Below are 114,330 nucleotides of genomic sequence, written 5' to 3' on the forward strand. Positions count from 1 at the left end.
AGCCACGTTATTCAGTGCTGACCCACCGCAATCGCGGGCAAGCCCGCTCCCACATTTTGATCTGTGTACGCCAAATATGAAGCACAAACAAAAATGCCCCGAACCTTTCGATTCGGGGCATTTCTTAACTGTGCATAGCCTGGGCTACACGTCAGTTGTTACCACTCAGGCTGCTGCAGCGACGTTCAGAGCCTTGATGTGGCCATTCAGGCGGCTCTTGTGACGAGCGGCCTTGTTCTTGTGGATGATGCCTTTATCGGCCATACGGTCGATAACAGGCACAGCCAGAACGTAAGCAGCTTGGGCTTTTTCAGCGTCTTTGGTGTCGATGGCTTTAACTACATTCTTGATGTAGGTACGAACCATGGAACGCAGGCTGGCGTTGTGGCTGCGACGCTTCTCAGCCTGTTTTGCACGTTTTTTGGCGGAAGGTGAGTTGGCCACCGTCGAGCTCCTCGAAAGACTTTTTAGGAAATAGCAAACAAAATAGGCCGCGAATCATGCCGATGACTTGATGGGTTGTCAAGGCCGGCTGAAGCGAACTGCTGAGTGGTCGATCTGAAGAGGCGGGTGATTTATTTCCGGCGCTTGACCTGTAAACTCGCGAGCTTTGGCTCTGTGCTGTTGCAGGCGCGCAGTATCGCACAAGTGGGCGCGTTGTTCGCCTGCTCTTTATCTAATAGGCGCAATCTCTTTCAATGAATCTGCTCAAATCGTTGGCCGCCGTCAGCTCTATCACGATGATCTCCCGGGTACTGGGGTTTGTGCGTGACACCCTGCTGGCGCGCATTTTTGGCGCCAGCATGGCTACGGATGCCTTCTTTATTGCCTTTAAATTGCCCAACCTGCTGCGACGCATCTTCGCGGAGGGCGCATTTTCCCAAGCGTTCGTGCCGATCCTGGCCGAGTACAAGACCCAGCAGGGCGAAGAAGCGACCCGCACCTTTATTGCCTACGTCTCGGGCCTGCTGACCCTGGTACTGATGCTGGTGACCGTTGTCGGCATGCTCGCCGCGCCCTGGGTGATCTGGGCCACGGCCCCCGGTTTTGCCAACACCCCGGAAAAGTTTGCGCTGACCTCGGACCTGCTGCGCGTCACCTTCCCTTATATATTGCTGATCTCCCTTTCATCCCTCGCCGGAGCGATCCTCAACACCTGGAACCGTTTCTCGGTGCCGGCGTTCGTGCCGACCCTGCTCAACGTCAGCATGATCCTCTTCGCGCTGTTCCTCACACCGTACTTCGACCCGCCCGTGATGGCCCTGGGCTGGGCCGTGCTGGCCGGCGGGCTGGCGCAATTGCTGTATCAACTGCCGCATTTGAAGAAGATCGGCATGCTCGTGCTGCCGCGCCTGAATCTCAAGGACACCGGCGTATGGCGTGTGATGCGCAATATGCTGCCGGCGATCCTCGGGGTCTCGGTCAGCCAGATTTCCCTGATCATCAACACCGCCTTTGCCTCGCTGCTGGTGTCGGGCTCGGTGTCGTGGATGTACTACGCCGATCGCCTGATGGAGCTGCCGTCCGGAGTGCTCGGCGTGGCGCTGGGCACGATTCTGCTGCCGACGCTGTCGCGTACCTATGCCAGCAAGGATCGCCAGGAGTACTCGCGCATCCTCGATTGGGGCCTGCGCCTGTGCTTCGTACTGGTATTGCCGTGCGCCCTGGCCCTGGGGATTCTGGCGGAGCCGCTGACGGTATCGTTGTTCCAGTACGGTCAGTTCAGTGCGTTTGACGCGTCCATGACCCAGCGGGCGCTGATCGCGTACTCGGTCGGCTTGCTGGGTATCATCGTGATCAAGGTGCTGGCCCCTGGCTTCTATGCCCAGCAAAACATCCGTACGCCGGTCAAGATCGCGGTCTTCACGCTGATCGTGACGCAACTGCTCAACCTGGCGTTCATCGGTCCACTGGCCCATGCGGGCCTGGCGCTGGCCATCAGCGCAGGCGCCTGCATCAATGCCGGCCTTTTGTTTTACCAACTGCGCAAGCAGGAAATGTTTCAACCGCAGCCCGGCTGGGGGATGTTCGCCTTGAAGCTGTTGGTTTCAGTCGCCGCGATGTCTGCGGTGTTGCTGGGCCTGATGCACTTCATGCCGGCCTGGGATGAGGGGCATATGCTGGAGCGTTTCATGCGCCTGGGGCTGTTGGTCGTGGCCGGCGTGGTGGTGTACTTCGGTATGTTGCTGCTGCTGGGCTTTCGACTGCGGGATTTCAATCGCAAGTCCCTTGGGTAGAGACATTCCCGCGATAAACCGGTTGTTTTATCGATTCGATCCATTTGCCCTGCGCTGTTGCCTGTCGTCCGGGGCCGGGTGTGGTTATAATCGACCACTTTATGAGCAAGAAGCGCGTTATGCAGCTGGTTCGAGGTCTCCACAACCTGCGCCCCGAGCATCGGGGCTGCGTCGCCACTATTGGCAACTTTGACGGTGTTCACCGTGGTCACCAGGCTATCCTGGCCCGGCTGCGTGAGCGTGCGGTCGAGTTGGGCGTGCCCAGCTGCGTGGTGATTTTCGAGCCGCAGCCGCGGGAATATTTCACCCCCGAAACGGCGCCGGCCCGCTTGGCCCGCCTGCGGGACAAGCTGCAACTGCTGGCTGAAGAAGGTGTGGACCGCGTTCTGTGCCTGGCCTTCAACCAGCGCCTGCAAAGCTTGAGCGCCGCCGAGTTCGTCGACCGTATCCTGGTCGATGGCCTGGGCGTGCAGCACTTGGAGGTCGGTGACGACTTCCGCTTTGGTTGCGACCGCGTCGGGGATTTCGATTTCCTGCAACAGGCCGGTATCAGCCAGGGGTTTACCGTCGAAGCCGCGCAAACCGTCGAACTGGATGGTCTGCGCGTGAGCAGTACCCAGGTGCGTAACGCCCTGGCCGCTGCCGACTTCGCCCTGGCCGAGCGTTTGCTCGGTCGCCCGTTCCGCATTGCCGGGCGGGTATTGCACGGCCAGAAGCTGGCGCGCCAATTGGGCACGCCGACCGCCAACGTGCAACTCAAGCGCCGTCGTGTGCCGCTCACCGGGGTCTACCTGGTCAGCGTCGATATCGACGGCCAATCGTGGCCCGGAGTCGCCAACATAGGCGTCAGGCCCACGGTTGCAGGTGATGGCAAGGCCCACCTGGAAGTTCACCTTTTGGATTTTGCCGGTGATCTGTATGACCGGCGTTTGACGGTGGTTTTCCACCACAAGCTGCGTGAAGAGCAGCGTTTCGCCTCCCTCGAGGCGTTGAAAACGGCGATCAATGCGGATGTCGCCGCCGCCCGTGCACTAGCCGCACCTAGCGCCCATCGCTAACCGAAGAGCCTTAAATGACCGACTATAAAGCCACGCTAAACCTTCCGGACACCGCCTTCCCAATGAAGGCCGGCCTGCCACAGCGCGAACCGCAGATCCTGCAGCGCTGGGACAGTATTGGCCTGTACGGAAAGTTGCGCGAAATTGGCAAGGATCGTCCGAAATTCGTCCTGCACGACGGCCCTCCTTATGCCAACGGCACGATTCACATCGGTCATGCACTGAACAAAATCATCAAGGACATGATCATCCGCTCGAAGACCCTGTCGGGTTTCGACGCGCCGTACGTCCCGGGTTGGGACTGCCATGGCCTGCCGATCGAACACAAGGTCGAAGTGACCCACGGCAAGAACCTGGGCGCGGATAAAACCCGCGAACTGTGCCGGGCCTACGCCACCGAGCAGATCGAAGGTCAAAAAGCCGAGTTCATCCGCCTGGGTGTGCTGGGTGACTGGGCCAACCCCTACAAGACCATGGATTTCAAGAACGAGGCCGGTGAGATCCGCGCCCTGGCCGAAATCGTCAAGGGCGGTTTCGTGTTCAAAGGCCTCAAGCCCGTGAACTGGTGCTTCGATTGCGGTTCGGCCCTGGCCGAAGCGGAAGTCGAGTACGAAGACAAGAAGTCCTCGACCATCGACGTGGCCTTCCCGATCGCCGACGACGCCAAGCTGGCCGAGGCATTCGGCCTGGCGTCGCTGGCCAAGCCGGCCGCCATCGTGATCTGGACCACAACTCCGTGGACCATCCCGGCCAACCAGGCGCTGAACGTGCACCCTGAATTCACCTACGCCCTGGTGGACACCGGTGATCGCCTGCTGGTGCTGGCCGAGGAAATGGTCGAGTCGTGCCTGGCTCGTTACGGGCTGCAAGGTTCGGTGATCGCCACCACCACCGGCTCGGCACTGGAACTGATCAACTTCCGTCACCCGTTCTACGACCGCCTGTCGCCGGTATACCTGGCCGACTACGTGGAGCTGGGCGCCGGTACCGGTATCGTTCACTCCTCGCCGGCCTACGGCGTGGACGACTTCGTGACCTGCAAAGCCTACGGCATGGTCAACGACGACATCCTGAACCCGGTGCAGAGCAACGGTGTCTATGCGCCGTCGCTGGAGTTCTTCGGTGGCCAGTTCATCTTCAAGGCCAACCCGGCGATCATCGACAAGCTGACGGAAGTCGGTGCGTTGCTGCACACCGAAACCATCAAGCACAGCTACATGCACTGCTGGCGCCACAAGACGCCGCTGATCTACCGCGCCACCGCGCAGTGGTTCATTGGTATGGACAAAGAGCCGAACAGCGGCGAAACCCTGCGCAAACGCGCGCTCAAGGCCATCGAAGACACCACGTTCGTGCCGGCCTGGGGGCAGGCGCGCCTGCACTCGATGATCGCCAACCGTCCGGACTGGTGCATCTCGCGTCAGCGTAACTGGGGCGTGCCGATCCCATTCTTCCTGAACAAGGAAAGCGGCGAGCTGCACCCGCGTACCGTCGAGCTGATGGAAGAGGTCGCCAAGCGGGTCGAAGTCGAGGGCATCGAAGCCTGGTTCAAACTGGACGCCGCCGAGCTGCTGGGCGACGAAGCGCCGCTGTACGACAAGATCAGCGACACCCTCGACGTATGGTTCGACTCCGGCACCACCCACTGGCACGTATTGCGCGGTTCGCACCCAATGGGCCACGAAAGCGGCCCGCGTGCCGACCTGTACCTGGAAGGCTCCGACCAGCACCGCGGCTGGTTTCACTCGTCGCTGCTGACCGGTTGTGCCATCGACGATCACGCACCGTACCGCGAGCTGCTGACCCACGGTTTCACCGTCGACGAAAACGGTCGCAAGATGTCCAAGTCGCTGGGCAACGTGATCGCACCGCAAAAGGTCAACGACACCCTGGGCGCCGACATCATGCGCCTGTGGGTTGCCTCGACGGACTACTCGGGCGAAATGGCCGTGTCGGAGCAGATCCTGCAGCGCAGCGCCGATGCCTATCGCCGTATCCGTAACACCGCGCGCTTCCTGCTGTCGAACCTGACCGGTTTCAACCCGGCCACCGACTTGCTCCCGGCCGAAGACATGCTCGCCCTGGACCGTTGGGCCGTGGACCGTACCCTGTTGCTGCAACGCGAGTTGCAGGAACACTACGCCGAATACCGCTTCTGGAACGTCTACTCGAAGATCCACAACTTCTGCGTGCAGGAGCTGGGCGGGTTCTACCTCGACATCATCAAGGACCGCCAGTACACCACCGGCGCCAACAGCAAGGCGCGCCGTTCGGCGCAAACCGCGCTGTACCATATCAGCGAAGCGCTGGTGCGCTGGATCGCGCCAATCCTGGCCTTCACCGCCGACGAGCTGTGGGAATACCTGCCGGGCGAGCGCAACGAGTCGGTGATGCTCAACACTTGGTACGAAGGCCTCACGGAGTTGCCGGCCGACTTCGAACTGGGTCGCGAGTACTGGGAAGGCGTCATGGCCGTCAAGGTCGCGGTGAACAAGGAACTGGAAGTGCAGCGTGCGGCCAAGGCCGTTGGCGGTAACCTGCAAGCCGAAGTCACTCTGTTCGCCGAAGACGGCCTGACCGCCGACTTGTCCAAGCTGAGCAACGAGCTGCGTTTCGTGCTGATCACCTCTACTGCGAGCCTTGCACCGTTTGCCCAGGCGCCGGCGGATGCGGTCGCGACCGAAGTACCAGGTCTCAAACTCAAGGTGGTCAAGTCGGCTTTCGCCAAGTGCGCCCGTTGCTGGCACTGCCGTGAGGATGTCGGTGTGAACCCTGAGCACCCAGAGATCTGCGGTCGTTGCGTCGACAACATCAGCGGCACTGGCGAGGTTCGCCACTATGCCTGAAGCCAGTCGTTTTGGACGTCTGGGCTGGCTCGTATTGAGCGTGCTGGTGCTGGTCATCGACCAGCTCAGCAAGGCTCATTTCGAGGGCGCGCTGCAGATGTACCAGCAGATCGTCATCATCCCTGATTACTTCAGCTGGACCCTGGCCTACAACACCGGAGCGGCCTTCAGCTTCCTGGCAGACAGCTCCGGCTGGCAGCGCTGGTTGTTTGCCTTGATCGCCGTGGTGGTCAGTGCCGTGCTGGTGGTGTGGCTCAAGCGTCTGGGCCGGGACGACACCTGGCTGGCCATCGCCCTGGCCCTGGTGTTGGGCGGTGCGCTGGGCAACCTGTACGACCGCATTGCCCTGGGCCATGTGATCGATTTCATCCTGGTGCATTGGCAGAACCGCTGGTACTTCCCGGCGTTCAACTTCGCCGACAGCGCCATCACCGTCGGTGCAATCATGCTGGCGCTGGACATGTTCAAGAGCAAAAAAACCGGAGAGACCGTCAATGACTGATCAGGTATTGGCTGAGCAACGCATCGGCCAGAACACGGAAGTCACTTTGCATTTCGCATTGCGCCTGGAGAATGGCGACACGGTCGACAGCACGTTCGACAAGGCCCCGGCGACCTTCAAGGTCGGTGATGGCAACTTGCTGCCAGGTTTTGAAGCCGCCCTGTTCGGTTTCAAGGCCGGTGACAAACGCACCCTGCAAATCCAGCCGGAAAACGCGTTTGGCCAGCCCAACCCGCAGAACGTGCAGATTATTCCGCGTTCGCAGTTCCAGGACATGGAGCTGTCGGAAGGCCTGCTGGTGATCTTCAATGACGCGGCGAACACCGAACTTCCAGGGGTGGTTAAAACCTTCGATGACGCGCAAGTGACCATCGACTTCAACCACCCGCTGGCCGGTAAAACCTTGACGTTTGATGTTGAAATCATCAGCGTTAAAGCGATCTAACAGAAGATCAGGCCCTGTGAATGTCGGGCTTGTGTGGGAGCTGGCTTGCCTGCGATTGCATCACCTCGGTGTACCTGCACCGAGTCGTCTGCATCGCGGGCAAGCCCGGCTCCCACAAAGGCTTACTCTTATAGAGCTGAGTTGATCCAATTTCTTGCGCTGCAAGACACGAGGCACAGCATGCAAATCAAACTCGCCAACCCCCGTGGCTTCTGCGCCGGCGTGGACCGGGCGATCGAAATCGTCAACCGCGCCCTGGAAGTCTTCGGTCCGCCGATCTATGTGCGCCATGAAGTCGTGCACAACAAGTTCGTGGTCGAGGACCTGCGCGCGCGCGGCGCGATCTTTGTCGAGGAACTCGACCAGGTGCCGGACGACGTAATCGTTATCTTCAGTGCTCACGGTGTGTCCCAGGCCGTACGTTCCGAAGCGGCAGGCCGTGGGCTGAAGGTGTTCGATGCCACCTGCCCGCTGGTGACCAAGGTGCACATCGAAGTTGCGCGCTACAGCCGCGACGGTCGTGAGTGCATCCTGATCGGCCACGCCGGCCATCCGGAAGTCGAAGGCACTATGGGCCAGTACGACGCCAGCAATGGCGGCGCCATCTACCTGGTCGAAGACGAAAAAGACGTCGCTAACTTGCAGGTGCACAACCCGGACCGCCTGGCATTCGTTACTCAGACCACCTTGTCCATGGACGATACCAGCCGTGTGATCGACGCCTTGCGCAGTCGTTTCCCGGCCATTGGCGGGCCGCGCAAGGACGACATCTGCTACGCCACGCAAAACCGCCAGGATGCGGTCAAGCAACTGGCCAACGAGTGTGACGTGGTGCTGGTCGTCGGCAGCCCCAACAGCTCCAACTCCAACCGCTTGCGCGAGCTCGCCGAGCGCATGGCGACACCGGCGTATCTGATCGACGGCGCCGAAGACATGCAACGCAGCTGGTTCGATGGTGTCGAGCGTATCGGCATCACGGCAGGCGCTTCCGCGCCGGAAGTGTTGGTGCGCGGTGTGATCCAGCAACTGCATGCGTGGGGCGCTACGGGTGCCGATGAACTGGCTGGGCGCGAAGAGAACATCACGTTCTCAATGCCCAAGGAACTGCGAGTCCGTTCGCTGCTCTGACGACCACGGTGCCGGAAGGGTTCCGGCACAGCGCCTGCTCGGCTCTGTCGTTGCGCAGGCTGATGCGCCCACTGGGTGCCAGCACGATCTGATACAGACTTTGCGCCGCGTCCGTGGCGCAGACGTGCACCGTGCCAGCACGGAAACCTCCGGCTGAAAACACCGGCTCGCCCAGGCCGCTGAAGCGCACCTGGCTCTTCACGGGGCCGTTGCCCGCGATCAGCACGCGCCCGCTCTCCTGATGAATCAACAGCACCGGGTTGTCGTCGTCCAGGTGGCCGCGCCCGCTTACATCCAGAATCACTCGCCAGCCCTGGGACCAGTCTTCGTCCAGCGCATGAATAACCACCGCTTGGTTGCGCGCGATGGCCTCGGTGCGCGCATAGCGCAGACCGCCCGCCAAGGCTTGCGCGGCGCCTTGACGTTGCTGCGATTCCAGCAAGCCCTTGAAACCGGGCAGTGCAAGGTGAGCCAGAAGTCCGCTCACGATCAGCCCGAGGAGTAATTCGATCAGCGTGAAACCACGTTGTTGCATGGAACATCCCTCCGTGGATGAAGTCGTTCTTCAAGTGGAGAGCTAGGTATAGCGTCCAGTTTCCGGGGCTGAGTGATGGCCTTTACGCCCAAAGTATTTCCCTTTGTTCCCGCAGCAGCGCCCGCGAAAAACCGGCGCTAGTCTTGGGTCGCACAACCGGTTTCACCAGCCTCCTTTGGCCTTCGACATGGACGACGATGCAAATGCCAGCCAGCCCGAACACTCTTTTTACCCGCGCCTTGCCGCGCTGTCAGACCGGCATGACGTTGATCGAGGTGCTGGTCGCGGTGCTGATTCTCGCGGTCGGCCTGCTCGGCACGGCGGCGATCCAGCTCAATGCGCTCAAGTACACCGACAGCTCGCGGATGACCAGCCAGGCCAGCTTCATCGCCTACGACATGCTCGACCGGATACGCGCCAATTCCGCAGCGGATTATTCAGGGGGACGGGCCGAGCGTGCGCCGCTCGGCAGTGCCAGTGTGCGTGATCAGGACCTGCACGATTTCGAAGCCAACATCCTCGGATTTGCCGGGGCGAGCGCCAAGGGGGCGGTGGCGATCAGCGGCACCGAGGTCGCCATCAGTATCAGTTGGGACGATGCCAGAGGGGCGAACAGTGCGGGCGCGCGGGAAACCTTCACTTTGACCAGTCGCATTGCCGGCGTGCCGGGAGCGGCGCAATGAACGCGTATGCCCGAGGGTTTGGTCTTCTGGAGTCATTGCTGGCTCTGGCTGTCGGCCTGCTGCTGGTGTTGGGCGTGAGTCAGGTGGTGATCAGCACGCGACTGACCCACGCCAGTCAGCAAGCCGCAATGTTGCTGCAGGACGACGCACGGTTTGCGCTGGGCAAGCTGGTTCAGGATATTCGTCAGGTCGGTATGTTTGGCTGCCTGGGCGTCGCCTTTATCGATGATGCGCCATTGGCTTTTGATCGGCCTGTCAGTTGGAGCGTTTCAGGCAGTTCAAAGGCCCTGACGCTGATCAGTGCGGATGTCGGGGACGGCGGGGGCAAGCCCGACTGGACGGTGCTTTCCGACTGTACCGGGAGTGCCCAGGCTTATGAGGGGCAAGCACCTGCGCCTGCGCCGGGGCAGATTCGTTTTGCGATACGCCAGCTCACCTACACCTTTGAAACCGGCCAATTGAAAGTCAGCAGCCCCGCCGCACCGGCGAAGGCGGCGCTGGTGGATAACGTAGCGGCATTCGAGATCAGTTTCGGCGTGGCGGCCAACCCCTTATCGGCGAGCGTGGACCATTACGATCTGCAGCCAGCGGACGCTTCGCTGATCCGTAGCGTCCGTATCCTGATCACGCTCCAGGACCCGACAGGGCAGGTCAAGGACCAGACCTACAGCGTCGTGGCGGCGTTGCGAAACCGGTTGGGTTAGGGAGGGCAGGGTCATGAGGGCGTTCATTCAGAAGCGGCATTCGGGCATGGTGCTGTTGATCAGTCTGGTTTTCCTGCTGCTGCTATCGCTGGTGAGCCTGGCGTCCATGCAGGGCGCGGTATCCCAACAAAAAGTCACGGGCAGCCTCTGGCACCGCAACCAGTCGTTTCAAACCGCCGAGAGTGGTCTCAGGCTGGGAGAGTCAGCGCTGCAGCATGGCGCGGCGGCGGTACCGTTATGTCACTCGATTGCTACTTGTGCGCCACCGGCAGAGTCGTTTTCGGTGCTGGGTGCCGGTACGAACCCTGTTTCGGCGGTGACGTGGATGGCTCTGAAGGGTGGCCTGTATGGCCTTCAGGCGTTGGGGCCGGCAGTGGGATTGGCGCAGTTACCGGCGCAGACCGTCGCCGACCTGTATCGGGTGACGGCGGTGGGCTTGGCTGGCCAATCGCGAACGGTACTGGAAACGGTGTACGCCCGTGTGGCGGAGGGTTCCGGTGTCCGGTTTCAGCGAGTGTCATGGCGGCAACTTCAATAAAGGAGCAGTGGGATGGGCAAGGACAGCCAGGGGTTTACCCTGATCGAGTTACTGATCGCCGTGGCGATCGTTGCGGTGCTGGCGGGTATCGCTTATCCGGGATACAGCAGTCACGTCAAAAAGGGGTATCGCGCCGAGGTGGTGGCGTTGTTGATGGAGCAAGCCCAGCTTCTCGAGCGCTTTTATACGCGGAACGGCAGTTTTATTGACGCAAGCGGCGTCAGCTCGGGCAATGATCGCTATAGAATCACCGCTGCATTGAACCCTCAGGATTTCAGCCTGGTGGCCACGCCGCTGGTCGATTCGGTCATGGCGGGCGACGCGTGCGGCGATTTCAGTCTCACCAGTACGGGCCTGCGGACCAATCCGGGCGCTTCGCCTGAAATGTCCCGCCAAGCGTGCTGGGGGCGATGATGCGAATGCTGAATGATGGGGCGCCGAGCGCGCTCGTTCCTATTTATCGGCTGGATCAGGTAATGGCTAAGCAAGAGCAAGTGGTAGTTGTCGGCGGTGGAGTCATCGGTTTGTTGACCGCGTTCAACCTGGCTACCCAGGGGCGGCCTGTGGTGTTGCTGGACCGTGCAGGGGTAGGGCAGGAGTCTTCCTGGGCCGGAGGCGGGATTGTGTCCCCACTCTACCCGTGGCGCTACAGCCCGGCTGTCACGGCGCTGGCCCATTGGTCCCAGGACTTCTATCCGCAACTCGCCCAGCGCTTGTTTGCCGCCACCGGGTTGGATCCGGAGGTTCACACTACCGGTCTGTACTGGCTCGATCTGGACGACGAAGCCGAGGCTTTGGCCTGGGCCGCCCGTGAAGGCCGTCCGCTGAGCAAGGTGGACGTTTCGGCGGCCCATGATGCTGTCCCGGTGCTGGGCGGTGGGTATTCCCGCGCGATCTACATGGAGAACGTGGCCAACGTGCGCAACCCGCGTCTGGTCAAGTCCCTCAAGGCCGCGTTGCTGGCATTGCCGGGCGTGACGATTCATGAACAGTGTGAAGTGCGTGGTTTTGTGTTGGAGGCTGGCCGTGTCGTGGGCGTGAACACTACCGCCGGTCCGATTCCGGGTGATCAGGTGGTGCTGGCGGCGGGGGCCTGGAGCGGTGAGTTGTTGCGCACTCTGGGGCTGTCGCTGCCGGTGGAGCCGGTCAAGGGGCAGATGATTCTCTACAAATGTGCAACGGATTTCCTGTCGAGCATGGTGCTGGCCAAGGGGCGCTATGCCATCCCACGGCGTGACGGACACATTCTGATCGGCAGCACGCTGGAGCATGAAGGGTTCGACAAGACACCGACTGACACCGCTCTGGAAAGCCTCAAGGCGTCGGCAGTGGAGCTGATTCCCGCCCTGGCGGACGCTGAAGTGGTGGGCCACTGGGCCGGCTTGCGGCCAGGCTCGCCGGAGGGCATCCCTTATATCGGCGAGGCTCCGGGCTTCAAAGGTCTGTGGCTCAATTGTGGGCATTACCGCAATGGGCTGGTGCTTGCGCCTGCGTCCTGCCAGTTGTTCGCCGATCTGTTGCTGGGGCGTCCGCCGATTATCGATCCGGCGCCCTATGCCCCTGAAGGGCGGATCAGCGCTGGATAGATTTCGGGCCCTGTTCCAGATGCGCCTGGGTGCAATACCACTCCTGGCGTGAGCTCAGTGCGCGATCCTGCGGCAAGTGCACGCCACAGTGGGCGCAGCGTACCATCGGGGTCGCGTCAGGTTCGCCGCTGCGCTGCTGCCTGGCAGCCGGGCTTTTGAATTTGCGCCAGAACCATACCGCGGCAGCAATGACGGCAATCCAGAACAGTAGACGAACCATGATGGGCAGTTTCTCGACAAGGAATGCGCCAGTTTAGCCAAGGACGTGTCAGGCGCACAGCGCAATAACACCAGCCCATAAAATCGGCCCATAAAAAAGGGAGCCTCGAAGGGCTCCCTTTGTGTGCGTTGTCGACGAGGATCAGTCGAATACGCCGAAGGTCATGTAGCTGAACCACGAGCGGTCCTGGTTGTTGCCCAGGGCCTGCGGTGCTTCCTCTTCGATCACGTCGCCGTTTTCGTCGTGGGGCTTGAGGTCCGAAGGAATGGCGTCCTTGGCGTCCTGGAACTGCTTGATCACGTCCTGGTTGGCGCGGGTTTCTCCCGGCGGCAGCGGAGGACGGGATTCGATCAGGCCCAGGGTGTATTTGCTCAGCCACGAACGATTGTCCGCTTCGGCGACCTGAGGCACGAACTGGCCGTCTTTAAGGCTTGGATGGTCCGGGTAGTTGAGCTTCAAGGTTTCCAGGCTGGTGCTGGCCAGGTCATCCAGGTGCAGACGCTGGTAGGCCTCGGTCATGACTGCCAGGCCGTCACCCACCGAAGGGGTCTCCTGGAAGTTTTCCACCACATAACGACCACGGTTGGCCGCTGCGACGTAGGCCTGGCGGGTCAGGTAGTAGTGAGCCACGTGGATTTCGTAGGACGCCAGCAGGTTGCGCAGGTAGATCATGCGCTGCTTGGCGTCAGGCGCGTAGCGGCTGTTGGGGTAACGGCTGGTCAACTGGGCGAACTCGTTGTAGGAGTCGCGGGCGGCGCCCGGGTCGCGTTTGGTCATGTCCAGCGGCAGGAAGCGCGCCAGCAGGCCGACGTCCTGGTCAAACGAGGTCAGGCCCTTGAGGTAGTAGGCGTAGTCCACGTTCGGGTGCTGGGGGTGCAGGCGAATAAAACGCTCGGCAGCGGACTTGGCGGCCTCGGGCTCGGCGTTCTTGTAGTTGGCGTAGATCAGTTCGAGCTGGGCCTGGTCAGCGTAGCGTCCGAACGGATAGCGCGACTCCAGTGCCTTAAGCTTGGCCGTGGCGCTGGTGTAGCTATTATTGTCCAGGTCTTTCTGAGCCAGATGGTACAGCTCGACTTCGCTCAGGTTTTCGTCGACGACTTCCTTTGTTGACGAGCAAGCAGCAGTCATGGCGAGGATGGCGATCAGCAGCAGGTGTTTCACTTGCATGGCGGCTTGCGTCCCTATGACGGCCGCTGTCTTGGGCGGGGCCGTCCTGTTATGATGAGCGCCCCGTTGAAAGCCTCGGGGCAAAAGACGCCGTATTTAACCACAAGCGCGCAGCCGAAACCAAAGGCTGTGCCACGCCTAGTCTGAGCATGTCCGATAAAATTGAACTTCGCGCAGAGGTGCCGTCCGAATTGGGCGGCCAACGCCTCGATCAAGTCGCCGCACAATTATTCGCCGAGCACTCGCGCTCGCGCCTTTCCGCCTGGATCAAAGACGGCCGCCTGACTGTGGACGGGGCGGTCATCCGCCCGCGAGACATCGTCCATGGCGGTTCGATCCTCGAGCTGACTGCCGAGCAGGAAGCCCAGGGAGAATGGGTCGCCCAGGACATCGAGCTGGACATCGTCTACGAAGACGACGACATCCTGGTGATCAACAAGCCTGCGGGCCTGGTGGTGCACCCGGCGGCCGGCCATGCTGATGGCACCTTGCTCAATGCCTTGCTGCATCACGTGCCGGACATCATCAACGTCCCGCGCTGCGGCATCGTGCACCGCCTGGACAAGGACACTACCGGCTTGATGGTGGTGGCCAAGACCATTCAGGCGCAGACGCAACTGGTTGCACAATTGCAGAGCCGCACTGTCAGCCGTATCTACGAATGCATCGTGATCGGCGTGGTCGTGGCGGGTGGCAAGATCAACGCCCCGATTGGCCGCCACGGTCAGCAACGCCAGCGCATGGCGGTGATGGAAGGTGGCAAACCGGCCGTCAGTCACTACCGGGTGCTCGAGCGTTTCCGCTCCCACACCCATGTGCGGGTCAAATTGGAAACCGGGCGCACCCACCAGATTCGTGTGCACATGGCCCATATCAACTTCCCGTTGGTCGGTGACCCGGCCTACGGCGGTCGTTTCCGTATTCCGCCGGCGGCCAGTGCCACCATGGTGGAATCCTTGAAGAACTTCCCGCGCCAGGCGCTGCATGCGCGCTTCCTGGAGCTGGATCATCCGACGAGCGGTAAACGCATGAGCTGGGAATCGGAACTGCCGGACGACTTCGTCTGGCTGTTGTCGCTGCTCAAGCAGGATCGCGAGGCATTTGTCGGATGAGTGACTGGCTGATCCCCGACTGGCCCGCGCCGGCCCGGGTAAAAGCCTGCGTCACTACTCGTGCGGGCGGCGTCAGTGCGGCGCCGTTCGACAGCTTGAACCTGGGCGATCATGTCGAGGACAGCCTGGAAGCTGTCCTGGAAAATCGCCATCGTCTCACTGATGCCTTTGATATCACGCCCGCCTGGTTGCGTCAGGTTCACGGGGTGACGGTGGTCGAGGCTGACCCGAGCCTCACCGTCGAAGCCGATGGCAGTTGGACCAGCACTCCGGGTATCGCTTGCACGGCCATGACGGCCGATTGCTTGCCAGCGTTGTTCTGCAACCGTGCAGGCACTCGCGTGGCGGCGGCCCACGCTGGCTGGCGTGGACTGGCGGCAGGCGTGCTGGAGGCGGCTGTCGAAAGCCTCGATGTGGCGCCTGATCAAGTGCTCGTATGGCTCGGCCCTGCGATTGGCCCGGGAGCCTTCGAGGTCGGCCCGGAAGTGCGTGAAGCTTTCATGCAGCAGTTGCCGATCACCGCCGAGGCCTTTGTGCCTAGCCATAATCAGGGCAAGTTCATGGCCGACATCTATCAATTGGCTCGCCTGCGCCTCGCCGCGCGCGGCATTACTGCTGTGTATGGTGGTGGTTTCTGCACCGTCACCGACCCGCGCTTCTTTTCCTACCGTCGCAGCCCGCGCACCGGTCGATTCGCCTCCCTTATCTGGCTCGAGCGCTAGACTCTCCTGATCCATATCGCGCATCGCCTGCTTGAATCCTGCAAAATCCACCCCATCTATAAGGGCATCTGGCAGGTTTCTTTATTCAGGATGTGTTTACTAGCTCCGGCCTGCTCAAAAGGAAGGTGACTAATGCGTATTGATCGTTTAACCAGCAAATTACAATTGGCCTTATCCGACTCCCAATCCCTGGCAGTCGGCCTCGACCATCCGGCCATCGAGCCCGCGCACTTGATGCAGGCGCTGCTCGAACAGCAAGGTGGCTCCATCAAACCCTTGCTGATGCAAGTGGGCTTTGACGTCAACAGCCTGCGCAAGGAGTTGAGCAAAGAGCTCGACCAACTGCCGAAAATCCAGAACCCCACCGGCGACGTGAACATGTCGCAGGAGTTGGCGCGCCTGCTCAATCAGGCCGACCGTCTGGCCCAGCAAAAGGGTGATCAGTTCATCTCCAGCGAACTGGTGCTGCTCGCCGCCATGGACGAAAACAGCAAACTGGGCAAGTTGCTGCTGGGCCAGGGCGTAAGCAAGAAAGCCCTGGAAAATGCCATCAACAACCTGCGTGGTGGCGACGCGGTGAACGACCCCAATCATGAGGAGTCGCGTCAGGCCCTGGATAAATACACCGTCGACCTGACCAAGCGCGCCGAAGACGGCAAGCTCGACCCGGTGATCGGCCGTGACGATGAAATCCGTCGCACCATCCAGGTGCTGCAACGTCGCACCAAGAACAATCCGGTACTCATCGGCGAGCCTGGCGTGGGTAAGACCGCGATTGCCGAAGGCCTGGCCCAGCGCATCATCAATGGCGAGGTGCCGGACGGCCTCAAGGGCAAGCGCCTGCTGTCCCTGGATATGGGCGCGCTGATCGCCGGCGCCAAGTTCCGTGGCGAGTTCGAAGAGCGTTTGAAATCCTTGCTGAACGAACTGTCGAAGCAGGAAGGGCAGATCATCCTGTTTATCGACGAGCTGCACACCATGGTCGGCGCCGGCAAGGGCGAAGGCTCGATGGATGCTGGCAACATGCTCAAGCCGGCGTTGGCGCGGGGCGAATTGCATTGCGTTGGTGCCACCACGCTGAACGAGTACCGCCAGTACATTGAAAAGGACGCGGCCCTTGAGCGTCGTTTCCAGAAAGTGCTGGTGGAAGAGCCGAGCGAAGAGGACACCATCGCGATCCTGCGTGGCCTGAAAGAGCGCTATGAGGTCCACCACAAGGTGGCGATCACCGACGGTGCGATTATTGCGGCGGCCAAATTGAGCCATCGCTACATCACTGACCGTCAGTTGCCCGACAAGGCCATCGACCTGATCGACGAAGCGGCGAGCCGCATTCGCATGGAAATCGATTCCAAGCCGGAAGTGCTCGACCGTCTGGATCGCCGCCTGATTCAACTGAAGGTCGAATCCCAGGCCCTCAAGAAAGAAGAGGACGATGCGGCGAAGAAACGCCTGGAAAAACTCCAGGAAGAGATCGTGCGTCTGGAGCGTGAGTATTCGGACCTGGAAGAAGTCTGGACCTCGGAAAAAGCTGAAGTGCAGGGTTCTGCGCAGATCCAGCAAAAGATCGAGCAGTCCCGTCAGGAACTGGAAGCCGCGCGGCGTAAAGGTGACCTGAACCGCATGGCCGAGTTGCAGTACGGGGTGATCCCGGACCTAGAGCGTAGCCTGCAGATGGTCGATCAACATGGCCAAAGCGAGAACCAGCTACTGCGCAGCAAGGTGACCGAGGAGGAAATTGCCGAAGTCGTCTCCAAGTGGACCGGCATCCCTGTGTCGAAAATGCTTGAAGGCGAGCGCGACAAACTGCTGAAAATGGAAAGCCTGTTGCATCAGCGCGTCATCGGCCAGGAAGAGGCGGTGGTGGCGGTGTCCAACGCGGTACGGCGCTCCCGTGCCGGCTTGGCCGACCCGAATCGTCCGAGCGGTTCGTTCATGTTCCTCGGCCCGACCGGCGTGGGCAAGACCGAGCTGTGCAAGGCCTTGGCCGAGTTCCTCTTTGACACCGAAGAGGCCATGGTACGCATCGACATGTCTGAGTTCATGGAGAAACACTCCGTGGCTCGTCTGATCGGTGCGCCTCCGGGCTATGTGGGTTATGAAGAGGGTGGCTACCTGACCGAAGCAGTGCGGCGCAAGCCTTACTCGGTGATTCTGCTGGACGAGGTCGAGAAGGCGCACCCGGATGTATTCAACATCCTGCTGCAAGTGCTGGAAGATGGCCGTCTGACGGACAGTCACGGGCGTACCGTGGATTTTCGCAACACGGTGATCGTGATGACCTCCAACCTGGGCTCGGCGCAGATCCAGGAGTTGGTAGGCGATCGCGAAGCCCAGCGCGCTGCGGTCATGGATGCGCTGACCACGCACTTCCGCCCGGAATTCATCAACCGGGTCGACGAAGTGGTGATCTTCGAGCCTTTGGCGCGGGATCAGATTGCGGGCATCACCGAGATCCAGCTGGGTCGCCTGCGCAGCCGTCTGGCCGAGCGTGAGCTGGACCTGGAACTGAGCAGCGAGGCGTTGGACAAGCTGATCGCGGTGGGTTACGACCCGGTGTATGGTGCACGGCCCCTGAAGCGTGCGATCCAACGCTGGATCGAGAACCCGTTTGCCCAGTTGATCCTGTCGGGAAGCTTCATGCCGGGCACCCGTGTCACGGCGAGTGTGGAAAACGACGAAATCGTCTTCCACTGAGTCCGGACTGCTGTGTGACAAAAGAAGGCCCTGCATCGCGGGGCCTTTTTTTTCGATAGGGCGTTGAACTGTAAGGCAAAGGCTTGTAAAGTGCGCCCCGCAGCAACGTCAGCCCACGGGTTTCTTCTCCCCAAGAAGAAATCAGAAACAAGCGCAAATCATTGTCTTAAAAGCAATTTAAAGGGTTGACAGGGGTTTTTAAGATTGTAGAATAGCGCGCCTCAGAGGCACGAACGTAGCGATACGGACGGTTGAAGAGAACGTTGTAAAGCAGTAAAAGTTGTACTTTGAAATATGCAGTTCCGTGATAGCTCAGTCGGTAGAGCAAATGACTGTTAATCATTGGGTCCCAGGTTCGAGTCCTGGTCACGGAGCCAATTTCAAACCGGGGTATAGCGCAGTCCGGTAGCGCGCCTGCTTTGGGAGCAGGATGTCGGGAGTTCGAATCCCCCTACCCCGACCATATTTGGGTCGTTAGCTCAGTTGGTAGAGCAGTTGGCTTTTAACCAATTGGTCGTAGGTTCGAATCCCACACGACCCACCATTTTTGAAACCAGTTAATTCTGGGATCGAATCTTAAGATCAGAGGCCAAAAGCGCTGATCGAAGAAGGCGACTGAAAGGTCGCCTTTTTTTTACCGGGGTATAGCGCAGTCCGGTAGCGCGCCTGCTTTGGGAGCAGGATGTCAGGAGTTCGAATCCCCTTACCCCGACCATATTAAAAATCCCCGTATCGAAAGATACGGGGATTTTTTTGCTCACAATTTTTGAACTGACTGCTGGACAAGTGTGGGAGCGGGCTTGCTCGCAAATGTGGTGGATCAGTGACAGATGTACTGCCTGACACACCGCTCTCGCCAGCAAGCTCGCTCCCACAGTGGTTTGCGCTGTTAGTGAAGTTTTAGCCTGGGCTCGGTGCCTCGGCCAATCTTGCTCCCCAGCATCAGCATCGCCGTGCGGAAGAAGCCATACAGCGCCATCTGGTGCATGCGGTACAGCGACACATAGAACATCCGCGCCAACCAGCCTTCCAGCATCACACTACCGGTGAGGTTGCCCATCAAGTTACCCACCGCCGAGAACCGCGACAGCGAAATCAACGAGCCGTAATCGGTGTACTTGTAGGTGGGCAGGTCCTTGCCCTCAATGCGCAACTTCAGCGATTTGGCCAGCAACGAGGCTTGCTGGTGAGCGGCCTGGGCTCGCGGCGGCACATTGCGGTCGGTGCCCGGTTGCGGGCAGGCTGCACAGTCGCCAAAGGCGAAGATGTTTTCGTCACGCGTGGTTTGCAGGGTCGGCAACACTTGCAGTTGGTTGATACGGTTGGTTTCCAGGCCATCGATGTCCTTCAGGAAGCCCGGAGCGCGGATCCCGGCGGCCCAGACCTTCAGGCTGGCTGGAATGACCTGGCCGCTGCTGGTGATCAATGCATCCGCCGTCACTTCGCTGACTGCCGAGTTGGTCAGCACCGTCACCCCAAGTTTCTCCAGGGTTTTATGCACAGGCCCGCCGATACGCTCCGGCAGGGCAGGCAGCACCCGCGGGCCGGCTTCGATCAGGGTGATGTGCATGTTTTCCGGTTTGATGCGGTCAAGACCATAGGCTGCCAGCTCATGGGCGGCGTTGTGCAGCTCGGCGGCCAGCTCGACGCCCGTCGCGCCGGCACCGACGATGGCAACGCTGATCTGCTCCACGGCGTCCGTCTGCCCGGCGTGGGCGCGCAGATAATGGTTGAGCAGTTGCTGATGGAAGCGTTCGGCCTGTTTACGGGTGTCGAGGAACAGACAATGCTGCGCCGCACCTTCGGTGCCGAAGTCATTAGTGGTGCTGCCGACCGCGATCACCAGGCTGTCATAACCCAGCACACGGGCAGGCAACAGTTCGCGGCCTTCTTCGTCGAGGGTGGCGGCCAGCTGGATTTTCTTGTGTTCACGGTCGAGCCCGCTCATGCGTCCCAGCTGAAACTCGAAGTGGTTCCATTTCGCCTGGGCGACATAGTTGAGTTCGTCTTCCGAAGAGTTCAGGGAGCCAGCGGCCACTTCGTGCAGCAGGGGTTTCCAGATATGGGTCAGGTTGGCGTCCACCAGCGTGATGCTGGCAGTGCCGCGCTTGCCCAGAGTCTTACCCAGGCGGGTAGCCAACTCCAGGCCGCCGGCGCCGCCGCCGACGATAATAATACGATGGGTCATGGGGATATCTCGCAAGGCTAAAAGAAATCGGAGCAGTTACCCCCGCGAGCGCCAGGCAGCTCATAGCGTCAGGTAACTCAAAAGGCGGCTCAGCAGTCCGAGCCCGATCACCACCACCAGCACCACACCGAGGAGCAGCCAAGGCCGGAAAGGCTTGCGCTCGACTCGGTTCTGGGACAGTTGCAGGTACTCTTCGACATGCTGTTGGTCATCGGGGTTCAGGCGACTGGTCATAAAGGCCTCGTCAGGTAGACGTTGCAAAGGGGCGCCACGTTACAGGCATTGCCACAAGCGTAGCCTGTGCCCGAGTCACAGGCTGATGCCCACGTCGAACACTATGCTGCGCCCCAGATTGTTGCGCAAGAAGTCCGGTGCGTCGGGATGGGCGAACAACACCCGCGCAAAGGTCGGCCCGACCAGTGACAGCGAGCGCCATCCCTGGCGCAGGTATTCGGTGGGGGGCGGGAAATGGCTATTGAGGTCCAGTACTTCGCGCTTGAGGCTGGTGAAGGCGACGATATCCAGCTCCCCCAGGTCCATGCCGCGCTCTTTATAGTTGTGCGCTTTCTTGCGCAGGGTCGGTGCCAGGCGTAACAGAAACTCATGTGCCGGAATACGCCGGGGTTTGGCTTCGCGCCTCACCAGTTGGCTCAGTGAAAAGGCACTGCGTCGGCGTAGCAACTCGTCACGCCATTCGTCGTTCAGGCGCCTGCCTTCATCCAGCACGAAAAACACTTCGAAACTGGCATCGCGAAACAGCACATCCGGTGGTTCCTGCCCGGCGGCATGAAACTCTTCGGCGCGATAGGGCACATTCAAGCCTTGCAGCAGGCGTTGGCAGACCCAACGCTCACGCTCCCATTTGCGGGCATTGGACAGGAATGCGTTGGCTTGTTCGGCTGCCACGGTGAGCAGGCGCAAGTAATCAGAGTCATCCATAGCTAGCAGCTTAGCGCCCAAATGATGACCGCAGGAAGTCCTGCCGCAAAAGGTCGGTGTAGACTGGTCACTCGACCGTTACCCAGGCAAGGGAGTACGCCGTGAAGTGTTTATCGAGGCTATTTTCGGATCACTCGCTTCTTGAGGCTCGGCACCTGGAACAGGTGAAACCGTGATCGGCGCAGCGGTCCTGGCGCCGGAAACCCTCAGCATCGGCTGGCTGATGTACGCGCCTGTAGTGATGTGGGCGACCCTGCGCGCGCCTTGGGTCGAGCTGTTTGCCGACCGGCGGCGCCAGCACCTGCTGTTCGGCACCGTGTTTGCGCTGTTCATGTTGTGGCTGGTGCGACGGGATTTCGATACCGGTGTTTCTTATCACTTTATCGGCATGACGGCGGTCACGCTGCTGCTGGATTGGCCCCTGGCGGTCGTGGGAGGGTTTGCGGCGCAGGTAGGCTTGATGGCGCTGGGGCGCCAGGACCTGGCAGCTCTGGGTATCAATGGCCTGTTGCTGGTCGTGCTGCCGGTGCTGGTGACTGAAGCCTGCGCGCTGGTGGTCGAGCGCGCGCAACCGCGTAACCCCTTTGTCTATATCTTCTGCTCCGGTTTTTTTGCGGCCGCGCTGTCGGCGTTGCTCTGCCTGCTGGCGGGCCTGGGGTTGCTGTGGCTGGACGGTCGTTTCGCGATGCCGGAATGGCTGGAGGATTTTGTCGGTTACCTGTGGCTGATGATTTTTCCAGAGGCCTTTATCAACGGGATGGTGGTCAGCGCGCTGGTGGTGTTTTGCCCTGAATGGCTGGAGACGTTCAATCGCTCGCGTTACCTCTCGGCCCCGTGGAAAGACGACGACTCAACGCGTTGACCCAGATCAAACCCTGCCTATCCAGGCAGGCCCATGCTTTGCGCACTATTCATGGGCAACACGGCGGGGCGAATCATGGGGGTGTACGAGTGGGCACGGCAGGAGTTGCGCAGAAGCCAGGATGCGGCACAGGAAATTGGCTTTGACCCGGGGTTGACCCTGCGTGCGATGCTCAGCGCGGTGGTGCAGCAGAGCAAAGGCGTACGTACGTTCGAGGACCTAGCCGACGAGCTGCAATATCTCGCAGAAAACCTCGACGACCAGCAGATCCATGCCTTTATGCGACCTTAGTGGCGCGGTGTCAGATCTTCGGAAAACAGCTCGTCCTCGGCATCCGGGGCGACAGGAATCTTGTGGTCTTCGGCGGCCCAGGCGCCCAGGTCGATGAGTTTGCAGCGGTCCGAGCAGAACGGCCGGTTGGGGTTGGTCGCTTTCCATTCCACGGGGGCGCCGCAGGTTGGGCAGTCGACGGTCAAGGGTTGGCTCATGATCGGCCTCCACGCAAAGTAAGATAAAAGTGATGCAGTCGCTCGACCTCGCCGTGCAACCAGGCGAGGTCTTTGTCGTTGACCAGCACGTCATCGGCATGGCTCAAGCGGTCTTCGCGGCTGGACTGGGCCTTGAGGATCGCCTGCACCTGCTGTTCACTGATGCCGTCACGTTGCAAGGTGCGCTGTACCTGCAACGATTGCGGCACGTCGATCACCAGGATGCGCTGGGTCATGCTGTACTGGCCGGACTCGATCAGCAGCGGTGACACCAGGATCGCGTAGGGTGATTGTGCGCGGGCCAGGTGGCTGCGAATTTCTTCGCCGATCAGCGGATGCAGCAAGGCTTCCAGCCACAGGCGCTCTTCGGGGTTTTCAAAGATGCGCTTGCGCAGCACCGCGCGATCCAGTTGGCCGTCCGGTTGAAGCACGCCATCGCCAAAGTGTTCGGCGATGCGGGCCAGCGCCGGACGCCCCGGCTCGACCACCCAGCGCGCGGCGTGGTCGGCGTCGACCAGGTCGATACCCAGGTCGATAAAGTGTTGGGCCGCCGCGCTCTTGCCGCTGCCAATGCCGCCTGTGAGGCCGAGAATCCAGGGTGTTGCAACAGAAGTGGTCATCTGAAACCGACAGACTGCAAATAGAAGTCGGTTATTTGACCACCCCAGAGCAATGCAATCCAGCCGGCAATCGCCAGATACGGACCAAACGGCATCGGCGTCGACGCCTGGGCCTTGCGCAACCGCAGCAGAATCAGCCCGGCAATCACGCCCACCAGCGAGGACATCAACAGCGTCATTGGTAGAATTTGCCAGCCACCCCAGGCGCCCAGCAGTGCCAACAGCTTGAAGTCTCCATGGCCCATTCCGTCCTTGCCGGTCACCCATTTGAACAGCCAGAACACCGTCCACAGGCTCATGTAGCCGATGACCGCCCCCCAAAGTGCGTCGGTCAACGCCACCCAGCCGCCCAGGCTGTTGGCGATCAGCCCCAGCCAGAGCAAGGGCAGCACCAATACGTCGGGCAACAACTGATGGTCTGCGTCGATCAAGCTCATCGCCAGCAGTCCCCAGCTCAACAGCAACACGGCGCCTGCTTGCCAGCCAAAGCCGAAGTGCCAGGCGACCACCGCCGAGAGCAGCCCGCAGGCCAGCTCGGTAAAGGGGTAGCGGGCACTGATGGTTCCACGGCAATGGGCGCAACGCCCTCTGAGCATGATGTAGCTGAGCAGCGGGATATTTTCCCAGGGGCGGATCGGATGATTGCAATGGGGGCAGCAGGAATTGGGTCGCATCAGGTTGTAGGGCGGAGCGACCGGATCGCCGGGCAGCCTGAGTACTTCTTGGGCCTGGGCGCGCCATTCGCGCTCGAGGATTTTCGGCAGGCGCCACACCAGCACATTGAGGAAGCTGCCCACAATCAGGCCCAATACCAGTGCCAGCCCGACGAAGGCCCAGGGTTGTTGACTCAGCAGCAGGCTCAAAATGCACTGCCCAGCTGAAATACCGGCAGGTACATCGCAATGACCAGCCCGCCGACGATGCCGCCCAATACCACCATGATCAGCGGCTCCATCAGGCTGGTGAGATGATCGACCAGGTTATCCACATCGGCCTCGTAGTGGCTGGCGACTTTTTCCAGCATGCGGTCCAGGGTGCCCGACTCCTCGCCGATGGCGGTCATCTGGATGGCCATGCCGGGAAACAGGCCGCTGGCCGTCATGGCATGGTTCAACGGTATACCGGTCGATACAGCGTGACGCATATGTTCGATCGCCTGTCTGAACGGCCCGCTCCCGACGGCGCCTGCCACCGAGTCCAGTGCCGGTAATAGTGGAACACCCGCTGCAAAGGTGGTTGAAAGTGTGCGCGCGTAGCGGGCCACAGCCGTTTTTTTCAGCAGTGTGCCTGCCAGGGGCGTTTTCAACAAACCCGCATCGAGCCTTTCGCGAAAACCGGGCGATGTGCGATACGCGTGACGCAACCCGACAAGCCCGGCACCAACGCCCAGCAACACGGCCCACCACGCGCGCTGCATGAACTCGGACAGCGCGATGACGTGCAGGGTCAGGCTGGGCAGTTGGCTGCCCACGCCGGCGAACAGGTTCTGGAACTGTGGCACGACATGGATCAGCAGGATCGCACTGACCAGGCTGGCGATGACCAGAACCGCCACAGGGTAGGTCATGGCTTTCTTGATTCTGGCCTTGAGCTGCTGGCTTTTTTCCAGGTGAATGGCTACCCGCTCCAGCAGGGTTTCCAGAGCGCCCGCCTGCTCGCCGGCTGCAACCAGATTGCAATACAGGTCATCGAACTGACGGGGGTGTCTGCGCAGCGCCATCGTCAGGCTGCTGCCCGCCGCAATGTCCTGCTTCAGTCCTTGAACCCGCTCGCGCAACGACCGGTTTTCGAAGCCTTCAGCGATGATGTCCAGGGCTTGCAGCAGGGGAATGCCGGCTTTGAGCAGCGTGGCCAACTGGCGAGTGAACAGCGCGATTTCGGCAGTGCTTATCGCGGGGGCAAAACTGGGCAGCCCCGGTGTTTTTCTGCGCACCCGCTCCGGGCTGATACCTTGCTGGCGCAACCGGGCCTTGATCATTGCCGGGCTGTGCCCCGCAGTTTGCCCGGACACCCTGCGTCCCTTGCGGTTGATGCCTTCCCAGGCGTAGAGCGTTGACGCGTCGTTCATGTTGTGATTCCGCATGCAGGTCGTCGAAGATTCATAGCTTAGTCAGGTGACAGAGTCAGACACGCTGGCGGCGAAGGATAAAATGTCAGATTGTGCGTCCTGGACGCGATGGAGTGCTCGCCGATGAGTACACTGGCGCCGCTGTGAAATACGGGGCGCAGGATGTGCCTCGTCATGAGTTCTATTCTGGAGAGTGAAAGTGATGCGTCAGAAAGGTTTTACTTTGATCGAGCTGCTGATCGTCGTGGCAATCATCGGCATATTGGCCACCATCGGCCTGCCCATGTACACCACCCACCAGGCCAAGGCCAAGTTCACTGCGGGGCTGGCTGAAATCTCCGCCTTGAAGGCAGGCTATGAAGACACCCTCAACCAGGGCACCGTACCGACCCTGGCGCTGATCGGCGGCACCAGCCCCACCGCCAACTGCCGGATCGAGGTGACTGGCGACGTCGCTACCGGTGCCGGCTCCCTCAACTGCGAAATACTCGACGCGCCTGCGCCCGTGCTGGGCAAGACCATCACCCTGACGCGCAGCGCCACCACCGGCTGGAAATGCACCACGACAGCTGAAGCGAAATACATCGCCAAGGGTTGCGATACCAGCGGGGCCTGACAGCCCAACCTTCTGCATGGATGTAAAGGTGGCCCATGTCATTGTCCCTACAGCAGCGTGGCAATATTTTTCTGGTCGTGGTGGTGTGCCTGCTGACGCTGGGCATCTGCCTGCCAGTCAGTGGGCATGACCTGCAGCGCGTGATGCAGATCGCCATTGGCTTGTGTGCCGTGCTGTATGGACTGTCGGTTGCCTGCGTCGAGCGGTTGGTGGACCGGTCCACGGCGGTCGGTGTGGCGCTGGTGATAGCCCTGGGGCTGGTGTCTTCGGCGCTGGCTCGTCAGCCGTTGTGGGCACTTGTCGAAGTGGCGTTGTTCGTCAGCTGTGGCGCGATTGCCGTGGCGTTTGCCTTGCTTCGCCGCCGGGGTGACGAGTCACTGGACCGGGTGTTGATGGTGATCGTGGTGATGCTCTGCCTGATCAAGTCGATCCAGTATCTGTATGCCGGCACCTTGGCGTTCACCAGCGGGAAGCCAACGCTGGACCCGGACCTCCTGCTCTGGAGCTTTTCCAACAAGCGTTTTTACGGCCAGTTTCAGACGTTCACCTTGCCTTTGCTGGCGCTTCCCTTGCTGATGCCCACGTTTTCCCGCCCGTTCAGGAGCGGGATTTTTGTGCTGCTCTGTGTCTGGTGGCTGATCGCGATCAGTGGCGGCACCCGGGGAACCTGGCTTGGCCTGGGTGTCGCCGGAGCGGTACTCGTTCTATTGGGGCCATGGGCGCGCCGCTGGGTTATCTGGCAATTGGGCGCCGTGTGCGTCGGGCTGTTGTTGTATTGGCTGACGTTCACGGTGCTGGCCGACTACCTGGGGATCGAAATCGTCAACGCGGCCAGTGATCGTCTGACCACCTCGCTGTCGGGACGCGGCCCGATCTGGTGGCAAGCCTGGCATATGGTGGCCGAGCGGCCCTGGCTGGGGTTCGGGCCGATGCACTTTGCCGATATTGCCAACAAGATTGCCGCCCACCCCCATCAGGCGATCTTGCAATGGGCCAGTGAATGGGGCGTGCCGTCGGCCTTGTGCGTACTGGCCCTGGCGTGGCGCAGCGGTTGGGCGACGCTGGTTGTGTTGCGTGAGCGGGCGCAGTCCGGCGAACCCGCTGACCTGCTGAGGTTGGGCCTGTTTGCCGCGCTGACGGGGTCATTGGTGCAGTCCATGGTCGATGGCGTGATGGTGATGCCTGTCTCCCAGGTCTGGCTTGCGCTGGTGGTGGGCTGGCTGATGGCGTTGCATGTGTGGCGAACACCGACGGCAGCGCCTCTACCACTGGGGTGGTTTGTAGGAAGAGTCGCCGGGGTATTGGCCGTTGGTCTGTTGATCGTTATCGCGATACGCGACGTGCCGGACCTCAAGCAAGCCCAGCAACACTACCTGGACGATAGAGGCGCGCACCTGCAACCTCGCTTCTGGGCCCAGGGCGTCATTGCCCCGCAAAGCCCGTAAGTTGCCGGACGCCCGATGCGGTGCTAGCTTTAGCCCACCGCCCGTGTAGCTCAGTTGGTAGAGCAGCGCACTCGTAACGCGAAGGTCGCAGGTTCGACTCCTGTCTCGGGCAAAAGAGCATCAACGGTACTGTTTTCAGCTGATCCCAGAATGGTTCTGAAGGCCAGACGAGCCGGCACACGTGCCTGTTCTTTTGTATCTGCGCAACCTTGATGACCCAGATGCATTCCCATTCCTCGATCCAAGAGAACACTATGACCACGACAGAAATGACCCAGGAAGTTCGGCATGAACGGGCTCTCGAAAAATACCTCGCAGAGTCGCCGCAACTCAAAGAAGAGATCAAGGACCTGAGCGCCGATGACCAGCGCGACCAGATTCAGTGGGCATTTGAGGACGAGGCCGAGAGCCAGGGCCTTCAGGCCTGGGAACTGACGCTCAAGTACACCTCGACACCGGAAGAGTTCGAAGCGAAGCGAATAGCTGCGCATCAAGAGGCGGCCGAGGTGCTGGGTGTGCCATGGGACGAATACTGCGAGATGAACGACCTCGTCGTCTGAAGTCGTTCACCCCTCCTGGTTGTTCAGCAACGCAGCCGATTCATGCGCCTCAGAGGCTGAGGCGCATCGACAAATCCACCGCCTTCACATCCTTGGTCATCGCGCCGATGGAGATGTAGTCCACCCCGGTTTCCGCGATGGGCAGCAGGGTGCTTTCATTGATCCCGCCGCTGGCCTCCAGCTTCGCCTTGCCGCCGTTCAGGCGCACGGCTTCACGCATGTCGTCGAGGCTCAGTTCGTCGAGCATGATGATATCGGCGCCCGCCGCCAGTGCTTCGCGCAGTTCGTCCAGGCTTTCCACTTCGATTTCCACCGGCTTGCCCGGGGCGATCTTGTGGGCGGCGGTGACGGCCTGGGCAATGCCGCCGCAGGCGGCGATGTGGTTTTCCTTGATCAGGAACGCGTCGTACAAGCCGATGCGGTGGTTATGGCAGCCGCCGCAGGTCACGGCGTATTTCTGCGCCAGACGCAAGCCCGGCAGGGTCTTGCGGGTGTCCAGTAGCTTGACTTGGGTGCTGGCGACAAAATCCGCCAGGGCTTGCGCACGGGTGGCCACACCCGACAGCAGTTGCAGGAAGTTCAGTGCGCAGCGTTCACCGCTGAGCAGAGAGCGCGCCGGACCTTCGAGGTGAAACAGCACCTGGTTGGGGCTGACGCGCTCGCCGTCGGCCACCTGCCAGTGCACCGCGACGCGTGGGTCCAGTTGGCGAAAGACGGCGTCCACCCAGGCCGTGCCGCTGATCACGGCCGCATCACGGGTGATGATCGTGGCCTTGGCCAGCCGTTCGGCCGGGATCAACTGCGCGGTGATATCGCCGCTGCCGATGTCTTCCAGCAGTGCGCGGCGCACGTTGGCTTCGATTTCGGCGGTGAGGTCGGCAAGACGGAGATTCGGCATAACAGGCTCCACAAACAAAGTGCCCCGATTATAGGGGCTGTGGGTGCCTGAACCCAGACTCGCCCTTCAATTACCGCGTAATGACAGAGTTTGCTGGCGCAACCGGCCCTGTTTGCAAGATAATCTCGCGCCTTGCAATTGGCGTCATAGCTTTGACGTCCTGGCGATAACCGGTTATCCCTGTAGCCCAACCGGGCCTGTAGTCGATCTTTGCCCAATTCAATACCGCCGTTTCAGGAGGCCAGGATGCACAATGACGGAAAGGTGGTGCCGATCAACAAGGCACAGGCCACGCCATCGCCACTGGCTCGCTTGCCGGTGGTGTTGCTGCAGGTGCGGGACAAGGCCGCGCAGCAACTGCAGCAGGGTTTGCAGGATTTGTTCGATAACGCTGACGACACCCTGTTCGAGATGGCCGACAAGGCCCGCAGCACGGTCGACCATCACATCTTTTTCGAAGCCATGCGGGACCTGCGCCTCAAGCGCAAGAACTTCGAACGGGTGTTCATGGAGCGGCTGTTCGAAGCCTTTGCCAACCTGGACCATGCCGGGCGTGGTGAATTGCAAATGGTGCCGGTGGTCTCCTACGACACGGCATCGAGCACTTCCCGGGACACGATGGAAAAGACCGTGGCGCTGGAAGGCATGCTGGGCCGGGTGCAGCACCGTGATGGTCAGGCTCTGGGTCAACTGACGGCTCGCTTGAGTGCCTTGCTGGGCAATCAGCTGGATGACCGTGAGAACCCGCTGGGCCCCGCGCTGCTGTGTGAGTTTTTCCTGCGCGCCGGGCGCAGCCTGGGTGTCGAGATCCGGGTCAAGCTGATCATGCTCAAGCTTTTCGAGAAGTACGTGCTCAGTGACGCCGATCAACTGTACGGCGAAGCGAATCGGTTGCTGATGGCCACCGGGGTCCTGCCCGACCTCAAGGCCGTGCCCTCCCGTCGCCCGGACGGGCGCGTTGCCCGTGAACATCCACGCGAAGACGCGGTGGCCGGCAGCGAGCCGCCGGCGGACGAAAACGGTCAGCAAGCCTTCGCCGTTCTGCAGCAACTGCTGATCGTCGTGCGGGGCAGTGTCGCGCCCACCCTGGAAGCCAGTGCCGAGCCCTTGCCCATTACCTCCCGCGATCTGCTGCGGTTGCTGTCCCACTTGCAGCAATACGTGCCGGAGCCGGACGCCGAGGACGATTTCGACCTGCGCAGCCAGCTCGAACAACTGCTCACCCGGGTCAGCGTCAAGAGTGGCAAGTCACGGGTCGTCGAGCAGGCCGACGAAGATGTGATCAACCTGGTCGCGATGCTGTTCGAGTTCATCCTGGCCGATCGTGCCGTGCCCGCTTCCTTCAAGGCCTTGATCGGGCGCTTGCAGATCCCGCTATTGAAAGTCGCGATCGTGGACAAGAGCGTTTTCAGTCGCGGCAACCATCCGGTACGGCGACTGCTGAATGAAATCGCCGCGGCCGCCCTGGGCTGGAGCCCCCGTGACGATTATCAGCGAGACAGCCTGTACTTGCGCATCGAGCAGGTGGTACAGCGCCTGCTCAACGAGTTCGTCGAAGATCCGGCGATCTTTTCCCTGTTGTTGACGGAGTTCAGCACGTTTACCGCTGAAGAGCGTCGCCGCAGTGACTTGCTGGAACAGCACACCCGTGACGCCGAAGACGGACGCATGCGTACCGAGGCCGTGCGCCAGCGGGTGGCCGAGGTCCTTGACCGACGGCTGATGGGCAAGGTACTGCCGCGCTCCGTGGTGCAGTTCGTGCAGCAGGCCTGGAGCCAGGTGCTGTTGCTGGCCAGTCTCAAGCACGGCGAACAGTCGGTGCAGTGGCAGGCGGGCTTGCGCACCCTGGATGAGTTGATCTGGAGCGTCAGCCTGCAGAAGGACGCTGAGGCCGGACGGCACTTGCTGGAACAGTTGCCGGGGTTGCTCAAGGCGTTGCGTGACGGCCTGACCAGTGCGGCGTTCGATCCTTTCAGTACCCGTGAATTCTTTGTAAGGCTGCAAGCCATGCATGTCCAGGCGCCCGAAGAGGCCGACGGGCTGATGGAGGTGCGTGAGCCTTTTGTAATGACGACACGGCCCGCCGACGCGGTCGACGGTTGGCCGAAGGATGATCCCGACCTGCTCAAGGTTCATCACCTGCGCATCGGTGGCTGGGTGGAGTTCCAGGAAGACGACACGTTCCAGCGCTGCAAGCTGACGGCCATCATGGCGCCGACGGGTGCGTATATTTTCGTCAATCGCACGGGGCTCAAGGTGCTGGAGAAAAGTGCCGGCCAGTTGGTCCAGGCCTTCAAGGCGGGCGTACTGCGAACACTGGAAGGCGGACTGCTGTTCGATCGTGCCCTGGCGACGGTGACCGATCAATTGCGTCAACTCAATCGCGCCAAGTGATCGCAACAGCGGGGCGGAACGCGGCATACTGGTCACACTTTGTCCCGTTCAAGGAACCCGCATGCAGTTGGACCCCGCCAGTGGCTGGTGCCAGGGCATTCGCCATTGCCCTTCGCCAAACTTCAACGAGCGCCCCGCCGGCGAAATCTCGCTGTTGGTGGTGCATAACATCAGCCTGCCGCCCGCACAGTTCGGCACCGGTAAAGTGCAGGAATTTTTCCAGAACCGTCTGGACGTCATGGAACATGCCTACTTTGAAGGGATTGCCGACCTACGAGTGTCTGCGCACTTCCTGATTGAGCGCGATGGCGCGGTGACGCAGTTTGTCTCCTGCATCGACCGGGCCTGGCATGCCGGAGTTTCGCGGTTCGAGGGGCGAGAGACGTGCAATGATTTTTCCCTGGGCATCGAGCTGGAAGGCACGGACGACCAGGCGTTCACCGACGCCCAGTATGTGTCGTTGATCGACCTGACACGCCAACTGTTATCGGCCTATCCCGGCATTACTCCTCAGCGTATCTGCGGGCACAGCGACATCGCCCCGGGACGCAAGACCGATCCCGGCCCGGCTTTTGATTGGACGCGCTTTCGCAGCGCCCTGCAGGATGGAGGACACGTACGATGAGTTTCCTGGTGTTGGTGCTGGCGGTCTGGATCGAGAAATTCTCGGCCCTGCGCCAGCGGTTGCAGCGTGACGGCGGTTGGTTGCACGAACTGGCCAGGCTGGAAGCCAGCCCGCGACTGGGCAAGCACCCTTGGCTGATCCTGGCCTTGCTGGTGTTGTTGCCCGTGGTTCTGCTGGCGCTGTTGCTGGTGGTTCTGGAGCCGGTGGCCTACGGTTTGCTGGCGCTGCCGGTGCACTTGCTGGTGGTGATTTACAGCCTGGGGCGGGGCGACTTGCTGGCCGGGCTTGGCCCGTTCCGTGATGCCTGGCGCCGGGGCGACCTGCAAGCTGCCGAACACGTGGCGGAGCGCGACCTGGGCCTGAGCGCCGACAGCGGCGAACAACTGCTCGAACGCGTCCAGGGGCATTTGCTATGGCAGGCTTATCAGAGTTTTTTTGCGGTGATTTTCTGGTATTTCCTGCTGGGCCCGGTCGCTGCGCTGGCCTATCGATTGCTGGCGCTGGCCAATGAGCACAGCCAGAATCCGTTGGTTGCGGAGCGCGCCGGACAGTTGCGCCACGCCTTCGACTGGCTGCCGGTGCGCCTGCTGGCCGCAAGCTTTGCCCTGGTGGGTAACTTCGTCGCGGTCAGCCGTGTGATGCTGCATGAGCTGTTGAGCTGGGACATCAGCGCGGCGCAACTGGTGGAAAAAGTCGGCCTGGTGGCCGCTGAAATCCCGCCGCCGGCAGTGGGTGCCGACGGCATCAACAGCCTCGACCGCTTGTGGGAACTGCTGCTGCGTGCAGCGGTGCTGTGGTATGCCGGCTTTGCCATCTGGACCGTGCTGCCCTGATCTTCGGCAGGGGTGAGTCGGTCACCCCTGCTGTTAACCTTAAGTTACAAAACTCCCTTTCGAATTGAGCTATACAGACAGAGCGCCCAAATAGTGGCTTTCTGCCGCCGCCCTGCGCTCAATAAAAATAAAAGAAAGGGAGTTCACCTGTGAAGAGCTTGCTCTATCCGGCTGTCGCGCTGATGAACCGCCTGAGCTTCGGCATGAAGTTCAGCTTGATCAGTGTGCTGTTCCTGCTGCCGATGCTGGCGACCAACTATTTTCTGGTGCGCGATTCCTGGCGCGAATTCCAGGGGACCCGCGTCGAGCTGCAAAGCCTCGACCTGCTGGGCAGCGCCCTGGCCCTGCGCCGCGACCTGGAAACCCTGAACAACCAGGTGCAGATCAATGCGGTGCTCGGCCAATCCGGCAAGGCCGGTGACCTTGAGGGCCAGATCAGCGCGCTGGAGCAGAGCATTCTGGGCCGCCTGCAAGGGCTCAGCGCCATGGCGACTGACCCGGAACATATTGCTGCTTTCGAGACTAAGCGCGATGAATTGATCGCAGCCTTCAAGGCTCAACAACAGGAAACCTCGCTGCAGAGCAAAAGCGCGTTGATCGGCAAGCTGCTGAACAAAGCGCAGATGCTCGGCCAGATCGTGGCCAGTCAATCCGGATTGAGCCGCGACTCCCAAAGCGACGTACGCCAACTCGGCGAGCTGGTCACCAGCGTGACCCCACACGTCACCCAGGCCCTGGGCGAGGGGCGGGCGATGGGCGCGTACTCCCTGGGCCAGGGCTTTCTCAATTCATCTTCCAGCACACGGTTTGACGAGTTGCTGCAACAGTTGGAAAAACTCCACGCCGAATACGCCTTGAAGCTGCAAGACGCCCTCAGCGCCAGTCAGGCAGCTCATGGCGCACTGAACGGCCTGGCCCAGGCCAGCAATGCCAGTCTCAAACATGGCAGTGAGCTGTTCGAAGAACAGGTGGTGATGGCCGAAACCCTCGATGCGCCTTGGCAGCGTTTCTATGAGGAGGTCAGCACGCTGATGGCCGGGACCTATCAGCTCGACCAGGCCACCCTGACGTTTATCGGCCAGCAACTGGAACTGCGCCTGGCCCAGAACCGAATGCACATGGTGCTACTGGTGGCGGCGCTGGCCGCGGTGTTTTTGTTGATCTTCTACCTGTACGCCGGTTTCTACGCCTCCACCCGTACCACGCTGCGGCGCCTGGGCGTGATGATGGACCAGGTCGCGGCAGGCGATATGACGGTCAGTTTTGTCGCCCACAGCCGCGATGAACTCGGCGACTTGGGCAACGTGTTCAACGGCACCGTGGCTAAGATCCATGACCTGATCGAACGCGTCGGTCACACCGTCGGCCAGGTAGAGCTCCAGGCCGGGCAGGTGGAAACGGTTTCGGCCCGGAGCAACCAGGCAGTCTCGGGCCAGCGCACCCAGATCGAACAGGTGGCCACAGCCATGAATCAGATGTCGTCCACCGCCCAGGAGGTGGCGCGCAACGCGGCGGCGGCGGTCGGCAGCGCCCACAGTGTCAATGATGAAACCCTCAGCGGCCGCAGCCTGGTGCAATCCCAGCAAAGCAGCATGGCGCGGCTGGCCTCGGAGATCGACCAGTCGGCGCAGGTGATCAACCGGCTGGCCAGCGACAGTCAGGCCATCAGCAGCGTGTTGGAAGTGATCAAAAGCATTGCCGAGCAGACCAACCTGCTGGCGCTCAATGCCGCTATCGAAGCGGCGCGGGCCGGTGAGCAGGGGCGCGGCTTTGCGGTGGTGGCCGACGAGGTCCGCACCCTGGCGCGGCGCACCCAGCACTCCACTGAAGAAATCGAGCAGATGATCAGTCGTCTGCACAGCGGCGTAGATGCAGCCGTAAAGGCCATGGGCAGCAGTCACCAGATGGCCAGCGGCACAGTGGGGCAGTCGGAAAAAGTCCAGCAGGCCCTGGAAAATATCCTCGCCGCGGTCGGCATGATCGTCGACCAGAACCAGCAGATTGCCGCAGCGGTGGAGCAGCAGACCGCCGTCGCCCACGATATCGACCAGAACATCGTTGAAATCAACCGTGCCGGCGAGCACGCGGCGCACGGTGCCCACCAGACCGAGGCGGCCAGCCGACAACTGTCGGTGCAGGTGAACGAGCTGAAGCAGCTGATTGGCGCGTTTCGTGTGTGAGGTCATTCAGTTAAGTGTATTCGTCTGTAGGGTGTTTCTTTGTGAGGTGTAGTGCTTGTCCTGATTTTCCGGAGTTTCTGTTTGGGCTGCCTGAATGAGTGAGAATTTATTTCACTCAAACAAGATTCAGGGAGGCACAGCCATGACCACAGTCGTCGGTATCAAGGGCCACTGCGCCCATTGTGAGATCACCTTTGAGCTCAAGTCCTGGCAAGTGAATGCCATCTCCATCGACGAGCCCTTCGATTGTCCGTACTGCCAGCGCGTGTTGCAGTTGTGTTGTCCCAGGGAACTGCGCCGGTTCAAGTCGCTGGAACATTGGGCGCTGGTGCGTCCGGGCATGGTGGTGCTGACGTGCATCGTGTTGATCGTGGCGCTGGTGATGGAGTGGCTGGGGCTGATCAGCGTGATCGGGCAGCTCAATGTGTCACTGGTGGTGCTGCTGGTGCATTTTCTGACGCTGCGTTACGCCCGCTACCGACAGCACGTGATTTTGAACCTGGAGGCGGGGCGTCCGGCGCTACCAGTTGAACAGCTCGCACGCATTGCGAGTGCTCGCCTCAGCCAGCACTGAAGCGCTGATGCCCATGCGTTCGGCCAGGGCGTTGCAGATGGCCGGCAAGTGTTGCGGGCTATTGCGCTGGCCCGGGTACATGACGGGCGCCATGTCCGGGGCGTCGGTTTCCAGCACGACCGCATCCAGTGGCAGCTGTGCCAGTACCCGATGCATGCGCAATGCCTGGGGCCAGGTGGCAGCACCGCCCAAACCCAGTTTGAACCCGAGCCGCAGGTATTCGCGGGCTTCTTCGAAGCTGCCGGCGAAGGCGTGAATAATGCCGCCCCGGGGCACACGGATACGCTTCAAGGTGGCGATAACCGCCGCGTGGCTGCGGCGCACGTGCAGCAGCGCCGGCAACTGAACGTCCACCGCCAGCTTGAGCTGCGCTTCGAACAGCTGTTGCTGGCGCTCGCGGTCCAGTTGTTCAAGAAAATAATCCAGGCCGATTTCACCCACTGCGCAGAGCTGGGGATGCCCGTGCAGGCGCGTCAACCACTCGGCCAGTTCCGTGAGATCGATGGGGCGGTGTTCATCGAGGTAGACCGGGTGCAGGCCAAAGGCAGCGAACAAACCTTCATCCTGTTGCACCAGATCCCACACCCGCTGCCAATTCTGCTGATACACCCCCAGCACCACCATGCGCCGCACGCCCAGTTGGCGGCTGTCAGCGAGGACTTCCCGGCGGTCGGCATCGAAGTCAGGGAAGTCCAGGTGGGTGTGGGTGTCGATCAGCTCCACGCTCACGCCTCGTGGATGCGCTGTTTGAAGGTACGTCCAATGGCGTGCACGCCGGGCTGATACTGCTGTTCTTCGATCGCGGCCAGGGCCAGGCGCAGGGCGGTGTCGGCGATAAGTTGATGTTGCTGGGCCATGGCATTCACCGGCAATGGCAGGAAGTCCAGCAGTTGCGTGTCACCAAAGGTGCCGAGGCTGAGCGGGCGTGATTTGAGCGGGAAGTCGTGCAGCGCATCGAACACGCCTTGCAGTAGCACGTAGGACGTTGTCACCAGCGCGTCAGGCAAATGCCCCAGCTTCTGCAGAAGTTGCTCCATCAGCCGCCGGCCACAGTCGCGGCTGAATGCTTCGCCCTGTTCGATGATCATCTCACCCTTGAAACCTTGCAGTGCCTCGCGGAAACCGGCGGCACGTTCCTGGCTGATGCTCAGTTCCGGATGCGCGCCGATCAGGGCGATTTGCTTGGGCAGTGGTTGCAACAGGCTGCTGGTCAGTTGCTGGCAGGCCTGGCGGTCGTCACTGACCACCGAACAGAATTGCTCGTTGTCCATCACCCGGTCGATGGCGATCACCGGCAAGCCCTTGGCTTGCAGCTCGCGGTAGCTGTCGTCGCTGGCCGGCAGGCAACTGGCGACGAACAATGCGTCACACCGGCGGGCACGGAACAGTTGCAGCAACTGACGTTCGCTGTCGGCCTCATCGTCGGAGCTGGCGATCAGCAACTGGTAGCCGCGCGCGCGCGCACCTTGCTCCAAAAGTTTGGCGATGCGGGCGTAACTGGGGTTTTCCAGGTCCGGCAGGATGAACCCCAGCGTGCGTGTGTGCCGACTGCGCAGCCCGGCCGCCTGGGGGTTGGGCGTAAAGCCGTGGGCCTCGACCACCGCACGCACCCGTTCGACGGTCGCGTTGCTGATGCGTTGCTGTTCGGCCTTGCCGTTGATGACGTAGCTGGCGGTGGTCACGGACACACCGGCGAGACGGGCGATATCACTGAGTTTCAAACCGGGATTTCCTTGTTTTTTAGAGCGTGCCCCGACATTTTGTCCAATCGTAACCGATTCCTGCCTACAGCCAATGTCCCAGGGCAAGCGCCGAGTGGTCGTTCAAGCTGGCGCAATTAACGCGTAATCTGCCATTAATTATAGATTAAACGTTTCAGCTAACGTATTTTTACGACGTTCGTGACTCAGTGGCTACTGCCAATTGACCACTCAGTCAGTTATTTTTGAACACCCAGCGCTGATTCATTCAAAACAATACCTAGCGTCAAGTAGGAGAACGGCATGCTTGAGCTCACTGTAGAGCAGATTTCCATGGGCCAGGTGGCTGCGGACAAATCTGCGGCCCTGCACCTGCTGGCGGACAAACTGGTGGCCGATGGCCTGGTCGCCGAGGGTTACCTCAGTGGTTTGCAGGCCCGTGAAGCCCAGGGGTCGACCTTTCTTGGCCAGGGCATCGCGATTCCCCATGGCACCCCCGAAACCCGCGACCAGGTGTTTTCCACCGGCGTGCGCCTGTTGCAGTTCCCCGACGGGGTGGATTGGGGCGACGGCCAGGTGGTGTACCTGGCCATCGGTATCGCTGCCAAATCCGATGAACACTTGCGCTTGTTGCAATTGCTCACCCGCGCCCTCGGTGAAACCGATCTGGGCCAGGCGTTGCGCCGTGCCGGTTCTGCCGAGGCCCTGCTGAAGTTGCTGCAAGGTGCGCCGCAGGAACTGGCGCTCGATGCGCAGATGATCAGCCTGAGTGTCTCCGCCGATGACTTCGAAGAACTGGTGTGGCGCGGTGCGCGGTTGCTGCGCCAGGCCGATTGCGTGAGCAACGGTTTCGCTGCCGTGTTGCAGCAAGTCGACGCTTTGCCTCTGGGCGATGGCCTGTGGTGGCTGCACAGCGAGCAGACCGTCAAGCGCCCGGGCCTGGCGTTCGTCACGCCGGACAAACCCATGCGTTATCTCGGCCAGCCGCTCAACGGCCTGTTCTGCCTGGCCAGCCTGGGGGAGGCGCACCAGACTCTGTTGGAGCGCCTGTGCGCCTTGCTGATCGAGGGCCGTGGCCAGGAACTGGGCCGCGCCACCAGCAGCCGCGCCGTACTGGAAGTGCTGGGCGGTGAATTGCCACCCGACTGGCCCAGCGCCCGTGTCGTTCTGGCCAACGCCCATGGGTTGCACGCGCGCCCGGCCAAGATCCTCGCGCAACTGGCTAAAAGCTTTGACGGTGACATTCGCCTGCGCATCGTCGATGGCGCGGTCGGCGCAGTTTCGGTGAAAAGCCTGAGCAAGCTGCTGAGCCTGGGTGCGCGCCGGGGCCAGGTGCTGGAGTTTGTCGCTGAACCCAGGATTGCCGCTGACGCGCTGCCCGCCTTGTTGGCGGCGGTCGAAGAAGGTCTGGGCGAAGATGTCGAGCCGCTGCCGACAGCCAGCGTGCAACCCCAGCTGCTGGATATCGAACCGCCTGTCAGCGCCCCGTTGGCCGGCAGCCAGGTGCAAGCCGTCGCGGCGTCGCCGGGTATCGCCATCGGCCCGGCCCATCTTCAGGTACAGGAAGTGTTCGATTACCCGCTGCGCGGCGAGTCCGCGCTGATTGAGCGCCAACGGCTGCACGCGGCGGTTACTGACGTGCGCGGCGATATCCAGGGTTTGATCGAGCGCAGCCCGTCCAAGGCCATCCGCGAGATTTTCATCACTCACCAGGAAATGCTCGACGACCCCGAACTCACCGACGAAGTCGACACCCGTCTCAAGCAGGGCGAAAGTGCCGAGGCGGCTTGGATGAGCGTGATCGAAAGCGCCGCCCGGCAGCAGGCATCGTTGCAGGACGCATTGCTCGCCGAGCGCGCCGCCGATCTGCGTGACATTGGCCGTCGCGTGCTGGCGCAACTCTGTGGTGTCGAGGCCGCCCAGGAACCTGCCGAGCCGTACATCCTGGTGATGGACGAAGTGGGCCCTTCGGACGTCGCGCGTCTGGACCCGGCCCGCGTCGCCGGCATCCTCACCGCGCGCGGTGGTGCGACGGCCCACAGCGCGATTGTCGCCCGTGCCCTGGGCATTCCTGCGCTGGTCGGCGCCGGTGCCGGTGTATTGCGGCTGGCCGCCGGCACGCCTTTGTTGCTTGATGGGCAGCGCGGTCGCCTGCACGTGGACCCCGATGCCGCCACCTTGCAACGCGCCACCGTCGAACGCGACAGCCGTGAACGACGCCTGCAAGCCGCTGCGGCCCAACGTCACGAACCGGCGCAGACCCGGGATGGGCATCGGGTGGAAGTGTTCGCCAATATCGGCGAAAGCGCAGGCGTTGCCGGCGCGGTAGAGCAGGGCGCCGAAGGCATTGGTTTGCTGCGCACCGAACTGATTTTCATGGCGCACCCGCAAGCGCCGGACGAGGCCACCCAGGAAGCCGAATACCGCCGTGTGCTCGATGGCCTCGCGGGGCGCCCGCTGGTGGTGCGCACCCTCGACGTCGGCGGCGACAAGCCGTTGCCCTATTGGCCGATTGCCGAGGAAGAAAACCCCTTCCTGGGCGTGCGCGGCATTCGCTTGACCTTGCAGCGTCCGCAGATCATGGAGGCGCAATTGCGCGCGTTGTTGCGTTCGGCAGACAACCGCCCGCTGCGCATCATGTTCCCGATGGTCGGCAGCGTCGACGAGTGGCGTGCTGCCCGCGACATGACCGAGCGCCTGCGCCGGGAAATCCCGGTGGCTGACTTGCAACTGGGCATCATGATCGAAGTGCCGTCCGCCGCGTTGCTCGCGCCGGTGTTGGCCCAGGAAGTGGATTTCTTCAGCGTTGGCACCAACGACCTGACCCAATACACCCTGGCCATCGACCGTGGCCACCCGACGCTGTCGGCCCAGGCCGACGGCCTGCACCCGGCGGTGTTGCAACTGATCGACATCACCGTGCGTGCCGCCCATGCCCACGGCAAATGGGTCGGTGTGTGCGGCGAGCTGGCGGCGGACCCGCTGGCGGTACCGGTGCTGGTCGGGCTGGGTGTGGATGAGTTGAGCGTATCGGCCCGCAGCATTGCGGAAGTGAAGGCGCGCGTGCGCGAATTCAGTCTGAGCGAGGCCCGGAGCCTGGCGCAAAACGCACTGACGGTGGGCTCGCCCGCCGACGTGCGAGCCCTAGTGGAGGCCGTGTAGATGGCAAGGATTCTGACCCTGACGCTGAACCCTGCGTTGGACCTGACGGTACGCCTGGGGCACCTGGAACCGGGTGCAGTGAACCGCAGCGAAACCCTGCTGACCCATGCCGCCGGCAAAGGCGTGAACGTGGCGCAGGTGTTGGCCGACCTGGGCCATCAGGTGAGCGTGGGCGGGTTTCTCGGTGAGGAAAATCCCCAGGCGTTCGACACACTGATCGCCCGTCGTGGGTTTGGCAATGCATTCATTCGCGTACCGGGTGAGACACGCAGCAATATCAAGATTGCCGAGCAGGATGGCCGGGTCACCGACATCAATGCGCCTGGACCGCTGGTGAGTGAGCGGGCGCAAAAGGAATTGCTCAAGATGATTGCGGTCATCGGCCCGGAATTCGATGCAGTGGTGGTGGCCGGCAGCTTACCGCGTGGCGTCAGCCCGCAATGGTTTCAAACAATGCTCGAACAACTGAAAGGCTTGGGTTTGAAAGTCGCCCTGGACACCAGTGGCGAAGCCTTGCGCGCCGGCTTGCAGGCTGGCCCGTGGCTGGTCAAACCCAACACCGAAGAGTTGGCCGACGCCCTGGGTCATGTCCCTGATGCCATCAACCAACTGCATTGGCTGGGTGTGGAGCACGTGGTGGTTTCCGATGGCGCCGCGGGCGTGAGCTGGTACAACCGAGGCACATCGCTGCACGCCAAGCCGCCCAGGGTCACTGTCGCCAGCACCGTCGGCGCCGGCGATTCGCTGCTGGCCGGGATGCTCCATGGTTTGCTCAGTGGCGACACGCCCGAGCAGACTTTGCGCCGAGCCACCGCGATTGCGGCGATGGCCGTTACGCAGATCGGCTTCGGCATCGGCGATGCGGCGCAGCTGGCGCAGCTCGAACGTGGCGTTCACGTGCGCGCGCTGACAGAACAATAAGAGGGTATGTGATGAAGTTAGCCATTGTTACCGCCTGCCCGAACGGCATGGTCACCAGTGTGCTGTGCGCCCGCTTGCTGGACGCCGCCGCGCAGCGCCAGGGCTGGAGCACCAGCGTTGAAGTGGTGGACGCGCAACGCCCCGAGCGCCGGTTGTCCCAGGCCACTATCGATGACGCCGAATGGGTGTTGCTGGTCAGCAGTACGCCGGTGGACATGCGGCGATTTGTCGGCAAGCGCGTGTTCCAGAGTACGCCGGCCCTTGCGCTGGCGGATGTCGACGCGGTGTTGCGGCGCGGCGCTGAAGAGGCGCAGGTGGCGGTCGCTGCGGCACCCGTGGCCAGGCAGGCGCCGCGTATCGTTGCGATCACCGCTTGCCCGACCGGCGTGGCCCACACCTTCATGGCGGCGGAAGCCTTGCAGCAGACGGCCAAGCGTTTGGGCTATGACCTGCAGGTCGAAACCCAGGGCTCGGTCGGAGCCCGAACGCCGTTGAGCCCGCAGGCCATCGCCGAGGCCGACGTGGTGTTGCTGGCCGCCGATATCGAAGTGGCCACCGAGCGCTTCGCCGGCAAGAAAATCTACCGTTGCGGCACCGGCATCGCCCTCAAGCAATCCGAGGCGACCCTCAACAAGGCGCTTGCCGAAGGCGTGGTGGAAAGCGCGGCCAGCGGTGCGGTGGCCAAGCCAGAAAAAACCGGCGTCTACAAACACCTGCTGACCGGTGTGTCGTTCATGCTGCCGATGGTGGTGGCGGGCGGCCTGCTGATCGCTTTGTCGTTCGTGTTCGGCATCCATGCCTTCGAAGAGCAAGGCACCCTGGCGGCGGCGCTGAAAACCGTGGGTGATCAGGCCTTCATGCTCATGGTGCCGCTGCTGGCGGGTTATATCGCTTATTCGATTGCCGACCGTCCCGGCATTGCCCCCGGCATGATCGGCGGCTTGCTGGCGGGTACCCTGGGCGCAGGGTTTATCGGCGGCATCTTCGCCGGTTTCCTCGCCGGCTACTGCGTCAAGCTGATCACCCGTGCGGTGCAGTTGCCCCAGAGCCTGGAGGCGCTCAAGCCGATCCTGATCATCCCGTTGCTGGCGAGCCTGTTCACCGGCCTAGCGATGATCTACCTGGTGGGCCCGCCGGTAGCGCGCCTGCTCACCGGGCTCACCGATTTTCTCAGCACCATGGGCACCACCAATGCGGTGCTGCTGGGCATTCTGCTGGGCGGCATGATGTGCGTCGACCTGGGCGGACCGATCAACAAGGCGGCGTATGCGTTTTCGGTGGGCCTGCTGGCGGCCCAGAGCGGCGCGCCGATGGCCGCGACCATGGCCGCCGGCATGGTCCCGCCGATCGGCATGGGCATCGCCACCTTCCTGGCGCGGCGAAAGTTCGCCCAGACCGAGCGGGAGGCGGGCAAAGCCGCGATGATCCTCGGTCTGTGTTTTATTTCCGAAGGCGCGATTCCGTTTGCCGCCAAGGACCCGCTGCGCGTGATCCCGGCCAGCATCGCCGGCGGTGCACTGACCGGTGCGTTGTCGATGTACTTCGGCTGCAAACTGGCGGCGCCCCATGGCGGCTTGTTTGTGCTGGTGATCCCGAACGCGATGAACCATGCGCTGCTGTACCTGCTGGCGATCGTTGCCGGTAGCCTGCTGACTGGGTTGGTGTATGCGTTGACCAAGCGTCCGGACACCGTAGAGCTGGCGGTCACGGCCTGAAAAAGTCTGGGCGCCGGGCTTGCCCGCGATGCAGACACTGCGGTGTATCAGTCACACCGCGGTGATGCTATCGCAGGCAAGCCAGCTCCCACATTGGAGCCGTGTTGTTGGTGAGAAAGTGTCCGGTGCGATAGCCCTGTTGGCAGCGCTTTTTCAGCCACTGCAAGACCCCTGTGGGAGTTGTCGAGCCCCGGCGAGGCTGCGAAAGCGGTGGTGCAGGCGACATCGCAGGCAAGCCAGCTTCCACCCAAGCACGGCTCCTACCGTTTGACCACTTGTGATCGCGGGATCGGTGTCATCTCTGTTTCATCCCCGCGTGGTTTAGTTGCTCTTTTGATACTCAAGAGGGCACCTGCATGAGTCACTTCGATCTCGGCCGTCGCCGTGTGATGCAAGCCGTAGGGGCCGGGTTGCTGCTGCCGGGCCTGGCGCCGGCGGTGATCGCTTCGGTCAAGGACCGCCCGCAGCTCACCGACGGTGTGCAGTCCGGCGACCTGCTCGGCGACCGTGCGATAATCTGGAGCCGCAGCGACCGCCCGGCGCGCATGGTGGTGGAGTGGGACACCCGCAGCGTGTTCAGTAACCCGCGCCGATATGTCTCGCCCCTGGCCGACAGCCGCAGCGACTTTACTGCGCGGGTCGAACTCACCGGGCTGCCCGCCGACCAGGCGATTTTCTACCGCGTGTGTTTCGAGGACGCCCAGACCGGTGTCGCCAGCGAACCCTGGTTCGGGCATTTGCGCAGCGTGCCCCAGGCGCGTCGCGACATCCGTTTTGTCTGGAGCGGCGACACCGTCGGCCAGGGCTTTGGCATCAACCCGGACATCGGCGGCATGCGCATCTACGAAGCCATGCGTCTGCGCCTGCCGGACTTCTTTATCCACAGCGGCGACACCATCTACGCCGACGGCCCGGTACCGGCGCAACTGACCACCGAAGGCGGGCGCATCTGGCGCAACATCACTACCGAGGCCAAGAGCAAAGTGGCCGAGACCCTCGATGACTATCGCGGTAACTATCGCTACAACCTGCTGGATGAAAACGTGCGTCGTTTCAACGCCGAGGTGCCGCAGATCTGGCAGTGGGACGATCACGAAGTGGTCAACAACTGGTCGCCGAGCAAACAACTGGACGAGCGTTACCAGACCAAGGACATCAACACCCTGGTAGGCCACGCACGTCAGGCCTGGCTGGAATATTCGCCGATGCGCCGGCAAAGCGCCGATGGCGGCGGGCGGATTTACCGCAAGCTCGGTTATGGGCCATTGCTGGATGTGTTCGTGCTGGACATGCGCAGCTATCGCGGGCCCAACGATGACAACCTGGGCGCGGCAAAACCCTTTCTCGGTCGCGAACAGCTGGACTGGCTCAAACGCGAGCTCAAGGCGTCCCGGGCGCAATGGAAGGTGATTGCCGCTGACATGCCCATCGGTCTTGGCGTGCCCGACGGTGAGGTCAGCCCTGGCGTGCCGCGCTGGGAAGCCATCGCCAACAACGATCCGGGGGCGCCGCAAGGGCGTGAGTTGGAGATTGCCGAGTTGCTGGCCTTTTTAAGGGCCCAAGAGGTGCGCAATCATGTGTGGCTGACGGCGGATGTGCATTATTGCGCGGCGCACCACTATCACCCTGATCGCGCGGCGTTCCAGGATTTCGAACCGTTCTGGGAGTTTGTCGCCGGGCCGTTGAATGCCGGCAGCTTCGGGCCCAATCCGCTGGATAAAACCTTCGGCCCCGACGTGGTGTTCCAGAAAGCACCGCCCGCGCAGAACACCTCGCCGTTCGCCGGGTTCCAGTTTTTTGGCGAGGTGCAGATCGACGGGCAGACGGCGGAGCTGACCGTCATCCTGCGCGATCTCGATGGGGTGGCGGTGTTCCAGCAGAAACTCCAGCCTGTCTGACCGCCTCTGTGGGAGCTGGCAAGCCAGCTCCCACAGTTGATCTCAGCGTCTGGGACGCTCAGTACACATCCCGGCGGTAGCGGCCTTGTTCGATCAGCCGATTCACCGCCGCTGTGCCCAGGATGTCCACCAGCGTTTGATCGACGCCGCTGGCCATGCCCTGCAAACTGCCGCACACATAAATCGCCGCGCCATCGGCCAGCCATCGGCGCAACACATCGGCCGATTCGCGCAGGCGGTCCTGCACGTAGATCTTTTCTGCCTGATCACGGGAAAACGCGAGGTCCAGCAACGCCAGGTCGCCGCTGGCCAGCCAGCCTTGCAGCTCATGCTGGCACAGGAAATCGTGGGCGATATTACGTTCGCCGAACAGCAGCCAGTTGCGCTGCCGGCCTTGGGCGATACGTGCCTTGAGCAAACCGCGCAGCCCCGCAAGACCGGTGCCGTTGCCCAACAGGATCAGCGGCACGGGCGCATCCGGCAGGTGAAAACCACTGTTACGGCGCAGGCGCAGGCTGATGGCCGAGCCGATGGGCGCATGCTCCGTCAGCCAGCCCGAGCCCAGGCCCAGGCTGCCGTCCGGGTGACGTTCCTGGCGCACGATCAGCTCCAGCACACCGTCGCCGGCAATCGAGGCGATGGAGTATTCGCGCATGCCCACGGGCACCAGCGCGTTCACCAGGGCCTGGGCATGCAGGCCCACCAGGTGGGCACGGTTGTCAGGCAGTTGCCGACCGGCCAGGGCCTGGTCGAGGGATTGCGCCAGGCCGTCGACGATCACCCCGTCACTGCCCGCCAGGCCCAGGCCTTCCAGGAAGTGCTCGATGGCCCAGGGTCCGTTGCGTGGCAGCACCTCTACCAAATCGCCCGCCTGCCAACTCTGCGGCGACGCCGGGGTGAGACCGAGCAAGTAGACATCGGCGCCGACGCTGTCCGGGTTGAGCAGGGTGCGTTGGGTGAGGGTCCAGTTTTCGTAGGTGGCCACCGGCCAGGCCGCAGTCGGTGCGTGACCGGTGAGTTGGCCGAGTTGTTGCTGCCAGTGCAGCAGGGCGGCGGTGTCGCCGCTGTCGACTTCCACCGGCGCGAATAACGGGTTGCCGCCCTGGTTGGTCAGCCAGAAATGCAGGCGCCTTGCGAAGCCGCAGAAGTGTTCGTACTGGCGATCCCCCAGGGCCAGCACCGAGTAGTTCAGGCCGCTCAGCGACAGATCGTGGCCCAGTACGCTGCGTTCGAAGCCGCGGGCGTTGTCGGGCGCTTCGCCGTCGCCGAAGGTGCTCACTACAAACAGCGCGTTATGCGACTGGCGCAGGTCGTCCTGGCTGACGCTGCCCAGTGGCTGCACGTTCACTGGCAAGCCAGCGGCCTGCAGTTGCCCGGCGGTCTGCCAGGCCAGTTGTTCGGCAAAGCCGCTCTGGCTGGCGAAACCGATCAGCCACGCCGGTGCGTTGCCGGGGTTGGCGCCGAGGCCGTTGCGCGCATCGCGCACCTGGCGTTTCTTGCGGCGGCGGTCGAGGTACAGCAGCCAGCCGGTGATGAAGAACAGCGGCATGCACAAGGCGCTGACGGTCAGGATGATCCTGCCCGCAATGCCGAAGTAACTGCCGGTATGCAGCGCATAGATGCTGGTCAACAGCTGCGACTTGAAGCTCTTGCTGGCGTAACGATCATGGGATTTCACTTCGCCCGTGGCCGGGTCCAGGTTGATCTGGTTCAACGCCCGGTTATGCGGTGAGTTTTCCAGCAGGTAATACACGGTGGCCGGTTGCCCGGCGAGCGCCGGCATGCGGATGTTGTAGGCGCTCAAGCCAGGGCCGGCATTGCTGTAGATCGTGCTCCAGATAGCCTCATAGTTGGCCACCGGTGCCGGGCCTTCGGGGGCCGGGCCGCGTTTGCGCACGCGCTCGTTCTGCGGGGCGTCGGACAGCAGTTGGGTCAGGCCCCGGCTGTACCATTCGTAGGACCAGAACAGGCCGGTCGAGGCCGACAGCAGATAGAGCAGCAGGCACCAGGTGCCGAACACCGAATGCAGGTCCCAGTTGAAGCTGCGACCCTTTTTGCGCCAGTCCAGGGTCAGCCAGGCACGCCAGTTCGCGGCCTGGCGCGGCCAGCGCAGGTACAGGCCGGAGAGGCAGAAGAACACCAGGATCAGGGAGCAGGCGCCGGTGATTTGCCGGCCAGTGTCGCCCATGGCGAGAAAGCGGTGCAGTTGCAGCACGAACGCGAAGAAGTCTTCGCCGACGGCCTCGCCCATGTAGGCGCCGGTATAGGGGTCGAAGTAGCGCATCTGGCCCCGTCGTTCGCCCGGTGCCGGCGTGAAATACACACGGGCGGCTTCGCCGCTTTCGCGTCCGACCCACAGCATCGAGACGGTCTTGCCTTCGGTGGCTTCGAGCGTGCGCACCAGCTCCGCGGGCGGCAGCACGCCGGCTTCGCGTTTTTCCACATGCAGCACCGTCGGGTTGAGGGCGCGCAGTATTTCGTCCTCGAACGAGACCGTGGCCCCGGTGATCCCCATCAACGCCAGCACCAGCCCGGCGGTGATGCCGAAGAACCAGTGCAACTGGAACAGGGTTTTCTTCAACACGTCTGACCGCCTCGCTCATCTGGATGTATACGCCACGGCGCGCATTATGCCGTGGCATGTCGAGAAACATTCTTTTTTACACACAAAAGCCCCAGGCATCCGATGCGTGGGGCTTTTGCAAGGCGGTCTTGCGAGCGCGCGGTGCATTTTACAGGGAAGATAAGAATCAATACCATTGGCAGCTTTATGCTTTCAGGCTGCTGCGCATTCGCCAGCGCCTGGAAAACACCGAGTGGCTCGAGGGCTGGCATGGGCTTTTTATTGCGTCGTGAAGAAGTGCTCAACGTCGAGCAGTTGCAGTCGATGCTCGACGACTCCCCGGTGCGCGCCGCCCAGGCGATCCTGATGGCCGCGAAAGAGGGCGTGGTTGACGCCCAGGCCCTGCTCGGACAAATCCTGCTGGAAGGGCGTGGTATCGCCCGTGATGAAGCGCTGGCGCTGCGCTGGTTCGAAATCGCTGCCCGCGCCGGTCACCTGATCGCGCGCAACATGGTCGGGCGCTGCCTGGAGCATGGCTGGGGCTGTGCTGTCGATGAGGTCGCTGCCGCCCGCGAATACCGTATGGCGGCGCAGGCGGGGTTGGACTGGGCGCAATACAACTACGCCAATCTGCTGGCCACCGGGCGAGGGGTGGTTGAAGACCAGCCACAGGCGCTGGCGCTGTATCGCGAGGCGGCCGAGCAGGGCCATATCAAATCGATGAACCTGCTGGGGCGTTATCTCGAGGAGGGCCGCTTCTGCCCGCAGGACCGGGAGGGCGCGGTGGCGTGGTATCGACGCTCGGCCGAGGGCGGTGATTTTCGCGGGCAGTTCAGTTACGCGGCGGTGCTGGCCGACAGTGGCGAGGTCGAGGCGGCACTGGAGTGGCTGCACAAGGCACTGGCGGGCGGCAACCTGAAGTTTTTGCGTACCGCCTGCAATGCCTTGGCGGCGGCCCGTGATCCGCAGATCCGCGCCATGGCCGATGTCTACCATCGGCGCGCGATGACCCTTTCTTGAGGCATAAAAAAACCCATGACGTGTCATGGGTTTTTTGGGTGCAGGCGTCTTACACGTAGTAGGACTTCAGCGGCGGGAAGCCGTTGAATTCCACCGCGCTGTAGCTGGTGGTGTAGGCACCGGTGGACAACCAGTACAGACGATCGCCGATCGCCAGGTTCAGCGGCAGGCCGTACTTGTAGTTCTCGTACATGATGTCGGCGCTGTCGCAGGTCGGGCCGGCGATGACCACTTCCTCGGTTTCACCCTTTTTCTCGGTCCAGATCGGGAACTTGATGGCTTCGTCCATGGTTTCGATCAGGCCGGAGAACTTGCCCACGTCGGTGTAGATCCAGCGCTCGACGGCGGTGCGGGATTTACGGGCCACCAGTACCACTTCGCTCACCAGGATGCCGGCGTTGGCGATCAGCGAACGGCCCGGTTCCAGGATGATTTCCGGCAGGTCGTCACCGAAGTCTTCCTTGAGGAAGCGGATGATTTCCTCGGCGTAGGTTTCCAGGCTGTTGGTGCGGGTGATGTAGTTGGCCGGGAAGCCGCCGCCCATGTTGATCAGCTTCAGGTGGATGCCGTCTTCTTCCTTCAGGCGTTCGAAGATCACCTTGACCTTGGCGATGGCCGCGTCCCACACGCTGATGTCGCGCTGTTGCGAGCCCACGTGGAACGAGATGCCGTAGGGCACCAGGCCCAGGTCACGGGCCAGGATCAGCAGGTCCATGGCCATGTCGGTCTGGCAGCCGAATTTGCGCGACAGCGGCCAGTCAGCGGTGGTGGAGCCTTCGGTGAGGATACGCACATACACTTTCGAACCCGGCGCGGCCTTGGCGATGTTGCGCAGGTCGGCTTCGGAGTCGGTGGAGAACAGGCGCACGCCTTTCTCGTAGAAGTAGCGGATGTCCTTGGATTTCTTGATGGTGTTGCCGTAGCTGATGCGGTCGGCGCTGACGCCACGGCTCAGCACTTTATCCAGCTCGTAGATCGAGGCGATGTCGAAGCTCGAGCCTTTGTCCTTGAGCAGGTCGATGATCTCGACAGCCGGGTTGGCCTTGACCGCGTAATAGACTTTGGCGAATTCGAAACCGGCGCGCAGGTCATCGTAGGCCTGGGCGATCATGGCGGTGTCGATCACCACGAACGGGGTTTCTTGCTTGTCGGCGAACGCCTTCATTTTTTGAAAGGTTTCGCGCGCGAAATAGTCTTCGACCTGGATCGACATGCTGGGGAACTCCTAGTGGCAAACTGTTTTAGTCAATGGGTGCAAATGAACGTCCTCCGTATCCCCACTTTGGTTCGCCTACTTCCCAAGGCATGTCGCCGAAAGCAAAAAGGCCATGGGATCAACCGCTTCCCTTGGCCTTGCTGTCTCGTCGTCAGTACTTGAGCCGGATGGATCGTTTCCAGCATGGACGTTCGGCGCGAACTTTAGGACGTGAGGGGCCATAGATCAACTAAAAATGTCGCGTTTTTGCACGCGTTCGTCGCGAGAACCCGTGCAGCTACTTATGTAACCGACCGGTGTGACGGATTGATGTTCCCCGGACGGGGCAAATCAGGGGGATTTGCGATAGCGGTCTATCAGGCCAGGGCCGTCTCGGCAGGCGAAACGATGCTGGTCTTGCCCCCGCGGGATTTGCCCGAGCTCAGGTATTCGGCGATCGACTCCTGGGTCACTTCACCCAGGAACACGCGCTCCGCATCCATTACCGGCAACCATGAACGGTTGAATTCGTACATGCGCGACAGCAGGATGCGCAAATGCTCGTCATACGCCGCCGTGGCGTTGAACTCGCGCAGGTACTGGCCGCAGGCACCGGTCTGACGGTGCAGGTCACGGCGTCGTACATAGCCCAGCGCCTTGTTCTCGGCGCAGGTGACCACCACGTAGCGGCGGTCATGTTCGTCCATCAGTTCCAGGGCTTCGGCCACCGGGGTTTCAGGGCTGACCGACGGCGCGTTGTCCGCCGCGTCTTCGGCCTTCACCAGCAGCAGGCGCTTGAGGGTGCTGTCCTGGCCGACAAAGTTGCTGACGAAATCATCCGCCGGATGCGCCAGCAAGGTGTCCGGGTGATCGAGCTGCAAGAGTTTGCCGGCGCGGAAGATGGCAATCTTGTCCCCCAGCTTGATGGCCTCGTCGATGTCGTGGCTGACCATGATCACGGTCTTGTTCAGGGCGCGCTGCATCTCGAAGAACTCGTTCTGGATCATTTCGCGGTTGATCGGGTCGACCGCGCCGAACGGTTCGTCCATCAGCAACAGCGGCGCCTCGGCCGCCAGTGCGCGGATCACGCCGATGCGCTGTTGCTGACCACCGGACAATTCGCGCGGATAGCGGTGCAGGTACTGCTTGGGCTCCAGCTTGATCATGCTCATCAGCTCGCGGGCGCGGTCGTGGCATTTCTGCTTGTCCCAGCCCAGCAACTTGGGCACGACCACGATGTTTTCCTCGATGGTCATGTTGGGGAACAGGCCGATCTGCTGGATCACGTAGCCGATGTTGCGGCGCAGGGTCACTTCATCGAGGTCGGTGGTGTCTTCGCCGTTGATCAGGATCTTGCCCGAGGTGGGCTTGATCAGGCGGTTGATCATTTTCAGCGTGGTGCTCTTGCCGCAACCCGAAGGGCCGAGGAATACGCAGATTTCGCCTTCATTGACGGTCAGGCTCACATCGTTCACGGCGGTGACGGTCTTGCCGTTGCTTTGAAAGGTCTTGGACAGGTTCTGAAGTTCGATCATTTGAGCAATCCTTTTGGAGTCAGCGAGCGTTGCAGCCATTGCAGGAGCAGGTCAGCGAAGATGGCCAGGAGGCTGACCAGCACGGCGCCGACGATCAGCATCGACATGTCGCTGCGGCTGATGGAGGCCAGAATCAATACACCCAGGCCACCGGCGCCGATGGTGGCGGCGATGGTCATCACGCCGATGTTCATCACCACGGCGGTGCGTACACCGGCAAGGATCACCGGCACCGCAATCGGCAGCTCGACCATGCGCAGGCGCTGGCCGAAGGTCATGCCGATGCCGCGTGCGGCTTCGCGAATGCCCGGTTCCACGCCCGTGAGGGCCAGGTAGGTGTTACGCATGATCGGCAGCAGGGAATAGAGGAACACGGCGGTGATCGCCGGCATCGGCCCCAGGCCCTGGCCGAACTTGGAGTAGAACGGCAGCAGCAGGCCGAACAGCGCGATGGATGGCACCGTGAGCAGCACAGTGGCGCTGGCTTGCAGGGGGCCGGCAAGGGCCTCGAAGCGCGTCATCAGGATACCCAGGGGCACGCCGATGAAGATCGCCAGCAGCACGGCGACGCCGACCAGGGTGATGTGTTGCCAGGTCAGGTGCAGGACCTGGGCCCAATCCAGGTGGGAAAAGGCGTTCAGAAATTCCATGTCTTCTCCTCTTATGGGGTGATGGGATGCTGGCGCAGGAAATCTGCGGCCACGGCGGACGGGCTTTCATGGTCGACGTCGACCCGCGCATTGAGCTGGCGCATGGTTTCGTCGTCGAACAGCGCGGCCAGCGGCTTGAGGTCGGCGGCCAGTTGCGGGTGCTGGTCGAGGTACTGCTGGCGGATCACCGGCGCGGCGGTGTAGTCCGGGAAGTAGTGCCTGTCGTCTTCCAGCAGCTTCAGTTTGAAGGCGTTCAGGCGACCGTCGGTGGTGTAGACCAGGCCGGCGAACACCTGGCTATTGCGCAGCGCGGTGTAGACCAGGCCGGCGTCCATCTGGCGCGTATTTTTGCGGGTCAGGTTCATGTCATACAGCTTGACCATGCCGGCCAGGCCGTCGGAGCGGTTGGCGAATTCGGTGTCCAGGGCGACCAGGCGGTTTTCCCGGGTGTCCTCGGCCATGGCCCGGGTCAGGTCGCTGATGTTGTGGATGTCCGGGTGTTCCTTGGCCACTTTCTCCGGCAGCGCCAGGGCGTAGGTATTGCTGAATCGAGAAGGTGACAGCCAGACCAGGCCTTTTTTTGCATCGAGTTCTTTTACCCGGGCGTAGGACTGTTCGCTGTCGAGCTTTTCGTCCACATGGTTGTAGGCCACCAGTGACACGCCGGTGTATTCCCAGAGCAGGTCCAGTTGCCCGCTTTCCTGGGCACTGCGCGCCAGGTTGCTGCCCAAGCCGCCCGTCACGCGGGTGTCATAGCCTTTGGTGCGCAGGTATTGGGAGGTGATTTCGGCGAGCAGGGTCTGTTCGGTGAACACCCGGGCGCCGATGCGCACCAGCGGTTTTTCGGCGGCCTGTGCAAAACCTGCCAGCAGCAGGACACAAGCCGTTATCAGCGTCAGTTTTTTCATCGTTTTTCCTCAGCCATGCCTTACGACGGGCGCAGTCCACGTTCCAGCCAGAGTCGGCTGGCCAGGGTCACCAAACCATCGAGCAGCAGTGCCAGCAGCGCGGTACACGCGGCGCCGAGCAGCAGTTGCGGCTGATTGTTCAGGGCGATGCCGGGGAAAATCAGGCTGCCCAGGCTGTTGGCGCCGATCAGGAACGCCAGCGGCGCGGTGCCCACGTTGATCGCCAGCGCCACACGCACGCCGCCAATGATGATGGGCACGGCGTTCGGCAGTTCCACGCGAAACAGCACCTGGCGCGGGGTCATGCCGATGCCGGTGGCGGCTTCCTTCAGGGAGCCCTGGACGTTTTTAAGGCCCTCGTAGGTGTTGCGCACGATGGGCAGGAGGGAGGCAAGGAACAGGGCGAAGATGGCCGGGCCACTGCCGATGCCGAGGACGCCGAGGGCGATGGCCAATACGGCCAGGGGCGGGACGGTGTTGCCGATATTGAAGATCTGCATGAAGCGTTCTGCGCGCCCGACCATCTTCGGTCGGCTGAGCAGGATACCGGCAGGGATCCCCACGATCAGGGCCGCCAGCATGGAAGCAAGCACCAGCACCAGGTGGGCTTGCAGGTAGAACCATAAATCGTCGCGGTAGAGCTCAATCGTACTGATGCCGATCCAGTGGACCAGCAGGGCCAGGAGTGCGACGACGATCGCAGCCCCTGTCAGCCCTTTGCCATAGCGGATAGCCACAGGCGGACTCCTTTTTTTCTTTTGTCGGCGAACGCATTTCCCGGTGGCAAGGCCATTTCTGGCTGCCTGGGAATGGGTTCGCGAAAAGCAGCTCGCCCCTGTCGGTCAGACGACGGGAGGTCAAGCCATGAGCGCAGCCTCGTCAGGCTAACTTGCTGATTTATCAGCCCCTGTTCCGAGTGCGGTAGCAGGGGAGTGGACGTCTCGACCTTTTAAAAGGTTCCATACTTGGCAGCATTTAGCCACCCCTGATCGGGTGAACGGTGGTCCGGGCGCCGGGGTTTGCGCTATACTCGCCGCCCTTTTTTGACTCACCTGCCAGGCGATTTCCCATGACCCACCAGGCCGCCGAAGTCGCGAAACGCCGCACTTTCGCCATTATTTCCCACCCCGATGCCGGTAAAACCACCATCACCGAGAAGCTGTTGCTGATGGGCAAGGCAATCGCGGTGGCCGGCACGGTGAAATCCCGCAAGTCCGACCGCCATGCCACTTCCGACTGGATGGAAATGGAAAAACAACGGGGTATCTCCATTACCACGTCGGTCATGCAGTTCCCGTATCGCGACCACATGGTCAACCTGCTCGACACCCCGGGCCACGAAGACTTCTCCGAAGACACCTACCGCACCCTGACCGCGGTGGACTCGGCGCTGATGGTCCTCGACGGCGGTAAAGGCGTCGAGCCACGCACCATCGCGCTGATGGACGTGTGCCGTCTGCGTGACACGCCCATCGTCAGCTTCATCAACAAACTCGACCGCGATATCCGCGACCCCATCGAGTTGCTGGACGAAATCGAAGCGGTCCTGAAGATCAAGGCCGCGCCGATCACCTGGCCTATCGGTTGCTACCGCGACTTCAAAGGCGTGTACCACCTGGCGGACGACTACATCATCGTCTACACCCCGGGCCACGGCCATGAGCGCACCGAAACCAAGATCATCCAGAAGCTGGACTCCGACGAGGCCCGCGCTCACCTGGGCGACGAGTACGAGCGTTTCATCGAGCAACTGGAACTGGTACAAGGCGCCTGCCATGAGTTCAACCAGCAGGAGTTCCTCGACGGCCAGTTGACGCCGGTGTTCTTCGGTACCGCACTGGGCAACTTCGGTGTCGACCATGTGCTGGACGCCGTGGTGGACTGGGCCCCGCTGCCGCTGGCCCGGGTGGCCAACGAGCGTACCGTGGAGCCGCAGGAAGAGAAGTTCTCGGGCTTCGTGTTCAAGATCCAGGCGAACATGGACCCCAAGCACCGCGACCGTATCGCCTTCATGCGTATCTGTTCGGGCAAGTACGAAAAAGGCATGAAGATGCGCCACGTGCGCACCGGCAAGGACGTGCGCATCGGCGACGCCCTGACCTTTTTCTCTTCCGAGCGTGAACAGCTCGAAGAAGCCTACGCCGGCGACATCATCGGCCTGCATAACCACGGCACCATCCAGATCGGTGACACGTTCACCGAAGGCGAGGCGCTGGGCTTCACCGGCATTCCGCACTTCGCTCCGGAATTGTTCCGCCGCGTGCGCCTGAAAGACCCGCTCAAATCCAAGCAATTGCGCCAGGGCTTGCAGCAGTTGGCGGAAGAGGGCGCCACCCAGGTGTTCTTCCCCGAGCGCAGCAACGACATCATCCTCGGTGCGGTCGGTGTGCTGCAGTTCGACGTGGTGGCCAGCCGCCTCAAAGAGGAATACAAGGTCGAGTGCGCCTACGAGGCCATCACCGTGTACTCCGCGCGCTGGATCGAATGCGACGATAAGAAGAAGCTGGAAGAGTTCAAGAACAAGGCCGTGGAAAACCTCGCGGTCGACGGCGGCGGTCACCTGACCTACCTGGCCCCGACCCGGGTGAACCTGGCGCTGATGGAAGAGCGCTGGCCGGATGTGAAATTCCGCGCGACCCGTGAGCATCATTAAGGTCTGAGCGGTAAAAAAGGGTGAAGCTGTCATGGCTTCACCCTTTTTCATGGGCGATGCAAAACCAAATGTGGGAGCAGGCTCGCGAAAGCGCTGGATCAGTCACCCTGTGCTGTGAATGACACACTGCATTCGCGAGCAAGCCCGCTCCCACAGTTTTATCTCCATTTGGCAATGAATTGGCGAGAGGCCCATATCCGGTCTAGCGTTTCAACTGGTTCACCCATTTACCGACGGAATAGGAGTTCCTGATGCGTTTAATTCAACGCGCCCTTCAACTGGTGTTGCTGGGGGCTTTGGTGTTGCCTGCTTCATCGGCCCTGGCCGAAGCGGGCAAGGCCCAATGGAAAGACACCGGCCCGGTCACCAAGCGCAAGCAGAACGAGGTCAACTCGGGCAGTTGGCAGCCTCAGGCTCAGCCTGCACCCAAGGAAGACCAGGAAAACCCTTACAACGAAGGTGAAGACAGCGAAACCTACGACGACGGCGAGACCTGACGCCTGGCGCAAACCCGGCAACGGGGCTAGCGTCAACGCTGGCGGTCGTGAACGGCTGTCGTGCGGTTTTTACTGACTGACTGGACGGAGTCCACCATGAGTATTTTTCAACGAGTCGTGCTGTTGATCAAAGTGCTGGTGTTGTTGTCGCTGGGGATGTCGACGGCCTGGGCAAATAGCCCGGCGCACGGTCCGGCGCACGGTCCGGCGGGCGTGTCGGCGGTGCAGAGTGAACAGGGGCAAGGGCTGCAACTGGCCAAGTCCGAGGCCCAGGGTGAAGACAAGGATAACGATGACTCCACCAGCAAGGAGCCCGACAGCGATGACCCGGATGACGACGACGGCGACAGCCAGACGTAGTCACCAGCCCAAAAGAAAGCCCCTCTCGCCCGGCTGATGCGCAACCGGGCGAGAAGGGCTGTAGAACACTGATCGCTCCCACGCGCGTGGGAACTCTCCTTATGCGACGAACTGCTCCGCGTAGTGGCACGCCACTTGGCGGTTATCCAGCGGCCGCAATACAGGCTCCTCGGTGCTGCAACGCGCGGTGGCGTACGGGCAGCGTTTGTGGAACGCACAGCCCGGCGGCGGGTTCAGTGGGTTGGGCAACTCGCCGACGATCTTGATCTTCGGCTTGTTCGGGTCCGGGTGAATGGTCGGGGTGGCCGACAGCAGCGCCTGGGTGTACGGGTGCAGCGGACGGGCGTAGATGTCTTCCTTGGGGCCGACTTCCACCGGGCGACCGAGGTACATCACCATCACGTCATCGGCAACGTGTTGCACCACCGCCAGGTTGTGAGAAATGAACACGTAGGCCGTGTTGAACTCCTGCTGCAAATCCATGAACAGGTTGAGCACCTGGGCCTGGATCGATACGTCGAGCGCCGAGGTCGGTTCGTCCGCCACCAGCACCTTGGGTTGCAGCATCATGGCGCGGGCCAGGGCGATGCGCTGGCGCTGCCCCCCGGAGAACATGTGCGGGTAGCGCTGATAATGCTCGGGGCGCAGACCCACTTGTTTCATCATCGCCTGCACTTTCTCGCGGCGTTCGGTGGCGGACAGGTTGGTGTTGATCAGCAGCGGCTCGGCCAGTTGGTCACCGATTTTCTGGCGTGGGTTCAACGAGGCGTACGGGCTCTGGAACACCATCTGCACGTCTTTGCGCAATTGCTTGCGTTGGGCCTTGTCGGCACCGGCCACTTCCTGGCCGGCGATTTTCAAGGAACCCGAAGACGGCTCTTCGATCAGCGTGAGGGCGCGGGCCAGGGTGGATTTGCCGCAACCCGACTCGCCTACCACGGCGAGGGTCTTGCCGGCTTCCAGCTCGAAGGACACGCCATTGAGGGCACGCACGGTGGCGTGGCCCTTGAACAGGCCACGGGACACTTCGTAGTGACGGGTGAGGTCGCGGGCGGTAAGAACGACGGCCATTACGCCACCTCCTGGTTCAAGGGGTAGAAGCAGCGCGCAAGGCTGTTGGTTTTCGGGTCAAGGGCCGGGCGCTGGGCGCGGCAGGATTCCTGCACATACGGGCAGCGTGGCGACAGCAGGCAACCTTGCGGGCGGTCGTAACGACCCGGAACGATACCCGGCAGCGTGGCCAGGCGCGTGGCGCCCAGGCTGTGCTCGGGGATCGCCTTGAGCAACGCTTCGCTGTACGGGTGCGCCGGAATGTCGAACAGCTGCGGCACCTGGCCGACTTCAACTGCCTGGCCGGCATACATCACGCACACGCGCTGGGCGGTTTCGGCCACGACGGCAAGGTCGTGAGTGATCAGCACCAGGCCCATGTTCTGCTCTTTCTGCAGGGCCAGCAGCAGTTCCATGATCTGCGCCTGGATGGTCACGTCCAATGCCGTGGTCGGCTCGTCCGCGATCAGCAGTTTCGGCTCGCCGGCAATCGCCATGGCGATGGCCACACGCTGGCTCATACCACCGGACAACTGGTGCGGGTAGGCGTCCATACGGCTGGCGGCGCCAGGGATCTCGACTTTTTCCAGCAGTTCGATGGCGCGTTTACGCGCTTGCTTGCCGGACATCTTCAGGTGCAGGCGCAGCACTTCTTCAATCTGGAAACCCACGGTATAGCTGGGGTTCAACGCGGTCATCGGGTCCTGGAACACCATCGCCAGGTCTTTGCCGACGATCTGGCGGCGCTGGCGGGCGCTCAGTTTGAGCATGTCCTTGCCGTCGAAGGTCAGTGCGTCGGCGGTGACGATGCCGGGGTGCTCGATCAGGCCCATCAGCGCCATCATGGTCACGGATTTACCCGAACCCGACTCGCCAACGATTGCCAGTACTTCGCCCTTGTCGACCTTGAGGTCCAGGCCATCGACCACCGGCACGGCGGTCTTGTCGCCGAAGCGGACGTTGAGATTCTTGATTTCTAACAGTGACATGGGAATCTCCTCAGGCGGCGTTCTTGAGTTTCGGGTCCAGCGCATCGCGCAGGCCGTCGCCCATCAAGTTGATTGCCAGCACGCTGAGCAAAATGGTCAAACCAGGCAGGCTCACTACCCACCAGGCGCGTTCGATGTAGTCGCGGGCTGACGCCAGCATGGTGCCCCACTCAGGGGTTGGCGGTTGTACGCCAAGGCCCAGGAAGCCCAGTGCGGCGGCATCGAGGATCGCCGAAGAGAAACTCAAGGTGGCCTGGACGATCAGCGGCGCCATGCAGTTGGGCAGCACGGTGATGAACATCAGGCGGGGCAGGCCGGCGCCGGCGAGGCGGGCGGCAGTCACGTAGTCGCGGTTCAGTTCGCCCATCACCGCAGCGCGGGTCAGGCGGACATAGGACGGCAGCGACACGATGGCAATCGCAATCACGGTGTTGATCAGGCCTGGGCCGAGGATAGCGACGATGGCCACGGCCAGCAGCAGCGACGGCAGGGCCAGCATGATGTCCATCAGGCGCATGATGGTCGGGCCGAGCAAGCGCGGGAAGAACCCGGCGAACAGGCCCAGCAGGATGCCCGGGATCAGCGACATCACCACCGACGACAAGCCGATCAGCAGGGAGAGGCGCGAGCCCTGGATCAGGCGCGAGAGCAAATCACGGCCCAATTCGTCGGTACCCAGCAAGAATTGGATCTGCCCGCCTTCCAGCCACGACGGCGGGGTCAGCAGGAAGTCACGGTATTGCTCGCTCGGGTTATGCGGGGTGACCCACGGCGCGAAGATCGCGCAGAACACGATCACCAGCATGAACAACAGGCCGGCAACCGCGCCTTTGTTCCGGGAGAAGGCTTGCCAGAATTCTTTGTACGGGGACGGATACAGCAGGCTTTGATCGACTGCTGACACGGGAGTAGGTGTGGTCATGGTCTTGATCTCAGCGCTGGTGACGGATGCGTGGGTTGGCGAAGCCGTAGAGGATGTCCACCACGAAGTTCACCAGGATCACCAGGCAGGCGATCAGCAGGATGCCGTTTTGCACCACCGGGTAGTCCCGCGCGCCAATGGCTTCGATCAGCCATTTGCCGATGCCGGGCCACGAGAAGATGGTTTCGGTCAGGACCGCACCGGCCAGCAGCGTGCCCACTTGCAGGCCTACCACGGTCAGTACCGGGATCAGCGCGTTACGCAGGCCGTGTACAAACACGACGCGGGTTGGCGACAGGCCTTTGGCCTTGGCGGTGCGGATGTAGTCTTCACGCAGCACTTCGAGCATCGACGAACGGGTCATCCGCGCGATCACCGCCAGCGGGATGGTGCCGAGCACGATGGCCGGCAGGATCAGGTGGTGCAGGGCATCGAAGAACGCGTCCGGCTCGTCGGCCAGCAGGGTGTCGATCAGCATGAAGCCGGTGCGCGGCTCGATGTCGTACAGCAGGTCGATACGCCCGGAAACCGGGGTCCAGCCCAGGCTGACCGAGAAGAACATGATCAGGATCAGGCCCCACCAGAAGATCGGCATCGAATAGCCCGCCAGGGAGACGCCCATCACCCCATGGTCGAACAGGGATCCTCGTTTCAGGGCCGCGATCACCCCGGCCAACAGGCCCAGGATGCCGGCGAACAACAGGGCGGCCATGGACAGTTCCAGGGTCGCAGGGAAGAGGGCGGTGAATTCGGTCCACACGCTGGTGCGTGTGCGCAGCGATTCGCCGAGGTCGCCGTGGGCAAGTTTGCCTACGTAGTCCAGGTATTGCGCATACAGCGGCTTGTTAAGGCCAAGGCGTTCCATTGCCTGTGCGTGCATCTCGGGGTCGACGCGGCGTTCGCCCATCATGACTTCTACGGGGTCGCCGGGAATCATGCGAATCAACGCAAACGTCAGCAACGTGATGCCGAAAAACGTGGGGATCAGTAACCCCAGTCGGCGGGCAATAAAACTAAACATCTTGTTGTGTACCTCAATCAGCCGGTTAGGCAGGTTCGGCACCGCCCTGGTGGGTGGTGCCGAGCGTTTCTCTTATTTACTTCACCTGGGTAGTGGCGAAGTTATTTGTGGTCAGAGGGCTTTGGGTATAACCCTCGACGTTCTTGCGCATGGCGGTGAACATTTTCGGATAGGCCATGGGGATCCACGGTTGGTCCTTGTCGAAAACGTCCAGTGCTTGTTCATAGAGTGCAGCGCGTTGGGTCGGTTCAGCGACGGCGCGTGCCTTGTCGATCAAGTCTTGAAATTCCTTGTTACACCAGCGGGCGTAGTTTTCGCCGTTTTTCGCTGCATCGCAACTCAGGTTTGGCGTGAGGAAGTTGTCCGGGTCGCCGTTGTCACCGGCCCAGCCGGCGGAAACCATGTCGTGCTCGCCGTTTTTAGCACGCTTGAGCATTTCGCCCCATTCCATGACTTTGATATTCACCTTCAAGCCGATCTGCGCCAGGTCCGCCTGCATGCGCTGGGCGCCGAGCATCGGGTTTGGGTTGGTCGGGCCGCCGCCGTTGCGGGTGAACAGGGTGAATTCGGTGCCTTCCGGTACGCCGGCTTCCTTGAGCAGGGCGCGGGCCTTGTCCAGGTCACGGGGCGGGTTCTTCAGCTTGTCGCTGAAGCCCAGCAGGGTGTTGGGATACGGGCCGGTGGCATCCACAGCGTTGCCTTTGCCGTACAGGGACTCGTTGTAGCCTTTTTTGTCGAACGCAATGTTGATCGCGTGACGCACCCGCGCGTCGCTCATGTACTTGTGGGTGGTGTTCATCGCGGTATAGGCGGTGGTCATCGCCGCCAGTTCCGCGACTTTCAGGTTCGGGTCGGCCTTCATGCTCGGCACGTCATCCGGTTTCGGATACAGCGCGATCTGGCACTCGTTGGCCTTGAGCTTTTGCAGGCGCACGTTGTTGTCGGTGGTGATCGCCAGGATCAGCGGGTCGGCCGGCGGCTTGCCACGGAAATAGTCCGGGTTGGCCTTGAAGCGCACCTGGGCGTCTTTGGCGTAGCGCGTGAAGATGAACGGCCCGGTGCCGATAGGCTTGGCGTTCAGGTCATCGGTCTTGCCGGACTTGAGCAACTGGTCGGCGTATTCGGCGGAGTGGATCGAGGAGAACGCCATGGCCAGGTCAGCCAGGAAAGGGGCTTCAGGACGGGTCAGGGTGAAGACGACGGTGTGATCGTCAGTCTTTTCCACGCTCTTGAGCAGTTCCTTGAAGCCCATGCTTTCGAAGTATGGGTAGCCCACGGTGGACTTTTTATGCCACGGGTGATTCGGGTCCAGCTGGCGCTGGAAGCTCCAGAGCACGTCGTCGGCATTCAGGTTGCGCGTGGGCTTGAAGTAGTCGGTAGTGTGGAACTTGATGTCTTTACGCAGGTGGAACGTGTAGGTCAGGCCGTCTGCGCTGATCTCGGGCAGGGCCTCGGCCAGTGCCGGGATCACTTCGGTGGTGCCGGGCTTGAAGTCTACCAGTCGGTTGAACATGGTTTCAGCGGCGGCGTCAGCGGTGACGGCGGTGGTGTACAGCACCGGATCGAATCCTTCCGGGCTGGCTTCGGTGCAGACCACCAGCGGTTTGGCCGAAACACCGATCGCGACGCTCAACAGCGCGGCGGCAACGGCGGCTTGTAACGGGAGCATTTTCATTCAGGGCCCTCTGCAGTCGATGGAACCAGACAAGCGTAGACGGCAGGCTCGTCCTGAGCCTGCTGTCTACCTGGTGCTAATTAAAGAACTTTGAACGGGATGGTGGTGACCAGACGGAACTCTTTGATGCTGCCGTCGGACTGGAACTCGCTGCCACGGTGCTCAACATAGGTTGCACGCACGGTGGTTGCCTTGAGCGGGCCGCTCTGGATGGCATAAGCGGCGCCTACACCGTATTCCTGGTGTTTTTCGCCGTCTTGAGTCTGGATGCCGTCATAGGCGAACTTGGCACGGCCACCGTTGCCGGTGTAGTGAGTGCCGTCGATGTCCCAGCCGCGTGCCGAGTAGGCGTTGAACTTCAGGCCTGGCACGCCGTATTCGGCCATGTTGATGGCGTAGGCGATCTGGAAGGACTTCTCGTTCGGACCGTTGAAGTCAGAGGTCAAGGAGTTGGCCAGGTAGATGCCGTTGGTTTCGTGCAGGTAGTCGAAGTACTCGTTGCCGTTCACTTGCTGGTACGAGAAGGTCAGGCTGTGAGCCTGGTGAGTCAGGCCCAGGGAGAGGGAGTAGGTATCGTTGTCGATTTTCCCCATCTCTTTTTTGCCTTCATCCACTGTCTTGTAGTAGTTGAAGCCAGTGGTCAGGCCCAGTTGCTGGGCATCGCCCAACTCGTGGGTCGCGCCGAAGTAGTACTGGTTCCAGAAGTCCTTCACGTTGGCGGCGAAGAAGCTGGTTTTCAGGCTTTTCAGCGGCTGGTAGTTCACGCCCAGGGTGGACACCTTGTCGGTTTCCGCGCCATTGCCGTATTCGGTACGGAATTTCGACAGGCTCTGCTCGGAACGTGGCGAAACGCGGTCAAACACGCCGCCCTGGAAGGACAGGTTGCTGAACTCTTCGCTGTTGAAGCTCACACCTTCGAAGCTCGAAGGCAGTGCACGGTTGCCGATGGTGTCGACGATGCCGCTGCTGAAGTTCTGGCGACCGGCGGTCAGCGTGGTGTTGGACACACGGAACTGCACGTTGGCCAGGCCCAGTTTGCTCCATTGGCCTACTGCATCACCGTCGGAGTCCGCCAGGGTACGGTTGGAGCCGCCCTTGATATCACGCTTGCTGCGGTCCAGGACCAGTGCGTTGTACACCGCCACTTCAGTCTTCACGCCCACGGTGCCCTGGGTGAATCCCGAGCTGGCGTTGAGGATGGTGCCCTGTACCCAGTTGGTACGGTTACGGTCGGTCAGGGTCTGGCCGTGCTTCTGGTAGGAAAAGGTGCCCCCACGGTACTTGCTTTCGTGGGAGTACCAGTTACGTGTGGTGCCGCCCAGGCTGAAATCTTCGATAAAGCCTTTGGCCTCGCTTTGGGCGCTGGTGCCGGCCAGAGTGGTCGGAACGAATTCCTGACTCTGGGATTCAGCATAGGCGGTCGCCGTGATGCTGCTGATGGCCAAGGCCAGAAGCGCGGTGCTGCTCAGTTTCATGTGTGAAGCTCCTTTGGTTCTCTTTTTTAATGCCGGTCTTTTTAGGTGAACCGGCTATTGGGTGTGTAACTCGCTCAAGCTTTTGCAAACGTTTGCTGTCGGAAAATTCCCAACACAAGGCTGCACGTTTGCGGGAGAGCCCACTTCGCTCTCCGCAATCCGGTTATTTTCTTATGGGGTGATACTGACGCCCGAGAACACGTTGCGGCCGAAGGGGCTCACTTTGAAACCTTCGACTTTGGCGCTTAACGGCTGGTTGACCGTCGAGTGGGCGACTGGCGTGATCGGCACCTGTGCTTTAAGCAGTTGCTGCGCCTGTTTGTACAGAACCGTCCTTTGTTCGCGGTCGGTCACGACCTTGGCTTGCTTGATCAGCTTGTCGTACGCCGGGTCACACCACATGGAGTAGTTGTTCCCGCCGATGGCGTCGCAGCTGTAGAGGGTGCCCAGCCAGTTGTCCGGGTCACCGTTGTCGCCGGTCCAGCCGATCAGGCTGATATCGTGCTCACCGTTTTTGGTGCGCTTGATGTACTCACCCCATTCGTAGCTGACGATCTTGACCTTGAGGCCGATCTTGGCCCAGTCGTTCTGCAGCATTTCGGCCATCAGCTTGGCGTTCGGGTTGTACGGACGTTGCACCGGCATCGCCCACAGGGTGATCTCGGTGCCTTCCTTCACGCCGGCGGCCTTGAGCAGTTCCTTGGCTTTTTCCGGGTTATAGGCGGCGTCCTTGATGGTGTCGTCGTAAGACCACTGGGTCGGCGGCATGGCGTTGACCGCCAGTTGCCCCGCGCCCTGGTACACGGCATTGAGGATGCTCTGCTTGTTCACCGCCATATCCAGCGCCTGGCGCACTTCGAGCTGGTCGAATGGCTTGTGGCGCACGTTGTAGGCGATGTAGCCGAGGTTGAAACCGGGCTTGGTCAGCAGTTGCAGGTTGGGGTCGGCCTTGAGCGCGTCGACGTCGGCCGGGCGCGGGTGCAGGGTCACCTGGCACTCGTTCGCCTTGAGCTTCTGTACCCGCACCGAGGCGTCGGTGTTGATCGCGAAAATCAGCTGGTCCAGCTTTACACGGCTCGGGTCCCAGTACTGTTTGTTGGCCACATAGCGGATCTGCGAGTCTTTCTGGTAGCGCTGAAACACAAAGGGGCCAGTGCCGATCGGCTTCTGGTTGATGTCGCTCGGCTTGCCTTCCTTGAGCAACTGCGCGGCGTACTCGGCCGACAGGATCGAGGCGAAGCTCATGGCGATGTTCTGGACAAACGCGGCGTCGACCGAGTTGAGGGTGATCACCACGGTGTGTGGGTCGGTTTTTTCGACCTTGGCAATGTTCTTGTTCAGGCTCATCCCGTTGAAGTACGGAAACTCGGTGGGGTAGGCCTTGCGAAACGGATGGTCGGGGTCAAGCATGCGATTGAAGGTGAACAGCACGTCGTCGGCGTTGAAGTCGCGCGTCGGCTTGAACTCCTTGTTGCTGTGGAACTTCACCCCTTCACGCAGATGAAAGGTGTAGGTCAGGCCGTCTGGCGAAATATCCCACTTGGTCGCCAAACCGGGCACCACATTGGTCGCACCTTTTTCAAACTCCACCAGGCGGTTGTACAGCGGCTCGGCCGCATCGTTATCGGTAGCGGTGGTGTATTGCGCGGTGTCGAAGCCGGCCGGGCTGCCTTCGGAGCAGAACACCAGGCTCTTCTTGTCGGCGGCCTGGCCCAGGGTGGCCACAGCCAGCAGGCTGGTGGCGAACATCGCGGATAGAACGGTGGTATGGCGCATGACGATCCCAATCCTTGTTTGTAGTTGTCATCAGTGAACAATCACCCTGTTCCCACAGGGAGACACCACTGATCCCACGCTCGGCAAATGCCTTAACAGACGGATGCGGCTGTTATCCGACGACGTTATGGGTCGTGGACTTCACAGTAAATGCATCAAATCTGATTGACGTTGTAGGTAACGGAGTCAGGGATCGCGGTTCGTTGCTGTAGGACAGTAGCGAATACGGATGTGGCTGGTTTCCTACGGTCAAGGCGAATGCAACAACGGCGACGCCATGGGCGTCGCCGTCGAGGATTCTTACTTGCCGCTGACGCTGACGCCGTAGAAGGAGTTCAAGCCAAACGGGCTGATCTTGAAGTCCTGTACGGTGTTGCGCATGGGTTGATACACCGTCGAGTGCGCGATAGGTGTGTAAGGCAGTTCTTTCTTGAGGAGTTGCTGCGCCTGTTTGTACAGATCGGTGCGCTTGGCGACGTCCGTGGTCGACTTGGCCTGACTGATCAGGTCGTCGTACTGCTTGTTGCTGAACTTGGAGAAGTTGTTGCCGTTCAGTGCCGAGGTGGCAAAGAGGGTGCCCAACCAGTTGTCCGGGTCACCATTGTCACCGCTCCAGCCAATGATCATGGCCTGGTTCTCGCCACCTTTGGAACGCTTGATGTACTCGCCCCACTCGTAGCTGACGATGTTGACCTTCAGGCCGATCTGTTTCCAGTCGCTTTGCAGCATCTCGGCCATCAGCTTGGCGTTCGGGTTGTACGGACGCTGAACCGGCATGGCCCACAGGGTGATCTCGGTGCCTTCCTTGATACCGGCTTCCTTGAGCAGTTCCTTGGCTTTTGCAGGATCGTACTTGGCATCCTTGATGGTGGTGTCATACGACCATTGGGTTGGCGGCATGGCATTCACGGCCAATTGGCCCGCGCCCTGGTACACCGAGTCGATGATCTGCTGCTTGTTCACCGACATGTCCAGCGCCTGGCGTACCCGCAGGTCGGCCAATGGGTTCGGTGCGGTCTGGCCCTTGAGCACCGGCATCACGTTGTAGGCGATGTAGCCCAGGTTGAAGCCGGCCTGGTGCGGCATCAGCATGTCCTTGTCCGCTTCCAGGGGCTTGATGTCCGCCGGGCGAGGATAGGCCGTGATCTGGCACTCATTCTTCTTCAGCTTCTGGATGCGCACCGAGGCGTCGGTGGAGATCGAGAAGATCAGGTTATCGACCTTGACGTCTTCAGGCTTCCAGTAGTCCTTGTTGCCGGTGAAGCGGATGTTGGAGTCTTTCTGGTAGCTCTTGAACACGAACGGGCCAGTGCCGATTGGCTTCTGGTTGATGTCCGAGGCTTTGCCTTCCTTCAGCAGCTGGGCCGCGTATTCGGCCGACTGGATGGACGCGAAGCTCATCGCCAGGTTCTGGATAAAGGCGGCGTCCACGGTGCCCAGGGTGAACTTGACGGTGTGGTCGTCGACTTTCTCGATGTTCTTGATGTTCTTGTCCATCTCCATGTCGGAGAAGTACGGGAACTCGGTAGGGTAGGCTTTGCGGAACGGATCGTCCTTGTTGATCATGCGGTTGAACGTGAAGAGCACGTCATCGGCATTGAATTCACGCGTCGGCTTGAAGTACGGGGTGGTGTGGAACTTGACGCCTTCGCGCAGGTGGAAGGTGTACGTCAGGCCATCCGGGGAAACGTCCCAACTGGTGGCCAGGCCAGGAATCACGGCGGTGCCGCCACGTTCGAACTGGCTCAGACGGTTGAACACGGTTTCGGCCGAGGCATCGAAGTCTGTTCCGGTAGTGTACTGGCCTGGATCGAAACCGGCCGGGCTCCCTTCGGAGCAGAACACCAGGTTAGTCGCCGCGTGGGCGAAAGGGGCTGCGGCCATAAGGCCAGCACTAACGAGTAACGGAAGGACTGCGTGTTTAAGCATGTTGGCCTCATGATTTGTTGTCATTTTTGGTGGTGAGGGCGACCTCGTGAGTCGGCCTGCGGATACTTATGCAGGGGCCATACCCATTGCAAGATGCTGAACCGTTAGGAGGCTGAAACAGTGGTACGAACGTACAGGAATGTCGCATTTATGAAAGTTTCTACATAAATGCATATATATAGAGGTTTTTTTCGGTGCGTGACGCGCACCAAAAAAGCCCAATCGAGGCGTCTAACGCACCCGATTGGGGCGAGGTTGTTACTTATCTAGACTTACGCCATAGAAGGGTGTCAGGCCGAATGGGCTGATTTTGAAGTCCCGGACTTCCTTGCGCAGGGGCTGGAAAACCGTCGAGTTCGCAATAGGCGTTATAGGTACTTGTTCCTTAAGGATTTTTTGCGCCTGTTGATACCACTTGATGCGTTGCTCGCGGTCATTGCTGACCTTGGCCTGCTGCACCAGCTTGTCGTAGGCCGGGTTACACCACTTGGCGTAGTTGCTGCCTTTGACCGCGGCACAACTGTAGAGCACGCCGAGCCAGTTATCCGGGTCGCCATTGTCGCCGGTCCAGCCATAAATCATCGCGTCGTGCTCGCCATTTTTGGCGCGTTTGATGTATTCGCCCCATTCATAGCTGACGATATTGGCTTTGATGCCGACCTTTTCCCAATCCTGCTGGATCATCTGCGCCGACATGCGTGCGTTGGGGTTCGACGCGCGTTGCACGGTCATCGCCCACAGGTTGATGGTGGTGCCGGGAGCGATGCCTGCTTCTTTCAGTAGCGCCCGCGCCTTGGTCGGGTCGTAGGGCGCGTCCTTGATGTTTGGGTCATAAGACCACTGGGCCGGCGGCAGGGCGTTCTGCGCCAATTGTCCGGCGCTCTGGTACACGGCCTTGATGATCGCCGGCTTGTCGATGGCCATGTCCAGGGCCTGGCGCACCTTGAGCTGGTCCAGCGGTGGGTGCGTCACGTTGTAGGCGAGAAAGCCCAGGTTGAACCCGGCTTGTTGCTGCACTCGCAGGTTCGGGTCCTGTTTCATCACGTCGATGTCCGCCGGGCGCGGGTAGCCGCTGACCTGACACTCACCGGCCTTGAGCTTCTGCAGGCGAGCGGCGGCGTCCGGGGTGATGGCGAACACCAGGTTGTCGAGCTTCACGTCTTCGGGCTTCCAATACTGTTTATTGGCGGCGTAGCGAATCTGCGAGTCCTTCTGGTAGCGCTTGAACACGAACGGGCCGGTGCCCACCGGTTTCTGGTTGATCTGTTCGGCGTTGCCTTCCTTTAATAGCTGGGCTGCATATTCGGCGGACTGCACCGAAGCGAAACTCATGGCCAGGTTCTGCACGAACGACGCATCCACATTGTTCAGGTTGAAACGCACGGTGTGGTCGTCAAGTTTTTCGACGCTCTTGATCGTGGTGTTCAAGCCCATGTCGGTGAAGTACGGCGACTCGGAAGGGTAAGCCTTGCGGAATGGACTTTCGGCGTCCAGCAGGCGATTGAAGGTGAACAGCACATCATCCGCGTTGAAGTCGCGGGTAGGGGTGAAGAAATCGGTGGTGTGGAACTTGACGCCATCCCGCAGGTGGAAGGTGTAGGTCAGGCCGTCTTGGGAGATGTCCCAGCTTGTCGCCAAGCCAGGTTCGACTTCGGTGCCGCCGCGCTTGAACTGCGTCAGGCGGTTGAACACGGTTTCGGCCGAGGCATCGAAGTCGGTGCCGCTGGTGTACTGGCTGGGGTCGAAACCGGCGGGGCTGGCTTCGGAGCAGTAGACCAGGGTGCTGGCCGCATGGGCCATCGGCGTAAAGGCCAGGAGGCCGGCAGCGAGGAGGAGCGGTTTGAAGGCGATTCTTTCCATGGAGACCCCTGAAGTGGCAGGCATAAAGGCTGCCCAGACGAAAACGGCGGAACCGAGGTTACCGCCGTTCCAGGGGATGTTTAAATAATCATTTCACTACGAGTGTGAGTTCAATGTTGGACGGTGCGTGTTTATCAATCACGTAAGTATTGTCGGCGTCGTAGATCTCGTTGCTTTCGGTGATGCTGAAGGTCCGTTTGGTGGTGATCTCAACTCCCGGGATTTTGTAACGCTCAGCGTCTGGTTGGCTGATAGTGTTCGTACTCACAAAATGAACCTTGGCGCGTTTCGTCTGCGCGTCGTATTCGATGGTGACCTCCGTATCTTTTCCGCCCAGGTAAAATCCGTCCTTCAACCCGCCTGAGTCCTGGTTCAGGTAGTTCGAGGCCGGCGCCAGAGAGCCTTGGTGAGCCACTTCGGAAATACGTGCCCGCAATACCGGGTCAGGGATGAGCGCCTCAAATTGGCGAAGTCTTTCCGCCGTTTTTTCAAGGCCATCGTTTGCGGTGCTCTTGAGTACGGTGCGCGTTTCATTCGTGCCGTCCCTGACGACGACTGAATAATTGAAGCGGGACAGGTCCTTGGTAAATTGTTCCGAGTATTGGCTCGAGCTGAAATCTGATGGTCCGGCAGTTTCCGTCAGGCCGACCTCGAAGTTGTCCTCTGCCAAGTCCCATGAAATACCGAGTTTGGTTTTTATGACACCGCTCTCTTCGATATTGCGTATGGAGTACTCGTAGCTGACGCGGTCGTCCACGGACAGGAATTCATCGATCTGTTCGGCACCGTCGAGTTTTTTGCCCTCCAAATCAATAAATGCGTCGGAAATTTTTGGCGCTGACTTGGCTGTTTCTGTCGGCGATGACGAAAGCCGCGTCCAAGGCCACTTTCCACCCGGGCCAAGGCCGCGTGCCCATTCGCCGTCAGGTGTGGCGTGTACGGTCATCACCGGCTTACCCGTATCACGGTTGATGATCTGTACATAGTCATTACTCAGCTTGAAGTCGCCTTTGATCTCGAATATCTGGCGAATACCGGTGGTATCGGTATAGCGAATAAACCAATGGTCCTCTCCGGACACATCATCTTTAACCTGATAAATGCCTTTGCCATTGCGTGTGGCGTTTTCAATGAGGCTTTCGCCATCCGGCACCGCGTATGCGCTGATGTTGCCCGCCTGGCTGGGTTGCAACCGGTTTGCGTCAGAGAGCGATTTTGGGCCTCTGGGCTGCGGATTTTCTACCTGAGGGGACTCACCCGGGGATGGGGCGGCCGGGTTTTCCTCCGATAGTTTGAAAGGATCCTCCACGCGCCCGCTGGCCCCGACCGAAAACAGCGTATTCAGCAGGCCATCGAACGCTTTGGACGCACCGTCCTTGCGCTCGGCCTCGGTGTCGCCGGACGATGCTTTTTCCGCGCCCAGTGTCAGTTCAGTCAACCCGGTGACGACGGCGGCGACCGCTACCGGCGCTGCGATGGGCGCCAGTTTCGCCAACAGGCCCGCTGCCACGGTAATGTCGTTCAGCCACGTGTCCCTGATCACCTCGCTGTTGGACTTGATCACCGTGTCGGCATCACTTTTCATGCGTTCTTTGGTGCTGGTCGTGACGGTGTGGAACACGTCCCCTTCGATTTTCGAGTGGCTGTCATCGATCGCCGGGTCTTTCAGTTTTCCGGTCGACATTTTGTCGAACAACGTACTCAAACCCTCGGTTTTCTCACCAACGTGGGTAAACCAAAGGATGGGCATGAGTACTTTGGCCGCGCGCGCGCCGAAGCCGGCTTCATGGTCCTGGCGATAAATCAGCGGGAAGTGGGAGAGCAAGTCTTCGCGTTTCTTGGGATCTTTGGTTTGGTCCACGACCCATTGGTTCAGCTTTTCCAGGGAGTCAAACCTCAAAAAAGCGGGTTCGGCACCTGGCATGGACAGTACCTGCCGGCCATCGGCAGCGCTGAATCGCACCATGTCGCTGGAGGTAAAACCATGGAGGCTGAAGGCATGTGCCCGGGTGGTGCCTTTGTCGGGATTGCCGGCCTTGAGTTGCTCGATAGTGAGCGGTGCATACTCATCGACTGGCAGATTGGACGCGGCGCCCATCACCAGGCGGTAGTCGTCGCGGGTGAATTTATGCTCGGGGGCTTGCAGTGCTCGCTCGGCGGGCGACCTGGCGTCGTTGGCCTTGAGTTGCTTGCGGGCCTGGTAAACGAATTCGCCCTTGATTGCGACTTCGTAGTTCTCGGATTGGGTGCTCCAGAAATGATCGATTTTCTGGGTCATCTCGGCCTGGAAGTCGGTTTTCCAGCTCGCGTGCATGAGGGCGGATGGCGCCAGCGGGAACTGGTTGTGAGCGCCGTACCCGCCTTTTGTGCTTTGACCGGGGCCATCCAGGTATAAACCGGCGTCCAGGTCCAGGTTGCCCGGCACCCCGTCATGTTCGTTGAAGTTTTTCAGCAGTGCATCGGGCAGGCGCAGCGAAGAGTAAGGCTCTTCACCGGGATGCTCCCAGCCGGTCACGGTGGCCGAGTCTGCGCTGAGGGGCGTGCTGGCGGTCTTGAAGCGGTTCAGGAAGATCGTATCTGCATCGACGTGCTTGCCGGTCAATTGGAAAATAAGCTTTTCTGCCCATTTTTTGGCTTCCTCCCGAGTATTGGGCAGTTGGGTGGCAACGTTGACCGCCAAGCGTTTGTATTCCAGGGCGTGGGGTGCGCCGAGGTAGAACCTGGCGGCATCTTGTCTTTGTACCGCCAGCGCGTGAGTCGAGCGCTTGCTGGCCGGGCGTATGGGGTCATCGGCTGGAATGGGGTCGAAGGCGTTCTGGTGCCGCAGATGCTTGATTTGCTCGTTGGCCTGGGAGGGGGTTTCAGGCAGCGGTATTCCCTGGAAGTTGGCGACCACCTTCGTGCTGACCCGGGTTGAACCATCCGCTAGCCTCACGCGCAGAGGGTCTCTGTTTTCGGGGGCAATCACTTTTGCAGCGGCCAGCAACGGACCTGAAATCTGGCCCCAGCCCGATGTGTCCGACAGGGTAAAGGTTCTGGTTTTTCCATCCTCTTCTACCGAAAGCGTGCCTTTTGCCGGGTCGACTGAAAGCATAGTGGATGCGCCGATCTTTTGATCGCGCAACCAGGACTGAACCACTGGGTGCTCCACTTGGGCCCGATACAGTTCCAGCCATTGCCCCAACGTACTCTGCGCAGGAACCGTGATCAGGCCGGGCGTTTTGTTCTGGGTTTTGTTTTGCACTGCTTCAAGATAGGCGTTGAGCAACGCGGTCTCATGGGGAGATGAAGGGGCGGGGTCGTTTGTTGGAGCCTTTACCTTCGCTGGTTGGTTTGACAAACCGTAGGGAGAGTGCGGCGGGATGGGCGCTTTGTAACGAAGGGGGATAATCATAAAGCGGGTTCTCGTGAAGTAAACAACGTCTATGCAGCACTCCCTGTGACTGCTCCGTTGTGTGTGTCGCGAAAGCCCGATGATTGATTCCAGCCGATTATGCTGCGAAGCATTACCTCGAAAGGTAAAGCTTCCCACAAAAAAAGGCGCAGTCCTTTTCGGAGTGCGCCTTTTTCACCGCAGGCTTCGGAAATTATTGCAAGACTTCAATCACGCCGTCGGCACTCATGTTCACCTGGCTTGTGCCAGCTTCCACTTCAGGCGTGGGCGCCGAATCGGCCATGGCGGCCTTCATCATCATCCCGCCATTACGCGCGTAGGGCATCGGGTAACCGTTGGTATTGAAGTTCAGGTTGACGATCTTGTAACCCTTGCCGCCCAGTGCGTCGGTGGCCAGTTGCGCGCGGGCCTTGAAGGCGGCGACGGCGTCCTTGAGCAGCGCATCTTCGCTGGCCTTGCGCGTGGCGTCGGCGATGGCGAAGTCCATGTTTTCCATTTTCAGGGTGTTCAGCAGTTCGCCGGTGAGCTTGGACAGCGCCGGGAAGTCCGCGCTTTCCAGGCGCAGTTCGGCCCGTTCGCGCCAGCCGGTGATCTTCTGGTTCTTGCTGTCGTAGATCGGGTAACTGTTGCGGCTGCCCTGACGCAGGGTCACGCCTTTGACTTCGCGGGCTTCAGCGAGGGCTTTGTTCATGGTGTTGGTGATTTCGGCAGCGAGCTTGGCCGGGTCGCTGTTCTGGGATTCGGTGTAGAGGGTGACGATCATCTTGTCGCGAGCCACTTCCTGGCTGACCTCGGCCCGCAGGGAAATCTGGTTGTAATTCAGTGCATCGGCAGCCAGCGCGGGGAGGCTGGCGAGGGTGGCGACACCGAGGGTGATAACGGCTGCACTGCGAGTGAAACGAGACATGGAAGCTCCTTGGGGTTGTGCGTGTTCGGTATGACTGTAGACGGTGGTGTCGGGTTCTTCGGGTTTACACATTACCAACAAGTTTTGGTGGGCCCGACGAACGGTCATCTACCTAGCCTGCGGCAAAGAGCCACACAGGCCGTGGGAAGGGGGCTGCTTCGTTTATACTCCTGCCGATCCGCCTGCAGCGCTCATCGGGAGAGCCCATGCTCGCCGCCGTAAAACTGACTTCCGCCACTCGCCAGAACCTCTGGCGCCTGACGTTCATCCGCACTCTGGTACTGGCCGCCCAGGCTGGTTCTGTCGGGCTTGCCTATTGGTTCGACCTGTTGCCGCTGCCCTGGCTGCAACTGGCCGTGACCCTCGGTTTCTCCATCGTGCTCTGTGTGTTCACGGCCATCCGCCTGCGCACGACATGGCCGGTGACCGAGTTGGAATATGCCCTGCAACTGGCCTGCGACCTGTTTATCCACAGTGTGTTGCTGTATTTCTCCGGCGGTTCCACCAACCCGTTCGTTTCGTATTACCTGGTGCCGCTGACCATCGCCGCCGTGACTTTGCCGTGGCGTTATTCGGTGGTGCTCTCGGGCATCGCCCTGACGCTCTACACCTTGTTGCTCGCGCGCTTCTACCCGTTGCAGACCTTTCCCATCGCGCGGGAAAACCTGCAGATTTACGGGATGTGGCTGAGCTTTGCTCTGTCCGCGGCGGTCATCACGTTCTTTGCCGCGCGCATGGCCGAAGAGCTGCGCCGCCAGGAAGAGTTGCGCGCCATCCGCCGCGAAGAAGGCCTGCGCGATCAGCAGTTGCTTGCCGTTGCCACCCAGGCTGCCGGCGCGGCCCATGAGTTGGGCACACCGCTGGCGACCATGAGCGTGTTGCTCAAGGAAATGACCCAGGACCACCACGACCCGGCCTTGCAGGACGATCTGAGTGTGTTGCAGGAACAGGTCAAGCAGTGCAAACAGACTTTGCAACAGCTGGTGCGTGCCGCCGAAGCCAATCGCCGCCTGGCCGTGGAGATGCAGGACGTGACCCGGTGGCTCGACGAAGCCCTGAACCGCTGGCACCTGATGCGTCCTGAAGCCAGTTACCGTTTTCATCTATTGGGCCAAGGCAGCGTGCCGCGTCTGGCGCCGCCGCCGGACCTGACCCAGGCATTGCTCAACCTGCTGAACAATGCTGCCGACGCCTGTCCCGAAGGGTTGGGCGTACAGCTGGACTGGGACGCGGAAAATGTGACCATCAGTATTCGCGACCACGGCGCGGGCGTGCCACTGGCCATTGCCGAGCAGATTGGCAAACCCTTCTTTACCACCAAGGGCAAAGGCTTCGGCCTGGGCCTGTTCTTGAGCAAGGCCAGCGTGACCCGCGCGGGCGGCTCAGTGAAGCTCTATAGTCATGAGGAAGGCGGCACGCTCACCGAGCTGCGCCTGCCCCGTGTCGCACGAGGAGATATCGATGAGTGACGAGATCCAAGTCGAAGGCGAAGAACTGCCGCACCTGTTGCTGGTAGATGACGACGCCACCTTTACCCGCGTGATGGCGCGTGCCATGAGCCGTCGCGGTTTTCGCGTGAGCACCGCTGGCTCCGCCGAAGAAGGCTTGATCCTGGCTCAGCAGGACTTGCCGGACTATGCCGCGCTTGATCTGAAAATGGATGGCGATTCGGGCCTGGTGCTGTTGCCCAAGCTGCTGGAACTCGACCCGGAAATGCGCGTGGTGATCCTCACCGGTTATTCCAGCATCGCCACCGCCGTCGAGGCCATCAAGCGGGGTGCCTGCAACTACCTGTGCAAGCCGGCGGATGCCGACGACGTGCTGGCCGCCTTGCTCTCCGAGCATGCTGACCTCGATACGCTGGTGCCGGAAAACCCGATGTCGGTGGACCGTCTGCAGTGGGAACACATCCAGCGGGTGTTGACCGAACATGAGGGCAATATCTCCGCCACTGCCCGTGCCCTGGGCATGCACCGCCGTACGTTGCAACGTAAATTGCAGAAGCGTCCGGTACGGCGCTGATCGGGTTGCCTGATACAAAGGGAAATAGCCGGGGGACCCGGCTATTTCGAGAGGCCCTCAACTGAAATAGTTGGGAAATGTGTTAGGGCCAAGGTACAGGAAGTTCGACGGTTTCAGCTTGATCTCCTTTGGCATCCTCAGCTCGACGAACGGGCTGCCGGCGGTGATGGCGCCGAGCTCCTCGGGAGCCTGGTCAGTGCTGAATATCACCATGTAATCCCCCCTGCCCACGTAGCGTTCGTTCCCCAGAAACAACAGGTCTTCGACGTTTTCACCATTGAACTTTTGGCCTGGAGGGTTCACGTAGATACCGCCCTTCGAGCCTGCACGCGTTGCGCCTCGTGTCGCATCCGTAATGGCTTGCCCTTGGGCGATCGCCTCCGCGCCGGCCTTGTCGGTGTAGTGAATGTAAACGGGCTGCCCGTTGTAAGTGCCCGAATCCAGGATGGATTGCCAATCCTGATGGTTGATCAATGGCGCTTTTGCTGAAATGCCCGGCGCCGCATTTTCCTTTGCGATCGGGCCTTTTGGTTGCGCGGATTTGATGACTTTCTTGCCACCGCCTTTCAGCGTGTTTAATCGCCATTCGCCGTGACCAGCCGATTCCAAAAACATCACGGTTTTCTGGGTAGCGGGATCAATGACCCGAACGTATCCGTTCGCGATTTTATAGTTGCGGTCTATTTCAAATACGCGGCTGATGCCGGTGCCGTCGGTGTAGTGAACATAGAACTTTTCCCCTACTTGATACGTACCGTCCCCTCTCAGAGCGCGACCTTCAAGCAGTGAGTCAGGCAGAGCGTGGGCGCTGAAGTCAGGCAGCGGCTGGCGAGGCGCCGGTACGCGGGATTCTGCGCTGGAGACCTGTGTATACGACACTTCGGGGCGGTTCATCGCGGGCTTATCGTTGATGGTTACGGTCTCGGACTCGATCTTGCCGGCGGCGCCTTTCGTTACCTTGCCCGCTCTTGCAATATGAGGAATCACAGCGGTGGCGGCATTGAAAGTCCCGAACACGATTCGTTCAGTGCCCTGGGGCTTTCCGTGTGCCTTGTCGTCAATACCGATGACGGTGGTAGTACCCCCGTCAGCCAGGTAGAACAGATCCAGCGCCAAGCCAACCTCGGGCATCACCAACGCCAACGGGGTAAGAAACAAGGCGAATTTCCTGGTTTTTTTCAGGCCCGACAGAATGCTGTTTTTGGCGACATCTGCATTACTGGTGATCTCGACATCGGCATCGGCATAAGAGCGATCTTTCTGGCGCTTCGTGATTTCATCGAACGGCAGGTTACTGGGCTCTGTGGTGATGTAGGTTTGCGGGTCCCAGAAGCCGGAAAAGGCCCGGTGATCGTAGTTGAACAGCCCACCCGGGGTTTCACGCTTTTGCGGCCAGGTGCCTAGCCCTGCCAGGGTTTCGTCGTCACCGGCCCTGGCCAACCCGTTGGGTTCGTCTTTCAAGGCAAAGTGCAACTCCATGGCATTACGTTTGGCCGGGTCGGCCATTTGCTCTGCCAGCCAGGTCTTCATCTCGGCCTGGCTGTTGAAGCTGTGCAGCGGCGAAGAATTTCCGGGGATGTAGAGCAAGGTCAACGCCGGCGTGCTCTTGGTATCCGTGATGTACATGAGGTCGGTGGACTGATAATGACCGACTTTGAGCAAGCCCATTTCAATGTTGGGGTCCTTGGGCGGATTCTTCTGCAAGTCCTCATATTTCACGTCCGGCCACGATTCCTGATGACCGGACAACCCGGCAGCCCGCATGATCAGCTCGCGACCTTGCTCTGTCAGCGTGCCTTCCTGGTGTTGGGCCATGGCGGATTTGACGAAAGAGGCTTTGGCCAGCACGGGGTATTTTTCCCGGTGCCGGCTCCAGAAGTCGTCCAGATACTCTTTGTACGGCTTTTGATAATCAGCCGTTTTGATCAGTTGCCTGAGCTCTGCCGGCTTGATACCGCTTTCGTTGCTTGCGTTGTAGGCTTTTGCAGGCTCTCCGGGGGACTCTTTATAAATGCCTTGAAAGATATGGGTGATGTCGGCCTTTTCCGTGCCGGGATCGGACCGACTGGAAAAGTCGAACGGGCCTGGTGTGCGGATGTCCAGGTCCGGTTTGACGATGACGTCCGGGCCTCCCGCGAAGTAGGGCACTGAAAAACCTTGTCCCGAGGGCGCCTCCTGCGTGTTCTGTATAAGCGCCTGGGTCAACGAGATGCGTTGAATGACTTTCGCCGGGTAAGGTTTTTCTCCGGTGGTGTTGTATTCGAACGTCACCAGGTAAGTGTTATCGGGGTCGACGCCCCACTTTTTTTTGTCTTCGGGGGATAGGGCCTTTTGTACAAAACTCGCGAATAGAGTCTTTAAGAAGCTTGAAGCTTCCTGCTCGGCGCTGTTGAACGAGTTACTGATGTCTTGCGTGATGGGGTCGATATTGATGTTGACACCCAGGTCGACCGACGCGGGTGTTTTTTCACCCACACCGACGCGCTTGCCCGGGTCAGGATTGACGCTCACTTCTTCATAGCCATCCCCTGAGGGTGTCGATTTGACTGTCTGCACGACCTCTTGGTCTTTCGGTTCGCTGGCGTCAATCGAGCGTTTCTGACGAACATTGTTGTTTTCCTGCTGCGAAAGGGGGGAGTCAGGCGCGGGATACAGGCTGAAACGTTGGGTGGCAATCTGCATAGGGCAAGTCTCGGACAGGAACGTTTATTGGCGGTCTCTTGTGTGGTGAGGGTGTAGGTAACGTTCCATTGCTTGTGCCGCCCTTTTTTTCTGAGTAAGACAAGTGCCTCACTGGGTGTACCGTCCGTTTGCAACAGCACCCGCTACGGGGCTGAACAATGTCTGAATAATCTGCCCGGGGGTGTACGACGGGCTGAACCGATCGTCTATGATCGGCTCAAACCCCGTGATTCTTTCCCTACCGAGCCTGAACGATGAATCAGAACGCTGAGTACTCCGCGGTCAACGACGCGGTGCGTGGGCAATTCTTTCGACGAACCTGGGCAATGATCACGCCCTATTGGCGCAGTGAGGAGAAGGGCAAGGCCTGGTTGCTGCTGTTGGCAGTGATTGGCCTGTCGCTGTTCAGCGTGGCGATCTCCGTGTGGATCAACCACTGGTACAAGGACTTCTACAACGCCCTGGAGAAGAAGGACACCGAGGCGTTCTGGCAGTTGATCGGCTATTTCGGCGGCATTGCCGCCGTGGCCATCCTCGGCGCCGTGTACCGCCTGTACCTGACCCAGATGCTGACCATTCGCTGGCGGGCCTGGCTCACCGAGCGGCATTTCGCGCGCTGGCTCGCCCACAAGAACTACTACCAACTGGAGCAGGGCGGCTACACGGATAACCCGGACCAGCGGATTTCCGAAGACCTCAACAACTTCACTTCCAGCACCTTGAGCCTGGGGCTCGGGTTGCTGCGCAATGTGGTCAGCCTGGTGTCGTTCTCCATCATCCTGTGGGGCGTGTCGGGCAGCATCGAAGTGTTTGGCATCACCATCCCCGGCTACATGTTCTGGTGCGCGCTGCTGTACGCCGCCGTCGGCAGCTGGTTGACGCACCTGATTGGCCGACGTTTGATCGGCCTGAGCAACCAACAACAACGCTTCGAAGCGGACCTGCGTTTCTCCATGGTACGGGTGCGCGAAAACGCCGAAAGCATCGCCCTGTACAACGGCGAACCCAACGAAAACCAGCGCTTGAGCGCCCGCTTCGGCAAGGTCTGGCACAACTTCTGGGACATCATGAAAGTGTCCAAGCGCCTGACCTTCTTCACTGCCGGTTACAGCCAGATCGCTATCATCTTCCCGTTTATCGTTGCTGCGCCGCGCTACTTTACCGGCAAGATCGAGTTGGGCGAGCTGATGCAAATCAACTCGGCATTCGGCAACGTGCAAGAGAACTTCAGTTGGTTCATCAGCGCGTATTCGGAACTGGCGTCATGGCGTGCGACCAGTGACCGTCTGTTGAGCTTTCATCAGGCCATGGGTGAAAACGAGCAACGTGCGCCGGCTATCGATGTGCGTCCCGAGGGCGAGCGGCTGGTGGTGCAGAACTTGGGCATGGACCTGGCCGACGGCCGCCACTTGCTCACCGATGCGGACATGACCGTGGAACCGGGCCAGCGTGTGATGCTGAGCGGGCGCTCCGGCAGCGGCAAAAGTACGCTGCTGCGGGCGATGGGCCAGCTGTGGCCGGCGGGGCATGGCAGCATTCGTTTGCCGGCGGCGCGTTACCTGTTCCTGCCGCAGAAACCTTATCTGCCGATCGGCACCCTCAGGGCAGTGTTGAGCTATCCACAGGACGACAGCGTTTACCCGGCAGAACGTTATGCACAGGTCCTGGAAACCTGTCGCTTGCCGCATCTGGTTGCACGCCTGGACGAAGCCAATCACTGGCAGCGCATGCTTTCGCCAGGTGAGCAACAGCGCCTGGCGTTTGCTCGCGCGTTGCTGTTCGCGCCGCAATGGCTGTACATGGACGAAGCCACTTCGGCCATGGATGAAGAGGATGAGGCAACGCTGTATCAAGCGCTGATCGATGAGTTGCCGGGGCTGAGTATCGTCAGCGTCGGCCATCGCAGCAGCCTCAAGCGCTTCCATGGGCGGCATGTGCGGATCGAGAGCGGGTTGTTGCAGGAGCAACCCGTGGCTTAAGGCCGTATGCGGCCCATGTGGGAGCCGGGCTTGCCCGCGATGGCGGTGTGTCAGCCGCAGGTGTATCAACTGGCCGACTGCAATCGCAGGCAAGCCAGCTCCCACATGGGGTCTTCAGTGTTCTGAAGAATGAGGGGCCAGTAAAAAGCCCGGCTGATCATCGATCAACCGGGCTTTTTGTTGGGTGAAGAAAACTTACTTCTTCAAGCCGTAATGCTCATCCAGCATACCGGGGGCGTTCGGCGTTTTTGGCGCGTAGTCCCTTGGTGGCTCCTGATTTTCCCGAGGTGGGGTCAGGCGTTCCCGTGGGGTTTGCGGCGCATCGGAATGCAGCGCAGCCAGCAGGCGTTGACGAGTGATGTCGTCGAGGGCCAGGCGGTTGGCGCCATCGGCGAGATGGTCCTGTACTTCCTGGTAACTCTGGGTGAGTTTCTTGACCAGGGTCGCGGTGCTGTTGAAGTGGGTAACAACCTCGTTCTGATAACTGTCAAAACGTTCCTGAATGTCATCCAGCTGACGCTGCGTGCGGTTAGGCGCGGCATTCGGCAGCAAGCGGGCAACCAGGAATCCAATGGCGACACCGGCAACCAGGGCAAGAGTCGGCAACAACCAAACTAAGAGCGAGTGTTCCACGAGTCCTTCCTCTATAAACGGCTTTGCTTTACGTTAACGGCTCGGACCTGCGCTGTATACCGCGATTAAGCTCGCAATGATGCCAAGCACAGACTTTTAGCTAGACGAGTCGACCCTTTGAGAGGTCACGGAGTTCATCTCTTGCTCATGCGTGAAACCCCTGTTTTGATCGATGGCCCGGTAGGCCAACTGGAAGCCCTGTACCTGGATCACCCCGAGCCACGTGGCCTGGCGCTGATCTGCCACCCTAACCCGGTGCAGGGCGGAACCATGCTCAACAAAGTCGTTTCGACCCTGCAACGTACTGCCCGTGATGCCGGTTTGATCACGCTGCGTTTCAATTACCGGGGTGTGGGGGCCAGTGCCGGTACTCACGACATGGGCACCGGTGAAGTGGACGACGCCGAAGCGGCCGCCACCTGGCTGCGGGAAAAACACCCGGATTTGCCGATCACGTTGCTTGGCTTTTCCTTCGGTGGCTATGTAGCAGCCAGCCTCGGCGGCCGCCTGGAAGCCAAGGGCGAACAACTCGCGCACCTGTTCATGGTGGCCGCTGCGGTGATGCGCCTGCGCGATACCGACGTGCTGCCCCAGGGCTGTCCGCTGACCCTGATCCAGCCGGAAACCGACGAAGTGGTTGACCCGCAGCTGGTTTACGACTGGTCTGGCGCCTTGAATCGCCCCCATGAGCTGCTGAAAGTGGCAGAATGCGGGCACTTTTTTCATGGCAAGCTCACCGATCTGAAGGATCTGGTGTTGCCGCGCCTTTCGAATTGATAGCAGTCTGACAAGCGATTACCCATGACGACTCGTACCCGTATCCTCACCGGCATCACTACCACCGGCACGCCGCACCTGGGCAACTACGCCGGTGCGATCCGCCCGGCGATCCTCGCCAGCCAGGATGCCAATGCCGACTCCTTCTACTTCCTGGCCGACTACCACGCCCTGATCAAGTGCGATGACCCGCAGCGCATCCAGCGCTCGCGCATGGAAATCGCCGCGACCTGGCTGGCCGGTGGCCTGGATGTGAACCGGGTGACCTTCTACCGCCAGTCCGACATTCCGGAAATTCCCGAGCTGACCTGGCTGCTCACCTGCGTCGCGGCCAAGGGCTTGCTCAACCGCGCGCATGCCTACAAGGCGTCGGTGGACAAGAACGTGGAAGCCGGCGAAGACCCCGATGCGGGCATCAGCATGGGCCTGTACAGCTACCCCGTGCTGATGGCGGCGGACATCCTGATGTTCAACGCGCACAAGGTGCCGGTCGGCCGCGACCAGATCCAGCACGTCGAAATGGCTCGCGACATTGGCCAGCGCTTCAACCACCTGTTCGGCAAGGGTAAAGAATTTTTCACCATGCCCGAGGCGCTGATCGAAGAAAGCGTCGCCACCTTGCCGGGCCTGGATGGCCGCAAGATGTCCAAAAGCTACGACAACACCATCCCGTTGTTCACTAGCGCCAAGGACATGAAAGACGCGATCTCGCGGATCGTCACCGACTCCCGCGCGCCGGGCGAAGCCAAGGACCCGGACAACTCGCACCTGTTCACCCTGTACCAGGCGTTCGCCAGCAAGGCCCAGGAAGCCGAGTTCCGCGACGAGCTGCTGCAAGGCCTGGGCTGGGGCGAGGCGAAGAACCGTCTGTTCCAACTGCTGGACGGCCAGTTGAGCGAAGCGCGCGAGCGTTATCACCAATTGATGTCGCGTCCGTCGGACATGGAAGACCTGCTGCAGGTCGGTGCCAGGAAGGCTCGCGCGTCGGCGGCGCCGTTTCTGGCAGAGCTGCGTGAAGCGGTTGGCCTGCGTTCGTTCGTCGAGCAGGCCACGGTGCCGGTCGCGGCCAAGAAAAAAGCCGCAAAAATCGCGCGCTTCGTGAGCTTCCGCGAAGACGATGGCAGTTTCCGCTTCCGCCTGCTGGCCGCTGACGGCGAGCAACTGCTGCTCTCGCGCAACTTCGCCGATGGCAAGGCGGCCGGCGCGGTGACCAAGCAACTGCAAAGCGGTGATGCGCTTGACGTACGTACCGATGCCTTGAGTTTCAGCGTATGGCTGGACGGTGCCGCAGTGGCCGACAGCGCTGCGTTTGCCGACGAAGTGTCGCGCGACGCCGCCATCGCCGCCTTGCGCGTTGCGTTGACACCCATCGAGGATTAACCCGACCAAGGGTTGATTGCCATTATCCAGGGCCGTCGTTACAGTGACGGCCCGTTTTTGTTGCCTTGCTAACGAATTATGACGCCCCTAGAACGATATCAAGCTGATCTGAAACGCCCGGAATTCTTCCATGATGCGGCCCAGGAAAATGCCGTGCGTCATTTGCAGCGCCTGTATGACGACCTGATCGCGGCCTCGCAAAACAAGCCAGGGATGTTCAGCAAACTGTTTGGCAAGAAAGACCACACCCCGGTCAAAGGCCTGTATTTCTGGGGCGGTGTGGGCCGGGGCAAGACTTACCTGGTGGACACTTTCTTCGAAGCGCTGCCGTTCAAGGAAAAGGTTCGGACGCACTTCCACCGCTTCATGAAGCGTGTGCACGAAGAGATGAAGACCCTGCCGGGCGAGAAAAACCCGCTGACCATCATCGCCAAGCGTTTCTCCGAAGAGGCGCGGGTGATCTGCTTCGATGAGTTTTTCGTTTCCGACATCACCGACGCAATGATCCTCGGCACCCTGATGGAAGAGCTGTTCAAGAACGGTGTGACCCTGGTCGCCACCTCGAACATCGTGCCCGACGGCCTGTACAAAGACGGCCTGCAACGCGCGCGCTTCCTGCCGGCCATTGCGCTGATCAAGCAGAATACCGAGATCGTCAACGTCGACAGCGGCGTCGACTATCGCCTGCGTCACCTGGAGCAGGCGGAGCTGTTCCACTTCCCGCTGAACGAAGCGGCCCACGAAAGCCTCAAGAAAAGCTTCCGCGCCTTGACGCCGGAATGCACGAAGGCGGTGGAAAACGACAGGTTGGTGATCGAAAACCGCGAAATCATTGCCTTGCGTACCTGCGATGACGTCGCCTGGTTCGACTTCCGTGCCTTGTGCGACGGTCCGCGCAGCCAGAACGACTACATCGAACTGGGCAAGATCTTCCACGCGGTGATCCTGAGCGGTGTGGAGCAGATGAGCGTCACCACCGACGACATCGCCCGGCGCTTTATCAACATGGTCGACGAGTTCTACGACCGTAACGTCAAGCTGATCATCTCGGCGGAAGTCGAGCTCAAGGATCTCTACACCGGCGGTCGCCTGACCTTCGAGTTCCAGCGCACCCTGAGCCGTCTGCTGGAAATGCAGTCCCACGAGTTCCTGTCGCGCGGGCACAAGCCGTAAGCCAATCTCCAGAACAATGGAGATCAAACTGTGGGAGCAGGCAAGCCAGCTCCCACATTAGGTTTGTGTGTGCCTGGGGTTATGCCGCTTGCTGAAACTGCTGCCGATACTGGTTCGGCGACAGCTCTGTGTGCTGCCTGAACAACCGCGCAAAGAAGCTTGCATCGTCGTAGCCCACCTCATAACTGATGGTCTTGATGCTCTTGCGGCTGCCCGAGAGCAGGCCCTTGGCCGTTTCGATGCGCAGGCGTTGCAGGTAATGCAAAGGCTTGTCGCCGGTGGCGGTCTGGAAACGGCGCATGAAGTTGCGAATGCTCATGCCGTGTTCCCGCGCGACGTCCTCGAAGCGGAACTTGTCGGCGAAGTGTTCTTCGAGCCAATGCTGGATCTGCAGGATGATCACATCCTGATGCAGCTTCTGCCCGCCAAACCCGATGCGCCCAGGTGAATAGCTGCGTTGCACTTCGTAAAGGATGTCCCGGGCCACGGCCTGGGCGATGTTGGCACCGCAGAAGCGTTCGATCAAATAGATGTAGAGGTCGCACGCCGAGGTGGTGCCACCCGCGCAATACAGGTTGTCGGCGTCGGTGAGGTGCTTGTCCTGGTTGAGCTGGACCTTGGGGAAACGTTCGCTGAAGGCGTTGAAGAAGCGCCAATAGGTGGTCGCTTCCTTGCCATCGAGCAGCCCGGCTTCGGCCAGCCAGAACACGCCGGTGGCTTCGCCGCAGAGCACGGCGCCGCGCGCATGCTGTTCACGCAGCCACGGTAGTACTTGAGGGTAGCGAGTGCAGAGGGCGTCGAAGTCATCCCAGAAAGCGGGCAGTACGATGATGTCGGCGTTTTCCAGGCCGCCATCCACCGGTACGATCACGTCACTGAAGCTGCGCACCGATTGCCCGTCGGGGCTGACCAGGCGTGTTTCGAACGCCGGCGTCAGGCCCAGGCCTTGTTGTTTGCCGTAACGCAGGCTGGCGAGGTGGAAGAAATCCTTGGCTTGCATGAGGGTGGAAGCGAATACCCGATCAATGGCCAAAATGCTGACGCGCCGCAACGGCGTGGAGATTTGGTTAGACATAATTTCATTTATTCTTATAGGGGAAAGTGGTCACCAGACGGCTGGATCGTCTTATTTTTTGTCGCATGTGTCCAGTGTCCCGTGAGGCCTTCGCGGCATAGGCTCTGTGGGTTAGCCCTTGTCCGACACGCCACGCAGGTGACCCATGATCCCCAGAACCTTGTACAGCCCGGAGCACGAGCTCTTTCGCGAGAGCGTGCGCACCTTCCTTGAAAGAGACGCTGCGCCGTTTCATGGGCAATGGGAGAAACAGGGCTATATCGACCGCGATTTATGGCGCAAGGCAGGCGAGGCGGGGATGCTCTGCTCGCACCTGCCGGAAGCATATGGCGGGCTCGGTGCGGACTTTCTCTACAGCGCGGTGGTGATCGAGGAGATCAGCCGCCTGGGCTTGACCGGCATCGGTTTTTCGCTGCATTCGGATATCGTCGCGCCTTATATCCTGCATTACGGCAGTGAGGCGCTGAAGCACAAGTACCTGCCCAAGTTGATCTCCGGCGAGCGGGTCACGGCCATCGCGATGACCGAGCCGGGCGCCGGCTCCGACCTGCAAGGAGTGAAGACCACTGCCGTGCTGGACGGTGATGAGTATGTGATCAATGGCTCCAAGACGTTCATCACCAACGGTTACCTGGCCGAACTGGTAATCGTGGTGGCCAAGACCGATCCCAAGGCCGGCGCCAAAGGCACCAGCCTGTTTCTGGTGGAGGCCGACACCCCGGGCTTCGCCAAGGGCAAGCGCCTGGACAAGGTTGGCATGAAGGCCCAGGACACCTCGGAACTGTTCTTCCAGGATGTGCGAGTGCCCCGGGAAAACCTGCTGGGCCAGGCGGGGATGGGGTTCGCGTACCTGATGCAGGAGCTGCCACAAGAGCGGCTGACCGTGGCGATCGGCGCGGTGTCTTCCGCCGAGGCCGCGTTGGAGTGGACGCTGGCGTACACCCGCGAGCGCAAGGCGTTCGGCCAGGCGATCGCCGACTTCCAGAACACCCGCTTCAAGCTGGCGGAGATGGCGACCGAAATTCAGATCGGGCGTGTGTTTGTGGATAAGTGCATCGCGTTGCACCTGGAGGGCAAGCTGGATGTGCCCACGGCGGCGATGGCCAAGTACTGGGCCACGGACCTGCAATGCAAGGTGCTCGACGAGTGCGTGCAGTTGCACGGGGGTTACGGCTTCATGTGGGAATACCCGATTGCCCGGGCCTGGGCGGATGCGCGGGTGCAGCGGATTTATGCGGGGACCAACGAGATCATGAAGGAGATTATTGCGCGAGCGCTCTGATCTTGTGGTGTTGCTGAGGGCCTCATCGGGGGCAAGCCCCCTCCCACATTTTGATTTGTGAACACTTTCAAGTGTGGGAGCTGGCTTGCCTGCGATGGGGGCCTAAAGATCCATCAAGGCGCAGGGTTCGGATGATCCTTCTGGATTGCCTCGATCCCGTCCAGCACCTCTTTCGCGAGCTTCAGCTCGGCGCTCGCCAAGTTGCTTTCCAGTTGTTCCAGGGTCGTGGCGCCAATGATGTTGCTGGTCACGAACGGCTGCTGCGTCACGAACGCCAGGGCCATTTGTGCCGGATCCAGGCCGTGTTCCCGAGCCAGCGCCACATAACGGCTGCACGCGGCCTCCGATTGCGGGTTGAAGTAACGGCTGAAGCGGCTGAACAGGCTCAAGCGCGCATTGGCTGGGCGGGCGCCGCCCTCGTACTTGCCGCTGAGCATCCCGAATGCCAGGGGCGAATAGGCCAGCAACCCGCACTGTTCACGCATGGCGACTTCCGCCAGGCCCACCTCGAAGCTGCGGTTGAGCAGGCTGTAGGGGTTCTGTACCGACACCGCGCGCGGCCAGCCACGGGCTTCGGCCAGGGCCAGGAACTTCATGGCGCCCCACGGGGTTTCGTTGGACAGGCCGATGTGGCGGATCTTGCCGGCGCGGACCTGCTCGCCCAGTACTTCAAGGGTTTCTTCCAGCGGCGTCAGATCATCTTCGACTTTATGCACATACCCCAATTGCCCGAAAAAGTTGGTGCTGCGCTCGGGGGCGTGCAGTTGATAAAGGTCGATATAGTCGGTTTGCAGGCGCTTGAGGCTGGCGTCCAGGGCTTCGACGATGTGCTGGCGGTTGAGCTTGAGATGGCCGCCGCGAATGTGACCGATATTGTTGCCGGGGCTGGCGATCTTGGTGGCGAGGACCCAGTCGGCTCGGTCGCCGCTGCGCTTGAAGTAATTGCCGATGCAGCGCTCGGTGTCGCCGTAGGTTTCGCCCTTGGGTGGCACGGGGTACATCTCGGCGGTGTCCAGGAAGTTGACTCCAGCGGCCTTGGCGCGCTCGATTTGTGCGAAGGCCTCTGCCTCGCTGTTCTGCTCGCCCCAGGTCATGGTGCCCAAGGCAATCGCGCTGACTTCAAGGTCGGTACGGCCCAACTGTCGGTAGTCCATCGAGTACTCCTTACCGGGAAATCATTCATAAAAGCAGGTTGAATTTTTTTTCGCAATCTGCATAATTGCCCACCTCTTTCTGCAGTGGAAGTGATGCGCCGCCTGCCGAAGAATCTTGCCGTTGAACGGACGCGCCGACCCGAGCCCCCGATAGCGTCTGTATCCGGCTGCCTTTGACCTTGTCAAAGTACGCACTATTCAGTAAGATCCGCCGTCTATTTTACAGGCGGCCCCTGAGGCTATTAAAGAATGACAACTTTTACTGCAAAACCGGAAACAGTTCAGCGCGACTGGTTTGTCGTCGACGCCGCTGGTCAGACCCTGGGTCGTCTGGCCACTGAAGTCGCCAGCCGTCTGCGTGGCAAGCACAAGCCTGAGTACACCCCGCACGTTGATACCGGTGACTACATCGTGATCATCAACGCTGAGCAGGTTCGTGTAACCGGCAACAAAGCAAGCGACAAAATGTACTACCGTCACTCCGGTTTCCCTGGCGGTATCAAGTCTTCCAACTTCGAAGGCCTGATTGCCAAGAAGCCTGAAGCCCCGATCGAAATCGCGGTCAAAGGCATGCTGCCGAAGGGCCCACTGGGTCGCGATATGTTTCGCAAGCTGAAAGTCTATGCGGGCGCTGTCCACCCTCATGCTGCTCAGCAGCCCCAAGAACTGAAGTTTTAACGGAATAGTTCATTATGTCGGCGACTCAAAATTACGGCACTGGCCGTCGCAAAACCGCAACCGCACGCGTTTTCCTGCGTCCGGGCACTGGTAACATCTCGATCAACAACCGCTCCCTGGACAACTTCTTCGGTCGCGAAACTGCCCGCATGGTAGTCCGTCAGCCGCTGGAACTGACCGAGACCGTTGAAAAGTTCGACATCTACGTCACCGTTATCGGTGGCGGCGTAAGTGGCCAGGCTGGCGCAATCCGCCACGGCATCACTCGCGCACTGATGAGCTACGACGAAGGCCTGCGCAGCACCCTGCGTAAAGCTGGCTTCGTTACTCGCGATGCCCGTGAAGTTGAACGTAAGAAAGTCGGTCTGCGTAAAGCGCGTAAGCGTCCGCAGTACTCGAAGCGTTAATTCGCTTTACGTTTCACAAAAACGCCCAGCCTCCTTATGGAGCTGGGCGTTTTTTATTGCCTGCGATTTATGCACAAATTTCGCCGTGACAACTTGCCACATCCGTAGACCCCCTATACTACAAGGCCTGGGGGCTGAGCGCCGGGCAATTCCCTTGTCAGGCGTGGGGCTTTTCATTACCATCCGACAAAATTTTTATAAGCAAAGCTTCAATACTTAGTAGACGCCTGATTTAACAGGCCAAAAAGCTGATGGGAGAGGACTGAATGAGCAATGACGGCGTGAATGCAGGCCGGCGTCGCTTCTTGGTAGCAGCCACATCCGTGGTGGGTGCTGCAGGAGCGGTGGGGGCTGCGGTCCCGTTCGTGGGGTCATGGTTTCCCAGTGCCAAGGCGAAAGCCGCAGGTGCACCGGTGAAGGTGAATGTCAGCAAGATCGAGCCAGGGCAGCAGATGGTTGCTGAATGGCGCGGCCAGCCCGTCTTCATCGTTCGTCGTACCGAGGAAATCCTGGGAAATCTCAAGAAAATCGAAGGTCAGCTGTCCGACCCCGACTCGAAGAATTCCGACCAACCCGCCTACGTCGATAAGGAAATCCGTTCGATCAAGCCAGAGATCCTGCTGCTGATCGGTATCTGCACCCACCTGGGCTGCTCGCCTACCTTCCGCCCCGAAGTCGCCCCTGCCGACCTGGGCAAGGACTGGGTCGGTGGCTACTTCTGCCCTTGCCACGGCTCCCATTACGACCTGGCCGGCCGCGTCTACAAGTCACAACCCGCACCTTTGAACCTGCCAGTTCCGCCACATCACTACGAGACTGACAGTGTCATTGTCATTGGCGTCGACGAGGGGGAGAAAGCCTGATGAGCAAGTTCATGGATTGGGTCGATGCGCGCTTTCCCGCCACCAAAATGTGGGAAGACCATCTCAGCAAGTACTACGCCCCGAAGAACTTCAACTTCTTCTACTTCTTCGGCTCCCTGGCACTTCTGGTGCTGGTCAACCAGATCGTCACCGGCGTCTGGCTGACCATGAGCTACACCCCGTCGGCCGAAGAGGCCTTCGCCTCCGTCGAATACATCATGCGCGACGTCGAGTACGGCTCGATCCTGCGCCTGTTGCACTCCACCGGCGCATCGGCGTTCTTTATCGTCGTCTACCTGCACATGTTCCGTGGCCTGCTCTACGGTTCGTACCAGAAGCCGCGGGAACTGGTGTGGATCTTCGGCATGCTGATCTACCTGGCGCTGATGGCCGAAGCCTTTATGGGCTACCTGCTGCCATGGGGCCAGATGTCGTACTGGGGGGCACAGGTGATCATCTCGCTGTTCGGTGCGATTCCGGTGATCGGTAACGACCTGACGCAGTGGATCCGGGGCGACTACCTGATCTCCGGCATCACCCTGAACCGCTTTTTTGCCTTGCACGTCGTGGCCCTGCCCATCGTGATCCTGGGATTGGTGGTGCTGCATATCCTGGCGCTTCACGAAGTGGGTTCGAACAACCCGGATGGCGTGGACATCAAGAAGCATAAAGACGAAAACGGCGTACCGCTGGACGGCATTCCGTTCCACCCTTACTACACCGTGAAAGACATCGTCGGCGTGGTGGTCTTCCTGTTCGTGTTCTGCTCGATCGTGTTCTTTTTCCCGGAGATGGGTGGGTATTTCCTGGAGAAACCCAACTTCGAGCAAGCCAACGCTTTCAAGACCCCTGAGCACATTGCGCCGGTCTGGTACTTCACGCCGTTCTACGCAATCCTGCGGGCGATTCCCGACAAGCTCATGGGCGTGATGGCCATGGGCGCGGCCATTGCGGTGCTGTTCGTGCTGCCCTGGCTCGACCGAAGCCCGGTCAAATCCATGCGCTACAAGGGCTGGCTGAGCAAGATCTGGCTGTGGGTGTTCTGCATTTCCTTCGTGATCCTGGGCGTGCTGGGCGTATTGGCGCCGACCCCCGAGCGCACGTTGCTGTCGCAGGTCTGCACCTTCCTGTACTTCGCCTACTTCATTCTGATGCCGTTCTACACCCGGCTCGAGAAGACCAAACCGGTTCCGGAAAGGGTGACTGGCTGATGAAAAAATTATTCGTTGCATTGATGCTTGCGGCCTTGCCGCTACTGTCCTTCGCTGCCGAGCATGGTGGCCCCGAGTTGGAAAAAGTCGACATCGACGTGTCTGACAAGGCCGCCATGCAAGACGGTGCGCGGACATTCGCCAACTATTGCATGGGGTGCCACAGCGCCAAGTTCCAGCGTTATGAGCGGGTGGCCGATGACCTGGGCATCCCCCATGAAGTAATGCTGGAGAAGCTGGTGTTCACCGGTGCCAAGATCGGCGACCACATGAGCATCGGCATGCAGCCGGCTGACGCCAAGGTCTGGTTCGGTGCTGCGCCACCCGACTTGACCCTGGTGGCCCGCGTGCGTGGCACCGACTGGCTCTACGGCTACCTCAAGTCCTTCTACGAAGACCCGGCGCGCCCATGGGGTGTGAACAACAAGGTGTTCCCGAACGTCGGCATGCCTAATGTTCTGGTCGGCCTGCAAGGACGTCAAGTGGTAGGGTGCAAGCAGGTTCAAGTCGTGGAAGATGGCAAGAAGCAATATGATCCGTTGACCGGTACGCCGTTGACCCACGAAGCGTGTGACCAGCTGACCATCGTGCCCAAGACCGGTACGCTGAACGAAGAGCAGTTCGACGAGAAGGTAAAAAATCTCGTGACCTTCCTGGCCTACTCGGCAAACCCGGTCAAACTGCAACATCAGCGCATCGGTACTTATGTGCTGCTGTACCTGGCGTTCTTCTTCGTATTCGCCTATCTGCTCAAACGCGAATACTGGAAGGACGTGCATTGATCCAAACGTAAGGCAATTGCTGTTAATCTTGCGCGCCCAGCGGCATCTCTGAATACGTAGCAGTCTGGTTGTACCAGTCGTTACCGAGATGCTCCCTGGGCGCGCTCGTTTTTGAGCTTTCGATAATTTCAAGCGAGGAGGACCGCCATGGGCGTGACCAATCGGTTGGCCTGTTACTCCGACCCCGCCGACCACTATTCCCACCGGGTACGTATCGTGCTTGCAGAGAAGGGTGTCAGCGCCGAGATCATCAGTGTGGAGGCGGGCCGTCAGCCGCCGAAACTGATCGAAGTGAACCCTTACGGCAGCCTGCCCACCCTGGTCGATCGTGACCTGGCATTGTGGGAGTCGACCGTGGTGATGGAATACCTGGATGAGCGTTACCCGCATCCGCCTTTGCTGCCGGTGTACCCGGTGGCGCGTGCCAACAGCCGTCTGCTGATCCACAGGATCCAGCGTGACTGGTGCGGGCTGGTGGATGTGATTCTGGATACACGTACAAAAGAAGCCGTTCGCGTGCAGGCGCGCAAGGAATTGCGCGAGAGCCTGACCGGCGTTTCGCCGCTGTTCGCCGACAAACCTTTTTTCCTCAGTGAGGAACAAAGCCTGGTGGATTGCTGCCTATTACCCATACTCTGGCGCTTGCCGATACTGGGCATTGAACTGCCGCGGCCAGCCAAGCCGCTGCTTGATTACATGGAGCGCCAGTTTGCGCGTGAGGCTTTCCAGGCGAGTCTGTCTGGTGTCGAACGCGATATGCGCTAAGGCTTAAGGAGCCGTTGATGAACTCCAGTCGACCCTACCTGGTTCGCGCGCTCTATGAGTGGATTGTGGACAACGATTGCACCCCGCACGTGCTGGTCAATTCCGAATTTCCTGCGGTTCAGGTGCCGCAGGGTTTTGCCAGCGACGGGCAGATCGTCCTGAACGTGTCGCCCAGCGCCGTGCGCCACCTGCACATGGACAACGAAGCGGTAAGCTTCGAAGGGCGTTTTGGGGGCGTGCCCCATACGCTATACGTGCCGATTGGCGCCATCCTGGGGATTTACGCCCGGGAAAACGGTCAGGGCATGGTCTTTGACCTGGAGTCGCCTTTCGAGGACGACGAAACGGTCGAAGGCGAAGATGGCGATGACGTGCCGCCACCGGATTCCGAACCGCCGCGCCCGAGCGGTCGGCCGAGTCTGAAAGTGGTGAAGTAACAGGCTGTCGCATCACGCTGGCCGTAAACGTGCCTCGACCTGCGTCGGGGCATTTTTTTGCGCGCAGGATAAGGATGAAAGTCGTGACGGGACGGTGATCGTACAACCGCCATGGGCTATGATGCGTGTTCACGCTCACCGAGAAAGATGATTCATCATGGAAAACGCCAACGCCGCCCCACGTCTTCCCCGCAAGCGCCGCAGCCTTGCCCAGGAATTGGTCACGGTGTTGTCCGAGCAGATCCGCGACGGCCAGCTCAAGCGGGGCGACAAACTGCCCACCGAGTCGGCGATCATGGATGCCCATGGAGTCAGCCGCACGGTGGTGCGTGAAGCGATCTCGCGCTTGCAGGCGGCAGGGCAAGTGGAAACCCGTCATGGTATCGGCACCTTCGTGTTGGACACGCCCAGCCCGAGCGGTTTCCGGATTGATCCGGCCACGGTCGTGACACTGCGTGATGTGCTGGCGATCCTGGAACTGCGGATCAGCCTTGAAGTGGAGTCGGCAGGCCTGGCTGCCTTGCGCCGCAGCGACGAACAACTGGCGGCCATGCGCGCAGCCCTCGATGCCTTGAACGAAAGTGCGGCCCACGCCGGCGATGCCGTGGCATCGGACTTCGCCTTCCACCTGGAAATTGCGCTGTCCACCGGCAATCGCTATTTCACCGACATCATGACGCACCTGGGCACCAGCATCATTCCCCGTACCCGGCTGAATTCAGCGCGCCTGGCCCACGACGACCAGCAACACTACATGGGGCGCCTGAGCCGGGAGCACGAAGAAATCTACGAAGCGATTGCCCGCCAGGATTCGGACGCGGCACGCGCGGCCATGCGCCTGCACCTGACCAACAGCCGCGAACGACTGCGCCATGCCCATGAAGAGGCAGAAGCGCAGCGCGGTTGAGCGCTATACCAACCTAATGTGGGACCCGGCTTGTGTGGGGGGCGGGGCTTGCCAATGATGACGGCGGCACAGTCGACAGAGATGTCGCCTGACCCACCGCCTTCGCAGCCTCGCCGGGGCTCGACAGCTCCCACAGGGGACTTGCAGTGTCTGGGAAAACGCTGTCAGCAGGGCCATCGTGCCAGACACTTTCTGACCAACAACAGAGATCCCCTGTGGGAGCTGGCTTGTCGGGTCGCCGCATCGCTGCGAAGGCGGCGGCACAGTCAACAGAGATGTCGCCTGACCCACCGCCCTTGATTGTTCCCCGCGTGGGAACGATCAGTCATCAAGACAGTTGCTCCCACATTTTTATCTCCAGTGCCTGGGATGGCGTGCCAGCTTAGTTGGCCGGCTGGTTCGGCTTGTAGTCCTTGAGCAGCAAGTACGTACTCCATCCCCACCAGTCATTGGTCCAGTGTTTGTCGTTCAGGTCATTCACGTCCTTGCGCCGCAGCACCTTGTCACCGTCCACCTTGAACAGCGGCGAGAAGTTGTTCGCCGGGTTCTGCGCTGCGTTCAGGTCCGGCACATGCAGCGGCGCCTTGAAGTTGGCCGGGGAGGGCGCGACACCGCTGATAAACGTGTCGAAAATTTCATCGGCCGAGGCCTGTACGGCGCGTTTGACCTGAGTCCGGTTGGCCGCGTCGATGTCGTCGAAGTAGCGTTTATCCCCGTAAGCATGCCATTGATCACCCAGGGCATTGCGCACCTTGAGCCCGAACTTGCTGTCTTCGTCGTGCATGAAGCGGCTGATCAGCGAACCCAGTTCGCCTGGCGTCACCACGGCGGCCAGTTGTTTGCGTGGTACGCGCAGATGGCCAGCGGAAAACAGGTCGGTCAAAAAGTGATCGGCAAAACTATTCATGGCATACGCCAGCTCCAGCGCCTGATCGGTACCGGTCTGGTGGGCGGCCACCGCCTGTTGCAGCGCGGCGGTATGGCCGGCCAGGTAGGCTGACAGCGCCCATTCGCCGAAGTGGTCAGCGTTGTCCGCCGCCAGTTTCAAATAGCGCCCCAGAGGAATCAGCGCCGAGACGGCACTGCCGCCGCCGGTGATGCGGTTCCATTCCTCGGACAACGTATCACCGAGCGCGTCATAGGCTTCGTGCGGTTGCTTGCCGTCCTTGATCGCCTGCTTCACCGCGTTGATCTCCTTCTGCATCACCGCGAGGATCTTGTGCGCTTCCTCCCGTGAGGCCGGCAATACGGCCAATGAATTGAACGCAGCGGTAAAACGTTGCACACGTTCGGCGGCAGAGGCGCCATCGCTGATGGGCTTGCCGGGAATACCGTAGAAATCGCCGCCCAGGGCGATCACCTGGCCGTAGGTCAGCGCCAGCCCGTTGGGCAGGTGCAATTCGACTTGTCGTGCAGGAATCGCCTGGGTGTCTTTGGCGAAACGCAGCAGCGTGTCATCACCGATGGCCGTGTGTTCGCCGCCTTCGAAGCGCAACGTGGGTGGGTTTTTTGCGGGTGCCGCGAGTTCAAGATCTGACATGTTAGCTCCTTGCTATGTCGTAGGAATCTTCCGTAATAACTGTATGCATATACAGTTATTTGCAGCATAGAGGAAAAACTTCCTACGTCAAGAACCCATGCCTCAACCCTCCGCTGGATGAAGTTCGATGAATTGCAGTTGACGAATTCTTTTATAGTTGTACGATGACGTACGACATCAACACAACCAACAACCTTTCGACAGAAAGTCTTCACCCAGGGTGTTCGAATAATGAATCCACAAGAACTGAAGTCCATCCTCTCTTCCGGTCTGCTGTCTTTCCCGGTCACCGATTTCAATGCCCAGGGTGATTTCCACCAGGCGGGCTATATCAAGCGTCTGGAATGGCTGGCCCCGTATGGCGCCACTGCCTTGTTCGCGGCGGGCGGTACCGGTGAGTTTTTCTCCCTGGCGGCGAGCGAATATTCCCAGGTGGTCAAGACCGCCGTTGATACCTGCGCCAGCAGCGTGCCGATCCTGGCCGGCGTGGGCGGTGCGACTCGTCAGGCGATCGAGTACGCCCAGGAGGCCGAACGCCTGGGGGCCAAGGGCCTGCTGCTGCTGCCGCACTACCTCACCGAAGCCAGCCAGGAAGGTGTGGCCGCTCACGTTGAGGCGGTGTGCAAGTCCGTGAAGATCGGTGTGGTGGTGTACAACCGCAACGTGTGCCGCCTGACTGCGCCACTGCTGGAACGCCTGGCCGAGCGCTGCCCGAACCTGATCGGCTACAAGGATGGTCTGGGTGACATCGAGTTGATGGTGTCGATCCGCCGTCGCCTGGGCGACCGTTTCAGCTACCTGGGCGGCCTGCCGACCGCAGAAGTTTACGCCGCTGCCTACAAGGCCCTGGGCGTGCCGGTGTACTCCTCGGCGGTGTTCAACTTCATCCCGAAAACCGCGATGGACTTCTACCACGCCATTGCCCGCGAAGATCACGCCACCGTCGGCAAGATCATCGACGACTTCTTCCTGCCTTACCTCGACATTCGCAACCGCAAGGCCGGTTACGCCGTGAGCATCGTCAAGGCGGGCGCCAAGATCGTCGGTTATGACGCCGGCCCCGTGCGCACCCCGCTGACCGACCTGCTGCCGGAAGAATACGAAGCCCTGGCCGCGCTGATCGACAAGCAAGGCGCGCAGTAACCATCTATCAGGCCGCTGAGTGATCAGCGGCCTTTGCGTCAGGAGAAGAGTTGTGTCCCAAGCCAAACGTTTCGATAACTACATCAACGGCCAATGGGTGGCCGGCGCGGACTACTGCGCCAATATCAACCCGTCGGAGTTGTCCGATGTCATCGGTGAATACGCCAAGGCTGACGTCGCTCAGGTCAACGCGGCTATCGATGCTGCCCGTGCCGCCTTTCCAGCCTGGTCCACCTCGGGTATCCAGGCGCGTCATGATGCGCTGGATAAAGTGGGCAGCGAAATCCTCGCCCGCCGCGAAGAACTCGGCACCCTGCTGGCCCGGGAAGAGGGCAAGACCCTGCCCGAAGCCATCGGTGAAGTGACCCGCGCCGGTAATATTTTCAAGTTCTTCGCCGGTGAATGCCTGCGCCTGTCCGGTGATTACGTGCCGTCCGTACGTCCGGGCGTCAATGTTGAAGTCACCCGTGAAGCCCTGGGCGTGGTCGGCCTGATCACCCCGTGGAACTTCCCGATCGCCATTCCCGCCTGGAAAATCGCCCCAGCCCTGGCCTACGGCAACTGCGTGGTGATCAAGCCCGCCGAGCTGGTACCGGGCTGCGCCTGGGCCCTGGCCGAAATCATCTCCCGTGCAGGCTTCCCCGCTGGTGTGTTCAACCTGGTGATGGGCAGTGGTCGCGTGGTGGGCGATGTGCTGGTCAACAGCTCGAAAGTCGACGGCATCAGCTTTACCGGTTCGGTGGGCGTGGGGCGTCAGATCGCAGTCAGCTGTGTGTCGCGCCAGGCCAAGGTGCAGTTGGAAATGGGCGGCAAGAACCCGCAGATCATCCTCGATGACGCCGACCTCAAGCAGGCCGTCGAGCTGGCGGTGCAGAGCGCGTTCTACTCCACCGGCCAGCGTTGCACGGCGTCGAGCCGTTTGATCGTCACCGCCGGTATCCACGACCAGTTCGTCGCGGCGATGGCCGAGCGCATGAAGTCGATCAAGGTCGGTCATGCGCTCAAAAGCGGCACTGACATTGGCCCGGTGGTGTCCCAGGCCCAGCTGGACCAGGACCTCAAGTACATCGACATCGGCCAGAGTGAAGGTGCGCGGTTGGTGAGCGGTGGTGGCCTGGTGACGTGCGATACCGAAGGTTACTTCCTGGCGCCCACCTTGTTTGCCGACAGCGAAGCGGCCATGCGCATCAGCCGTGAAGAAATATTCGGCCCGGTGGCCAACGTGGTACGCGTCGCGGACTACGAGGCGGCACTGGCGATGGCCAACGACACCGAGTTCGGTCTGTCGGCGGGCATTGCCACTACGTCGTTGAAATACGCCAACCACTTCAAACGCCACTCCCAGGCCGGCATGGTGATGGTCAACCTGCCGACCGCCGGTGTGGACTACCACGTTCCGTTCGGGGGCCGTAAGGGCTCATCCTATGGTTCGCGTGAGCAAGGTCGCTATGCGCAAGAGTTCTACACCGTGGTGAAAACCAGCTACATCGGTTCGTAACACGCACTACCTGCTGAACCCGGTTCCTGTAGGGGCTGGCTTGTGTGGGAGCTGGCTTGCCTGCGATAGCCTCACTTCGGTTTTACTGAAGCACCGAGGTGTCTGCATCGCAGGCAAGCCAGCTCCCACAGGAAGCGGTCCCCGCAGACACACAATGCTTACCCGCAAAAAAAATAATTAGTGGGAGTACATCTTCATGCAAGCGACCAAGCCGACCCACGTCCGCTATTTGATCCTGCTCATGCTGTTCCTGGTGACCACGATCAACTACGCCGACCGGGCCACTATCGCGATCGCCGGCTCCAGCCTGCAAAAAGACCTCGGCATCGACGCGGTCACCCTCGGTTATATCTTCTCTGCATTCGGTTGGGCCTATGTAGCCGGGCAAATTCCCGGTGGCTGGCTGCTCGACCGCTTCGGCTCGAAAAAAATCTATGCCTTGAGCATCTTTACCTGGTCGCTGTTCACCGTGCTGCAAGGCTATGTCGGCGAGTTCGGTGTTTCCACCGCGGTAGTTGCGCTGTTCATGCTGCGCTTCCTGGTGGGCCTGGCTGAAGCGCCGTCGTTCCCTGGAAACGCCCGTATTGTCGCGGCATGGTTTCCTACGGCTGAACGCGGCACCGCCTCGGCGATATTCAATTCGGCGCAGTACTTCGCCACCGTATTGTTCGCCCCGTTGATGGGCTGGATCGTCTACACCTTCGGCTGGCAACACGTGTTTATCGTGATGGGCGGCATCGGCATTCTGTTCTCGCTGATCTGGCTGAAACTTATCCACAGTCCGCGCAACCATCCGATGATCAATGACGCCGAATTCCGACACATTGCCGAGAATGGGGCGATGGTCGACATGGATCAGGACAAGGCCAAGGGCCAGAAGACCGACGGTCCCAAGTGGGATTACATCCGCCAGTTGCTGACCAACCGCATGATGCTAGGCGTCTATCTGGGCCAATACTGCATCAACGGCATCACCTATTTCTTCCTGACCTGGTTCCCGGTGTACCTGGTGCAAGAGCGTGGCATGACCATTCTAAAGGCCGGTTTCATCGCATCGCTGCCGGCGATCTGCGGGTTTATCGGCGGGGTGCTGGGCGGCTTGATTTCCGACTACCTGCTGCGCAAGGGCCATTCGCTGACGTTTGCACGCAAGGCGCCGATCATCGGCGGGTTGCTGGTGTCGTGCAGTATCGTGGCGTGCAACTACGTGGATATCGAGTGGATGGTGGTGGGCTTCATGGCCCTGGCCTTCTTCGGCAAAGGCGTTGGCGCACTGGGCTGGGCGGTGGTGTCGGACACCTCGCCGAAACAGATCGCCGGCCTCAGTGGCGGCCTGTTCAACATGTTCGGCAACCTGGCCTCTATCAGTACGCCGATCGTGATCGGCTACATCATCAGCACCACCGGCTCGTTCAAGTGGGCGCTGGTATTCGTGGGCGCCAACGCCTTGTTGGCGGTGTTCAGCTACCTGGTCATCGTCGGGCCGATCAAGCGTGTGGTGCTCAAAGAGCCGCCCACCAAAGGGCCTGAGCTGACCCAACTTACCGAAGCGCATTCCTGAGGGGCGATGTAATGCAGTTGATTGAACATGCCGACTCGCCGCGCTCCATTCGCTTGCACGAGCGCGATAACGTGGTGATCGTGGTCAATGACCAGGGTGTTCCTGCCGGTACCGAGTTTCCGGACGGCCTGGTGACCGTGGACTTCATCCCCCAGAGCCACAAGGTGACCCTGGAAGATATCCCCGAGGGCGGTCAGATCATTCGCTACGGCCAGACCATCGGTTATGCCCTGGCGCCGATCCCGCGCGGCAGTTGGGTGCAGGAAGATCAACTGCGCATGCCCACCGCGCCGCCGCTGGACAGCTTGCCGTTGTCCACCGACGTGCCGCAAACCCAGGCGCCGCTGGAGGGGTTTACCTTCGAAGGCTATCGCAACGCCGACGGTACCGTGGGCACGCGCAATATTCTGGGGATCACCACCACGGTGCAGTGCGTCACCGGGGTGCTGGATCATGCGGTCAAGCGCATCAAGGACGAACTGTTGCCCAAGTACCCCCATGTCGATGACGTGGTGGCGTTGACCCACAGCTACGGCTGCGGTGTGGCTATCACTGCCACGGATGCCTACATTCCGATCCGCACCGTGCGCAACCTGGCGCGCAACCCGAACCTGGGTGGTGAGGCGTTGGTGATCAGCCTGGGCTGCGAGAAATTGCAGGCCGGGCAGGTGATGCACGACAACGACAGCTCCGTCGATTTGAGTGAGCCGTGGCTGTATCGGTTGCAGGATTCCAGTCACGGTTTTACCGAAATGATCGAACAGATCATGGAGCTGGCCGAGACGCGCCTGAAGAAACTCGACCAGCGTCGCCGGGAAACCGTGCCGGCGTCGGAGTTGATCCTGGGCATGCAGTGTGGCGGCAGCGATGCGTTTTCCGGCATCACCGCCAACCCGGCGCTGGGCTATGCCTCGGATCTGCTGCTGCGGGCCGGCGCGACGGTGATGTTTTCCGAGGTCACCGAAGTGCGCGATGCCATCTACTTGCTGACGTCCCGCGCCGAGAACCAGACCGTTGCCCAGGAACTGGTCCGGGAGATGGACTGGTACGACCGTTACCTGGCCAAGGGCGAGGCGGATCGCAGCGCCAACACCACGCCGGGCAACAAGAAGGGCGGGCTGTCGAATATTGTCGAGAAGTCCCTGGGCTCCATCGTCAAATCCGGCAGCAGCGCGATCAACGGTGTGCTCGGCCCGGGTGAACGTTTCAAGGGCAAGGGCCTGATCTTTTGTGCGACACCGGCCAGCGACTTTGTGTGTGGCACCCTGCAACTGGCCGCCGGGATGAACCTGCATGTGTTCACCACCGGGCGTGGCACGCCCTACGGGCTGGCGATGGCGCCGGTGGTGAAAGTGTCGACCCGCACGGAACTGGCGCAGCGCTGGCCGGACCTTATCGACATCGACGCCGGGCGCATCGCCACGGGGCGTGCGAGCATCGAGGAGCTGGGGTGGGAGCTGTTCCACTTCTACCTGGATGTCGCCAGCGGCAAGCAGCAGACGTGGGCGGAGCGGCACAAGCTGCACAACGACATCACGTTGTTCAACCCTGCGCCGATTACCTGAGACCCTCACTGATCTTGTAGGAGCTGGCTTGCCTGCGATGATGGCGGGTCAGCTCATGCAGATGTGACTGGAATACCGCTATCGCAGGCAAGCCAGCTCCCACATTTGATCGGTGTTGCCCAGACGAACCCGGTCGTACTGGCTTATCATTAGCCACCTAACGACGCTCACCAAGGTTCTCCCGGCATGCTGGCCATTTTTCTCACCACCCTCACCATCACCGCGCCGGTGTTTGCCATGCTGTTCCTGGGGGTGCTGCTCAAGCGTGTCAACTGGATCAACGACAACTTTATCCACACCGCCTCGTCCCTGGTGTTCAACGTCACCATGCCGGCGCTGCTGTTCCTGGGTATCCTGCATGCCGACCTGCATTCGGCGCTCAAGCCGGGCCTGCTGATCTATTTTGCCGTAGCCACTCTGCTCAGCTTTGCCTTGGCCTGGGGCTGGGCGATCTTTCGGTGCAAGCGAGAGGACCGGGGCATCTACACCCAGGGCTGCTTTCGGGGCAACAACGGCGTGATCGGCCTGGCGCTGGCCGCGAGCATGTACGGTGACTATGGCATCTCCCTCGGCGCGATCCTCGCGGCGCTGGTGATCCTGTTCTACAACACCCTCTCGACCATTGTGCTGGCGGTGTACAGCCCGGTGATCAAGTCCGATCCATGGAGCATCTGCAAGAGCGTGTTGGCTAACCCGCTGATTATCAGCGTCATCGCGGCCACGCCGTTCGCGGTGTTCCAGATTGGCCTGCCGGGTTGGCTGGAGTCTTCCGCCCAGTACCTGGCGGACATGACCCTGCCATTGGCGCTGATCTGCATCGGCGGCACGTTGTCCCTGGCGGCGTTGCGCAAAAGCGGCAGCATGGCGTTGAGCGCCAGCCTGGTGAAAATGGTCGGGTTGCCCGTGTTCGCGACGTTGGGGGCCTGGCTGCTCGGCTTTCGGGGGCCGGAACTGGGGATTCTATTCCTGTACTTCGGTGCGCCGACGGCCGCCGCGAGTTTCGTGATGGCTCGGGCTGCGGAGGGGAACCATGAGCTGGCGGCGGCGATTATCGTGATCACCACCTTGATGGCGGCGGTGACCACCAATATCGGGATCTTCGTGTTGCAGGCGGGTGGGTGGATCTGAGTTTTGTGCCGTCCGTGAGGGCCGATCGCAGGCAAGCCAGCTCCCACATTTTGGTATGTGAACACATTCAACTGTGGGAGCGGGCTTGCTCGCGAACGGCTATCTGACAATCACTGCTTGTCTGCCTGATACGCCTCGATCACTTCCTGCGCCGCCCGAAACGCATCAATCGCCGCCGGCACCCCGGCATACACCGCGCAATGCAGCAGCGCTTCGCGGATCTCTTCCACGGTGCAGCCGTTGTTCAGCGCGCCACGTACGTGACCCTTGAGTTCCTGCGGGCACTTGAGCGCGGTGAGCGCGGCGAGGGTGATCAGGCTGCGGGTCTTCAGCGGTAGGCCTTCACGGTTCCACACACTGCCCCAGGCATGTTCATTGACGAAGTCCTGCAGCGGCTGGCTGAACTCGGTGGCATTGCCCAAGGCGCGGTCGACGAACACGTCGCCCATGACCTGGCGACGCATTTCCACGCCGGTTTTTTTCTGATCGGTCATTGCGGTTCCCTCTTGTGTTGGCGGCGCCAGGCTCGCAGCGTAGTGAACAACAGCAGGGCCACCAGCGCTGGCAGGACGTAATACAACATCAGTTGTTCGAGCTTATTGGCCAGCGGCATGCCGGTGGTGAACGACACCACGTGTAGCCCATACGCCAGGTACAGCCCCAGTAAGACCAGGCCTTCGACGCGGGTGACCCGGTAACCGGAATAGAACACCGGCAGGCACAACACCACCACGCCGAGCATCACCGGCAGGTCGAAGTCCAGGGCGTTGGGCGAAACCGACAGGGGCGATGGGGCTACCAGGGCGGTGAACCCCAACACTCCCAGCAGGTTGAAGAGGTTGCTGCCGATCACGTTGCCCACGGCAATTTCACGCTCGCCACGCACTGCTGCAATCAGCGAGGTGGCCAGGCAGGGCAGGGAAGTGCCGACGCCGATCAGCGTCAGGCCGATGATGCGCTCCGACAGGCCAAGGTCGGAGGCGACGTCCACCGCGGCGCCCAATAACAGATGCCCGGCCAGTACCAGCACCAGCAAACCGCCGAGTATCAGCAGCGCGCTGCTCAACCAGGGAGCCTGGGTCACGGTTTCGAAAGTGCGAGGGCGGCGGGAGTGGCGGCTTTGGTAATGCAGCAGGCCCAGGTACGCCACCAGGGCGATGAGCAACAGTAAACCGTCGAGGGGCGTCAATTCTTCATTGGCGGCGAGGGTGGACACCAGCAGGCCGGCGAGGATCATCACCGGGATATCCAGGCGCACCAGTTGCCGTGAAACCCGCAACGGAATGACCAGTGCCGACAGGCCCAGGGTCACCAGAATATTGAAGATGCTGCTGCCGATCACGCTGCCCACCGCGATATCGGTATTGCCCGCCAGGGTGGCTTGCAGGCTGACGGTCATTTGCGGCGCGCTGCTGCCGAAGGCGACGATGCTCAGGCCGATGATCAATGGTCGCACCTTGAGGCTGGCGGCCAGGCGCACGGCGGCACGCACCAGGATTTCGGCGCCGAGGATCAGTAGCACCAGGCCGCCGATCAGTTCGATCAGGCTCCAGGGCGAGAGGGCGGTGAGTCCGAAAATGGCCAGGGCTCCGTCAGTTGCTCAGCGCTTGTACGCGCACGCGTGCCGTGCCGCTGCTGATCATGCCCAGCTGTTCGGCGGCCTTGCGCGAAAGGTCGATCAAGCGCCCACGGGTGTGCGGGCCGCGATCGTTGATGCGGACGACGACGGATTTGTCGTTGTCGAGATTCGTGACCTTGACCTGGGTGCCGAACGGCAATTGCCGGTGGGCGGCGGTCAGGGCGTTCTGGTTGAAGGGTTCACCGCTGGCAGTCTTTTTGCCATGGTGCCGGGCGCCGTAATAAGAGGCGGTGCCGGTTTCGTCGTAGCCGTTGGGATTGATGACGCCGCTGGCGCAGCCGGTCAGCAGGGAGAACAGGGCCAGGAGGCCTAATAGACGCTTCATGCGAGGTACTCCCGTTACAAGTGTGGAAACTGGCCTATGTAGGAGCTGGCTTGCCTGCGATGGCGTCACCACGGTGTCACTGATGCACCGAGGCGCCTGCATCGCGGGTAAGCCCGGCTCCCACAGAAGCCGGGTCCTACCTATGTCAGCCTTCGAGCTTGCTTTTGAGCAATTCGTTCACCTGTTGCGGGTTGGCCTTGCCTTTGGAAGCTTTCATCGCCTGGCCGACAAAGAAGCCGAACATTTTGCCGCGCTTGGCTTCGTCTGCCGCGCGGTACTGTTCGACCTGCTCGGCGTTGGCCGCGAGCATTTCGTCGAGCACGGCCGAAATTGCGCCGCTGTCGGTGACCTGCTTGAGGCCACGCTTCTCGATGATCTCATCGGCGCTGCCTTCACCGCTGGCCATCGCTTCGAACACGGTCTTGGCGATCTTGCCGGAGATGGTGTTGTCCTTGATGCGCAGCAGCATGCCGCCCAGTTGCTCGGCGGTGACCGGCGACTCGTCGATTTCCAGGCCCTGTTTGTTCAGCAGGCTGCCCAGCTCGACCATGACCCAGTTGGCGGCGAGCTTGGCGTCGCCCGCGATGCCGAGCACCTGTTCGAAGTAGTCCGCCTGTTCGCGGCTCGACGCCAGTACGCTGGCGTCGTACACCGACAGGCCCAGTTGCGACTGGAAACGCTCGCGCTTCTGCTGCGGCAGTTCCGGCAGGCTTTTGCGTACGTCGTCCAGGAACGAATCCTCGATGACCACCGGCAGCAGGTCCGGATCGGGGAAGTAACGGTAGTCGTTGGCTTCCTCCTTGCTGCGCATGGCGCGGGTTTCGTCCTTGTTCGGGTCGTACAGGCGGGTTTGCTGGATGACCTTGCCACCGTCCTCGATCAGTTCGATCTGGCGCTGGATCTCGCTGTTGATCGCCTTCTCGATGAAGCGGAACGAGTTGACGTTCTTGATCTCGCAACGGGTGCCGAACTCGGCCTGGCCCTTGGGGCGTACCGAGACGTTGCAGTCGCAACGCAGGGAGCCCTCAGCCATGTTGCCGTCGCAGATGCCCAGGTAGCGCACGAGTGCGTGGATCGACTTGACGTAGGCCACGGCCTCCTTGGCGCTGCGCATGTCCGGCTCGGAGACGATTTCCAGCAGCGGCGTGCCGGCGCGGTTCAGGTCGATGCCCGTGACGCCGTTGAATTCCTCATGCAGGCTCTTGCCGGCATCTTCCTCCAGGTGTGCACGGGTGATGCCGACGCGCTTGACCGTGCCATCTTCCAGCGGGATGTCCAGGAAGCCCTTGCCGACGATGGGCAATTCCATCTGGCTGATCTGGTAGCCCTTGGGCAGGTCCGGGTAGAAGTAGTTCTTGCGCGCGAACACGTTGTGCTGGCCGATCTCGGCATCGATCGCCAGGCCGAACATCACGGCCATGCGCACCGCTTCCTGGTTCAGCACCGGCAGCACGCCGGGCATGCCCAGGTCGACCAGGCTGGCCTGGGTGTTGGGCTCGGAGCCGAACGTGGTGGCGCTACCGGAGAAAATCTTCGATTGGGTGGCGAGCTGGGTATGAATCTCCAGCCCGATCACGACTTCCCATTGCATAGTGTTCTCCTCAGAAGCCGGTAGGGGTGCGAGTGTGCCAGTCAGTGTTCAACTGGTACTGGTGCGCCACATTGAGCAGGCGGCCTTCCTGGAAATATGGGGCGAGCAACTGCACGCCGACCGGCAGGCCATCGACGAAACCGGCCGGCATGGACAAGCCCGGCAGGCCCGCGAGGTTGGCGGTGATGGTGTAGAGGTCTTCGAGGTACGCAGCCACCGGGTCGCCGTTCTTGGCGCCGAGTTTCCAGGCCGGGTTCGGCGTGGTTGGGCCGAGGATTACGTCGACCTGTTCAAACGCGGCCATGAAGTCGTTCTTCACCAGGCGACGGATTTTCTGCGCCTTGAGGTAATACGCATCGTAGTAGCCGGCTGACAGCGCGTAGGCACCCACCATGATCCGGCGTTGTACTTCGGCGCCGAAGCCTTCGCCACGGGAGCGCTTGTAAAGGTCGGTAAGGTCTTTCGGGTTTTCGCAGCGATAGCCGAAGCGCACGCCGTCGAAACGCGACAGGTTGGAGGACGCTTCCGCCGGTGCGATCACGTAGTAAGCAGGAATCGCGTGCTGGTTGTTCGGCAGGCTGATTTCCTTGATCACGGCGCCGAGGCCTTCCAGCGTCTTGACGCTGTTGTGCACCAGCTCGGCGATGCGCGGGTCGAGACCGGCGCTGAAGTATTCCTTCGGTACGCCGATGCGCAGGCCCTTGAGCGACGTATTGAGGCTGGCGCTGTAGTCCGGCACCGGCTCGTCGATGCTGGTGGAGTCCTGTTTATCGAACCCGGCCATGCCTTGTAACAATATTGCGCAGTCTTCTGCGGTGCGGGCCAGAGGGCCGCCCTGATCCAGGCTGGACGCATAGGCGATCATGCCCCAGCGGGATACGCGACCGTAGGTCGGCTTCAAACCGGTGAGGTTGGTGAAGGCGGCAGGCTGACGGATCGAGCCGCCGGTATCGGTGGCCGTGGCGGCCGGCAGGAAGCGCGCGGCTACTGCGGCAGCCGAACCACCCGACGAACCACCCGGCACGTGCTCCAGGTTCCACGGGTTTTTCACCGCGCCGTACCAGCTCGACTCGTTGGCCGAGCCCATGGCGAACTCGTCCATGTTGGTCTTGCCCAGGGTCACGGCGCCGGCGGCAGCCAGCCTGGACACCACGGTGGCATCGTAGGGCGCCTTGAAGTTGTCGAGCATCTTCGAGCCGCAGCTGGTGCGAATGCCCTGGGTGCAGAACAGGTCTTTGTGGGCGATCGGTGCGCCCAGCAGTGCGCCATTTTCACCGTTGGCGCGACGTGCGTCGGCGGCCTTGGCCTGGCTCAAGGCCAGCTCTTCGGTGAGGCTGATGAAGCTGTTGACCTTGGGGTCGAGCGTGGCGATGCGCGCCAGCAGGGTCTTGGTCAGCTCTTCGGAAGAAAACTTTTTATCGGCGAGACCGCGGGCGATCTCGGCCAGAGTCAATTCGTGCATTGCAGGCTCTTTCCCTTTAGTCGATGACTTTCGGAACCAGGTACAGGCCGTTTTCGACCGCTGGCGCGATGGACTGGTAGGCCTCGCGATTATTGCTTTCGGTCACGACGTCTGCGCGCAGGCGCTGGCTGGCTTCCAGCGGGTGAGCCAGGGGCTCGATGCCGTCGGTGTTCACGGCCTGCATTTGGTCGACCAGCCCGAGAATGCTGTTCAGGGCTGCGGTGGTCTGTGGAAGATCGTCTTCATTCAGGCCGAGTGAGGCCAGATGAGCGATTTTTTCCACGTCGGAGCGTTCAAGCGCCATGGGGATTCTCCAGTGGAAAACGGAACGGAGGCTGTCCGTGTGTTAGATTGTCGGAACACTACCGCATTTCTACGGTCTTACGGCCGCGATTGTGGGGGTTGGTGCACAGAAAGTCGGCCAATTTAGCACATTGGCGCCTTGCCCAAAATCCCTGTCGTTGTTAGAGTTTGCCGCACTTTTTTACCCACGCGTTGCCTAGGGTCCCTTTCCCATGTTCAAGAAACTGCGTGGCATGTTTTCCAGCGATCTTTCCATTGACCTGGGCACTGCCAACACCCTTATTTACGTGCGCGAGCGCGGTATCGTCCTGAATGAGCCATCGGTTGTGGCCATTCGGACCCACGGTAATCAGAAAAGTGTCGTTGCCGTCGGCACCGAGGCCAAGCGCATGCTCGGCCGTACACCTGGCAACATTGCTGCCATTCGTCCGATGAAAGACGGCGTGATCGCCGACTTCAGCGTCTGCGAGAAGATGCTGCAGTACTTCATAAACAAGGTTCACGAAAACAGTTTCCTGCAGCCCAGCCCTCGCGTGCTGATCTGCGTTCCTTGCAAGTCCACCCAGGTTGAGCGTCGTGCCATCCGTGAGTCGGCCCTCGGCGCCGGTGCCCGTGAAGTGTTCCTGATCGAAGAGCCTATGGCTGCTGCGATCGGTGCTGGCCTGCCGGTTGAAGAAGCCCGCGGTTCGATGGTGGTGGATATCGGTGGTGGTACCACTGAAATCGCCCTGATTTCCTTGAACGGTGTGGTGTATGCCGAATCCGTGCGTGTCGGCGGCGACCGCTTCGACGAAGCGATCATCACCTATGTGCGCCGTAACTACGGCAGCCTGATCGGCGAGTCCACCGCCGAGCGCATCAAGCAGGAAATCGGTACCGCTTACCCGGGCGGCGAAGTGCGCGAAGTCGATGTGCGCGGTCGCAACCTGGCCGAAGGTGTTCCACGTGCTTTCACCCTGAACTCCAACGAAGTGCTGGAGGCTCTGCAAGAGTCCCTGGCCACTATCGTTCAGGCGGTCAAGAGCGCCCTGGAGCAATCGCCGCCGGAGCTGGCTTCCGACATCGCCGAGCGTGGTCTGGTGTTGACCGGTGGTGGCGCCTTGCTGCGTGACCTCGACAAACTGCTGGCCCAGGAAACCGGTTTGCCGGTCATCGTCGCCGAAGACCCGCTGACCTGTGTCGCCCGTGGTGGTGGCCGTGCGCTGGAAATGATGGATAAACACACCATGGACCTGCTCTCCAGCGAATAAGTGCTGGCGGATTGGCCTCATGCTTCGTTCACAGGCAGCACTTTGCAGTGCTGCCTGTTGGCGTTTATCTTCTTCAATCTGCATCCAGGCCGGTTTGATGCCGTATGAATAAAGAAAACATTTGCCTGGGAGGAGCGGCTTATTAAACCGCTTTTCGCCAAAGGCCCCTCATTGGGCGTGCGCCTGCTGGTGCTGGTCGTGCTTTCGGTCGCGTTGATGGTGGTCGATGCCCGCTTCGCGCTGCTCAAGCCTGTGCGCAGCCAGATGTCGCTGGTGCTGATGCAGACTTACTGGATCACCGACCTGCCGCAACGTCTGTTCCAGGGGGTGGCCAGCCAATTCGGCAGCCGTACCGAACTGGTCGCCGAGAACGAAAAACTCAAGACCGAGAACCTGCTGTTGCAAGGGCGCCTGCAAAAGCTGGCGGCCCTCACCGAGCAGAACGTTCGGCTGCGCGAGTTGCTCAACTCTTCCGCGCTGGTCAACGAGAAGGTCGAGGTGGCCGAGTTGATCGGCATGGACCCCAACCCGTTCACCCATCGCATCATCATCAACAAAGGTGAGCGCGACGGTGTGGTCCTTGGCCAGCCGGTGCTCGATGCCCGTGGCCTGATGGGGCAGGTGGTCGAGCTGATGCCCTACACCTCACGGGTATTACTGCTGACGGACACGACCCACAGCATCCCGGTGCAGGTCAACCGCAACGGCTTGCGCGCGATTGCCAGCGGTACCGGCAACCCCGAGCGCCTGGAATTGCGTCACGTGGCGGATACGGCCGATATCAAGGAAGGCGACCTGCTGGTCAGCTCCGGGCTGGGGCAGCGGTTCCCGGCGGGTTACCCGGTGGCGACGGTCAAGGAAGTGATCCATGACTCCGGCCAGCCTTTCGCCATTGTCCGTGCGGTGCCGACCGCTGCCCTTAATCGCAGCCGCTATCTGTTGCTGGTGTTCAGCGACAACCGCACGCCGGAAGAGCGTGCCAATGACGCCGCCCAAGCCCAGGAAGCCGAAGACAAACAGAACGGTACCGGGCCTATCGTCCCGGCAACAGTGCCGAAGCCGGCATTCGTCGGGCCGCCCGCGCCTGCTCCGGCGGCGGCGCCTGTCGCGACACCGGTCAAGCCTGCGGCTCACAATGCGCGCGCTGCCAAGCCCACCGTGACTAAACCCCCCGCCGCGACACCTGCGGTCAAGCCTCCGGCGACCGCCCCGGCTACCCCACGGCAGAGGGAGGAATAATGGCCAGTACTCATTCGCGCAACGGCTGGATCGTCTGGCTGACCTTTGCCATCGGCTTGCTGCTCAGCGTTTCGCCCTTGCCTCAGTTCATGGAAATCCTGCGTCCACTCTGGCTCGCGCTGCTGCTGGCCTTCTGGTCGCTGAACCTGCCGCATAAAGTGGGTATGGTTACCGCGATGTTTCTGGGCTTGGCGGAAGACGTGCTCTATGGCACCTTGCTGGGCCAGAATGCGTTGATCCTGACCCTGATCACCTTTCTGGTGTTGTCGTTGCAGCAGCGTCTACGCATGTTCCCGATGTGGCAGCAATGCCTGGTGATCCTGGTGATCTTCGGCTTGGCGCAGTTGGTGCAGTTGTGGCTCAGTGCCTTGACCGGCAACCGTCAGCCAACCCTGGCGCTGGTGTTGCCGGCCCTGGTCAGTGCGTTGCTGTGGCCCTGGGTGAGTTTCGGTCTGCGTGGCTTGCGTCGTCGTTACAAAATCAATTGAATGGATTGCGAGGCTCTGCCTGGTTATCGAACTCTACAGGGAGAGTCTGCAATGAATTCGCTTTACCTGGCCTCGGGCTCTCCGAGGCGGCGTGAACTGCTGACCCAGATCGGTGTGCCTTTCACCGTGGTCAGCGCCGCCATTGATGAAACTCCTCTTACAAATGAATCCGCTGTTTCCTACGTCGAGCGTCTCGCGCGCGGCAAGGCGACAGCGGGTTTTGCTGCGCTTGAAAACACGGTCGGTGCCTGTGTGCTGGGTGCCGATACGGCAGTGATCGTAGACGGCCAGATTCTCGGCAAACCGGTGGACCAGGCTGATGCCTTGGCCATGCTGATGGCCCTGGCGGGACGCGAGCACGAAGTGCTCACGGCCATTGCGATCACGGACGGCCAGCGTTGCGAAACCCGATGTGTAAGCAGTCATGTGCGTTTTCGCGAGATTTCGCTCGGGGAGGCTGCAACCTACTGGCACAGTGGAGAACCGCAGGACAAGGCGGGCGGCTATGCTATTCAGGGGCTCGGGTCGGTGTTTGTGGCCGGACTCAATGGCAGCTATTCGGCGGTGGTTGGCCTGCCGGTCTGCGAAACCGCACAACTGCTTGGCGATTTCGGCATACCCTGTTGGCAAAACCTTACCGCGCGCTGAACGCCTTGCTCCAGCGCCCAGCCTTGAGCGACCGGTCATCCTTGTGAAAACGCCTGAACGAGACCCAGCCATGAGTGAAGAGATTCTGATCAATATCACGCCGATGGAATCGCGCGTGGCGGTGGTAGAGAACGGTGTTCTGCAGGAAGTGCATGTCGAGCGTACCCAGAAGCGCGGGATCGTCGGCAATATCTATAAAGGCAAGGTGGTGCGTGTATTGCCGGGCATGCAGGCCGCATTCGTCGACATCGGCCTGGACCGTGCGGCGTTTATCCATGCTTCGGAAATATCCCTGCGCGAAGGGGCGGCGGTGGAAAGCATCAGCGCGCTGGTGCACGAAGGGCAGAGCCTGGTGGTGCAAGTCACCAAGGATCCCATCGGTTCCAAAGGCGCACGCCTGACCACTCAGCTGTCGATTCCGTCGCGTTACCTGGTGTACATGCCGCGTACCGCTCATGTCGGTATTTCGCTGAAGATCGAAGACGAAGCCGAGCGCGAACGCCTGAAAAAGGTGGTGAGCGACTGCGTGGCCGCCGAGGGTATCAAGGAAGCCGGCGGTTTTATCCTGCGTACCGCCGCAGAGGGCGCGGGCGCCGATGAGATCCTGATGGATATCCGTTACCTGCGACGCCTGTGGGACCAGATCGGCGCACAGATCAAGACCATTGGCGCACCTAGCGTGATCTACGAAGATCTCGGCCTGGCGCTGCGCACCCTGCGTGACCTGGTCAGCCCGAAGATCGAGAAAATTCGCATCGACTCGCGGGAAACATTCCAGCGCACCACGCTATTTGTCGCTGAACTGATGCCGGAAATTGCCGACCGCCTGGAGCACTACCCGGGTGAGCGGCCGATTTTCGACCTGTACGGCGTCGAAGATGAAATCCAGAGGGCACTGGAGCGCAAGGTGCCGCTCAAGTCCGGCGGTTATCTGGTGGTGGACCCGGCAGAAGCCATGACCACCATCGACGTCAACACCGGTGCATTCGTGGGGCATCGCAACCTCGAAGAGACCATCTTCAAGACCAACCTCGAGGCGGCCACCGCGATTGCCCGTCAACTGCGCCTGCGCAACCTGGGTGGCATCATCATCATCGACTTCATCGACATGGAAGACGAAGAGCACCAGCGCCAGGTGTTGCGCACCCTGGAGAAGCAACTGGAGCGTGATCACGCCAAGACCAATATCATCGGGATCACCGAACTGGGCCTGGTACAGATGACCCGCAAGCGCACCCGCGAGAGTCTGGAACAAGTGCTGTGCGAACCGTGCAGCAGTTGCCAGGGGCGCGGCAAGTTGAAAACGCCGGAAACGGTTTGCTACGAGATTTTCCGGGAAATCCTGCGCGAAGCGCGGGCTTACCAGGCTGAAGGCTATAGAGTGCTCGCCAACCAGAAAGTGGTCGACCGGCTGCTGGATGAAGAGTCCGGCAACGTTGCCGAACTGGAGGGGTTTATCGGACGCACGATACGCTTCCAGGTCGAAACCATGTATTCCCAGGAACAATACGACGTGGTGCTGCTCTGATCCCCATTCGCTTGTTTTCACGAGACCGGCAGACCTTGATCTGCCGTCCGACTAACGCCTTGAGGGTCGCCTGACATGGAGCGTCTCATGCGCTTTTTTGCCGCTTTGACCCGTTGGGGCCTGGGCCTGTGTGCCTTGCTGCTGGTGCTCGCTGCGGTGTACGTGAGCCTGGGGCGCGAGTTGACCCCATTGGTGGCCGAATACCGCGCCGAAGTCGAGGCCAAGGCCCAGGCCGCCGTGGACATGCCGTTGCGAATCGGCAGCCTGGAAGGCCGCTGGAGTGGTTTTGCCCCGGTGTTGCTGGCTCACGACGTGACGTTGGGTGAGGGTGGCAGTGCGTTACGCCTGGACCAGGTCGAGGTAGTGCCGGACCTGTGGGCCAGCCTGACTGCGCGTGAAGTGCGTATTGCCCACCTGGAGGTCAGTGGCCTGCAACTGGGCGTCAAGGAAGACAAGGATGGCCGCTGGACACTGCAAGGCTTGCCTGTGCAGGACGACCAGCCGCTGGATCCCGAGCAGTTGCTCAAGCGCATGCAGAGGGTAAAGCGCGTTTCGCTGCTCGACAGCCAGGTGACCTTGCAGCCGTTTGACCAGGCGCCAGTCACCTTGACTTATGTGGGCCTGAGCCTGCACACCGGCATGACCCGCCAACGCCTGGACGCTCGCTTGACCCTGCCCGACGGCCAGCCCCTGGCCGTTAGCCTGCGCAGCCGCATTCGTGCCAGTCAATGGAAGGACGCTGACGTTCAGGCGTACTTGAGTTTGCCGCAAAGCGACTGGGCCAAGTGGATTCCCGTCAAGCTGACCCAGCAATGGAAGCTTACCCAGCTCAAGGCCGGCGGTGAATTCTGGCTGACCTGGGCCAAGGGCGCCGTACAGAGCGCGGTGGTGCGCCTCAACTCGCCCCAGATGAAGGGCAGCTACGCCGACCGCAAGCCTGTGCATATCGAAAATCTGGCGCTCACCGCCTATCTCCAGCGCAGCGATACGGGGCTTGATGTGCTGTTCGACTCGCTGGCGATGAACCTGGGGGAGACGCGCTGGGAGTCGCGCCTGCACGTGCGGCAGACCCTGGCCACCGACAAGGACCTGGAGGTCTGGAAGCTTCAGGCCGACCGCCTGGATTTGACGCCGATCACGCCGCTGCTCAATGCCCTGGCGCCGCTGCCGGAAGGCTTTGCCAAGACGATCCAGCATCTCAAGGCCACCGGCCTGCTGCGTAACGTGCTGGTGGAGCTGCGCCCTCAAGACACGACCGATCAAAAAGTCAGCTTTGCCGCCAATCTCGAGCGTATCGGGTTTGATGCCTACTTTGGCGCGCCGGCCGCACGCAATGTGTCAGGCAGCATCAGCGGTGACTTGGGCCATGGCGAGTTGCGCATGGACAGCAAGGACTTTTCCCTGCACCTGGACCCGATCTTCGCCAAACCCTGGCAGTACATCCAGGCCAATGCGCGCCTGACATGGACGCTGGACAAGCAAGGCTTCACTCTGATCGCCCCTTACATCAAGGTGTTGGGGGAGGAGGGCAAGATCGCAGCGGACTTCCTGATACGCCTGCATTTCGATCAGCACCAGGAAGACTATATGGACTTGCGGGTCGGCATGGTCGACGGCGATGGTCGTTTTACCCCCAAGTACCTGCCGGCGGTGTTGAGCCCGGCTTTGGATGAATGGCTGCGCACGGCGATCCTCAAGGGGGCGGTCGACCAGGGGTTCTTCCAGTATCAGGGCTCGTTGAACCATGATGCGCTGCCCGCCGCCCGCAATATCAGCCTGTTCTTCAAGGTGCATGATGCCGAGCTGGCGTTCCAGCCGGGCTGGCCCCATGTGGGAAAGGTCAATGGCGAGGTGTTTGTCGAGGAGACAGGCGTGCGCATCCTGGCCAGCAAAGGCCAGTTGCTCGACACCAAGGTCAAGGATGTCTACGTCAATATTCCCCACGCGCCCACCGGCAAGGACAGCCATTT

Annotated in this window: 100 protein-coding genes and 5 tRNA genes (1 of these 105 only partly in view); 63 read left to right on the forward strand and 42 right to left on the reverse strand. The window is 60.8% G+C overall.

The genetic code is table 11. The features are described from left to right. Positions 1-165: 165 nt before the first annotated feature. The gene (gene rpsT, locus ACW9IN_RS07565) at positions 166-444 is read right to left on the reverse strand and encodes a 30S ribosomal protein S20 (protein ID WP_123714497.1); all 279 of its coding nucleotides are present in this window, start codon (positions 442-444) and stop codon (positions 166-168) included. Positions 445-698: 254 nt separating this feature from the next. On the opposite strand from rpsT, the gene murJ reads away from it, so the two are divergent. From murJ to ispH, 6 genes are all read left to right on the forward strand, one after another. After that, positions 699-2,237 (forward strand): murein biosynthesis integral membrane protein MurJ, encoded by a 1,539-nt coding sequence (gene murJ / locus ACW9IN_RS07570; protein WP_457365295.1) that lies wholly within the window; start codon positions 699-701, stop codon positions 2,235-2,237. Between the two features lie 119 nt (positions 2,238-2,356). Next, positions 2,357-3,295, forward strand: a complete 939-nt coding sequence (gene ribF, locus ACW9IN_RS07575) for a bifunctional riboflavin kinase/FAD synthetase (protein WP_457365296.1) — start codon at positions 2,357-2,359, stop codon at positions 3,293-3,295. Positions 3,296-3,309: 14 nt separating this feature from the next. Next, positions 3,310-6,141, forward strand: a complete 2,832-nt coding sequence (gene ileS, locus ACW9IN_RS07580; RefSeq protein WP_457365297.1) for an isoleucine--tRNA ligase — start codon at positions 3,310-3,312, stop codon at positions 6,139-6,141. Further along, complete coding sequence (gene lspA, locus ACW9IN_RS07585) at positions 6,134-6,643, forward strand: signal peptidase II (protein WP_457365298.1); 510 nt, start codon at positions 6,134-6,136, stop codon at positions 6,641-6,643. The genes ileS and lspA overlap by 8 nt, the downstream gene beginning before the upstream one ends. Before the next feature lie 7 nt (positions 6,644-6,650). Beyond that, on the forward strand, positions 6,651-7,088 hold the full coding sequence (gene fkpB / locus ACW9IN_RS07590; RefSeq protein WP_457365445.1) for an FKBP-type peptidyl-prolyl cis-trans isomerase: 438 nt from the start codon (positions 6,651-6,653) through the stop codon (positions 7,086-7,088). Between the two features lie 180 nt (positions 7,089-7,268). Continuing rightward, positions 7,269-8,216, forward strand: a complete 948-nt coding sequence (ispH, locus tag ACW9IN_RS07595) for a 4-hydroxy-3-methylbut-2-enyl diphosphate reductase (RefSeq protein WP_457365299.1) — start codon at positions 7,269-7,271, stop codon at positions 8,214-8,216. Here ispH and ACW9IN_RS07600 read toward each other — a convergent pair. Continuing rightward, positions 8,170-8,751, reverse strand: coding sequence for a GspH/FimT family pseudopilin (locus tag ACW9IN_RS07600; protein WP_457365300.1), 582 nt, complete (start codon positions 8,749-8,751; stop codon positions 8,170-8,172). The two genes, ispH and ACW9IN_RS07600, sit on opposite strands and share 47 nt — an antisense overlap. Before the next feature lie 203 nt (positions 8,752-8,954). Between ACW9IN_RS07600 and pilV the strand changes: the two genes are divergently transcribed. The 5 genes from pilV (at position 8,955) to thiO (ending at position 12,262) form a co-directional block, all read left to right on the forward strand. Further along, on the forward strand, positions 8,955-9,434 hold the full coding sequence (gene pilV, locus ACW9IN_RS07605; protein ID WP_457365446.1) for a type IV pilus modification protein PilV: 480 nt from the start codon (positions 8,955-8,957) through the stop codon (positions 9,432-9,434). After that, entirely contained in the window at positions 9,431-10,138 is a 708-nt protein-coding gene (locus ACW9IN_RS07610) for a PilW family protein (RefSeq protein ID WP_457365301.1), read from the forward strand. The genes pilV and ACW9IN_RS07610 overlap by 4 nt, the downstream gene beginning before the upstream one ends. Before the next feature lie 13 nt (positions 10,139-10,151). After that, complete coding sequence (locus ACW9IN_RS07615) at positions 10,152-10,676, forward strand: pilus assembly PilX family protein (RefSeq protein WP_457365302.1); 525 nt, start codon at positions 10,152-10,154, stop codon at positions 10,674-10,676. A gap of 12 nt (positions 10,677-10,688) precedes the next feature. Beyond that, positions 10,689-11,090 carry a type IV pilin protein gene (locus tag ACW9IN_RS07620; protein ID WP_457365303.1) on the forward strand — a complete coding sequence of 134 codons (402 nt, stop codon included), beginning with the start codon at positions 10,689-10,691 and terminating at the stop codon, positions 11,088-11,090. A 62-nt stretch (positions 11,091-11,152) separates the two neighbouring features. Further along, positions 11,153-12,262: a glycine oxidase ThiO gene (gene thiO, locus ACW9IN_RS07625; protein WP_457365304.1), complete on the forward strand. Its 1,110-nt coding sequence runs from the start codon at positions 11,153-11,155 to the stop codon at positions 12,260-12,262. On the opposite strand, the gene ACW9IN_RS07630 is transcribed toward thiO, so the two are convergent. Both ACW9IN_RS07630 and ACW9IN_RS07635 read right to left on the reverse strand, forming a co-directional pair. After that, complete coding sequence (locus ACW9IN_RS07630; protein WP_457365305.1) at positions 12,249-12,482, reverse strand: PP0621 family protein; 234 nt, start codon at positions 12,480-12,482, stop codon at positions 12,249-12,251. The genes thiO and ACW9IN_RS07630 overlap by 14 nt on opposite strands. A 141-nt stretch (positions 12,483-12,623) precedes the next feature. Next, entirely contained in the window at positions 12,624-13,649 is a 1,026-nt protein-coding gene (locus ACW9IN_RS07635) for an outer membrane protein assembly factor BamD (RefSeq protein ID WP_457365306.1), read from the reverse strand. 149 nt (positions 13,650-13,798) lie between these two features. On the opposite strand from ACW9IN_RS07635, the gene rluD reads away from it, so the two are divergent. From rluD to ACW9IN_RS07670, 7 genes are all read left to right on the forward strand, one after another. Beyond that, positions 13,799-14,761: a 23S rRNA pseudouridine(1911/1915/1917) synthase RluD gene (gene rluD / locus ACW9IN_RS07640; protein ID WP_457365307.1), complete on the forward strand. Its 963-nt coding sequence runs from the start codon at positions 13,799-13,801 to the stop codon at positions 14,759-14,761. After that, the gene (pgeF, locus tag ACW9IN_RS07645; protein ID WP_457365308.1) at positions 14,758-15,483 is read left to right on the forward strand and encodes a peptidoglycan editing factor PgeF; all 726 of its coding nucleotides are present in this window, start codon (positions 14,758-14,760) and stop codon (positions 15,481-15,483) included. The genes rluD and pgeF overlap by 4 nt, the downstream gene beginning before the upstream one ends. A 132-nt stretch (positions 15,484-15,615) precedes the next feature. Continuing rightward, on the forward strand, positions 15,616-18,180 hold the full coding sequence (clpB, locus tag ACW9IN_RS07650) for an ATP-dependent chaperone ClpB (RefSeq protein WP_457365309.1): 2,565 nt from the start codon (positions 15,616-15,618) through the stop codon (positions 18,178-18,180). A 301-nt stretch (positions 18,181-18,481) separates the two neighbouring features. After that, positions 18,482-18,557, forward strand: a tRNA-Asn gene (locus ACW9IN_RS07655). Between the two features lie 9 nt (positions 18,558-18,566). Next, positions 18,567-18,643 (forward strand) — tRNA-Pro (locus ACW9IN_RS07660). Positions 18,644-18,648: 5 nt separating this feature from the next. Beyond that, positions 18,649-18,724 (forward strand) — tRNA-Lys (locus tag ACW9IN_RS07665). Between the two features lie 94 nt (positions 18,725-18,818). Next, positions 18,819-18,895 (forward strand) — tRNA-Pro (locus ACW9IN_RS07670). A gap of 174 nt (positions 18,896-19,069) precedes the next feature. Here ACW9IN_RS07670 and ACW9IN_RS07675 read toward each other — a convergent pair. The 3 genes from ACW9IN_RS07675 to ACW9IN_RS07685 all read right to left on the reverse strand — a co-directional run bounded on the left by ACW9IN_RS07675 (position 19,070) and on the right by ACW9IN_RS07685 (position 21,307). Further along, complete coding sequence (locus ACW9IN_RS07675) at positions 19,070-20,368, reverse strand: NAD(P)/FAD-dependent oxidoreductase (protein ID WP_457365310.1); 1,299 nt, start codon at positions 20,366-20,368, stop codon at positions 19,070-19,072. A gap of 60 nt (positions 20,369-20,428) precedes the next feature. After that, complete coding sequence (locus ACW9IN_RS07680) at positions 20,429-20,602, reverse strand: DUF3094 family protein (RefSeq protein WP_016976295.1); 174 nt, start codon at positions 20,600-20,602, stop codon at positions 20,429-20,431. A gap of 75 nt (positions 20,603-20,677) precedes the next feature. Further along, positions 20,678-21,307 carry a DUF1780 domain-containing protein gene (locus ACW9IN_RS07685; protein ID WP_010213242.1) on the reverse strand — a complete coding sequence of 210 codons (630 nt, stop codon included), beginning with the start codon at positions 21,305-21,307 and terminating at the stop codon, positions 20,678-20,680. A 172-nt stretch (positions 21,308-21,479) separates the two neighbouring features. On the opposite strand from ACW9IN_RS07685, the gene ACW9IN_RS07690 reads away from it, so the two are divergent. Both ACW9IN_RS07690 and ACW9IN_RS07695 read left to right on the forward strand, forming a co-directional pair. Next, on the forward strand, positions 21,480-22,169 hold the full coding sequence (locus ACW9IN_RS07690) for an energy-coupling factor ABC transporter permease (protein WP_457365311.1): 690 nt from the start codon (positions 21,480-21,482) through the stop codon (positions 22,167-22,169). A gap of 75 nt (positions 22,170-22,244) precedes the next feature. Beyond that, positions 22,245-22,460, forward strand: coding sequence for a hypothetical protein (locus ACW9IN_RS07695; protein WP_457365447.1), 216 nt, complete (start codon positions 22,245-22,247; stop codon positions 22,458-22,460). Here the strand turns inward: ACW9IN_RS07695 and yacG are convergent. From yacG to ACW9IN_RS07715, 4 genes are read right to left on the reverse strand one after another with little or no spacing between them, the layout of a single operon-like run. After that, entirely contained in the window at positions 22,457-22,657 is a 201-nt protein-coding gene (yacG, locus tag ACW9IN_RS07700; RefSeq protein WP_457365312.1) for a DNA gyrase inhibitor YacG, read from the reverse strand. The genes ACW9IN_RS07695 and yacG overlap by 4 nt on opposite strands. Continuing rightward, positions 22,654-23,277 (reverse strand): dephospho-CoA kinase, encoded by a 624-nt coding sequence (gene coaE, locus ACW9IN_RS07705; protein ID WP_457365313.1) that lies wholly within the window; start codon positions 23,275-23,277, stop codon positions 22,654-22,656. Before coaE ends, yacG begins: the two co-directional genes overlap by 4 nt. After that, a complete protein-coding gene (locus tag ACW9IN_RS07710) occupies positions 23,274-24,140 on the reverse strand; it encodes a prepilin peptidase (protein WP_457365314.1) in 867 nt (288 codons plus the stop codon). The genes coaE and ACW9IN_RS07710 overlap by 4 nt, the downstream gene beginning before the upstream one ends. Continuing rightward, complete coding sequence (locus ACW9IN_RS07715; protein WP_457365315.1) at positions 24,137-25,345, reverse strand: type II secretion system F family protein; 1,209 nt, start codon at positions 25,343-25,345, stop codon at positions 24,137-24,139. The genes ACW9IN_RS07710 and ACW9IN_RS07715 overlap by 4 nt, the downstream gene beginning before the upstream one ends. Positions 25,346-25,547: 202 nt before the next feature. On the opposite strand from ACW9IN_RS07715, the gene ACW9IN_RS07720 reads away from it, so the two are divergent. From ACW9IN_RS07720 to ACW9IN_RS07735, 4 genes are all read left to right on the forward strand, one after another. After that, entirely contained in the window at positions 25,548-25,961 is a 414-nt protein-coding gene (locus ACW9IN_RS07720) for a pilin (RefSeq protein WP_457365448.1), read from the forward strand. Positions 25,962-25,996: 35 nt separating this feature from the next. Beyond that, complete coding sequence (locus ACW9IN_RS07725) at positions 25,997-27,406, forward strand: O-antigen ligase family protein (protein ID WP_457365316.1); 1,410 nt, start codon at positions 25,997-25,999, stop codon at positions 27,404-27,406. Positions 27,407-27,445: 39 nt separating this feature from the next. Continuing rightward, a tRNA-Thr gene (locus tag ACW9IN_RS07730) sits at positions 27,446-27,518 on the forward strand. A 142-nt stretch (positions 27,519-27,660) separates the two neighbouring features. Further along, a complete protein-coding gene (locus tag ACW9IN_RS07735; RefSeq protein WP_457365317.1) occupies positions 27,661-27,966 on the forward strand; it encodes a DUF6388 family protein in 306 nt (101 codons plus the stop codon). A gap of 49 nt (positions 27,967-28,015) precedes the next feature. Here the strand turns inward: ACW9IN_RS07735 and nadC are convergent, their stop codons facing one another. Then, on the reverse strand, positions 28,016-28,864 hold the full coding sequence (gene nadC, locus ACW9IN_RS07740) for a carboxylating nicotinate-nucleotide diphosphorylase (protein ID WP_457365318.1): 849 nt from the start codon (positions 28,862-28,864) through the stop codon (positions 28,016-28,018). 246 nt (positions 28,865-29,110) lie between these two features. On the opposite strand from nadC, the gene ACW9IN_RS07745 reads away from it, so the two are divergent. The 5 genes from ACW9IN_RS07745 to ACW9IN_RS07765 all read left to right on the forward strand — a co-directional run bounded on the left by ACW9IN_RS07745 (position 29,111) and on the right by ACW9IN_RS07765 (position 35,470). Continuing rightward, entirely contained in the window at positions 29,111-31,258 is a 2,148-nt protein-coding gene (locus tag ACW9IN_RS07745) for a DUF1631 domain-containing protein (protein WP_457365319.1), read from the forward strand. Positions 31,259-31,319: 61 nt separating this feature from the next. After that, positions 31,320-31,883, forward strand: a complete 564-nt coding sequence (ampD, locus tag ACW9IN_RS07750; RefSeq protein ID WP_457365320.1) for a 1,6-anhydro-N-acetylmuramyl-L-alanine amidase AmpD — start codon at positions 31,320-31,322, stop codon at positions 31,881-31,883. Continuing rightward, positions 31,880-32,716 carry a regulatory signaling modulator protein AmpE gene (gene ampE / locus ACW9IN_RS07755; RefSeq protein WP_457365321.1) on the forward strand — a complete coding sequence of 279 codons (837 nt, stop codon included), beginning with the start codon at positions 31,880-31,882 and terminating at the stop codon, positions 32,714-32,716. Before ampD ends, ampE begins: the two co-directional genes overlap by 4 nt. 1,475 nt (positions 32,717-34,191) lie before the next feature. Beyond that, positions 34,192-34,896, forward strand: coding sequence for a methyl-accepting chemotaxis protein (locus ACW9IN_RS07760; RefSeq protein WP_457365449.1), 705 nt, complete (start codon positions 34,192-34,194; stop codon positions 34,894-34,896). Positions 34,897-35,038: 142 nt separating this feature from the next. After that, positions 35,039-35,470: a hypothetical protein gene (locus ACW9IN_RS07765; protein ID WP_457365322.1), complete on the forward strand. Its 432-nt coding sequence runs from the start codon at positions 35,039-35,041 to the stop codon at positions 35,468-35,470. On the opposite strand, the gene ACW9IN_RS07770 is transcribed toward ACW9IN_RS07765, so the two are convergent. Beyond that, on the reverse strand, positions 35,417-36,193 hold the full coding sequence (locus tag ACW9IN_RS07770) for a TatD family hydrolase (protein WP_457365323.1): 777 nt from the start codon (positions 36,191-36,193) through the stop codon (positions 35,417-35,419). The two genes, ACW9IN_RS07765 and ACW9IN_RS07770, sit on opposite strands and share 54 nt — an antisense overlap. 2 nt (positions 36,194-36,195) lie before the next feature. Then, on the reverse strand, positions 36,196-37,191 hold the full coding sequence (gene cra, locus ACW9IN_RS07775) for a catabolite repressor/activator (protein ID WP_457365324.1): 996 nt from the start codon (positions 37,189-37,191) through the stop codon (positions 36,196-36,198). 282 nt (positions 37,192-37,473) lie between these two features. On the opposite strand from cra, the gene ptsP reads away from it, so the two are divergent. From ptsP to ACW9IN_RS07795, 4 genes are all read left to right on the forward strand, one after another. Next, complete coding sequence (gene ptsP / locus ACW9IN_RS07780) at positions 37,474-40,332, forward strand: phosphoenolpyruvate--protein phosphotransferase (RefSeq protein WP_457365325.1); 2,859 nt, start codon at positions 37,474-37,476, stop codon at positions 40,330-40,332. After that, positions 40,333-41,253: a 1-phosphofructokinase gene (pfkB, locus tag ACW9IN_RS07785; RefSeq protein WP_457365326.1), complete on the forward strand. Its 921-nt coding sequence runs from the start codon at positions 40,333-40,335 to the stop codon at positions 41,251-41,253. 11 nt (positions 41,254-41,264) lie between these two features. Then, positions 41,265-42,968 carry a PTS fructose-like transporter subunit IIB gene (locus ACW9IN_RS07790; RefSeq protein WP_457365327.1) on the forward strand — a complete coding sequence of 568 codons (1,704 nt, stop codon included), beginning with the start codon at positions 41,265-41,267 and terminating at the stop codon, positions 42,966-42,968. A 356-nt stretch (positions 42,969-43,324) separates the two neighbouring features. Next, positions 43,325-44,866 (forward strand): alkaline phosphatase D family protein, encoded by a 1,542-nt coding sequence (locus ACW9IN_RS07795; protein ID WP_457365328.1) that lies wholly within the window; start codon positions 43,325-43,327, stop codon positions 44,864-44,866. Positions 44,867-44,924: 58 nt separating this feature from the next. Here the strand turns inward: ACW9IN_RS07795 and ACW9IN_RS07800 are convergent, their stop codons facing one another. Beyond that, complete coding sequence (locus ACW9IN_RS07800) at positions 44,925-47,450, reverse strand: PepSY domain-containing protein (protein WP_457365329.1); 2,526 nt, start codon at positions 47,448-47,450, stop codon at positions 44,925-44,927. A 249-nt stretch (positions 47,451-47,699) separates the two neighbouring features. Here ACW9IN_RS07800 and ACW9IN_RS07805 point away from each other — a divergent pair, with 249 nt between their 5' ends. Next, positions 47,700-48,449: a tetratricopeptide repeat protein gene (locus tag ACW9IN_RS07805; protein ID WP_457365330.1), complete on the forward strand. Its 750-nt coding sequence runs from the start codon at positions 47,700-47,702 to the stop codon at positions 48,447-48,449. Between the two features lie 49 nt (positions 48,450-48,498). Here the strand turns inward: ACW9IN_RS07805 and ACW9IN_RS07810 are convergent, their stop codons facing one another. From ACW9IN_RS07810 to ACW9IN_RS07830, 5 genes are all read right to left on the reverse strand, one after another. Further along, entirely contained in the window at positions 48,499-49,662 is a 1,164-nt protein-coding gene (locus ACW9IN_RS07810) for a type III PLP-dependent enzyme (RefSeq protein ID WP_457365331.1), read from the reverse strand. A gap of 359 nt (positions 49,663-50,021) precedes the next feature. Beyond that, positions 50,022-51,179, reverse strand: a complete 1,158-nt coding sequence (locus tag ACW9IN_RS07815) for an osmoprotectant ABC transporter ATP-binding protein OsmV (protein ID WP_457365332.1) — start codon at positions 51,177-51,179, stop codon at positions 50,022-50,024. Continuing rightward, the gene (locus ACW9IN_RS07820) at positions 51,176-51,829 is read right to left on the reverse strand and encodes an ABC transporter permease (RefSeq protein WP_457365333.1); all 654 of its coding nucleotides are present in this window, start codon (positions 51,827-51,829) and stop codon (positions 51,176-51,178) included. The genes ACW9IN_RS07815 and ACW9IN_RS07820 overlap by 4 nt, the downstream gene beginning before the upstream one ends. An 11-nt stretch (positions 51,830-51,840) precedes the next feature. After that, positions 51,841-52,737: a glycine betaine ABC transporter substrate-binding protein gene (locus ACW9IN_RS07825; RefSeq protein WP_457365334.1), complete on the reverse strand. Its 897-nt coding sequence runs from the start codon at positions 52,735-52,737 to the stop codon at positions 51,841-51,843. A 20-nt stretch (positions 52,738-52,757) separates the two neighbouring features. Continuing rightward, positions 52,758-53,474 carry an ABC transporter permease gene (locus ACW9IN_RS07830; RefSeq protein WP_457365335.1) on the reverse strand — a complete coding sequence of 239 codons (717 nt, stop codon included), beginning with the start codon at positions 53,472-53,474 and terminating at the stop codon, positions 52,758-52,760. A 332-nt stretch (positions 53,475-53,806) separates the two neighbouring features. On the opposite strand from ACW9IN_RS07830, the gene ACW9IN_RS07835 reads away from it, so the two are divergent. The 3 genes from ACW9IN_RS07835 to ACW9IN_RS07845 all read left to right on the forward strand — a co-directional run bounded on the left by ACW9IN_RS07835 (position 53,807) and on the right by ACW9IN_RS07845 (position 56,247). After that, positions 53,807-55,390 (forward strand): peptide chain release factor 3, encoded by a 1,584-nt coding sequence (locus tag ACW9IN_RS07835; RefSeq protein ID WP_457365336.1) that lies wholly within the window; start codon positions 53,807-53,809, stop codon positions 55,388-55,390. Positions 55,391-55,641: 251 nt separating this feature from the next. Continuing rightward, positions 55,642-55,887 (forward strand): hypothetical protein, encoded by a 246-nt coding sequence (locus ACW9IN_RS07840; protein WP_457365337.1) that lies wholly within the window; start codon positions 55,642-55,644, stop codon positions 55,885-55,887. Positions 55,888-55,983: 96 nt separating this feature from the next. Continuing rightward, the gene (locus tag ACW9IN_RS07845) at positions 55,984-56,247 is read left to right on the forward strand and encodes a hypothetical protein (protein ID WP_457365338.1); all 264 of its coding nucleotides are present in this window, start codon (positions 55,984-55,986) and stop codon (positions 56,245-56,247) included. A 99-nt stretch (positions 56,248-56,346) separates the two neighbouring features. On the opposite strand, the gene ACW9IN_RS07850 is transcribed toward ACW9IN_RS07845, so the two are convergent. The 11 genes from ACW9IN_RS07850 to ACW9IN_RS07900 all read right to left on the reverse strand — a co-directional run bounded on the left by ACW9IN_RS07850 (position 56,347) and on the right by ACW9IN_RS07900 (position 73,245). Continuing rightward, positions 56,347-57,318, reverse strand: a complete 972-nt coding sequence (locus tag ACW9IN_RS07850) for a peptide ABC transporter ATP-binding protein (protein ID WP_457365339.1) — start codon at positions 57,316-57,318, stop codon at positions 56,347-56,349. After that, entirely contained in the window at positions 57,318-58,286 is a 969-nt protein-coding gene (locus ACW9IN_RS07855) for an ABC transporter ATP-binding protein (RefSeq protein WP_457365340.1), read from the reverse strand. The genes ACW9IN_RS07850 and ACW9IN_RS07855 overlap by 1 nt, the downstream gene beginning before the upstream one ends. A gap of 10 nt (positions 58,287-58,296) precedes the next feature. Then, positions 58,297-59,208 carry an ABC transporter permease subunit gene (locus ACW9IN_RS07860; RefSeq protein WP_457365341.1) on the reverse strand — a complete coding sequence of 304 codons (912 nt, stop codon included), beginning with the start codon at positions 59,206-59,208 and terminating at the stop codon, positions 58,297-58,299. A 10-nt stretch (positions 59,209-59,218) separates the two neighbouring features. Further along, positions 59,219-60,229 (reverse strand): ABC transporter permease subunit, encoded by a 1,011-nt coding sequence (locus tag ACW9IN_RS07865; RefSeq protein WP_457365342.1) that lies wholly within the window; start codon positions 60,227-60,229, stop codon positions 59,219-59,221. Between the two features lie 76 nt (positions 60,230-60,305). Continuing rightward, on the reverse strand, positions 60,306-61,904 hold the full coding sequence (locus ACW9IN_RS07870) for an ABC transporter substrate-binding protein (RefSeq protein WP_457365343.1): 1,599 nt from the start codon (positions 61,902-61,904) through the stop codon (positions 60,306-60,308). Positions 61,905-61,984: 80 nt separating this feature from the next. Beyond that, the gene (locus ACW9IN_RS07875; RefSeq protein WP_457365344.1) at positions 61,985-63,379 is read right to left on the reverse strand and encodes an OprD family outer membrane porin; all 1,395 of its coding nucleotides are present in this window, start codon (positions 63,377-63,379) and stop codon (positions 61,985-61,987) included. 171 nt (positions 63,380-63,550) lie between these two features. Further along, positions 63,551-65,128, reverse strand: coding sequence for an ABC transporter substrate-binding protein (locus ACW9IN_RS07880; RefSeq protein ID WP_457365450.1), 1,578 nt, complete (start codon positions 65,126-65,128; stop codon positions 63,551-63,553). A gap of 327 nt (positions 65,129-65,455) precedes the next feature. After that, positions 65,456-67,084: an ABC transporter substrate-binding protein gene (locus ACW9IN_RS07885; protein ID WP_457365345.1), complete on the reverse strand. Its 1,629-nt coding sequence runs from the start codon at positions 67,082-67,084 to the stop codon at positions 65,456-65,458. Positions 67,085-67,342: 258 nt separating this feature from the next. After that, positions 67,343-68,944 (reverse strand): ABC transporter substrate-binding protein, encoded by a 1,602-nt coding sequence (locus ACW9IN_RS07890; protein WP_457365346.1) that lies wholly within the window; start codon positions 68,942-68,944, stop codon positions 67,343-67,345. An 88-nt stretch (positions 68,945-69,032) separates the two neighbouring features. Then, positions 69,033-72,212 carry a dermonecrotic toxin domain-containing protein gene (locus ACW9IN_RS07895; protein ID WP_457365347.1) on the reverse strand — a complete coding sequence of 1,060 codons (3,180 nt, stop codon included), beginning with the start codon at positions 72,210-72,212 and terminating at the stop codon, positions 69,033-69,035. 319 nt (positions 72,213-72,531) lie between these two features. Next, a complete protein-coding gene (locus ACW9IN_RS07900) occupies positions 72,532-73,245 on the reverse strand; it encodes an SIMPL domain-containing protein (RefSeq protein ID WP_457365348.1) in 714 nt (237 codons plus the stop codon). Positions 73,246-73,451: 206 nt separating this feature from the next. Between ACW9IN_RS07900 and ACW9IN_RS07905 the strand changes: the two genes are divergently transcribed. After that, on the forward strand, positions 73,452-74,714 hold the full coding sequence (locus ACW9IN_RS07905) for an ATP-binding protein (RefSeq protein WP_457365349.1): 1,263 nt from the start codon (positions 73,452-73,454) through the stop codon (positions 74,712-74,714). Beyond that, positions 74,707-75,267, forward strand: coding sequence for a response regulator transcription factor (locus ACW9IN_RS07910; protein ID WP_457365350.1), 561 nt, complete (start codon positions 74,707-74,709; stop codon positions 75,265-75,267). Before ACW9IN_RS07905 ends, ACW9IN_RS07910 begins: the two co-directional genes overlap by 8 nt. Positions 75,268-75,324: 57 nt before the next feature. On the opposite strand, the gene ACW9IN_RS07915 is transcribed toward ACW9IN_RS07910, so the two are convergent. Beyond that, a complete protein-coding gene (locus ACW9IN_RS07915) occupies positions 75,325-77,949 on the reverse strand; it encodes a dermonecrotic toxin domain-containing protein (protein WP_457365351.1) in 2,625 nt (874 codons plus the stop codon). Between the two features lie 254 nt (positions 77,950-78,203). On the opposite strand from ACW9IN_RS07915, the gene ACW9IN_RS07920 reads away from it, so the two are divergent. After that, on the forward strand, positions 78,204-79,928 hold the full coding sequence (locus ACW9IN_RS07920) for an ABC transporter ATP-binding protein/permease (protein ID WP_457365352.1): 1,725 nt from the start codon (positions 78,204-78,206) through the stop codon (positions 79,926-79,928). 195 nt (positions 79,929-80,123) lie between these two features. Here the strand turns inward: ACW9IN_RS07920 and ACW9IN_RS07925 are convergent, their stop codons facing one another. Beyond that, complete coding sequence (locus tag ACW9IN_RS07925; protein WP_003171734.1) at positions 80,124-80,561, reverse strand: YhcB family protein; 438 nt, start codon at positions 80,559-80,561, stop codon at positions 80,124-80,126. 147 nt (positions 80,562-80,708) lie between these two features. On the opposite strand from ACW9IN_RS07925, the gene ACW9IN_RS07930 reads away from it, so the two are divergent. The 3 genes from ACW9IN_RS07930 (at position 80,709) to zapE (ending at position 83,891) form a co-directional block, all read left to right on the forward strand. Then, positions 80,709-81,338 carry an alpha/beta hydrolase gene (locus ACW9IN_RS07930; RefSeq protein ID WP_457365353.1) on the forward strand — a complete coding sequence of 210 codons (630 nt, stop codon included), beginning with the start codon at positions 80,709-80,711 and terminating at the stop codon, positions 81,336-81,338. A gap of 24 nt (positions 81,339-81,362) precedes the next feature. Continuing rightward, a complete protein-coding gene (locus tag ACW9IN_RS07935; protein ID WP_457365354.1) occupies positions 81,363-82,718 on the forward strand; it encodes a tryptophan--tRNA ligase in 1,356 nt (451 codons plus the stop codon). Between the two features lie 78 nt (positions 82,719-82,796). Continuing rightward, positions 82,797-83,891, forward strand: coding sequence for a cell division protein ZapE (gene zapE, locus ACW9IN_RS07940; protein WP_457365355.1), 1,095 nt, complete (start codon positions 82,797-82,799; stop codon positions 83,889-83,891). A gap of 79 nt (positions 83,892-83,970) precedes the next feature. On the opposite strand, the gene ACW9IN_RS07945 is transcribed toward zapE, so the two are convergent. Continuing rightward, positions 83,971-84,891, reverse strand: a complete 921-nt coding sequence (locus ACW9IN_RS07945) for a GlxA family transcriptional regulator (RefSeq protein ID WP_457365451.1) — start codon at positions 84,889-84,891, stop codon at positions 83,971-83,973. 220 nt (positions 84,892-85,111) lie between these two features. On the opposite strand from ACW9IN_RS07945, the gene ACW9IN_RS07950 reads away from it, so the two are divergent. Continuing rightward, a complete protein-coding gene (locus ACW9IN_RS07950; protein ID WP_457365356.1) occupies positions 85,112-86,248 on the forward strand; it encodes an acyl-CoA dehydrogenase family protein in 1,137 nt (378 codons plus the stop codon). A 113-nt stretch (positions 86,249-86,361) separates the two neighbouring features. Here ACW9IN_RS07950 and ACW9IN_RS07955 read toward each other — a convergent pair whose 3' ends face one another. Further along, complete coding sequence (locus ACW9IN_RS07955; protein WP_457365357.1) at positions 86,362-87,402, reverse strand: NADP(H)-dependent aldo-keto reductase; 1,041 nt, start codon at positions 87,400-87,402, stop codon at positions 86,362-86,364. 249 nt (positions 87,403-87,651) lie between these two features. Here ACW9IN_RS07955 and rplM point away from each other — a divergent pair, with 249 nt between their 5' ends. From rplM to ACW9IN_RS07995, 8 genes are all read left to right on the forward strand, one after another. Further along, complete coding sequence (rplM, locus tag ACW9IN_RS07960) at positions 87,652-88,080, forward strand: 50S ribosomal protein L13 (RefSeq protein ID WP_003188508.1); 429 nt, start codon at positions 87,652-87,654, stop codon at positions 88,078-88,080. Positions 88,081-88,094: 14 nt separating this feature from the next. Then, on the forward strand, positions 88,095-88,487 hold the full coding sequence (gene rpsI / locus ACW9IN_RS07965; RefSeq protein WP_457365358.1) for a 30S ribosomal protein S9: 393 nt from the start codon (positions 88,095-88,097) through the stop codon (positions 88,485-88,487). Between the two features lie 266 nt (positions 88,488-88,753). Further along, on the forward strand, positions 88,754-89,350 hold the full coding sequence (petA, locus tag ACW9IN_RS07970) for a ubiquinol-cytochrome c reductase iron-sulfur subunit (RefSeq protein WP_457365359.1): 597 nt from the start codon (positions 88,754-88,756) through the stop codon (positions 89,348-89,350). Continuing rightward, a complete protein-coding gene (locus ACW9IN_RS07975) occupies positions 89,350-90,561 on the forward strand; it encodes a cytochrome b (protein ID WP_457365360.1) in 1,212 nt (403 codons plus the stop codon). Before petA ends, ACW9IN_RS07975 begins: the two co-directional genes overlap by 1 nt. After that, a complete protein-coding gene (locus ACW9IN_RS07980) occupies positions 90,561-91,343 on the forward strand; it encodes a cytochrome c1 (RefSeq protein WP_457365361.1) in 783 nt (260 codons plus the stop codon). Before ACW9IN_RS07975 ends, ACW9IN_RS07980 begins: the two co-directional genes overlap by 1 nt. A gap of 147 nt (positions 91,344-91,490) precedes the next feature. Then, a complete protein-coding gene (locus ACW9IN_RS07985) occupies positions 91,491-92,108 on the forward strand; it encodes a glutathione S-transferase N-terminal domain-containing protein (RefSeq protein ID WP_457365362.1) in 618 nt (205 codons plus the stop codon). A 17-nt stretch (positions 92,109-92,125) separates the two neighbouring features. After that, the gene (locus ACW9IN_RS07990; protein ID WP_457365363.1) at positions 92,126-92,545 is read left to right on the forward strand and encodes a ClpXP protease specificity-enhancing factor; all 420 of its coding nucleotides are present in this window, start codon (positions 92,126-92,128) and stop codon (positions 92,543-92,545) included. A gap of 157 nt (positions 92,546-92,702) precedes the next feature. Continuing rightward, a complete protein-coding gene (locus ACW9IN_RS07995; protein ID WP_016971564.1) occupies positions 92,703-93,452 on the forward strand; it encodes a FadR/GntR family transcriptional regulator in 750 nt (249 codons plus the stop codon). A 382-nt stretch (positions 93,453-93,834) separates the two neighbouring features. On the opposite strand, the gene ACW9IN_RS08000 is transcribed toward ACW9IN_RS07995, so the two are convergent. After that, a complete protein-coding gene (locus ACW9IN_RS08000) occupies positions 93,835-94,992 on the reverse strand; it encodes a phospholipase (RefSeq protein ID WP_457365364.1) in 1,158 nt (385 codons plus the stop codon). A gap of 231 nt (positions 94,993-95,223) precedes the next feature. Between ACW9IN_RS08000 and kdgD the strand changes: the two genes are divergently transcribed. From kdgD to ACW9IN_RS08025, 5 genes are all read left to right on the forward strand, one after another. Then, positions 95,224-96,135: a 5-dehydro-4-deoxyglucarate dehydratase gene (gene kdgD, locus ACW9IN_RS08005; protein WP_457365365.1), complete on the forward strand. Its 912-nt coding sequence runs from the start codon at positions 95,224-95,226 to the stop codon at positions 96,133-96,135. Positions 96,136-96,187: 52 nt separating this feature from the next. Then, a complete protein-coding gene (locus ACW9IN_RS08010; RefSeq protein WP_457365366.1) occupies positions 96,188-97,633 on the forward strand; it encodes an aldehyde dehydrogenase family protein in 1,446 nt (481 codons plus the stop codon). Between the two features lie 196 nt (positions 97,634-97,829). Further along, entirely contained in the window at positions 97,830-99,194 is a 1,365-nt protein-coding gene (locus tag ACW9IN_RS08015) for an MFS transporter (protein ID WP_457365367.1), read from the forward strand. Positions 99,195-99,205: 11 nt separating this feature from the next. Beyond that, a complete protein-coding gene (gene garD / locus ACW9IN_RS08020) occupies positions 99,206-100,759 on the forward strand; it encodes a galactarate dehydratase (protein ID WP_457365368.1) in 1,554 nt (517 codons plus the stop codon). 186 nt (positions 100,760-100,945) lie between these two features. Then, positions 100,946-101,887: an AEC family transporter gene (locus tag ACW9IN_RS08025; protein ID WP_457365369.1), complete on the forward strand. Its 942-nt coding sequence runs from the start codon at positions 100,946-100,948 to the stop codon at positions 101,885-101,887. 110 nt (positions 101,888-101,997) lie between these two features. Here the strand turns inward: ACW9IN_RS08025 and ACW9IN_RS08030 are convergent, their stop codons facing one another. The 6 genes from ACW9IN_RS08030 to gatC all read right to left on the reverse strand — a co-directional run bounded on the left by ACW9IN_RS08030 (position 101,998) and on the right by gatC (position 107,208). Then, positions 101,998-102,381 (reverse strand): carboxymuconolactone decarboxylase family protein, encoded by a 384-nt coding sequence (locus ACW9IN_RS08030; protein WP_457365370.1) that lies wholly within the window; start codon positions 102,379-102,381, stop codon positions 101,998-102,000. Beyond that, positions 102,378-103,424 (reverse strand): calcium/sodium antiporter, encoded by a 1,047-nt coding sequence (locus tag ACW9IN_RS08035; RefSeq protein ID WP_457365452.1) that lies wholly within the window; start codon positions 103,422-103,424, stop codon positions 102,378-102,380. The genes ACW9IN_RS08030 and ACW9IN_RS08035 overlap by 4 nt, the downstream gene beginning before the upstream one ends. A gap of 55 nt (positions 103,425-103,479) precedes the next feature. Then, on the reverse strand, positions 103,480-103,851 hold the full coding sequence (locus tag ACW9IN_RS08040) for a septal ring lytic transglycosylase RlpA family protein (RefSeq protein ID WP_457365371.1): 372 nt from the start codon (positions 103,849-103,851) through the stop codon (positions 103,480-103,482). 145 nt (positions 103,852-103,996) lie between these two features. Next, positions 103,997-105,442 carry an Asp-tRNA(Asn)/Glu-tRNA(Gln) amidotransferase subunit GatB gene (gene gatB / locus ACW9IN_RS08045; protein ID WP_457365372.1) on the reverse strand — a complete coding sequence of 482 codons (1,446 nt, stop codon included), beginning with the start codon at positions 105,440-105,442 and terminating at the stop codon, positions 103,997-103,999. Between the two features lie 10 nt (positions 105,443-105,452). Continuing rightward, on the reverse strand, positions 105,453-106,904 hold the full coding sequence (gene gatA / locus ACW9IN_RS08050; RefSeq protein ID WP_457365373.1) for an Asp-tRNA(Asn)/Glu-tRNA(Gln) amidotransferase subunit GatA: 1,452 nt from the start codon (positions 106,902-106,904) through the stop codon (positions 105,453-105,455). Between the two features lie 16 nt (positions 106,905-106,920). Continuing rightward, positions 106,921-107,208: an Asp-tRNA(Asn)/Glu-tRNA(Gln) amidotransferase subunit GatC gene (gene gatC / locus ACW9IN_RS08055; RefSeq protein WP_457365374.1), complete on the reverse strand. Its 288-nt coding sequence runs from the start codon at positions 107,206-107,208 to the stop codon at positions 106,921-106,923. A 211-nt stretch (positions 107,209-107,419) separates the two neighbouring features. On the opposite strand from gatC, the gene mreB reads away from it, so the two are divergent. From mreB to ACW9IN_RS08085, 6 genes are all read left to right on the forward strand, one after another. Continuing rightward, positions 107,420-108,457: a rod shape-determining protein MreB gene (gene mreB, locus ACW9IN_RS08060; RefSeq protein ID WP_002555108.1), complete on the forward strand. Its 1,038-nt coding sequence runs from the start codon at positions 107,420-107,422 to the stop codon at positions 108,455-108,457. Positions 108,458-108,598: 141 nt separating this feature from the next. Further along, positions 108,599-109,696 (forward strand): rod shape-determining protein MreC, encoded by a 1,098-nt coding sequence (gene mreC, locus ACW9IN_RS08065; RefSeq protein WP_457365453.1) that lies wholly within the window; start codon positions 108,599-108,601, stop codon positions 109,694-109,696. Then, positions 109,696-110,184, forward strand: coding sequence for a rod shape-determining protein MreD (mreD, locus tag ACW9IN_RS08070; protein WP_457365375.1), 489 nt, complete (start codon positions 109,696-109,698; stop codon positions 110,182-110,184). Before mreC ends, mreD begins: the two co-directional genes overlap by 1 nt. 51 nt (positions 110,185-110,235) lie before the next feature. Further along, positions 110,236-110,832, forward strand: coding sequence for a Maf family protein (locus ACW9IN_RS08075; protein WP_457365376.1), 597 nt, complete (start codon positions 110,236-110,238; stop codon positions 110,830-110,832). Positions 110,833-110,902: 70 nt separating this feature from the next. After that, complete coding sequence (gene rng, locus ACW9IN_RS08080) at positions 110,903-112,360, forward strand: ribonuclease G (RefSeq protein WP_457365377.1); 1,458 nt, start codon at positions 110,903-110,905, stop codon at positions 112,358-112,360. Positions 112,361-112,435: 75 nt separating this feature from the next. Next, positions 112,436-114,330, forward strand: partial view of a YhdP family protein gene (locus ACW9IN_RS08085; protein ID WP_457365378.1) — the 5' portion only. Its footprint extends 1,921 nt past the window's final position; the window shows 1,895 of its 3,816 coding nt (coding positions 1-1,895); the start codon lies at positions 112,436-112,438; its stop codon lies beyond the right edge, outside the window.

The organism is Pseudomonas sp. SDO5271_S396 (assembly GCF_054071795.1).

Excerpts from the sequence above, each read along its gene's own strand:
- gatC (WP_457365374.1), bottom strand. The coding sequence starts at position 107,208 with ATGGCGCTTGAACGCTCCGACGTGGAAAAAATCGCTCATCTGGCCTCA.
- gatA (WP_457365373.1), bottom strand. The coding sequence starts at position 106,904 with ATGCACGAATTGACTCTGGCCGAGATCGCCCGCGGTCTCGCCGATAAA.
- ACW9IN_RS07955 (WP_457365357.1), bottom strand. The coding sequence starts at position 87,402 with ATGGACTACCGACAGTTGGGCCGTACCGACCTTGAAGTCAGCGCGATT.
- ACW9IN_RS07810 (WP_457365331.1), bottom strand. The coding sequence starts at position 49,662 with ATGTCGATCCAGGTCGAAGACTATTTCGCGCGCGAAACCTTTCAAAAA.
- nadC (WP_457365318.1), bottom strand. The coding sequence starts at position 28,864 with ATGCCGAATCTCCGTCTTGCCGACCTCACCGCCGAAATCGAAGCCAAC.
- ACW9IN_RS07990 (WP_457365363.1), top strand. The coding sequence starts at position 92,126 with ATGAACTCCAGTCGACCCTACCTGGTTCGCGCGCTCTATGAGTGGATT.
- pgeF (WP_457365308.1), top strand. The coding sequence starts at position 14,758 with ATGAGTGACTGGCTGATCCCCGACTGGCCCGCGCCGGCCCGGGTAAAA.
- rpsI (WP_457365358.1), top strand. The coding sequence starts at position 88,095 with ATGTCGGCGACTCAAAATTACGGCACTGGCCGTCGCAAAACCGCAACC.
- ACW9IN_RS07825 (WP_457365334.1), bottom strand. The coding sequence starts at position 52,737 with ATGAAAAAACTGACGCTGATAACGGCTTGTGTCCTGCTGCTGGCAGGT.
- ACW9IN_RS07985 (WP_457365362.1), top strand. The coding sequence starts at position 91,491 with ATGGGCGTGACCAATCGGTTGGCCTGTTACTCCGACCCCGCCGACCAC.
- ACW9IN_RS08000 (WP_457365364.1), bottom strand. The coding sequence starts at position 94,992 with ATGTCAGATCTTGAACTCGCGGCACCCGCAAAAAACCCACCCACGTTG.
- lspA (WP_457365298.1), top strand. The coding sequence starts at position 6,134 with ATGCCTGAAGCCAGTCGTTTTGGACGTCTGGGCTGGCTCGTATTGAGC.
- rplM (WP_003188508.1), top strand. The coding sequence starts at position 87,652 with ATGACAACTTTTACTGCAAAACCGGAAACAGTTCAGCGCGACTGGTTT.
- ACW9IN_RS07725 (WP_457365316.1), top strand. The coding sequence starts at position 25,997 with ATGTCATTGTCCCTACAGCAGCGTGGCAATATTTTTCTGGTCGTGGTG.
- ampD (WP_457365320.1), top strand. The coding sequence starts at position 31,320 with ATGCAGTTGGACCCCGCCAGTGGCTGGTGCCAGGGCATTCGCCATTGC.
- ACW9IN_RS07600 (WP_457365300.1), bottom strand. The coding sequence starts at position 8,751 with ATGCAACAACGTGGTTTCACGCTGATCGAATTACTCCTCGGGCTGATC.
- rng (WP_457365377.1), top strand. The coding sequence starts at position 110,903 with ATGAGTGAAGAGATTCTGATCAATATCACGCCGATGGAATCGCGCGTG.
- ACW9IN_RS07980 (WP_457365361.1), top strand. The coding sequence starts at position 90,561 with ATGAAAAAATTATTCGTTGCATTGATGCTTGCGGCCTTGCCGCTACTG.
- pilV (WP_457365446.1), top strand. The coding sequence starts at position 8,955 with ATGCCAGCCAGCCCGAACACTCTTTTTACCCGCGCCTTGCCGCGCTGT.
- ACW9IN_RS07935 (WP_457365354.1), top strand. The coding sequence starts at position 81,363 with ATGACGACTCGTACCCGTATCCTCACCGGCATCACTACCACCGGCACG.
- ACW9IN_RS07870 (WP_457365343.1), bottom strand. The coding sequence starts at position 61,904 with ATGAAAATGCTCCCGTTACAAGCCGCCGTTGCCGCCGCGCTGTTGAGC.
- ispH (WP_457365299.1), top strand. The coding sequence starts at position 7,269 with ATGCAAATCAAACTCGCCAACCCCCGTGGCTTCTGCGCCGGCGTGGAC.
- ACW9IN_RS07630 (WP_457365305.1), bottom strand. The coding sequence starts at position 12,482 with ATGGTTCGTCTACTGTTCTGGATTGCCGTCATTGCTGCCGCGGTATGG.
- ACW9IN_RS07890 (WP_457365346.1), bottom strand. The coding sequence starts at position 68,944 with ATGGAAAGAATCGCCTTCAAACCGCTCCTCCTCGCTGCCGGCCTCCTG.
- ACW9IN_RS07950 (WP_457365356.1), top strand. The coding sequence starts at position 85,112 with ATGATCCCCAGAACCTTGTACAGCCCGGAGCACGAGCTCTTTCGCGAG.
- murJ (WP_457365295.1), top strand. The coding sequence starts at position 699 with ATGAATCTGCTCAAATCGTTGGCCGCCGTCAGCTCTATCACGATGATC.
- ACW9IN_RS07835 (WP_457365336.1), top strand. The coding sequence starts at position 53,807 with ATGACCCACCAGGCCGCCGAAGTCGCGAAACGCCGCACTTTCGCCATT.
- ACW9IN_RS07855 (WP_457365340.1), bottom strand. The coding sequence starts at position 58,286 with ATGTCACTGTTAGAAATCAAGAATCTCAACGTCCGCTTCGGCGACAAG.
- kdgD (WP_457365365.1), top strand. The coding sequence starts at position 95,224 with ATGAATCCACAAGAACTGAAGTCCATCCTCTCTTCCGGTCTGCTGTCT.
- ACW9IN_RS07790 (WP_457365327.1), top strand. The coding sequence starts at position 41,265 with ATGAAGTTAGCCATTGTTACCGCCTGCCCGAACGGCATGGTCACCAGT.
- ACW9IN_RS08030 (WP_457365370.1), bottom strand. The coding sequence starts at position 102,381 with ATGACCGATCAGAAAAAAACCGGCGTGGAAATGCGTCGCCAGGTCATG.
- ACW9IN_RS07815 (WP_457365332.1), bottom strand. The coding sequence starts at position 51,179 with ATGATCGAACTTCAGAACCTGTCCAAGACCTTTCAAAGCAACGGCAAG.
- ACW9IN_RS07920 (WP_457365352.1), top strand. The coding sequence starts at position 78,204 with ATGAATCAGAACGCTGAGTACTCCGCGGTCAACGACGCGGTGCGTGGG.
- ACW9IN_RS08075 (WP_457365376.1), top strand. The coding sequence starts at position 110,236 with ATGAATTCGCTTTACCTGGCCTCGGGCTCTCCGAGGCGGCGTGAACTG.
- ACW9IN_RS07695 (WP_457365447.1), top strand. The coding sequence starts at position 22,245 with ATGGGGGTGTACGAGTGGGCACGGCAGGAGTTGCGCAGAAGCCAGGAT.
- mreB (WP_002555108.1), top strand. The coding sequence starts at position 107,420 with ATGTTCAAGAAACTGCGTGGCATGTTTTCCAGCGATCTTTCCATTGAC.
- ACW9IN_RS07795 (WP_457365328.1), top strand. The coding sequence starts at position 43,325 with ATGAGTCACTTCGATCTCGGCCGTCGCCGTGTGATGCAAGCCGTAGGG.
- ACW9IN_RS07820 (WP_457365333.1), bottom strand. The coding sequence starts at position 51,829 with ATGGAATTTCTGAACGCCTTTTCCCACCTGGATTGGGCCCAGGTCCTG.
- rluD (WP_457365307.1), top strand. The coding sequence starts at position 13,799 with ATGTCCGATAAAATTGAACTTCGCGCAGAGGTGCCGTCCGAATTGGGC.
- ribF (WP_457365296.1), top strand. The coding sequence starts at position 2,357 with ATGCAGCTGGTTCGAGGTCTCCACAACCTGCGCCCCGAGCATCGGGGC.
- ACW9IN_RS07610 (WP_457365301.1), top strand. The coding sequence starts at position 9,431 with ATGAACGCGTATGCCCGAGGGTTTGGTCTTCTGGAGTCATTGCTGGCT.
- ACW9IN_RS07930 (WP_457365353.1), top strand. The coding sequence starts at position 80,709 with ATGCGTGAAACCCCTGTTTTGATCGATGGCCCGGTAGGCCAACTGGAA.
- ACW9IN_RS07735 (WP_457365317.1), top strand. The coding sequence starts at position 27,661 with ATGACCACGACAGAAATGACCCAGGAAGTTCGGCATGAACGGGCTCTC.
- pfkB (WP_457365326.1), top strand. The coding sequence starts at position 40,333 with ATGGCAAGGATTCTGACCCTGACGCTGAACCCTGCGTTGGACCTGACG.
- ACW9IN_RS07995 (WP_016971564.1), top strand. The coding sequence starts at position 92,703 with ATGGAAAACGCCAACGCCGCCCCACGTCTTCCCCGCAAGCGCCGCAGC.
- ACW9IN_RS07675 (WP_457365310.1), bottom strand. The coding sequence starts at position 20,368 with ATGACCCATCGTATTATTATCGTCGGCGGCGGCGCCGGCGGCCTGGAG.
- ACW9IN_RS07685 (WP_010213242.1), bottom strand. The coding sequence starts at position 21,307 with ATGGATGACTCTGATTACTTGCGCCTGCTCACCGTGGCAGCCGAACAA.
- ACW9IN_RS07635 (WP_457365306.1), bottom strand. The coding sequence starts at position 13,649 with ATGCAAGTGAAACACCTGCTGCTGATCGCCATCCTCGCCATGACTGCT.
- ACW9IN_RS07885 (WP_457365345.1), bottom strand. The coding sequence starts at position 67,084 with ATGCTTAAACACGCAGTCCTTCCGTTACTCGTTAGTGCTGGCCTTATG.
- petA (WP_457365359.1), top strand. The coding sequence starts at position 88,754 with ATGAGCAATGACGGCGTGAATGCAGGCCGGCGTCGCTTCTTGGTAGCA.
- ACW9IN_RS07880 (WP_457365450.1), bottom strand. The coding sequence starts at position 65,128 with ATGTTCGCCACCAGCCTGCTGGCTGTGGCCACCCTGGGCCAGGCCGCC.
- ACW9IN_RS07805 (WP_457365330.1), top strand. The coding sequence starts at position 47,700 with ATGGGCTTTTTATTGCGTCGTGAAGAAGTGCTCAACGTCGAGCAGTTG.
- gatB (WP_457365372.1), bottom strand. The coding sequence starts at position 105,442 with ATGCAATGGGAAGTCGTGATCGGGCTGGAGATTCATACCCAGCTCGCC.
- ptsP (WP_457365325.1), top strand. The coding sequence starts at position 37,474 with ATGCTTGAGCTCACTGTAGAGCAGATTTCCATGGGCCAGGTGGCTGCG.
- ACW9IN_RS07765 (WP_457365322.1), top strand. The coding sequence starts at position 35,039 with ATGACCACAGTCGTCGGTATCAAGGGCCACTGCGCCCATTGTGAGATC.
- clpB (WP_457365309.1), top strand. The coding sequence starts at position 15,616 with ATGCGTATTGATCGTTTAACCAGCAAATTACAATTGGCCTTATCCGAC.
- ACW9IN_RS07860 (WP_457365341.1), bottom strand. The coding sequence starts at position 59,208 with ATGACCACACCTACTCCCGTGTCAGCAGTCGATCAAAGCCTGCTGTAT.
- ACW9IN_RS07845 (WP_457365338.1), top strand. The coding sequence starts at position 55,984 with ATGAGTATTTTTCAACGAGTCGTGCTGTTGATCAAAGTGCTGGTGTTG.
- ileS (WP_457365297.1), top strand. The coding sequence starts at position 3,310 with ATGACCGACTATAAAGCCACGCTAAACCTTCCGGACACCGCCTTCCCA.
- ACW9IN_RS07850 (WP_457365339.1), bottom strand. The coding sequence starts at position 57,318 with ATGGCCGTCGTTCTTACCGCCCGCGACCTCACCCGTCACTACGAAGTG.
- ACW9IN_RS07715 (WP_457365315.1), bottom strand. The coding sequence starts at position 25,345 with ATGAACGACGCGTCAACGCTCTACGCCTGGGAAGGCATCAACCGCAAG.
- coaE (WP_457365313.1), bottom strand. The coding sequence starts at position 23,277 with ATGACCACTTCTGTTGCAACACCCTGGATTCTCGGCCTCACAGGCGGC.
- ACW9IN_RS07975 (WP_457365360.1), top strand. The coding sequence starts at position 89,350 with ATGAGCAAGTTCATGGATTGGGTCGATGCGCGCTTTCCCGCCACCAAA.
- ACW9IN_RS07680 (WP_016976295.1), bottom strand. The coding sequence starts at position 20,602 with ATGACCAGTCGCCTGAACCCCGATGACCAACAGCATGTCGAAGAGTAC.
- ACW9IN_RS08025 (WP_457365369.1), top strand. The coding sequence starts at position 100,946 with ATGCTGGCCATTTTTCTCACCACCCTCACCATCACCGCGCCGGTGTTT.
- mreD (WP_457365375.1), top strand. The coding sequence starts at position 109,696 with ATGGCCAGTACTCATTCGCGCAACGGCTGGATCGTCTGGCTGACCTTT.
- thiO (WP_457365304.1), top strand. The coding sequence starts at position 11,153 with ATGGCTAAGCAAGAGCAAGTGGTAGTTGTCGGCGGTGGAGTCATCGGT.
- ACW9IN_RS07875 (WP_457365344.1), bottom strand. The coding sequence starts at position 63,379 with ATGAAACTGAGCAGCACCGCGCTTCTGGCCTTGGCCATCAGCAGCATC.
- zapE (WP_457365355.1), top strand. The coding sequence starts at position 82,797 with ATGACGCCCCTAGAACGATATCAAGCTGATCTGAAACGCCCGGAATTC.
- ACW9IN_RS07945 (WP_457365451.1), bottom strand. The coding sequence starts at position 84,891 with ATGCAAGCCAAGGATTTCTTCCACCTCGCCAGCCTGCGTTACGGCAAA.
- ACW9IN_RS07745 (WP_457365319.1), top strand. The coding sequence starts at position 29,111 with ATGCACAATGACGGAAAGGTGGTGCCGATCAACAAGGCACAGGCCACG.
- ampE (WP_457365321.1), top strand. The coding sequence starts at position 31,880 with ATGAGTTTCCTGGTGTTGGTGCTGGCGGTCTGGATCGAGAAATTCTCG.
- ACW9IN_RS07620 (WP_457365303.1), top strand. The coding sequence starts at position 10,689 with ATGGGCAAGGACAGCCAGGGGTTTACCCTGATCGAGTTACTGATCGCC.
- ACW9IN_RS07865 (WP_457365342.1), bottom strand. The coding sequence starts at position 60,229 with ATGTTTAGTTTTATTGCCCGCCGACTGGGGTTACTGATCCCCACGTTT.
- ACW9IN_RS07915 (WP_457365351.1), bottom strand. The coding sequence starts at position 77,949 with ATGCAGATTGCCACCCAACGTTTCAGCCTGTATCCCGCGCCTGACTCC.
- ACW9IN_RS08040 (WP_457365371.1), bottom strand. The coding sequence starts at position 103,851 with ATGAAGCGTCTATTAGGCCTCCTGGCCCTGTTCTCCCTGCTGACCGGC.
- ACW9IN_RS07720 (WP_457365448.1), top strand. The coding sequence starts at position 25,548 with ATGCGTCAGAAAGGTTTTACTTTGATCGAGCTGCTGATCGTCGTGGCA.
- ACW9IN_RS07760 (WP_457365449.1), top strand. The coding sequence starts at position 34,192 with ATGTCGTCCACCGCCCAGGAGGTGGCGCGCAACGCGGCGGCGGCGGTC.
- yacG (WP_457365312.1), bottom strand. The coding sequence starts at position 22,657 with ATGAGCCAACCCTTGACCGTCGACTGCCCAACCTGCGGCGCCCCCGTG.
- ACW9IN_RS07615 (WP_457365302.1), top strand. The coding sequence starts at position 10,152 with ATGAGGGCGTTCATTCAGAAGCGGCATTCGGGCATGGTGCTGTTGATC.
- garD (WP_457365368.1), top strand. The coding sequence starts at position 99,206 with ATGCAGTTGATTGAACATGCCGACTCGCCGCGCTCCATTCGCTTGCAC.
- ACW9IN_RS07900 (WP_457365348.1), bottom strand. The coding sequence starts at position 73,245 with ATGTCTCGTTTCACTCGCAGTGCAGCCGTTATCACCCTCGGTGTCGCC.
- ACW9IN_RS07910 (WP_457365350.1), top strand. The coding sequence starts at position 74,707 with ATGAGTGACGAGATCCAAGTCGAAGGCGAAGAACTGCCGCACCTGTTG.
- ACW9IN_RS07905 (WP_457365349.1), top strand. The coding sequence starts at position 73,452 with ATGCTCGCCGCCGTAAAACTGACTTCCGCCACTCGCCAGAACCTCTGG.
- ACW9IN_RS08015 (WP_457365367.1), top strand. The coding sequence starts at position 97,830 with ATGCAAGCGACCAAGCCGACCCACGTCCGCTATTTGATCCTGCTCATG.
- ACW9IN_RS07840 (WP_457365337.1), top strand. The coding sequence starts at position 55,642 with ATGCGTTTAATTCAACGCGCCCTTCAACTGGTGTTGCTGGGGGCTTTG.